The sequence below is a fragment of the Mycetocola miduiensis genome, assembly GCF_900115155.1.
GTDB lineage: Bacteria > Actinomycetota > Actinomycetes > Actinomycetales > Microbacteriaceae > Mycetocola_A > Mycetocola_A miduiensis.
This window is the reverse complement of the sequence record NZ_FOVM01000001.1, coordinates 288,358-399,176: the sequence shown is the minus strand read 5'-3', so window position 1 is coordinate 399,176 and position 110,819 is coordinate 288,358. Positions and strand designations below refer to the sequence as shown.

Annotated in this window: 113 protein-coding genes and 3 tRNA genes (1 of these 116 running past the window's edge); 70 read left to right on the top strand and 46 right to left on the bottom strand. The window is 66.4% G+C overall.

Features of this window, described 5'->3' with window-relative positions; genetic code table 11:
• Positions 1-69 precede the first annotated feature (69 nt).
• The 3 genes from BM197_RS01910 (at position 70) to BM197_RS01900 (ending at position 1,815) form a co-directional block, all read left to right on the top strand.
• Positions 70-564 carry a MarR family winged helix-turn-helix transcriptional regulator gene (locus BM197_RS01910; RefSeq protein WP_090708314.1) on the top strand — a complete coding sequence of 165 codons (495 nt, stop codon included), beginning with the start codon at positions 70-72 and terminating at the stop codon, positions 562-564.
• A gap of 76 nt (positions 565-640) precedes the next feature.
• The gene (locus tag BM197_RS01905; RefSeq protein ID WP_090708312.1) at positions 641-1,174 is read left to right on the top strand and encodes a MarR family winged helix-turn-helix transcriptional regulator; all 534 of its coding nucleotides are present in this window, start codon (positions 641-643) and stop codon (positions 1,172-1,174) included.
• Positions 1,171-1,815 carry a PH domain-containing protein gene (locus tag BM197_RS01900; RefSeq protein WP_090708310.1) on the top strand — a complete coding sequence of 215 codons (645 nt, stop codon included), beginning with the start codon at positions 1,171-1,173 and terminating at the stop codon, positions 1,813-1,815. Before BM197_RS01905 ends, BM197_RS01900 begins: the two co-directional genes overlap by 4 nt.
• A 7-nt stretch (positions 1,816-1,822) precedes the next feature.
• Here the strand turns inward: BM197_RS01900 and BM197_RS01895 are convergent, their stop codons facing one another.
• Positions 1,823-2,629, bottom strand: a complete 807-nt coding sequence (locus BM197_RS01895) for an MBL fold metallo-hydrolase (RefSeq protein ID WP_090708309.1) — start codon at positions 2,627-2,629, stop codon at positions 1,823-1,825.
• Positions 2,630-2,825: 196 nt separating this feature from the next.
• Between BM197_RS01895 and BM197_RS01890 the strand changes: the two genes are divergently transcribed.
• Entirely contained in the window at positions 2,826-3,806 is a 981-nt protein-coding gene (locus BM197_RS01890; protein WP_090708307.1) for an NAD-dependent epimerase/dehydratase family protein, read from the top strand.
• 154 nt (positions 3,807-3,960) lie between these two features.
• Here BM197_RS01890 and BM197_RS01885 read toward each other — a convergent pair whose 3' ends face one another.
• Complete coding sequence (locus BM197_RS01885) at positions 3,961-4,620, bottom strand: histidine phosphatase family protein (protein ID WP_090708306.1); 660 nt, start codon at positions 4,618-4,620, stop codon at positions 3,961-3,963.
• A 144-nt stretch (positions 4,621-4,764) separates the two neighbouring features.
• On the opposite strand from BM197_RS01885, the gene BM197_RS01880 reads away from it, so the two are divergent.
• Positions 4,765-5,031 (top strand): hypothetical protein, encoded by a 267-nt coding sequence (locus BM197_RS01880; protein WP_090708304.1) that lies wholly within the window; start codon positions 4,765-4,767, stop codon positions 5,029-5,031.
• A 142-nt stretch (positions 5,032-5,173) separates the two neighbouring features.
• Positions 5,174-6,031, top strand: coding sequence for a DUF1206 domain-containing protein (locus BM197_RS01875; protein ID WP_177216678.1), 858 nt, complete (start codon positions 5,174-5,176; stop codon positions 6,029-6,031).
• A gap of 86 nt (positions 6,032-6,117) precedes the next feature.
• Here the strand turns inward: BM197_RS01875 and BM197_RS01870 are convergent, their stop codons facing one another.
• Entirely contained in the window at positions 6,118-6,288 is a 171-nt protein-coding gene (locus BM197_RS01870; RefSeq protein WP_090708301.1) for a CsbD family protein, read from the bottom strand.
• A 125-nt stretch (positions 6,289-6,413) separates the two neighbouring features.
• Positions 6,414-6,605, bottom strand: a complete 192-nt coding sequence (locus BM197_RS01865; protein ID WP_090708299.1) for a hypothetical protein — start codon at positions 6,603-6,605, stop codon at positions 6,414-6,416.
• Positions 6,606-6,753: 148 nt separating this feature from the next.
• Here BM197_RS01865 and BM197_RS01860 point away from each other — a divergent pair, with 148 nt between their 5' ends.
• On the top strand, positions 6,754-7,371 hold the full coding sequence (locus BM197_RS01860) for a flavodoxin family protein (protein ID WP_090708294.1): 618 nt from the start codon (positions 6,754-6,756) through the stop codon (positions 7,369-7,371).
• A gap of 49 nt (positions 7,372-7,420) precedes the next feature.
• Here BM197_RS01860 and BM197_RS01855 read toward each other — a convergent pair whose 3' ends face one another.
• Positions 7,421-8,146 carry a glycosyltransferase family 2 protein gene (locus BM197_RS01855; protein ID WP_090708288.1) on the bottom strand — a complete coding sequence of 242 codons (726 nt, stop codon included), beginning with the start codon at positions 8,144-8,146 and terminating at the stop codon, positions 7,421-7,423.
• A 117-nt stretch (positions 8,147-8,263) separates the two neighbouring features.
• On the opposite strand from BM197_RS01855, the gene BM197_RS01850 reads away from it, so the two are divergent.
• Both BM197_RS01850 and BM197_RS01845 read left to right on the top strand, forming a co-directional pair.
• Positions 8,264-8,527 carry a hypothetical protein gene (locus tag BM197_RS01850; RefSeq protein ID WP_143094958.1) on the top strand — a complete coding sequence of 88 codons (264 nt, stop codon included), beginning with the start codon at positions 8,264-8,266 and terminating at the stop codon, positions 8,525-8,527.
• Positions 8,514-9,614, top strand: coding sequence for a YihY/virulence factor BrkB family protein (locus tag BM197_RS01845; RefSeq protein ID WP_090708284.1), 1,101 nt, complete (start codon positions 8,514-8,516; stop codon positions 9,612-9,614). The genes BM197_RS01850 and BM197_RS01845 overlap by 14 nt, the downstream gene beginning before the upstream one ends.
• 131 nt (positions 9,615-9,745) lie before the next feature.
• Here the strand turns inward: BM197_RS01845 and BM197_RS01840 are convergent, their stop codons facing one another.
• The 4 genes from BM197_RS01840 to BM197_RS01825 form a co-directional block, all read right to left on the bottom strand.
• Complete coding sequence (locus BM197_RS01840; protein ID WP_245762335.1) at positions 9,746-10,270, bottom strand: methylated-DNA--[protein]-cysteine S-methyltransferase; 525 nt, start codon at positions 10,268-10,270, stop codon at positions 9,746-9,748.
• Positions 10,267-11,775 (bottom strand): AlkA N-terminal domain-containing protein, encoded by a 1,509-nt coding sequence (locus BM197_RS01835; protein ID WP_090708281.1) that lies wholly within the window; start codon positions 11,773-11,775, stop codon positions 10,267-10,269. Before BM197_RS01835 ends, BM197_RS01840 begins: the two co-directional genes overlap by 4 nt.
• Positions 11,776-11,925: 150 nt before the next feature.
• Positions 11,926-12,411, bottom strand: coding sequence for a MarR family winged helix-turn-helix transcriptional regulator (locus tag BM197_RS01830; protein WP_090708279.1), 486 nt, complete (start codon positions 12,409-12,411; stop codon positions 11,926-11,928).
• Positions 12,398-12,718 (bottom strand): hypothetical protein, encoded by a 321-nt coding sequence (locus BM197_RS01825; protein WP_090708278.1) that lies wholly within the window; start codon positions 12,716-12,718, stop codon positions 12,398-12,400. The genes BM197_RS01830 and BM197_RS01825 overlap by 14 nt, the downstream gene beginning before the upstream one ends.
• Positions 12,719-13,094: 376 nt before the next feature.
• Between BM197_RS01825 and BM197_RS01820 the strand changes: the two genes are divergently transcribed.
• The 3 genes from BM197_RS01820 (at position 13,095) to BM197_RS01810 (ending at position 20,639) form a co-directional block, all read left to right on the top strand.
• The gene (locus BM197_RS01820; protein ID WP_090708276.1) at positions 13,095-13,394 is read left to right on the top strand and encodes a putative quinol monooxygenase; all 300 of its coding nucleotides are present in this window, start codon (positions 13,095-13,097) and stop codon (positions 13,392-13,394) included.
• Positions 13,395-13,534: 140 nt separating this feature from the next.
• A complete protein-coding gene (locus BM197_RS01815; RefSeq protein ID WP_177216677.1) occupies positions 13,535-17,863 on the top strand; it encodes a beta strand repeat-containing protein in 4,329 nt (1,442 codons plus the stop codon).
• A 208-nt stretch (positions 17,864-18,071) separates the two neighbouring features.
• Positions 18,072-20,639: an excinuclease ABC subunit UvrA gene (locus tag BM197_RS01810; RefSeq protein WP_425435671.1), complete on the top strand. Its 2,568-nt coding sequence runs from the start codon at positions 18,072-18,074 to the stop codon at positions 20,637-20,639.
• 115 nt (positions 20,640-20,754) lie between these two features.
• Here the strand turns inward: BM197_RS01810 and BM197_RS01805 are convergent, their stop codons facing one another.
• The gene (locus tag BM197_RS01805) at positions 20,755-21,450 is read right to left on the bottom strand and encodes a winged helix-turn-helix domain-containing protein (protein WP_090708274.1); all 696 of its coding nucleotides are present in this window, start codon (positions 21,448-21,450) and stop codon (positions 20,755-20,757) included.
• Between the two features lie 635 nt (positions 21,451-22,085).
• A complete protein-coding gene (gene upp, locus BM197_RS01800) occupies positions 22,086-22,718 on the bottom strand; it encodes a uracil phosphoribosyltransferase (RefSeq protein ID WP_090708273.1) in 633 nt (210 codons plus the stop codon).
• Positions 22,719-22,866: 148 nt separating this feature from the next.
• On the opposite strand from upp, the gene tadA reads away from it, so the two are divergent.
• The gene (gene tadA, locus BM197_RS01795) at positions 22,867-23,343 is read left to right on the top strand and encodes a tRNA adenosine(34) deaminase TadA (protein ID WP_090708268.1); all 477 of its coding nucleotides are present in this window, start codon (positions 22,867-22,869) and stop codon (positions 23,341-23,343) included.
• 4 nt (positions 23,344-23,347) lie between these two features.
• Here the strand turns inward: tadA and BM197_RS01790 are convergent, their stop codons facing one another.
• The 4 genes from BM197_RS01790 to BM197_RS01775 all read right to left on the bottom strand — a co-directional run bounded on the left by BM197_RS01790 (position 23,348) and on the right by BM197_RS01775 (position 26,824).
• Positions 23,348-24,193, bottom strand: a complete 846-nt coding sequence (locus BM197_RS01790; RefSeq protein WP_090708266.1) for a universal stress protein — start codon at positions 24,191-24,193, stop codon at positions 23,348-23,350.
• 25 nt (positions 24,194-24,218) lie between these two features.
• Positions 24,219-24,797: an HhH-GPD-type base excision DNA repair protein gene (locus BM197_RS01785; protein WP_090708264.1), complete on the bottom strand. Its 579-nt coding sequence runs from the start codon at positions 24,795-24,797 to the stop codon at positions 24,219-24,221.
• Positions 24,798-24,870: 73 nt separating this feature from the next.
• Positions 24,871-25,833, bottom strand: a complete 963-nt coding sequence (locus BM197_RS01780; RefSeq protein ID WP_090708261.1) for a cation diffusion facilitator family transporter — start codon at positions 25,831-25,833, stop codon at positions 24,871-24,873.
• 40 nt (positions 25,834-25,873) lie between these two features.
• Positions 25,874-26,824, bottom strand: a complete 951-nt coding sequence (locus BM197_RS01775) for an N-acetylglucosamine kinase (RefSeq protein WP_090708260.1) — start codon at positions 26,822-26,824, stop codon at positions 25,874-25,876.
• 139 nt (positions 26,825-26,963) lie between these two features.
• On the opposite strand from BM197_RS01775, the gene BM197_RS16180 reads away from it, so the two are divergent.
• Positions 26,964-27,329 (top strand): PLDc N-terminal domain-containing protein, encoded by a 366-nt coding sequence (locus tag BM197_RS16180; protein WP_177216675.1) that lies wholly within the window; start codon positions 26,964-26,966, stop codon positions 27,327-27,329.
• Positions 27,330-27,341: 12 nt separating this feature from the next.
• On the opposite strand, the gene BM197_RS01765 is transcribed toward BM197_RS16180, so the two are convergent.
• Together BM197_RS01765 and BM197_RS01760 are read right to left on the bottom strand one after the other, a co-directional pair.
• Positions 27,342-28,448 carry a Gfo/Idh/MocA family protein gene (locus tag BM197_RS01765; RefSeq protein WP_090708258.1) on the bottom strand — a complete coding sequence of 369 codons (1,107 nt, stop codon included), beginning with the start codon at positions 28,446-28,448 and terminating at the stop codon, positions 27,342-27,344.
• Positions 28,445-29,200 (bottom strand): sugar phosphate isomerase/epimerase family protein, encoded by a 756-nt coding sequence (locus BM197_RS01760; RefSeq protein WP_090708257.1) that lies wholly within the window; start codon positions 29,198-29,200, stop codon positions 28,445-28,447. The genes BM197_RS01765 and BM197_RS01760 overlap by 4 nt, the downstream gene beginning before the upstream one ends.
• Before the next feature lie 181 nt (positions 29,201-29,381).
• Here BM197_RS01760 and proC point away from each other — a divergent pair, with 181 nt between their 5' ends.
• The 6 genes from proC (at position 29,382) to BM197_RS01730 (ending at position 35,020) form a co-directional block, all read left to right on the top strand.
• Positions 29,382-30,227, top strand: a complete 846-nt coding sequence (proC, locus tag BM197_RS01755; protein WP_281247381.1) for a pyrroline-5-carboxylate reductase — start codon at positions 29,382-29,384, stop codon at positions 30,225-30,227.
• 212 nt (positions 30,228-30,439) lie between these two features.
• Positions 30,440-31,765 carry an ABC transporter substrate-binding protein gene (locus tag BM197_RS01750; protein WP_090708250.1) on the top strand — a complete coding sequence of 442 codons (1,326 nt, stop codon included), beginning with the start codon at positions 30,440-30,442 and terminating at the stop codon, positions 31,763-31,765.
• An 85-nt stretch (positions 31,766-31,850) separates the two neighbouring features.
• Positions 31,851-32,735: a carbohydrate ABC transporter permease gene (locus BM197_RS01745; RefSeq protein WP_090708248.1), complete on the top strand. Its 885-nt coding sequence runs from the start codon at positions 31,851-31,853 to the stop codon at positions 32,733-32,735.
• A gap of 1 nt (position 32,736) precedes the next feature.
• Positions 32,737-33,621: a carbohydrate ABC transporter permease gene (locus tag BM197_RS01740; protein WP_090708247.1), complete on the top strand. Its 885-nt coding sequence runs from the start codon at positions 32,737-32,739 to the stop codon at positions 33,619-33,621.
• Complete coding sequence (locus BM197_RS01735; protein WP_090708246.1) at positions 33,618-34,346, top strand: GntR family transcriptional regulator; 729 nt, start codon at positions 33,618-33,620, stop codon at positions 34,344-34,346. The genes BM197_RS01740 and BM197_RS01735 overlap by 4 nt, the downstream gene beginning before the upstream one ends.
• Positions 34,343-35,020, top strand: coding sequence for an N-acetylmannosamine-6-phosphate 2-epimerase (locus BM197_RS01730; RefSeq protein ID WP_090708245.1), 678 nt, complete (start codon positions 34,343-34,345; stop codon positions 35,018-35,020). The genes BM197_RS01735 and BM197_RS01730 overlap by 4 nt, the downstream gene beginning before the upstream one ends.
• An 84-nt stretch (positions 35,021-35,104) precedes the next feature.
• Here BM197_RS01730 and BM197_RS01725 read toward each other — a convergent pair whose 3' ends face one another.
• Both BM197_RS01725 and BM197_RS01720 read right to left on the bottom strand, forming a co-directional pair.
• A complete protein-coding gene (locus BM197_RS01725) occupies positions 35,105-35,776 on the bottom strand; it encodes a potassium channel family protein (RefSeq protein ID WP_090708244.1) in 672 nt (223 codons plus the stop codon).
• A complete protein-coding gene (locus BM197_RS01720) occupies positions 35,769-37,160 on the bottom strand; it encodes a TrkH family potassium uptake protein (protein ID WP_090708932.1) in 1,392 nt (463 codons plus the stop codon). The genes BM197_RS01725 and BM197_RS01720 overlap by 8 nt, the downstream gene beginning before the upstream one ends.
• Before the next feature lie 123 nt (positions 37,161-37,283).
• Here BM197_RS01720 and BM197_RS01715 point away from each other — a divergent pair, with 123 nt between their 5' ends.
• From BM197_RS01715 to BM197_RS01700, 4 genes are all read left to right on the top strand, one after another.
• Positions 37,284-37,721, top strand: a complete 438-nt coding sequence (locus BM197_RS01715) for an ArsR/SmtB family transcription factor (RefSeq protein ID WP_090708243.1) — start codon at positions 37,284-37,286, stop codon at positions 37,719-37,721.
• Between the two features lie 85 nt (positions 37,722-37,806).
• Positions 37,807-38,001 (top strand): helix-turn-helix domain-containing protein, encoded by a 195-nt coding sequence (locus BM197_RS01710; RefSeq protein WP_090708242.1) that lies wholly within the window; start codon positions 37,807-37,809, stop codon positions 37,999-38,001.
• Positions 38,002-38,109: 108 nt separating this feature from the next.
• Positions 38,110-38,208: a 30S ribosomal protein bS22 gene (locus BM197_RS01705; RefSeq protein ID WP_003792170.1), complete on the top strand. Its 99-nt coding sequence runs from the start codon at positions 38,110-38,112 to the stop codon at positions 38,206-38,208.
• Positions 38,209-38,457: 249 nt separating this feature from the next.
• On the top strand, positions 38,458-39,507 hold the full coding sequence (locus BM197_RS01700; protein WP_090708241.1) for a glycosyltransferase: 1,050 nt from the start codon (positions 38,458-38,460) through the stop codon (positions 39,505-39,507).
• A 128-nt stretch (positions 39,508-39,635) separates the two neighbouring features.
• On the opposite strand, the gene BM197_RS01695 is transcribed toward BM197_RS01700, so the two are convergent.
• Positions 39,636-40,070, bottom strand: a complete 435-nt coding sequence (locus tag BM197_RS01695; protein ID WP_090708239.1) for a RidA family protein — start codon at positions 40,068-40,070, stop codon at positions 39,636-39,638.
• A gap of 56 nt (positions 40,071-40,126) precedes the next feature.
• On the opposite strand from BM197_RS01695, the gene BM197_RS01690 reads away from it, so the two are divergent.
• The 3 genes from BM197_RS01690 to BM197_RS01680 are packed head-to-tail and all read left to right on the top strand — an operon-like array spanning position 40,127 to position 41,119.
• A complete protein-coding gene (locus tag BM197_RS01690) occupies positions 40,127-40,540 on the top strand; it encodes an SRPBCC domain-containing protein (protein ID WP_090708237.1) in 414 nt (137 codons plus the stop codon).
• Positions 40,541-40,553: 13 nt separating this feature from the next.
• Entirely contained in the window at positions 40,554-40,823 is a 270-nt protein-coding gene (locus BM197_RS01685) for a glutaredoxin family protein (protein ID WP_090708236.1), read from the top strand.
• Positions 40,820-41,119: a Dabb family protein gene (locus BM197_RS01680; protein WP_090708235.1), complete on the top strand. Its 300-nt coding sequence runs from the start codon at positions 40,820-40,822 to the stop codon at positions 41,117-41,119. The genes BM197_RS01685 and BM197_RS01680 overlap by 4 nt, the downstream gene beginning before the upstream one ends.
• Positions 41,120-41,260: 141 nt before the next feature.
• Here the strand turns inward: BM197_RS01680 and aspS are convergent, their stop codons facing one another.
• Positions 41,261-42,586 carry an aspartate--tRNA(Asn) ligase gene (gene aspS, locus BM197_RS01675; protein ID WP_425435670.1) on the bottom strand — a complete coding sequence of 442 codons (1,326 nt, stop codon included), beginning with the start codon at positions 42,584-42,586 and terminating at the stop codon, positions 41,261-41,263.
• Positions 42,587-42,707: 121 nt separating this feature from the next.
• Here aspS and BM197_RS01670 point away from each other — a divergent pair, with 121 nt between their 5' ends.
• From BM197_RS01670 to ccsB, 6 genes are read left to right on the top strand one after another with little or no spacing between them, the layout of a single operon-like run.
• A complete protein-coding gene (locus tag BM197_RS01670) occupies positions 42,708-43,343 on the top strand; it encodes a histidine phosphatase family protein (RefSeq protein WP_090708230.1) in 636 nt (211 codons plus the stop codon).
• Positions 43,344-43,351: 8 nt separating this feature from the next.
• Complete coding sequence (locus tag BM197_RS01665) at positions 43,352-43,927, top strand: TlpA family protein disulfide reductase (RefSeq protein ID WP_245762360.1); 576 nt, start codon at positions 43,352-43,354, stop codon at positions 43,925-43,927.
• A gap of 9 nt (positions 43,928-43,936) precedes the next feature.
• Positions 43,937-44,683 carry a cytochrome c biogenesis CcdA family protein gene (locus BM197_RS01660; RefSeq protein ID WP_090708228.1) on the top strand — a complete coding sequence of 249 codons (747 nt, stop codon included), beginning with the start codon at positions 43,937-43,939 and terminating at the stop codon, positions 44,681-44,683.
• Positions 44,667-46,349 carry a cytochrome c biogenesis protein ResB gene (resB, locus tag BM197_RS01655; RefSeq protein ID WP_090708227.1) on the top strand — a complete coding sequence of 561 codons (1,683 nt, stop codon included), beginning with the start codon at positions 44,667-44,669 and terminating at the stop codon, positions 46,347-46,349. The genes BM197_RS01660 and resB overlap by 17 nt, the downstream gene beginning before the upstream one ends.
• Entirely contained in the window at positions 46,346-46,762 is a 417-nt protein-coding gene (locus BM197_RS01650; protein ID WP_090708226.1) for a DUF3054 domain-containing protein, read from the top strand. The genes resB and BM197_RS01650 overlap by 4 nt, the downstream gene beginning before the upstream one ends.
• Positions 46,763-46,807: 45 nt before the next feature.
• The gene (ccsB, locus tag BM197_RS01645) at positions 46,808-47,776 is read left to right on the top strand and encodes a c-type cytochrome biogenesis protein CcsB (protein WP_090708928.1); all 969 of its coding nucleotides are present in this window, start codon (positions 46,808-46,810) and stop codon (positions 47,774-47,776) included.
• A gap of 77 nt (positions 47,777-47,853) precedes the next feature.
• On the opposite strand, the gene BM197_RS01640 is transcribed toward ccsB, so the two are convergent.
• Positions 47,854-48,855 carry an o-succinylbenzoate synthase gene (locus BM197_RS01640; RefSeq protein ID WP_090708225.1) on the bottom strand — a complete coding sequence of 334 codons (1,002 nt, stop codon included), beginning with the start codon at positions 48,853-48,855 and terminating at the stop codon, positions 47,854-47,856.
• Between the two features lie 183 nt (positions 48,856-49,038).
• On the opposite strand from BM197_RS01640, the gene BM197_RS01635 reads away from it, so the two are divergent.
• Both BM197_RS01635 and BM197_RS01630 read left to right on the top strand, forming a co-directional pair.
• On the top strand, positions 49,039-49,944 hold the full coding sequence (locus BM197_RS01635) for a 1,4-dihydroxy-2-naphthoyl-CoA synthase (protein ID WP_090708224.1): 906 nt from the start codon (positions 49,039-49,041) through the stop codon (positions 49,942-49,944).
• A gap of 140 nt (positions 49,945-50,084) precedes the next feature.
• Positions 50,085-51,260 carry an AMP-binding protein gene (locus BM197_RS01630; RefSeq protein ID WP_090708223.1) on the top strand — a complete coding sequence of 392 codons (1,176 nt, stop codon included), beginning with the start codon at positions 50,085-50,087 and terminating at the stop codon, positions 51,258-51,260.
• Positions 51,261-51,337: 77 nt separating this feature from the next.
• Here BM197_RS01630 and BM197_RS01625 read toward each other — a convergent pair whose 3' ends face one another.
• Positions 51,338-51,787: an Hsp20/alpha crystallin family protein gene (locus BM197_RS01625; protein ID WP_090708222.1), complete on the bottom strand. Its 450-nt coding sequence runs from the start codon at positions 51,785-51,787 to the stop codon at positions 51,338-51,340.
• Between the two features lie 178 nt (positions 51,788-51,965).
• Between BM197_RS01625 and BM197_RS01620 the strand changes: the two genes are divergently transcribed.
• The gene (locus BM197_RS01620) at positions 51,966-52,955 is read left to right on the top strand and encodes a 1,4-dihydroxy-2-naphthoate polyprenyltransferase (protein WP_090708221.1); all 990 of its coding nucleotides are present in this window, start codon (positions 51,966-51,968) and stop codon (positions 52,953-52,955) included.
• Position 52,956: 1 nt separating this feature from the next.
• On the opposite strand, the gene BM197_RS01615 is transcribed toward BM197_RS01620, so the two are convergent.
• Positions 52,957-53,247 carry a DUF4229 domain-containing protein gene (locus BM197_RS01615; protein WP_245762334.1) on the bottom strand — a complete coding sequence of 97 codons (291 nt, stop codon included), beginning with the start codon at positions 53,245-53,247 and terminating at the stop codon, positions 52,957-52,959.
• A 93-nt stretch (positions 53,248-53,340) separates the two neighbouring features.
• Between BM197_RS01615 and BM197_RS01610 the strand changes: the two genes are divergently transcribed.
• From BM197_RS01610 to BM197_RS01600, 3 genes are read left to right on the top strand one after another with little or no spacing between them, the layout of a single operon-like run.
• The gene (locus BM197_RS01610; RefSeq protein WP_090708219.1) at positions 53,341-53,757 is read left to right on the top strand and encodes a PLD nuclease N-terminal domain-containing protein; all 417 of its coding nucleotides are present in this window, start codon (positions 53,341-53,343) and stop codon (positions 53,755-53,757) included.
• Positions 53,750-55,438, top strand: coding sequence for a 2-succinyl-5-enolpyruvyl-6-hydroxy-3-cyclohexene-1-carboxylic-acid synthase (gene menD, locus BM197_RS01605; protein WP_245762333.1), 1,689 nt, complete (start codon positions 53,750-53,752; stop codon positions 55,436-55,438). The genes BM197_RS01610 and menD overlap by 8 nt, the downstream gene beginning before the upstream one ends.
• A gap of 60 nt (positions 55,439-55,498) precedes the next feature.
• Positions 55,499-56,368, top strand: coding sequence for a polyphosphate kinase 2 family protein (locus BM197_RS01600; protein WP_090708217.1), 870 nt, complete (start codon positions 55,499-55,501; stop codon positions 56,366-56,368).
• 34 nt (positions 56,369-56,402) lie between these two features.
• Here BM197_RS01600 and BM197_RS01595 read toward each other — a convergent pair whose 3' ends face one another.
• The gene (locus BM197_RS01595) at positions 56,403-57,662 is read right to left on the bottom strand and encodes an isochorismate synthase (RefSeq protein WP_245762332.1); all 1,260 of its coding nucleotides are present in this window, start codon (positions 57,660-57,662) and stop codon (positions 56,403-56,405) included.
• 66 nt (positions 57,663-57,728) lie between these two features.
• On the opposite strand from BM197_RS01595, the gene ubiE reads away from it, so the two are divergent.
• The 4 genes from ubiE (at position 57,729) to BM197_RS01575 (ending at position 60,608) form a co-directional block, all read left to right on the top strand.
• Entirely contained in the window at positions 57,729-58,436 is a 708-nt protein-coding gene (ubiE, locus tag BM197_RS01590; RefSeq protein ID WP_090708215.1) for a bifunctional demethylmenaquinone methyltransferase/2-methoxy-6-polyprenyl-1,4-benzoquinol methylase UbiE, read from the top strand.
• Positions 58,437-58,504: 68 nt separating this feature from the next.
• A complete protein-coding gene (locus BM197_RS01585; RefSeq protein ID WP_090708213.1) occupies positions 58,505-59,323 on the top strand; it encodes an SDR family NAD(P)-dependent oxidoreductase in 819 nt (272 codons plus the stop codon).
• Between the two features lie 269 nt (positions 59,324-59,592).
• Complete coding sequence (locus tag BM197_RS01580) at positions 59,593-60,189, top strand: pentapeptide repeat-containing protein (protein WP_342714539.1); 597 nt, start codon at positions 59,593-59,595, stop codon at positions 60,187-60,189.
• A 53-nt stretch (positions 60,190-60,242) separates the two neighbouring features.
• Positions 60,243-60,608, top strand: coding sequence for a hypothetical protein (locus tag BM197_RS01575; protein WP_090708211.1), 366 nt, complete (start codon positions 60,243-60,245; stop codon positions 60,606-60,608).
• Here BM197_RS01575 and BM197_RS01570 read toward each other — a convergent pair.
• Positions 60,599-61,177, bottom strand: coding sequence for a YdeI/OmpD-associated family protein (locus BM197_RS01570; RefSeq protein ID WP_090708210.1), 579 nt, complete (start codon positions 61,175-61,177; stop codon positions 60,599-60,601). The genes BM197_RS01575 and BM197_RS01570 overlap by 10 nt on opposite strands.
• Positions 61,177-61,614: a VOC family protein gene (locus BM197_RS01565; protein WP_342714538.1), complete on the bottom strand. Its 438-nt coding sequence runs from the start codon at positions 61,612-61,614 to the stop codon at positions 61,177-61,179. Before BM197_RS01565 ends, BM197_RS01570 begins: the two co-directional genes overlap by 1 nt.
• Before the next feature lie 131 nt (positions 61,615-61,745).
• Between BM197_RS01565 and BM197_RS01560 the strand changes: the two genes are divergently transcribed.
• Genes BM197_RS01560 through BM197_RS01540 form a run of 5 tightly spaced genes read left to right on the top strand, consistent with a single transcriptional unit; the run spans position 61,746 to position 67,745 of the window.
• Positions 61,746-63,305 (top strand): APC family permease, encoded by a 1,560-nt coding sequence (locus BM197_RS01560; RefSeq protein WP_090708208.1) that lies wholly within the window; start codon positions 61,746-61,748, stop codon positions 63,303-63,305.
• Between the two features lie 14 nt (positions 63,306-63,319).
• On the top strand, positions 63,320-64,567 hold the full coding sequence (locus BM197_RS01555) for a saccharopine dehydrogenase family protein (RefSeq protein WP_090708922.1): 1,248 nt from the start codon (positions 63,320-63,322) through the stop codon (positions 64,565-64,567).
• 5 nt (positions 64,568-64,572) lie between these two features.
• Positions 64,573-65,640: a polyprenyl synthetase family protein gene (locus BM197_RS01550; RefSeq protein ID WP_425435661.1), complete on the top strand. Its 1,068-nt coding sequence runs from the start codon at positions 64,573-64,575 to the stop codon at positions 65,638-65,640.
• Between the two features lie 15 nt (positions 65,641-65,655).
• Complete coding sequence (locus BM197_RS01545) at positions 65,656-67,026, top strand: FAD-dependent oxidoreductase (protein WP_090708204.1); 1,371 nt, start codon at positions 65,656-65,658, stop codon at positions 67,024-67,026.
• 38 nt (positions 67,027-67,064) lie between these two features.
• Entirely contained in the window at positions 67,065-67,745 is a 681-nt protein-coding gene (locus BM197_RS01540) for a hypothetical protein (RefSeq protein WP_090708202.1), read from the top strand.
• Positions 67,746-67,876: 131 nt separating this feature from the next.
• Here the strand turns inward: BM197_RS01540 and BM197_RS01535 are convergent, their stop codons facing one another.
• Positions 67,877-69,412, bottom strand: a complete 1,536-nt coding sequence (locus BM197_RS01535; protein ID WP_090708201.1) for a PucR family transcriptional regulator — start codon at positions 69,410-69,412, stop codon at positions 67,877-67,879.
• Between the two features lie 125 nt (positions 69,413-69,537).
• On the opposite strand from BM197_RS01535, the gene gabT reads away from it, so the two are divergent.
• The 7 genes from gabT (at position 69,538) to BM197_RS01500 (ending at position 79,045) form a co-directional block, all read left to right on the top strand.
• A complete protein-coding gene (gene gabT / locus BM197_RS01530; protein ID WP_090708200.1) occupies positions 69,538-70,884 on the top strand; it encodes a 4-aminobutyrate--2-oxoglutarate transaminase in 1,347 nt (448 codons plus the stop codon).
• Positions 70,881-72,359 carry an NAD-dependent succinate-semialdehyde dehydrogenase gene (locus tag BM197_RS01525; RefSeq protein ID WP_090708199.1) on the top strand — a complete coding sequence of 493 codons (1,479 nt, stop codon included), beginning with the start codon at positions 70,881-70,883 and terminating at the stop codon, positions 72,357-72,359. The genes gabT and BM197_RS01525 overlap by 4 nt, the downstream gene beginning before the upstream one ends.
• 36 nt (positions 72,360-72,395) lie before the next feature.
• Positions 72,396-73,817 carry a gamma-aminobutyraldehyde dehydrogenase gene (locus BM197_RS01520; RefSeq protein ID WP_090708197.1) on the top strand — a complete coding sequence of 474 codons (1,422 nt, stop codon included), beginning with the start codon at positions 72,396-72,398 and terminating at the stop codon, positions 73,815-73,817.
• 17 nt (positions 73,818-73,834) lie between these two features.
• Positions 73,835-75,193, top strand: a complete 1,359-nt coding sequence (locus BM197_RS01515; RefSeq protein WP_090708186.1) for a flavin monoamine oxidase family protein — start codon at positions 73,835-73,837, stop codon at positions 75,191-75,193.
• 55 nt (positions 75,194-75,248) lie between these two features.
• Complete coding sequence (locus tag BM197_RS01510) at positions 75,249-76,136, top strand: universal stress protein (protein ID WP_245762331.1); 888 nt, start codon at positions 75,249-75,251, stop codon at positions 76,134-76,136.
• 4 nt (positions 76,137-76,140) lie between these two features.
• A complete protein-coding gene (locus BM197_RS01505) occupies positions 76,141-77,682 on the top strand; it encodes an APC family permease (protein WP_090708185.1) in 1,542 nt (513 codons plus the stop codon).
• 109 nt (positions 77,683-77,791) lie between these two features.
• Positions 77,792-79,045, top strand: coding sequence for an APC family permease (locus tag BM197_RS01500; RefSeq protein WP_177216674.1), 1,254 nt, complete (start codon positions 77,792-77,794; stop codon positions 79,043-79,045).
• 176 nt (positions 79,046-79,221) lie between these two features.
• Here the strand turns inward: BM197_RS01500 and BM197_RS01495 are convergent, their stop codons facing one another.
• From BM197_RS01495 to BM197_RS01485, 3 genes are all read right to left on the bottom strand, one after another.
• On the bottom strand, positions 79,222-80,136 hold the full coding sequence (locus tag BM197_RS01495; RefSeq protein WP_143094957.1) for an NAD-dependent epimerase/dehydratase family protein: 915 nt from the start codon (positions 80,134-80,136) through the stop codon (positions 79,222-79,224).
• Between the two features lie 158 nt (positions 80,137-80,294).
• Positions 80,295-80,783, bottom strand: coding sequence for a YajQ family cyclic di-GMP-binding protein (locus BM197_RS01490; protein WP_090708182.1), 489 nt, complete (start codon positions 80,781-80,783; stop codon positions 80,295-80,297).
• 138 nt (positions 80,784-80,921) lie between these two features.
• The gene (locus tag BM197_RS01485; protein ID WP_090708181.1) at positions 80,922-81,938 is read right to left on the bottom strand and encodes a LacI family DNA-binding transcriptional regulator; all 1,017 of its coding nucleotides are present in this window, start codon (positions 81,936-81,938) and stop codon (positions 80,922-80,924) included.
• Between the two features lie 127 nt (positions 81,939-82,065).
• On the opposite strand from BM197_RS01485, the gene BM197_RS01480 reads away from it, so the two are divergent.
• The 4 genes from BM197_RS01480 to BM197_RS01465 all read left to right on the top strand — a co-directional run bounded on the left by BM197_RS01480 (position 82,066) and on the right by BM197_RS01465 (position 84,429).
• Positions 82,066-82,962 (top strand): PfkB family carbohydrate kinase, encoded by an 897-nt coding sequence (locus BM197_RS01480; RefSeq protein WP_090708180.1) that lies wholly within the window; start codon positions 82,066-82,068, stop codon positions 82,960-82,962.
• A gap of 88 nt (positions 82,963-83,050) precedes the next feature.
• A tRNA-Tyr gene (locus BM197_RS01475) sits at positions 83,051-83,132 on the top strand.
• A gap of 203 nt (positions 83,133-83,335) precedes the next feature.
• On the top strand, positions 83,336-83,878 hold the full coding sequence (locus tag BM197_RS01470) for a dihydrofolate reductase family protein (protein WP_090708179.1): 543 nt from the start codon (positions 83,336-83,338) through the stop codon (positions 83,876-83,878).
• 170 nt (positions 83,879-84,048) lie between these two features.
• Complete coding sequence (locus BM197_RS01465; protein WP_090708177.1) at positions 84,049-84,429, top strand: hypothetical protein; 381 nt, start codon at positions 84,049-84,051, stop codon at positions 84,427-84,429.
• A gap of 79 nt (positions 84,430-84,508) precedes the next feature.
• Here the strand turns inward: BM197_RS01465 and BM197_RS01460 are convergent, their stop codons facing one another.
• Positions 84,509-84,745 (bottom strand): hypothetical protein, encoded by a 237-nt coding sequence (locus BM197_RS01460; RefSeq protein ID WP_090708175.1) that lies wholly within the window; start codon positions 84,743-84,745, stop codon positions 84,509-84,511.
• 176 nt (positions 84,746-84,921) lie between these two features.
• Entirely contained in the window at positions 84,922-85,497 is a 576-nt protein-coding gene (locus tag BM197_RS01455; RefSeq protein WP_090708173.1) for an NADPH-dependent FMN reductase, read from the bottom strand.
• Positions 85,498-85,593: 96 nt separating this feature from the next.
• On the opposite strand from BM197_RS01455, the gene BM197_RS01450 reads away from it, so the two are divergent.
• The 3 genes from BM197_RS01450 (at position 85,594) to BM197_RS01440 (ending at position 88,425) form a co-directional block, all read left to right on the top strand.
• The gene (locus BM197_RS01450) at positions 85,594-86,142 is read left to right on the top strand and encodes a MarR family winged helix-turn-helix transcriptional regulator (protein WP_177216673.1); all 549 of its coding nucleotides are present in this window, start codon (positions 85,594-85,596) and stop codon (positions 86,140-86,142) included.
• A gap of 32 nt (positions 86,143-86,174) precedes the next feature.
• On the top strand, positions 86,175-86,990 hold the full coding sequence (locus BM197_RS01445; protein ID WP_090708171.1) for an inositol monophosphatase family protein: 816 nt from the start codon (positions 86,175-86,177) through the stop codon (positions 86,988-86,990).
• Between the two features lie 94 nt (positions 86,991-87,084).
• Positions 87,085-88,425 carry an APC family permease gene (locus BM197_RS01440; RefSeq protein ID WP_090708170.1) on the top strand — a complete coding sequence of 447 codons (1,341 nt, stop codon included), beginning with the start codon at positions 87,085-87,087 and terminating at the stop codon, positions 88,423-88,425.
• A 93-nt stretch (positions 88,426-88,518) separates the two neighbouring features.
• On the opposite strand, the gene BM197_RS01435 is transcribed toward BM197_RS01440, so the two are convergent.
• The gene (locus BM197_RS01435; RefSeq protein ID WP_090708167.1) at positions 88,519-89,373 is read right to left on the bottom strand and encodes an SDR family oxidoreductase; all 855 of its coding nucleotides are present in this window, start codon (positions 89,371-89,373) and stop codon (positions 88,519-88,521) included.
• 110 nt (positions 89,374-89,483) lie between these two features.
• Between BM197_RS01435 and BM197_RS01430 the strand changes: the two genes are divergently transcribed.
• A complete protein-coding gene (locus tag BM197_RS01430) occupies positions 89,484-89,876 on the top strand; it encodes a winged helix-turn-helix transcriptional regulator (RefSeq protein ID WP_090708166.1) in 393 nt (130 codons plus the stop codon).
• Positions 89,877-89,973: 97 nt separating this feature from the next.
• Here BM197_RS01430 and BM197_RS01425 read toward each other — a convergent pair whose 3' ends face one another.
• The 7 genes from BM197_RS01425 to BM197_RS01395 form a co-directional block, all read right to left on the bottom strand.
• Entirely contained in the window at positions 89,974-90,705 is a 732-nt protein-coding gene (locus BM197_RS01425) for a VIT1/CCC1 transporter family protein (protein ID WP_090708164.1), read from the bottom strand.
• Positions 90,706-90,818: 113 nt separating this feature from the next.
• Complete coding sequence (locus BM197_RS01420) at positions 90,819-92,522, bottom strand: glycoside hydrolase family 13 protein (RefSeq protein WP_090708162.1); 1,704 nt, start codon at positions 92,520-92,522, stop codon at positions 90,819-90,821.
• A 332-nt stretch (positions 92,523-92,854) separates the two neighbouring features.
• Positions 92,855-94,294 carry an LLM class flavin-dependent oxidoreductase gene (locus BM197_RS01415; protein WP_090708160.1) on the bottom strand — a complete coding sequence of 480 codons (1,440 nt, stop codon included), beginning with the start codon at positions 94,292-94,294 and terminating at the stop codon, positions 92,855-92,857.
• A complete protein-coding gene (locus BM197_RS01410; RefSeq protein ID WP_090708158.1) occupies positions 94,291-96,048 on the bottom strand; it encodes a dipeptide ABC transporter ATP-binding protein in 1,758 nt (585 codons plus the stop codon). The genes BM197_RS01415 and BM197_RS01410 overlap by 4 nt, the downstream gene beginning before the upstream one ends.
• The gene (locus BM197_RS01405; protein WP_090708156.1) at positions 96,045-96,899 is read right to left on the bottom strand and encodes an ABC transporter permease; all 855 of its coding nucleotides are present in this window, start codon (positions 96,897-96,899) and stop codon (positions 96,045-96,047) included. The genes BM197_RS01410 and BM197_RS01405 overlap by 4 nt, the downstream gene beginning before the upstream one ends.
• Positions 96,896-97,903: an ABC transporter permease gene (locus tag BM197_RS01400; RefSeq protein WP_090708155.1), complete on the bottom strand. Its 1,008-nt coding sequence runs from the start codon at positions 97,901-97,903 to the stop codon at positions 96,896-96,898. Before BM197_RS01400 ends, BM197_RS01405 begins: the two co-directional genes overlap by 4 nt.
• The gene (locus BM197_RS01395) at positions 97,881-99,524 is read right to left on the bottom strand and encodes an ABC transporter substrate-binding protein (RefSeq protein WP_090708153.1); all 1,644 of its coding nucleotides are present in this window, start codon (positions 99,522-99,524) and stop codon (positions 97,881-97,883) included. Before BM197_RS01395 ends, BM197_RS01400 begins: the two co-directional genes overlap by 23 nt.
• A 164-nt stretch (positions 99,525-99,688) precedes the next feature.
• Between BM197_RS01395 and BM197_RS01390 the strand changes: the two genes are divergently transcribed.
• Positions 99,689-100,948, top strand: a complete 1,260-nt coding sequence (locus BM197_RS01390) for an acyl-CoA dehydrogenase family protein (RefSeq protein ID WP_090708151.1) — start codon at positions 99,689-99,691, stop codon at positions 100,946-100,948.
• 80 nt (positions 100,949-101,028) lie between these two features.
• On the opposite strand, the gene BM197_RS01385 is transcribed toward BM197_RS01390, so the two are convergent.
• Both BM197_RS01385 and BM197_RS01380 read right to left on the bottom strand, forming a co-directional pair.
• Entirely contained in the window at positions 101,029-101,682 is a 654-nt protein-coding gene (locus tag BM197_RS01385) for a hypothetical protein (protein WP_090708150.1), read from the bottom strand.
• A complete protein-coding gene (locus BM197_RS01380) occupies positions 101,679-102,986 on the bottom strand; it encodes a serine/threonine-protein kinase (protein ID WP_090708148.1) in 1,308 nt (435 codons plus the stop codon). The genes BM197_RS01385 and BM197_RS01380 overlap by 4 nt, the downstream gene beginning before the upstream one ends.
• Before the next feature lie 107 nt (positions 102,987-103,093).
• Between BM197_RS01380 and BM197_RS01375 the strand changes: the two genes are divergently transcribed.
• The 6 genes from BM197_RS01375 to BM197_RS01350 all read left to right on the top strand — a co-directional run bounded on the left by BM197_RS01375 (position 103,094) and on the right by BM197_RS01350 (position 108,950).
• Positions 103,094-103,165: transfer RNA gene (locus BM197_RS01375), tRNA-Thr, on the top strand.
• A 35-nt stretch (positions 103,166-103,200) separates the two neighbouring features.
• A tRNA-Met gene (locus tag BM197_RS01370) sits at positions 103,201-103,274 on the top strand.
• A 135-nt stretch (positions 103,275-103,409) separates the two neighbouring features.
• Positions 103,410-104,210 carry a patatin-like phospholipase family protein gene (locus BM197_RS01365; RefSeq protein ID WP_177216672.1) on the top strand — a complete coding sequence of 267 codons (801 nt, stop codon included), beginning with the start codon at positions 103,410-103,412 and terminating at the stop codon, positions 104,208-104,210.
• Positions 104,211-104,269: 59 nt separating this feature from the next.
• The gene (locus BM197_RS01360) at positions 104,270-105,292 is read left to right on the top strand and encodes a 3-oxoacyl-ACP synthase III (protein ID WP_090708144.1); all 1,023 of its coding nucleotides are present in this window, start codon (positions 104,270-104,272) and stop codon (positions 105,290-105,292) included.
• A gap of 2 nt (positions 105,293-105,294) precedes the next feature.
• Positions 105,295-107,964: an alpha/beta fold hydrolase gene (locus BM197_RS01355; RefSeq protein WP_090708916.1), complete on the top strand. Its 2,670-nt coding sequence runs from the start codon at positions 105,295-105,297 to the stop codon at positions 107,962-107,964.
• On the top strand, positions 107,961-108,950 hold the full coding sequence (locus BM197_RS01350; RefSeq protein ID WP_090708143.1) for an NAD-dependent epimerase/dehydratase family protein: 990 nt from the start codon (positions 107,961-107,963) through the stop codon (positions 108,948-108,950). Before BM197_RS01355 ends, BM197_RS01350 begins: the two co-directional genes overlap by 4 nt.
• 250 nt (positions 108,951-109,200) lie before the next feature.
• On the opposite strand, the gene BM197_RS01345 is transcribed toward BM197_RS01350, so the two are convergent.
• The 3 genes from BM197_RS01345 to BM197_RS01335 all read right to left on the bottom strand — a co-directional run.
• Positions 109,201-110,403, bottom strand: coding sequence for an NAD(P)/FAD-dependent oxidoreductase (locus BM197_RS01345; RefSeq protein ID WP_090708141.1), 1,203 nt, complete (start codon positions 110,401-110,403; stop codon positions 109,201-109,203).
• Positions 110,400-110,600 carry a ferredoxin gene (locus tag BM197_RS01340; RefSeq protein WP_090708139.1) on the bottom strand — a complete coding sequence of 67 codons (201 nt, stop codon included), beginning with the start codon at positions 110,598-110,600 and terminating at the stop codon, positions 110,400-110,402. The genes BM197_RS01345 and BM197_RS01340 overlap by 4 nt, the downstream gene beginning before the upstream one ends.
• Positions 110,601-110,709: 109 nt before the next feature.
• Positions 110,710-110,819, bottom strand: the 3' portion of a protein-coding gene (locus BM197_RS01335) for a GNAT family N-acetyltransferase (protein ID WP_090708138.1). 379 nt of this gene lie beyond the right edge of the window; 110 of the gene's 489 nt are visible here — the last part of the coding sequence; the start codon falls outside the window, past its right edge; the stop codon is at positions 110,710-110,712.

Below are 110,819 nucleotides of genomic sequence, written 5' to 3'. Positions count from 1 at the left end.
CAGGGGAGCGTGTAGCCACGATGTCGTGGGCATGACCCGGCCGCGCCGCGCCGGTACCCTGAGATCATCATGAGTGACGACGACGAAGTAGACCTTCTGGTGGATGCTTGGGCAGACCGGCTGCCCGATGTGGACTTCACCCCGCTGGATGTCATGTCCCGCCTTCGGCGTGTTGCGCTCCGACTCAACACGCTCCGTGCCGCTGCATTCCGCAGCGCGGACCTCAGCAGCTGGGAGTTCGATGTCCTCGCTGCCCTGCGACGCGCAGAGCCTCCTCATGAGATGAGCCCGATGGAGCTGTCGCGGGCGACGATGATCGGTACCGCCGCGATGTCGAATCGGCTCGAGAACCTCGCTGCGCGCGGCCTGATCGAGCGGAAAGCCAACCCGCGAGACGGCCGGAGCAACCTCGCCCGCCTGACGCATGAGGGGGCATCCCGGGTCGACGCAGCCATGATCGCACTGGTTCGGTCAGAGGCCGAGGAACTCGAGGTCCTGACCAGCCAGCAACGGGCTCAGCTTGCCAGCCTGTTGCGGCTTCTTGGCGGCTCGTCGGGAGGGTAGGCGGGCCGCAGGTGTACCGCGCGTGGAGGGCCGCGCGAAACCGTGAAGTACGGTAACAATGTAGTAGGGTACGAATATGTCTCCCGCGCCCAACCCCCTCGACCTGCTGCTCGAAATCGGCGAACTGTTCCGAGACGACATGGCCCGGGCGTTCGACGGCACCGGCCTCACCGTGTCACGCACGCACCTGCTGTGGGTGCTGGCCGGCACCGGCCCGTCCACCCAACAGGCCCTCGCCAGCGCGATGGAGGTGAGCGCCCGCAATATCACCGGCCTCGTCGACGCTCTCGAGGCCTCCGGTTACGTGAAGCGCTCGCCGCATCCGTCCGACCGAAGGGCGACGATCGTCTCACTCACCGACGTCGGCGAAAAGACGATGAAGACCATGGCACGCGACCACGCGCAGTTGTCGCAGGACCTGATGGATGCCGTCGACCCGGCCGATCGCGCCGGCCTCACCCGTGGACTCGATGCCATAGCAACCCGCCTGCGCGCCCTGATTGCCGCCGATGCCGCTGCGGGGCCCGCCGCCGCTGCGGGGCCCGCCGCCGCTGCGGGGCCCGACACCGTAACAGGGTCCGACACCGTAACAGAAGAGGACGCGTCGTGAGTACTGGCACCGTTGCATCCCACCGCCGGTCGCTGTGGGAGAGCACGAAATACGTCGCCCGGCGTGCGATCACGATGGAGATCGGGATCTGGCAAAGCCTCTACCGGTTCGTCTTCCGGCGGCCGCGGGTGCCGGCAGGCGCTGTCGGGTTCACGTATCACCGGCAGGTCTGGACGATCCTGATGATCTTCATCGGGCTCTCCGCCTTCGAGATCCCGATTATCGACCTCATCGTCCATCGCTGGCCGGTCGTCCGCATCGCGTTCCTCGCCCTCGGCATTTGGGGGCTCACCTGGATGATCGGGCTCGCGCTGGGCTTCATAACGAGGCCGCACGCGGTCGGGCCCGAGGGCATCCGCGTCCGCAACGGTGCTGAGACGGATGTTCCGCTCCCGTGGGATGATGTCGAGTCCGTGAGCCTCGCCAAACAATCGGACGAAGCGAAGGCGCCGCGCGTCACCGTCGACGACGAGGGCAGGCGCACCCTGTGGATGCGCATGCAGAACGAAACCAACATTGAGGTCGCCCTTGAACGCACGAGGCAGATCCGGCTGCCGTCCGGCACCGAGACCGTCGACGTTGTGCGCTTCTGGGTTGACGAGCCGAAGGACTTCCTCGCGGAGGTGCGCAAGCACATCTGACCGCGGGTCAGGTCGCCCCGGTCGCCTTTGCAGACTGCACCGCCGCGCGAATGCCGGCCAGCCAGGGCTCGCCGTGCCCGGGCAACACGATCATCGCGCCGGTCTCAGCGAGCGGAACGAGCGACTCCATCGCCTGCTCGGAGTTCGCCGTCGCAGCACCGGCAATGATCTGCGCACCCCTCGCTCCCTTGTACGGGTCGAGCGTCACCAGGGCATCGCCGGTCAGGAGTGCATCCCGGTCGGGGAGATGCAGGGCACAGTGCCCACGGGTGTGGCCGGGCGTGAAGACGACGGTCGGGTGGCCGGGGACGTCGATGACACCCGATGAGGGCAACATCCTGACGTCACTCACCCCCTTCACCGTCAATGCGCCAGCGGCAGTCATGGCGGCGAGCACCCGGGTGGACCGCGGGTACTTGAGCGGGTAGAGGAACGGCGTGCGTTCGCGCTGGTAGCGGTACGGATGCGCGGCGAGCTCGCGGTCGGCCGCGTGAACCCAGACCGGCACCTGCAGCTCACGCACCGCACGGGCCGCGAATCCCACGTGGTCGAAGTGTGCGTGCGTGAGAACCAGCGCAGAAACATCCGACGGCGACCGGCCGATTTCGGACAGCGCCGACAACAGGTGTGGCCAGGTCGACGGGAACGCCGCGTCGACGAGAGTCACCGCTCCTTCGTGCTCCACAAGGTAACAATTCGTATAGGCGTGTTCAAGACGGTGGATGCCGGGGGCAACGTCGCGGGTGAGGGTCGCCCCACTGCCGGACTTCCGCGTCGCTCGGCCGCCGGACTTCTTGCGGGTCGATGTGGTCATTGTCGCGCCTTCCCTTCTCGTCGAGCGTTCACAGTACGCACGGCCGAATCCGGTGACAAGGGGCTTGCCAGCAGCGGCGAGCAGCGAGCGCGTGCGGGTTTCGCGTCAATGGCGCGCTGCTCCCTCCAACCGGAATTTCCGTCCCTCGCCTGACGTAAACTCGCAGCACACACCACGTCAGGGAAGAAGGTGCCGGATGCCACGGACCGTCATCATCGGAGCAACCGGCCACGTCGGGAGTTACCTCGTACCCCGGCTGGTCAGCGCCGGGCACGACGTCGTCGCCGTAAGTCGAGGCATCCGGCCGCCATATCGGGACGATCCGGCGTGGCAGCAGGTGGAGCGGGTGGACCTCGACAGGGAGTCGGGTGACGCCGACGGCACGTTCCCTGGCGCGATCGCCGACCTGAACCCCGACCTCGTCATCGACATGATGTGCTTCACTCCGGAGTCAGCCGCCCAGCTGGTGGAGGCGCTTCGTGGCCGGGTGCAGTTGCTGGCCAGTTGCGGGACGATCTGGGTTCACGGTCCGGCCGTCGCTGTCCCCACGCGGGAGTCCGATGAGCGCGAGCCGTTCGGCGAGTACGGAATCGGTAAGGCGGCGATCGAAAAGCTGCTTCTCGCCGAGTCGAGCCGGGAGGGTGGACTTCCGTGCACCGTCCTGCACCCGGGGCACATCACCGGCCAGGGCTGGCCGATGGTGAACGCGGAGGGAAATTTCGACCTCCGCGTGTGGGAGGCGCTCGCCGCGGGGTCGGAGCTCGTGCTCCCGAACCTCGGACTCGAGACGGTGCATCACGTTCACGCCGACGATGTCGCGCAGTGCTTCCAGCGGGCAATCGGGCGGCCGGCGATGGCGGCCGGTAAGAGTTACCACGTCGTTTCGGAGCGGGCGATGACGCTTCGCGGGATTGCCGAAACGGCCGCGGGATGGTTCGGCCAGGATGCCCGGCTCTCCTATGGTCCGTTGGAGGAGTTTTTGACGCTGCTCGAACCGGAGCACGCGGCGGCATCCCGCGACCACATCACCCGCAGCCCGTCGATGAGCATTGCGGCCGCGCAGTCAGACCTCGGGTATGCGCCGCGGTACACGTCAGCCGAGGCGATCGCCGACGGGCTCCGGTGGCTTCTCGCCGAGGGCAGGATCGACACCGGAGGGCGGCCGCTCCGGGCCTGACCGGGGCCTGGGTCGGCGAGTGTGCATAACTCCGCCAATCGGCGGCGCGTCGGCGCCACGGTCGCGGATGTCTGCGGCGACCCGGTCGCACGTCGAGAGTGAGGCTGAATCGTGCGCAGCAAGCGTCGACGTCACGTCGACCGCCGTCGACCGTTCAGGCCAGCGACTCACCCGTCGGGTCGTCGGCCGAGACATCCAGCAGCTGCGGGCCGCCGATCGGCGTACCGTCCCATTCCTCAACGACCCACCCGTCGGCCATGCTTCCGTTCGCGATGACGATTCCGGTGTTCGCCAGGGCGTTCGCCGCCGCGTGCTGAACGTCGACGTTGCCCGTCCGCCCCGCCGTCCAGGTCCGGATGGCAGCGCCGTGGCTGACGACGGCAACGGTGCCGTCGTGTTCGCGCTCGATCGCCTCGATCGCGTTGTCGAAGCGGCCGAAGAACTCGTGACCGTCCGGCCCGCCTGGCATCGTCACATCCAGTTCGCCCGCTGCCCACGAGAACGCGACCTCCATGTAACGGATCTGGTCGGCGTAGCTGCTGAGCCCCTCCAGCTCGCCCGCCTCGATCTCGTGCAGGCCCTCGGTGATCCGCCGCGCCAGGCCGCGCTCCTCGGCCAGTGGCTCTGCGGTGAGCTGGGTGCGCAACAGCGTGGAGACGAAGATGCCCTCGATCGCCTCGTTCCGGAGGGCGCCGGGAACCGCTTCAGCCTGACGTCGACCGAGTTCGGTCAGCCCTGGACCGGGGTGCGCGGTATCGAGCAGGCCGAGAACGTTCGCGGGAGTCTGACCGTGGCGGATGAGAAGAAGTCGCATAGACCTCCACCATACGCAAGATACGCCCGCCGGGGTCGGGGTGGTTCCCGCAGGACCGCTGAGCGGTCCAAACTGCCGCTTGGCGTGTCCCGTGAATCGGTCTATGCTTCGTTAACATTCGAACATATCTACGAAGAAGGCATCATGAACACTCTGACGGATCGAACTGCAACGATCTGGACCGACGGCATCCTGCCGTTGCGGATGTACTGGCGTGACCGTCGCTGGCGGGTGTCTGACACACCGACGGCACTATTCGGAGAACCGGAATACGCGCACCCGCTTCTGACGCATTCACCGTCGGTTCGAATCGGCTGGAGGTTCCAGGCGACCGACGACAACGGGGAATCGGTGGTGGTCGACGCGGTGAACATCGAATCGGAATGGGTCATCGTTCGCACCTACCAGTGAGAACGGCTCGGATTTCTCGAGCCGGATGCCTCGCGGTGGCGCGGGCTGCCTCGGATCGTTCCTAGGATGAAGGCGTGACTGCCGCACCCGATCCGTTCCCGCATACAGCCCGGGATGGTCGGTGATGGCCGGGGCGCAGGCGGTGCCACAGGAATCGGGCCGCCGACGCGACGAGGTGAAAGCCGCGACCCGGCGCGCCAACCGGGACCCCAAGGTGCGAGGCTTCGGCCGCGCCGGCCTGATCGCGAACGGCTCCATCCATGTTCTCATCGGCGCCATCGCGATCGGTGTGGCCTGGGGGAGCAAGGGCCAGGCGGACCAGTCCGGGGCGCTTCGGGCCGTCGCAGCCACCCCGGGAGGCGGCATCCTGCTCTGGGCCGCGACGCTTGCCTTGTTCGGCCTCGCCGTTCTGCAGTGGACCGAAGCGGCCCAGGTCGAGTCGGACAAACGCCGTCTGGTCCTCATGCGCCGGATGACGAACATCGCGAAGGCGCTCGGCTACGCGGCGATCGGCGTCGTCGTCGGCTTTTATGCGTTCGGCGGTCGGTCGGATGCCTCAGAGACCTGGCAGGACCTCAGCAGAACCCTGCTCGGCACCCCGGGTGGCGTGGTCGGGCTTGTTGCGGTCGGTGTGCTCGTCGGGACCGTGGGCGGAACCCTCGTCTTCCGGGGTGTGACCCGGAACTTCCGCGAAGAGCTGAAGCCGGTCGATGGTGGCGTGTCGTGGTTCGTCGATGCGCTCGGTGTCGTGGGCCACGTCGCCAAGGGGCTGGCACTCGTCATCACCGGTGCCCTGTTCCTGGCCGCGGCCGCGTTCACGGATCCCGGCCCGGCGCGTGGTCTCGACGGGGCTCTCAAATGGGTGGGGACCTTGCCATTCGGCGATGCGCTGCTCGTGCCGATGGCTAGCGGGTTCATCGCGTATGGCGCCTACCTGTTCGCTCGCGCCCGGTTCCTGCGCAAAGGACCCATGGTCGTGACCTCGATCAACGAGCGCTGATTAGCTTCGGCTGCGGGATCGTTAACGGAAAGTGGCCCGGTCTCCGCAAAGGCAGCGGAGCCGGGCCACGGGGGTGAGGACCCGCGTTACTTGAACGCGTCCTTCACGTTCTCGCCGGCCTGCTTGAGGTTTGCCTTGGCCTGGTCTCCCTGGCCCTCGGCGCGAAGTCGATCGTTGTCGGTTGCGTCGCCGATACCTTCTTTGGCTTTCCCAGCAGCTTCTTCAGCGGCGTTGCCAATCTTGTCTCCGAGTCCCATATGGTCCCTCGCTTTCTGTTGGAGGCGATCCGCGACAATCCGCGGCCGAACTCTTCAAGGGTAGGCGGGGCGAATATGGCGCTCAAGGGCCTTGACATCCGGTGCCGATCTGAGAAGCCAGCTGGTCACAGATCATCCTGCGTGGATCGTTCGTCTGCCAGTTGGGTCGAGCCTGTGCCGTCCGGATCTAGCGGTGGTACCGTGCTTTCCTCGCCGATATTCTCCTGTGCGTCCTGTGACGTACCGCCGCCGGTCGCGGTGCTGCCCGGGCCGATGAGTGCTTCGTCCGGGGCATTCTCTTCACGTGGGTCGCTCATCGCATCTCCTTCTCTCGGTGGCCAGTCTTTCAGGGGCCGGTTCGTCGGGGGCCAGTCTGCCGGTGTGGGCCGAGCGGGTCAAGCGCCGCCGCAGCGCCCCAACCGCAAGGCCTTGACCCGGTCATCGCAACCCGGCTTCACTGGCCGGATGGAATCTTCAGCACTGACCGCGATCGCCCTCGTCTGCACCCTGACCCCCTCGCCGGACCCCTCCAGCAGCGACCTGCTGGCCGACCAGTTCCTCGAAGCGCTCAAGAGCCATGGGGTCGACGGGAGCAAAGTGCGCGTTGTCGACCACGACGTCAAGCCCGGGGTTCAAACCGACATGGGCGAGGGGGACGCCTGGCCGTCGATCCGCGAGCAGGTTCTCGCTGCGGACATTCTCCTGGTGAGCACGCCGACCTGGGCGGGACACATGTCCAGCGTTGCGTCGCGGGTCGTGGAGCGTCTCGACGCGGAGCTCTCGGAGACGGATGCCGACGGTCGGCCGGTCCTGTACGACAAAGTCGCCCTCGTCGCCGTGGTCGGCAACGAGGACGGTGCTCACAAGATCAGCGCGGACCTGTTCCAGGCGCTCAACGACTACGGGTACACCATCCCCGCCCAGGGCGTCTCGTACTGGAATGGCGAGGCCATGCACACCACCGATTACAAGGACCTCGACAGCACACCGGAGGTCACGGCATCCGCTCTGTCAGCTGCGGTGTCGAATGCCGTCCATCTTGCGGGGCTGCTGAAGACGGGTCACTACCCCAAGACGGATTGATCGCCGGTCCGCTTGGCTCCGTGTCAGGGCGAGAGGGACAGGGCGAAGGTCAGGTCCAGAGCGCGCGGCGCCGCCTCCGGGTGGCCGGTGACTCCCGGAGAACATTCACGGCGACCGTGATGACGCCGAGGCGCACCCGGTGCACGAACCCGCCGACTCCGAACGGGCGGGCGGACACCCGGACCAGGAGGCCGCGGTCGAAATGCACAGTCATGCCCGGACGGAACTGGAAGCTCAGATCGAGGTCGTCGTGCACATCGTCCCGGTCGAGGTGGGCCGACTCCCGCAACTCAAGCCATGCATCGGCGCGGAGGGCGTAGTTCGAGCCGAACAGCGGCGGGTGGCCGAGCAGCATCCCCATCGCCCGGAAGTAGGCGGGAAGGTAGCAGGATCGGCCGAACCAGCGCTGGAAGGCGTTCCCGCCGTAGAAATCGGCGGTCCCGGTGATGGCGGATGCTTCCGGGTGCGCATCGAGTGCGGCCACCGCCCGCGCCAGCCAGTCCGTCGGTGGGATGGAGTCGGCGTCCAGCCGCGCGAGGATCTCGCCTCGTGCGGCGTCGAATCCCGCGCTCGTGGCCGAGGGGATGCCGCGCTTCGGCTGGAACACCACGCGAGCGCCGGCCGCGTGCGCGACCTGCGCCGAGTCATCCGTGCTGGCGTTGTCGACGACGATGATTTCGTCGGCCGGGCGGGTCTGCCGAGCCAGTGCGGTCAGGCACGTCTGCAGCATCCCTGCGTCGTTGTAGACGGGGATCACGACGGAGATTCTGCTCACGATCTCAGGATAGAAGGCGGTTTACCGGCCGGCGCAGGGGTTGCGTGGGCATGGCAGCTCGATCTGGCGGGGGCAAGCCCTCCCCTCATTCCACGGCTGAGGATTAAGGTGAAGGACATGGCTGATGAGAATGGCGTCGTGATGACGCTGCCCACTGACCGCCGCGAACGCGACAGCAGTATGGGCGAGCAGGTTCGGATCCTCAACCTCGAGGAGATCCGGGAAGATCTGGCGTCGACAATGGCGGAGATTCGTCGTCGCGTGTCGCTGGGGATGTTCCTCGGAGTGGCCGCCGGCTTCGTCGCCATCATCGTCGCCTCGATTGTCGCCATCGCGACGGGTGACCACGGGCAGGACCGCGGCGGCTATGACCCGCGATAGAACAGACAACGAGAGCGACGAAGAGGCGAAGGAGGAGAAGGAGACTGCGCTGGCGGGGGCTCCATCTGACATCGAACTCGCTGTGCAGGCGCCATCGGATGCCGAAGTGCGCACGCCCCCGAAGGTGAAATTCAAGGACCTTCTGCCCGTGTATCGCCGGGCATTCCGGGAGTTCGGCAAGGATCAGGTCACCGACGTCGCTGCCGGCCTCACCTATTTTGCGGTCCTCGCGCTGTTCCCCGCCCTCCTCGCCATCGTCTCCTTGCTCTCGCTCATCAACCAGGCATCCAACGTGACCGATCAGTTGCTCGCCGTTTTCTCCTCGATCGCCCCTGAGGACACCGTGAAAGCGATCAGAGGCCCGATCGAGGATCTCACGGCGACGCCGGCTGCCGGTCTCGGGTTCGTCGTCGGCCTTGTCGGTGCGATCTGGTCGGCATCCGGATTCGTCGGAGCGTTCTCGCGTGGCATGAACCGGATCTACGGCGTGAGGGAAGGCCGGCCCTACCTGAAGTTCCAGCCGGTGATCCTGCTTGTCACGATCATCTCGCTCGTCATGCTGACCGCGATGGCGTTGATCCTTGCACTGAGCGGCGACATCGCCGAGGCGATCGGGAACTACATCGGAATCGGCGAGACGACGCTTCTCGTGTGGAACATCGTCAAGTGGCCTTTGCTTGCAGTCCTGGCCATGCTGATCCTCGCCATGCTCTACTACGCGACGCCCAATGTGAAGCAGCACAAATTCCGCTGGCTTACCATCGGGTCGCTGACGGCCCTGGTCGTTTGGGCAGCGACGACGTTGGGCTTCTTCTTCTACGTCTCCAACTTCGGCAATTACGACAGGGTCTACGGAACCCTCGGTGGCATCATCGTCTTCCTGCTCTGGCTCTATCTCAGCAACATGGCGATACTGTACGGTGCCGAGGTCGACTCGGAGATCGAGCGGATGCGCGAACTGCGGGCAGGGATCAAAGCGGAGTACGCCGTGCAGCTGCCGCTGCGGGGGACCGCCAGGATCGAAGCGGCGATCGAGGCCGAGGCCAAGTCCGTGCTCGAGGCGAAGAAGACGCGCCAGGAGGGCTGACCCGGTTGAATCGGCGCGGCACAAGGAGATAGCGCCGAGATAAGGATGCTTCGCCACTCGCGTCCTTCGTCGTGCTCTTTTCCTTCCCCCGCGCCGCTCGCACGCTCGTGTGGCTGTGCGCGAGGCATCCGTCAGTTTGCGGCAGCGGCCTCGCGGGCGAGGAGCGATCGCTTGACCTCGACGCCCCAGGCGAAGCCGCCGAGAGTGCCGTCGTTGCGGAGAACGCGGTGGCAGGGAACGAACAGGGCAGGAGCGTTCGAGGCGCACACACTCGCAGCTGCCCGCACCGCCCGGGGGTTGCCGATCGCTGCCGCGAACTCGGTGTAACTCTGGGGGTGCCCGGGACGGATGCGACGCAACTCCGCCCACCCGCGCATCCGGAAGTCCCCGCCGTGCTGGGCGACCGGAACCGAGTCGATCGCCGCGACGTCGCCCTCGTAGTAGGCAGTGACCGCGTTTGTCGCAGTAACGTGACCAGGCTCGATCGCGTCCGGGCGAAGGCCGGGGGCGAGGCGGGCGAGGAGCGTGTCGACGGATGCCGTCCAGCCGGATGCGATGACGGTGCCGTCCGGTCGCGCCAGGATGCCGAACGGGCCGTCTGGCGTGTCGACCGTCTCGTGGATGGCGCGCGTGATGCTGGTCATGGGATTGGTCATGGGATCTCCTGGGGGATCGATGCCTGCAGTTCAGCTGGCGAAGCGGGAAGAGCGGGCGCTGCCGGGAGGCCGGCCGCGCGCCAGAGGTGCAGGCACAGGTAGGACCGCCAAGGTGCGAGGCCCGCGGCGTAGGCGGTCAGAGGTCGGGGCTCACCCGGAAGGCCGAGCCTACGCGCGCCGGTGCGGACGGCGACATCACCGGACAGGAAGACGTCCGGGTTGCCGAGCACACGCATCCCCACGTAGCCGGCGGTCCAGTCGCCGATGCCGGCGATCGCCGTAAGCCTGGCGTGCTGGTCGGCCGGGTCGTCTCCGAGGCTCAGGCTGAGTTCGCCCGAGGCGAGGGCGTTCGCGACCCGCATCACCGTGTCGATCTTCGCCCGGGGACCGACGAGCACATCGCGCCCGGTCGCGGCGATCTGTGCGGCGGTGGGGAACAGGCGGGCGAGTTCCGGACTGTCACCGGCCGGTTCCAACTTGGTGCTGCACGCGGCGGCAAGCCGGTTCAGCTGGGTGCGGGCGGCAGCGACCGTGATCTGCTGCCCGATGATCGCGCGAAACAGCATCTCTTCCGCATCGATGGCACCGGGCAGACGGATGCCGGGGATGGCGGCCACACGCGGCGCCAGCGCTGGGTCGGAGCTGAGGGCCGAGTCGACGGCGACGGGATCCGCGTCAAGGTCGAACAAGCGTCGCACCCGGGAGGTCAGCACGGGAAGGTCGCCGAGGTGGGTGAGCTGGGCATCGAGCCGCAGCACCCGCCCGTCGAAGCGCACGGTGAAGCGGACGGGGCCGCCCGGCAATTGGAGGGTGCGGGAGTACGAGTCAGTCGTGGCGACCTCCACGCCGGCCACCGCGCGCGGGCCCAGCCAGCCGAACACCCCGGCCGCATCGAATGGCGCCCGGAACGGCAGCGAGAGCGACAGCGCACCGGGGGCCGACAAACGTCGCGAGCCTCGCGCGCGGATCTGAACGGGTGTGAGTTCGAACACGTCGGAGATGGTGTCGTTGAACTGGCGGATGCTTGCGAACCCGGCCGCGAAAGCGATGTCGGCGACGGGCAGGTCGGTCGACGTGAGCAGGGTCCTCGCGGTCTGCGCCCGATGCGCCCGGGAGAGGGCGAGCGGGCCCGCGCCGAGTTCCTCGTGGAGAACCCGGGTCAGGTGGCGGGACGAGTAGCCCAGCCGTCCGGCGAGCCCCGGGACGCCCTCGCGTTCGACGACGCCGTCGCCGATCAGCCGCATCGCGCGGGAGGCGAGGTCGTTGCGCAGGTTCCACGCGGGCGTGCCGGGCACGGCTTCGGGCAGACACCGTTTGCATGCCCGGTATCCGGCCTCGTGCGCGGCGGCGCTCGTCGCGTAGAAGGTGACGTTCTCCGGTTTCGGCGTCCGCGCCGGGCAGGAGGGGCGGCAGTAGATTCCGGTCGAGCGCACCGCGGTGATGAATTGCCCGTCGAAGCGGGAATCCTTCGCCTGGATGACGCGGTAACGCTCGGTGAAGTCCATGCGTTCAGCCTGACACAGCGGATGCCGTCGAGCTAGCGGAAATCGGACATCGCCGTGCGGCTGCCGGGGCGGCGCGAGAGCACGAGGTAAGGAGATAACCGCGAGGTAAGGATGGAGACTGGGACTCGTCCTTATCTGGCGTCTATTTCGTTATTCCGGGTTGTCGCGGAGCCAATCGTCTGGTGGATCCGGCTGCGAATCGGGGTTCGAGCCCCTCAGCTTCGCCGTCAGGGTTGCGAGCTGGCGCAGTTCGGCGTCGCTGAGCGCAGAACCCATGAGGTCGGTGATGGTGCCCATGTGCAGGCGCGCGACGTCGCGGTACTGGGCGAAGCCGGCATCCGTTATCGCGACGATCGTCCCGCGTTTGTCGGTGGGGTCAGGATGCTTCGACACGAATCCGCGAGCGACCAGCCGGTCGATGAGACGGCTGACGCTGGGCTGGCTCAGCAACACGAGCTGGTTGATGTCGCGAAGCCGGGCGCGGTGTTCCGGCTGCAGTGAGAGGTTGAAGAGCACGTCGTACTCATTGAGCGACATCGTGCGCGTCGGGAACTCGGAGGCGAGCACGCGGATGACCCCGACCTGCGCGCGAAACAGCGACTCCCACGCAGTTACCGCCAGTTCACGATCCGTCATTGGGGCCTCCCTGACGATCTAGCCTAGGGGGTTCCGTTCCGGTTGCCGGTTCCGTGCCAGGGGTGGGCCGGGTCGCGCCGCGGTAGAGCAGGACGAGGCCGGTGATATTCGTCGCGATCCCGACGAAAACGAGGAGCAGACCCACGAATAAGGCCACGACATCGCCGGCGAAGAACCATTGAGCGGCCAGAAGGATACCGCCGGCGACAATCAGGAGTCCAGCTCCAAAGCACGCGACACCGATCAGGGTGCCCCGCGAGAACAGCCGGGGCGGAGGCGGCGCGGCATCCGGGTTGTCGGGGCTCATCTTCTCAGGCTAACGCGCCGCAGCGAAGGCTGCCGGTTAACAGATTGAGGGCCGGTCGTAGAGGCTTACGACCGGCCCTCCCCTTGCACCAAGAGTGTCCTGCAATCACATTCCGCGGTAGCTGCCACAGCAAACAACTAACGCTCTTACGAATATATAACGGAAAGGTAACAGCGTCTAGTTATCCAAACGTTATTTTTCTGGGAGTTTTCTCCAGCGCTGATTCCCGCTTGCTGTCGGCCTGCCAGGTGCACCCGTTTACGGGATGCAGGCGACCTGCGCTCTCGAGAGCATGGCGGTGACAAATGCTCGTGGTGGCGTCTACTCGCGATCAACCGGCCGCAGCGGTGCCCACAAGACAAAGGAGTCCGACCCAATGTTGACCAAAGCTCTCCTCGTACGGCTTGAGGCACTGCCAGGCAAGGAAACCGACCTCGCCAACTTCCTCACCGAAGCGCGGTCGATCGTGATGAACGAGCCAGGCACCATCGCGTGGTTCGCCATCCGGTTCGGCCCCTCGGCCTTTGGCGTGTTCGACGTGTTCCCCGACGACGAATCCCGAGACGCCCACCTCGCCGGCGGTGTGGGTCAGGCGCTCGGGCCCAACACCGGCGTCCTCTTCTCCGAGCCGCAGGTCGAAAAGATCGACATCCTCGCCGACAAGATCCCGTCGTAGCAGCTGCGACGATGGTGCCGTCGAGGGATCGCTTGGGCGATGCCCCGAAATGGGGAGCCGGCCGCTGGGTAGGTTGCGCAATATCATGATGCGAGCTTGTCGCGACTTCACGCACAGCCGTGAGACCGATGGAAACGCTAATGCTCCCGTCCCGCCCCCGTCGTGCCCCGGCTGCAGAGCTTTCGACCCGGACCACGCGACGCCGACGGCTCGCCCTCGCGATGGTCGCCGTGCTGACACTCCTCGGGAATCTCGGTGCGCAGGCGAGCATCGCAGCGATCGACCCGTCCTGCGCCGCGACCATGACCGAGACGCCCACCTGCGGCGGCGGAGGAGGCGGAGGCGAGTACGACCCGCCACCTCCCAGCCCAGCGGAGATCACCAACCGCGCCAGTAGTTCAGCCGCGGGGAAGGTCGGAGTCGGCTACTCATTCCAGTACACGCAGCAGGGAACCGCGACCGGCCCGTACGCCGTGTCCTCGGGCGCCCTGCCACCGGGGCTGACACTCTCGGATTCCGGCCTCATCTCCGGCGTGCCGACGGCTGCCGGGACGTTCGGTTTCTCCGTCACGCAGCAGACCTCGGTCAACACAGCCTCGGCAAACGACTCGATCACTATTGCCGCACGTTCGGTCCCGAGCGCCCCGACCGGTGCGAGCGCGAGCATCGCCTCGACGACCTCCATCGCGCTGGCATGGGCAGCTCCGGCGAGTTCTGGCGACGACCCGGTCACGAGCTACGCGATCTCATGGGCTGGCGGTTCAAGCACCGCGACTGGTCTCTCGGCGACCATCACCGGACTGACCACCGGCACGGCATATTCGTTCTCGGTGGCAGCGGTATCTGCGGCCGGCACCGGCGCGGCCACCGTCGCGAACACCGTGACCCCCGCGGGGCGCCCGGGGGCTCCAACGATCACCTCCGCGACGCCTGGCAACGGCCAGCAGACGCTGGTGTGGTCCCCAGCGGCCGACAATGGATCCGCGGTGACCCAGTACCTCGTTGAATCAACCACCGACTCGGGGACATGGAGCCTGGCAGCGGCCACCCAGGGTGGTGTCTCGGCGGTCGTAACCGGTCCGACAGACGGCACCGTCGTGTGGTTCCGCGTGACCGCGATCAACGGACTTGGGGCGGGCAGCCCGAGTTCGTCGATGCCTCTGAGGTTCGCGGCCCAGCCGGGGGCCCCTGTCGTCAGCGCGACACCGGCCGATGGAAGTGTGTCGGTGTCCTGGACGGCGGCAGAACCGAACGGGTCACCTGTCTCGTCGTACAGCGTTTCGGTTTCTCTTGACGGTACGGTCGTCCGCGAGGCGTCGAGTACGACGCCCACGTCGACTGTTCTCACCGGTCTCACCAACGGCACCGCATACCAGGTGACCGTAGCTGCGACCAACGGCATCGGCGCTACGACGAGTTCCGGCGTGATGGTCACCCCGCGTGGCATTCCCGGTGCGGTATCCGATCTTGCCGCGTCCTCGGGCGACACCGCGTCGATCCTGACCTGGTCAGCAGCCGAGCCCAACGGCGACGCCGTAACATACACGGTCGAACGCAGCGACGACGGCGCGCACTGGTCGACGGTCATGGTCACCCCTGCGACGACCCAGACCCTCAACGAGCTCACGAACGGGACCCGGTATTCGTTTCGGGTCACGGCACACAACGCCGCCGGTGCGGGCATGTCAAGCGCGATCATCACGGCAACCCCGTACGGCGTCCCCGGTTCCCCCGATGACGTCGCGGCCGTACCTGGCGACGGCGCGGTGGCTGTTACTTGGGCGGCACCGACTTCAGACGGCGGTCGCGCGGTGACCACCTACACGGTGCAGAGCAGCACGGACGGCACCACGTGGACGAGCAGCGCGCCGACCTCGAAGACGGCGCTTACAATCGATGGGCTCGTGAACGGCATATCGGTCTCGTTCCGGGTGCTCGCGACGAACGCACGCGGTACCGGCGCACCGAGCGCGATCGTGACCACTTCGACCTTCGGCGTCCCCGCAGCCCCCGCGATCGGGACCACGACGGCACAGGACGGCGCCGTGGTCGTCCGCTGGGCCACTGCGGACCCGAACGGCGCCGCGGTCACTGGCTACGTCGTGGAAGTGTCGACCGGTGACCCGTCGGAATCGTCAACCTGGTCGATCGGCGCCACGGCGGATGACTCGGCCACGAGCGCCACGGTAGACGGATTGACCAACGGCACGGCGACCGCGTTCCGGGTCCGTGCCGCGAACGCCCGGGGCGAGAGCGCATCGAGCGCGGTCGTCACCGCCACTCCTTTCACCGTCCCGGACGCCCCGGATCTTCTGGCCGCGAAGCCGACCGACCAGGGCATCACGATCCGTTGGGGCGCGCCGTCATTCAATGGCGGCTCGGTGATCCTGGGGTACATCATTGAGCGCAGGACGGTCGACGGCGTTTGGGAGGACATCGCCAACCAGTCCTCGTCTGACCGGACCACGACGGACACCGGTCTCGCGAACGGCACGGCGTACTCCTATCGGGTGTCGGCACAGAACCTCGCGGGGCGATCCGGGCCGAGCACTCCCATGTGGGCGACCCCACGTAACGTCCCCGGTGCGCCGACCGGTCTCGCCGCGACGCCAGGCGATGGGCGTGCGCAGCTGAGCTGGACCGCGCCGCAGTGGGACGGCGGGAACACCATTACCGGATACGACGTGGAGCAGCGCACGGACGGCGGGACCTGGGTTACGGTCGACACTCTCCGGGGCAGCACCGCCACGGTCACCGGCCTGGTGAACGGCACCGAGTATGAGTTCCGCGTCGTCGCATCGAATGACGCGGGGACCGGGGCGTCCAGCGCCACAACGACGACCACGCCCCGTGGGGTTCCCGGTGCACCAGGGACGCTGGCCGCCGAGCCGGGCGTCGGTTCTGTCACGCTGACCTGGTCGCCCCCTGCTGATGACGGCGGTGCCCGGGTAACCGGGTATGTCGTCGAGCAGCAGGACGGCGTTGCCTGGGCAGTCATCGCCACGACAGACGGTCTGACGACGTCGATCACCGGTCTACCGAACGGTGAGGACGCTACGTTCCGAGTCCGAGCGTCGAACGCCGCAGGCGACGGAACCATCGCGCGCGTCGTCACGACTACCCCGAGGACGGTCCCAGACGCACCGACCGCGCTCGTCGCCGTCCCAGCAGACGGGGCAGTGACGCTTTCCTGGACGGCACCGGTCTGGGACGGCGGGGCTCGGATCAGTAGCTACCGCGTCGAGTCCTCGGCAGACGGTGAGACGTGGCAGTTGGTCGGCACGGCGTCGGGCACTACGACGACGGTGTCCGGGCTCTCGAACGGGTTGACGGTGCAATTTCGGGTCGCGGCGCAGAACGTCGCCGGGGCCAGCGTCGCCTCGGGTGCGGTGTCGAGCACCCCGCGGACCGTCGCCGGAGCACCTACCGGGCTCCTCGCGACGCCGGGCGCCGGACACGCAGACCTCGCATGGGTCGCACCGGTCGCCGACGGTGGCGCAGCCGTCGCCCGTTATATTGTGCAGGCCACGCAGGACCGCGGTGCGAGCTGGAGCGACGTCGGATCGACCTCCGACGTGTCGTTGCGGGTCGATGGCCTCGAGAACGGGACCGCGGTCGGTTTCAGGGTCATCGCAGTGAACGCCGCCGGGCGCGGCGCCCCCGGGACCCCGGTTACGGTGACACCCCGGCGATCGCCGGGCGAGCCGCGCGCCGTGTCGGCTGTGCCTGCAAACGGTTCGGTCCTCCTGAGCTGGTCTGCTCCCGCGTCCGACGGTGGAGCCTCCATTGAGGGCTACCTCATCGAGGTCGCCGACGTTGACGGCTCATGGGGGGATCCGCAACAGGTAGACGGTACGACGACCACCGTTTCGGGCCTCGAGAACGGCAGGGAGCACCGTTTCCGGGTGGCGGCAGTGAACGCCGCCGGATCAGGGGTCTGGAGCGACGTCGCCACGACGACCCCGTTCGTCTTCACGCCGCACTTCACCGACGGCTCCGGCACATCGCTCGCCGGCCGAACGCTCACCGTCGGCGACGACGTCATATTCTGGGCGGATCAGCTGCCGGTGGGTGCATTCGTCTCGATCGAGCTGCACTCGACCGTGATCGTGCTCGCGAACGGCATCGTCGGGACCAACGGAACAGTGAGGCTCGCGGCAAGGATCCCGCACGACGTCCCCGCCGGATCCCACCACCTGGTCGCCCTCATCGAAGGGGTGGGCACCACAATCGCACCGGTCGAGGTTGCCGTACAGGTCGCGCCCGCCCCGGTGGCGATTGCACCTTCCGCGCCGGTTCCGGCGGCGACTGCACCTGCCGCCGCCCACGCACCAGCGGTCCGTGAAAACGGCACGCTCGCCTCCACCGGTTCGGGCGGGACAGCGGAGGCAGCCACCGTGAGCCTGGCTATGCTGCTCGCCGGTCTCGGCGTCGTCCTTGGTCGCAATCGACGGCGTCAGCCCGGCTAACCGGAGCCGACCGACCCAGCGGCTGGCGAGGATCAGCTTCCACGAATGGGTTCGCGTCCTGAGGGCGTACTACTCGGCCAGGACCGTCTCTTTGGGGTAGGTCCAATGGCCGGGTACCGACTTGACCCGGAATGGGGCTTCGCCTGACGTCTGGCAGAGAACCGCTCGAGTCGCAAGGCCGGGCGTCCACGCAGACTCGCGGCATAACATCGGGACGGTGTCGACTTCGTTGCAGGACCCCGCCCCCGTTCCCGTGAATCTGCCCGACGACGGTTTCGTCCGGGTGAGGGGCGCGCGCGAGAACAACCTCCGGAACGTCGATGTCGATGTGCCCCGCGGCTGCATCGTCGCCTTCACCGGGGTGTCAGGGTCGGGCAAATCGTCGCTTGCGTTCGGCACGATCTTCGCCGAAGCCCAGCGCCGGTTCCTCGAATCCGTCGCACCGTATGCCCGGCGGCTCATCGCCCAGGGGCACACGCCACACGTCGACTCGATCACCGGGCTGCCTCCCGCCGTCGCGCTTCAGCAACGCCGAGGCGCACCGAGTGCCCGCTCGACGGTGGGGACGCTCACCACCCTGTCGAACTCGATGCGCATGCTGTTCTCCCGCGCCGGCACGTACCCGCCCGGTGCCCCGCGTCTGGATTCGGATGCCTTCTCGCCCAACACAGCGATCGGCGCCTGCCCACGCTGCCACGGTCTCGGCATCGCACACACCGTGACGGAGTCGTCAGCAGTGCACGACCCGTCACTGAGCATCCGTGACGGAGCGATCACCGCGTGGCCCGGCGCCTGGCAAGGTAAGAACCTGCGGGACGTCGTCGCGGAACTCGGCCACGACATCGACATCCCGTGGCGCGATCTTCCCCGCGCCACCCGTGAGTGGCTCGTGTCCACCGACGAACAGCCGGTCGTCGAGGTGACACCACAGCGGGACCGGGTCGCGAAGCCGTACAAGGGCCGGTTCTGGAGCGCGAAAAGCTACATCCTGCACACCCTCGCAGATTCGAAGAGCGAAACGGCGAGGGCACGGGCGCTGCGCTTCGTCGACACCGGCCCGTGCGACCTCTGCGGCGGCAGCGGCCACACCCCGGCGGCGCTCGCGGTCACCTTCGCCGGCCATACGATCGCGGATCTCAACCGGATGCCGCTCTCCGGCCTCGCCGACGTCCTCCGGCCGACGGCGCGGCTGAGTACCGCGACGGCGGCGGTATCGTCAGCGTCATCCGGTGAGGTAACCGAGGTCGCCGTGACGATCGCCGCGGACCTCCTTGCCCGGATCGAGGTGCTCAGTGGGCTCGGCCTCGGTTACCTCAGCCTCGCGCGCAAGACGCCGACGCTCTCGCCGGGGGAGATGCAGCGGCTGCGCATCGCCACCCAGCTGCGATCCGGTCTGTTCGGCGTGGTCTACGTGCTCGATGAGCCGTCGGCGGGGCTGCACCCGGCCGACGCTGAACCGTTGCTCGTCGTACTCGAGCAGCTCAAGGCATCGGGTAACACCGTCTTCGTCGTTGAACACAATATGGATGTGGTCCGCCACGCCGACTGGCTGGTTGACGTGGGCCCCCGGGCGGGTTCCGGTGGCGGTTCGGTGCTCTACAGCGGCCCGGTTTCGGGGCTCGCCGAGGTCGAAGCATCCGTCACCCGACCGTTCCTCTCCCGCGAGCAGGGGATCCAGGCGGTGCAACCGGAACCCCGCCCCATCGAGGACTGGCTCGAGCTCTCCGGGGTGACCAGGCACAACCTCCGCGACCTTGACGTCTCCGTTCCCGTCGGCGTGCTCACGGTGGTGACCGGGGTTTCCGGGTCCGGCAAGTCGACGCTCGTCAGCCGGGTCCTTGCCGACACCGTTCGGGCGGCCCTCGGTGGGCATCGTCCGGGGGCGGCAGAGCCTGTGTCAGATGCGGCAGACGCCGAGATCGACAACACCGATGCCGTCGACGCCGCAGCATCCGTCGCCGGAGTAACCGGGCTCGATCGGATCGACCGTCTGGTGCGGGTCGACCAGAAGCCGATCGGCCGCACACCTCGATCGAACCTCGCCACGTACACCGGGTTGTTCGATGCGGTGCGGGCGACGTTCGCGGCGACTCCGGATGCCGCCGGTCGCGGTTACGACGCAGGCCGGTTCTCCTTCAATGTCGCGGGCGGGCGTTGTGACACCTGCCTCGGGGAAGGGTTCGTCACGGTCGAACTGCTGTTCCTGCCCGGCAGCTACGCGCCGTGCCCCGTCTGCAACGGTGCGCGGTACAACGCCGAGACCCTTGAGATCCTTTATCGGGGAAAGAACATCGCCGAAGTGCTCGGCATGACGGTGGACGATGCGACGACGTTCCTTGCCGACGTCCCCTCGGCGGCGCGCAGCCTCACGACATTGGGCGACGTGGGACTCGGATACCTGCGCCTCGGCCAGTCGGCAACGGAGCTCTCAGGCGGGGAGGCCCAGCGGATCAAGCTCGCCACCGAGCTGCAGCGGGCCAGGCGCGGCCACACGCTCTACCTGCTTGACGAGCCGACCACCGGGCTGCATCCCGCCGACGTCCGGCTTCTCATGACGCAGCTCAACCGGCTGGTCGACGCCGGAAATACCGTCGTCCTCGTGGAGCACGACATGGATGTTGCCGCGACCGCGGACTGGATCATCGACATGGGGCCGTCAGGTGGTGACGCCGGTGGGCGCATCCTGGCGGCCGGCGTCCCCGCGACGGTGGCGGAGCATCCGGAAAGCCGAACTGCGCCGTACCTGGCCGCCCGGCTCGCGGAACTCGCGGCCTGAGGCCCGCGGCGAGCGGGGTTCGCGCGCACAACAGGGCATGATGCTGCCGGGCAACGCCCAACAGGAGAAACAGGCGGGTTCTTGCCCTTGTCTCCTGTGGGGCGTCCGCGATGGGCTAAACGAAGTCGGGCGACGGGGTCGACGAGTGGCGGATCACGACGTCGGCGTGACGGTCGAACCGGTAGCCGACGCCGCGCACCGTGCGCACGATGTCCTCGTACCGAGCGAGCTTCGCGCGCAGGCGGCGCACGTGCACGTCGATGGTCCGCTCGTTGGGTACTTCGTCTTCGTCTCCGGCTTTCCACAGCGACGAGATGAGCTCGGCGCGGTCGATCGTGCGGCCTTCACGGAGCACGAGGTACTGCAGCAGCTCGAACTCCTTGTAGGTGAGGCTGACCGCTTCGTTGTCCAGCACGAGGCGCTTGCGCGAGATGTCGATGACGACACCGGAGTGGGCCCGGTCGAGCTCCTCTTCCTCTTCGGCCTGGCGGTGTTTCGCGAGCGCGGATGGGTCCTGCAGGGCGAGCCGGACGACATCGACATCGCGGCCCCCAGCGCCCTCAGGGGCGAGGGCGACGGCGGCGTAGGTCTCGGACTCGGGTGCGAGGTCCGCAGCCAGTGCCTTGAGGGCCTGGACGATCGCGCCGAGGCTCGTGCCGGCGGCGGCCGCCTTGGCGTCGTCGATACCGACGTAGAGAACGAAGCCGCGTGCTTCGGTTCCCGCCGGAACGGCCCGGAGCCGGGGAGTGGTCGACGGCGAAGACGATGGGGTGGTTGAGGGGGCAAATGAGGTTGCGTGTGCGAGTGACATCAGGATGTTCCTTTGGATGATGAGGTGCGTCGAACCGCGGCCCCGCAGAGTGCGGGTTCGGCGTTTGCCGGATGTGGCGGCGGTTCGGAATGTGGCCTGTGCGTGGCCGGAACGGATGCGGAGTGTGGCATCCGGGACGCGAGCGACGACGAGATCGGTCGGCGGGCGCGTGGCGACGGATTACGCGGTTAGCGACACATTCGACAACACATGACTGCGCTGCCGGCCATCATCTTGCCGGCAGTTCCACGAGGCTCGATGGAGCTCAAGGGGAAGGCTTTATCAGTCATGTCGAGAAGTTAACAGCACCGCGTCGAAGTGTGTCAAATCTTTGCACCGGATGACGATAAATCGCGTGAAATGCAAGATCTTGCGTCACAAATGCCGTCGGGAAGAAGAATCTTCGGACCCTTTGCCGCGGCATCTGCCGATGCGCAAGGAACTGCGGGGCGTTTTGGGGCGCGATCGACGGGATCGTGTGCCCCCTGGAGCGGTCGCGGCTCGGTCTCAAATGGCTGGATGGGCCGCTGCTCGGTCGTCAGTGGCGCGAGTCGTCGCCGAAACGCGACCATGACCGACCGAGTAAAACCTCGCACCGGACGATGCAGGATGCCGCCCGCGTGGAAGAGGACGTTCTAGACCAGACCGTAGAGGCGGTCGCCCGCGTCACCGAGCCCCGGAACGATGTATCCGTGCTCGTTGAGGCGTTCGTCCATGGCGCCGAGCACAATGGTCACGTCGCGTCCCTCTGTGGCCTTCTCCAGGGCGGCGATCCCTTCGGGCGCAGCGAGCAGGCAGATGGCCGTCACGTCGACGGCTCCGCGCGCGAACAGGAACTCGATGGCCGCGCCGAGCGATCCACCGGTGGCGAGCATCGGGTCGAGCACGAAACACTGGCGGTCGGAGAGATCGTCGGGCAGGCGCTCCGCATACGTGGCCGGCTCAAGGGTCTCTTCGTTGCGCACCATGCCGAGAAAGCCGACTTCGGCGGTCGGCAGAAGCTTCACCATGCCCTCGAGCATGCCGAGCCCGGCGCGCAGAATCGGGACGACGAGGGGCCGCGGCTGGCTGATGGCAAGGCCCATCGTTGTGGTGACCGGGGTCTCGATCTCGACCGGCTCGGTCCGCACGTTGCGTGTCGCCTCGTAGGCAAGCAGCGTGACGAGTTCCTCCGTGAGGGCGCGGAACACCGGCGAGGGTGTCGTCCGGTCCCGCAACACGGTGAGCTTGTGGGTGATCAGTGGGTGGTCCGCTACGTGCACTCGCATTGTCTAAACCTACCGCGTGAGGGCCGGATCCACTGTCGACGAAGCCAGGGACTGCACACGCTGTGTCAAACCGTTCGCAGGACGAGCCACGGTGGCTGATCTTTGGATGGACGGCCCGCCTAGGCTGGAGACGCAAAGATGGAGGATCATGCCGTTGCCCGTCGATTCCAGCGATCAGACCTGGATGCTCCGCGCCCTCGATGAAGCGCGAGCAGCGTTGACGACATCAGATGTCCCGGTCGGTGCGGTCATCGTCGGCACCGACGGCCGTCTACTCTCGACCGGACGCAACGAGCGTGAGGCACGCAAGGACCCGACCGCCCACGCGGAGGTGGAGGCGATCCGGGCCGCAGCGGCGGCATCCGGGAACTGGCACCTGACGGATGTGACCCTCTACGTCACCCTTGAGCCGTGCGTCATGTGCGCGGGAGCGATCCTCTCGGCGAGGATTCCCCGGGTCGTCTTCGGCGCGTGGGATGAGAAGGCGGGCGCTGCGGGCAGCGTCTACGACGTTCTGCGGGATCGTCGGCTCAACCACCGGGTCGAGGTCGTGGCCGGTGTCGAAACGGATGCCTGTGCCGCGTTGCTCACGACCTTCTTCCGCTCCGCCGACCGCCCGGACTGAGAGATCAGCGGACCACAACCGTCGGCCCGGAGAGCCGGGCGAGGATGCCGTGACTCACGGAACCGAGCAGGAAGCGGGCGACCGCGCCCCGGCCGTGACTTCCGACCACGATGAGCGAGGCATCCTCCGCCACCTCGGAGAGGACCGTGATCGGGTCCCCTTCGGTGACGATCCGGTGTACCGGAACGTTCGGATGCGCTCCCATCACGTTGTCCAGCGCACGGTCTAGAGTCTGGTTGCCGATCTCGGTCAGATCCTCGACGTACTCGACGGGGAAGGCCAGGTCGTAGCCGTAGACGACCGGGTTCGGCCAGGCATTCACGGCGATGAGGGGCTGGCCGAGCCGGTCGGCCTCCTCCGCGGCGAACACGAGGGCACGATCGGAGATCCGTGAACCGTCGACCCCGGCGACGACCCCTTCGCGGCCGGCGACGTCGATGGCCGGAATGACCGCCACCGGCGTGGTGCTTGCCGCCGCGATGCGGAAGCCTCGGTTGCCGTGCCTGCGCGACGTGTCCTTGCTGGTCGAGTCGCTGCCCACGACGACCATGTCGGCATCCTGCGAGAGAGTGATGAGGTCCGCCTGAGGGTCCCCCACCCGGGTTTCCGTTGTCACATCGAGCTCCGGTGCCACCGACCGTGCCAATTCCACCGCCGACGCGAGCATCTGGTCCACGTCGGATCGAGCGGCATCCAGCAGCCCTGTGCTGCCGGCTCGACGCATCCCCTCGTCGACGATGTGAACCAGGTGGAGCCCGAGGCCGCGTGAACTCGCTCGCTCGGCTGCCCAGCGCACCGCCATCCTGCCGGTGTCGACATTCTTGACACCGACCAGCATCCGTGTGGCCATTGCGTCCCCGCTCTCTGTTTGGTGTTCAGGTCGCTTTCTTCGCGGCGGCCTTAGCCGCACGTTTGGTCTCCCGCACGCGGGAGAGCGACTCGGCGTCGACTATGTCGGCGACGGACCGGTAGCTTCCATCGTCGCCGTACGATCCCGCCGCGTCTTGCCAGCCGGATCCGGTGAAGCCGTACTGCTTGCCCAGAAGCGCCACGAAGATGCGCGCTTTCTGCTCGCCGAAGCCGGGGAGGGCGGTGAGCCGCCGATATACCTCGTGCCCGTCCGGGTCGCCGCGTGTCCAGAGGGCGGATGCGTCGCCGTCCCAGTTGTCGACGAGGCTGCGGCACAGCGCCTGGATGCGCGCGGCCATGTTCCCGGGATACCGGTGGACTGCGGGCGGGGTGCGGCACAGCTCGACGAACGCCTCGGGGTCCTGGTCCGCAATCGTCGCCGCGTCGAACGAACCCAGCCGGTCGCGGATCTTCGCCGGCCCGGCGAACGCCGTCTCCATCGGAACCTGCTGGTCGAGCAGCATGCCGATCAGAAGGGCCAGCGGATCCGCTGAGAGCAGCTCGTCAGCGTCAGGATCCCCGGTGATACTCAACTGCGGCGTCATGTCTCATGCCTATCATGCAGCCGGGAGAAGTACGAGTCTTTCTGCAGGGAGGCGGGGACGGGGCTCGTTCCGGTCAGTCTTCGCTCCCCAGAACGATCTGTTCCGTTGCCGGGGCATCCGGGGCTGGGCGCCGGTAGACGTCCGGTTCGAGGTAGATCACGCGCGCTGCCGGAACGGCGGCCCGGATGCGTTGCTCGATCACGTCGATGTAGCCGGAGACGACGCCCAGCGGCAGGTCGGTTGCAAAGCCGAGCTTGGCGGCGACGAGAAGTTCGTCAGGGCCGAGGTAAAGCGTCTTCATGTGGATGAGCTTCTCGATCTCACCACCGCCTTCGATAGCGGCGGTGATCGCTGCGGTGTCCGTGTCGGTTGCGCCCTCGCCGACGAGGAGACTCTTCGTCTCAATGCCGAGCACAACCGCCACGAGGATGAGGAGGGTGCCGATGAAGAGTGTGCCGATGGCATCCCAGGTTCCGTCACCGGTGATCACACTGACCGAGACACCGATGAAGGCGAACGCCAGGCCAAGCAATGCGGCAACATCCTCGAGCAGGACGACGGGCAGTTCCGGAGCTTTCGCCCGGCGGATGAAGCTGACCCAGGACTGCTTGCCACGAACCAGGTTGGATTCGCGGACGGCGGTGCGCAACGAGAAGGACTCGAGCCCCATCGCGATGGCCAGCACGACGAGGGGCAGCCACGGCACCTCGATCGGGTGCGGGTTCTGCAGTTTCTCGATGCCCTCGTAGATCGAGAACACACCACCGATCGAGAACAGGATGATCGCGACCACGAAAGCGTAGACGTAGCGTTCCCGTCCGTAACCGAACGGATGCTCCTTGTCTGCTGCCCGCTTCGCCTGGCGCCCGCCGAAAATGAGCAGGAGCTGATTGCCGGCGTCAGCGAGCGAGTGCACGCTCTCAGCAAGCATCGACGACGAACCCGAGAACAGAAACGCGATGAACTTGGTGACTGCGATACCGACGTTGGCCAGGAACGCCGCGAGAATCGCCTTGCTTCCTCCGGATGCGCTCACAGTCGGTCTCCTTCTGATGCGGGGACTCTTGCGAGGAAGTTTAGTAACTGTTCGAGGCGACCCGCGCGCGGTAGACAAAAGGGCTCAGCGGGTGCAGGGCGGCGAGGTCGAGGAGCGCCTGCACGCCGTCGAGTGGGCGGCCGAGCGGCTCTGCCAGGGTTGCCCCGGGTGCACGGGCGGCAAGTGCCGCCGCCAAGGCGTTCCGCACCGGCGCTGCGCGGGTCGCGAGTGCACCGACGGCGCCGACCCGGGCTGGCTGGCCTGCCTGCCAGCCGACACTCGATAGGGCGCTCGCCGCTGAGTGAGCGAGCTCGCCGGCTGCCGCGGTGATGATGCCGTTGGCGGTCTCGTCGCCCGCCGTAGCGGCATCCACGACGTCCCGGCAGAAGGAGGCGATCAGCGAGACCCGCTTCGGACTCGCCTGCACCACCATGTAGACCTCGTCGAGCGGGCCGAAGCGTTCGACTGCCCGTGCTTCGAGGCTCGTGTGCGGCGCGCGTCCGTCGAATGCGCGCAGTGCGGCATCGAGCCCAGCCCGCCCGATCCAGTACCCGCTTCCCGCGTCGCCGAGCAGGGAACCCCACCCGTCGACCTTCGCAACGCTCGACTCCGACAGTGCGAGGACCACGACGCCGGTGCCCACCGCGAGCATGACGCCCGGTTCGGTGCCGTTGGCGGCAAGGTAGCCGGTGATCGAGTCGTGAGCGAGCGCCACGCGTCGGACCCCCAGATCCCGCGTCGCCGCGAGCAGGGCTTTGGGGTTCGCCGCGGCCGGGGTGAGGCCTGACGTGCCGACGGCGAGTTCGTCGATGCGGTGCCCGGTGGCTGTCGCCAGCTGCTCGGCGAGCTCGGTGAGCTGGTCGACGACCGGGCGGTCGGTCAGGACGCCGGGCCCTTCGGTTTCGGTGAGAATGCCGCCGCTGTCGCTGAGTCGCAGCCGGGTGCCGGTCTGGCCGCCGTCGATCGAGAGGCGGGTGGTGGCAGGAGTCATGAGTATCCAGATGTCAGGTGAACGTGGGAGCACGCTGAGCGGCGGGAGGAATGATGCATGGAGGGGCCGCATCGCGCTCGACGGCGTCCCTGCTAACTTACTTGCCCGCGGAGGATGGTGTGTCAATAGACTGTGCCGCATGTACGTCGTCGTATCGGCCCTGACCCTTGTGCTCGTCATCGGTGCGCTCGTCGACATCATCACTCGATCCGAAGATCAGGTGAAGCATCTGCCCAAACTGGTGTGGGTCCTGCTCGTCGTCTTCCTGCCCTTCATCGGCAGCTTTCTGTGGTTTCTTGTCGGCCGCGAGTACACCGCGACCGTCGGCTCCTTTCGCGTCCGAACGGTGCAGCATCCGGAGCCGACTCGCGTTGACCATCGAAGGGAAGAATCGACCGAGGAGCAGCTTCGGCGCGTCGAGCGCGAGATCGAGTTCTACGAGAAGCAGGCCCGAATCGAGAAGCTGCAAGCCGAGGCTGAGCGCCGGCGCCTCGAAACGCAATAGCGGTCTGCCTGCTCACACCGTTCGGGCAAGGGGGTCCCAGTCCGCCGGAAGCGGCGGGGTTGTCGGGGCGGAGCTTTCGACGCGGACGAACTCTCCGGTGTCGACGGATTCAGCAATCGAGACCATGGCGTCGACGACGTGGAAGGCGAGCTCGCCGGATGCCCGGTGCGGCCGGTCCTCCCGGATAGCCCGGGCCAGCTCCAACACGCCGGTTCCCCGCGTTGACGTCGCCACCGTCGAGGTGAGGACTTCGGCGCCGTCGGAACCACGGCGGTGGATCAGCACATCGCCGTCGAAGAAGTTGGGGTCTGGGAGTACGAGGGTTCCTTCCGTGCCGGCGATCTCGACGAAACCGTGACGGCTCAGCGCGGAGTCGAAGCTCCAAATGCTCTGCCCTGAGCCGCCTGCGGCGAATTCCAGCAGCGCGCCGACATGCGATGGCACGGTCACATCGAACTGCTCACCGGCTTTCGGGCCCGAGCCGATGGTGCGCCGGGGGTGCGCCGTTGAGCCCGACGCCGCGACCCGGGCGATCGACCCGAAGGTCTGCACCAGAGCGGTGAGGTAGTACGGCCCGATGTCGAAGAGCGGGCCGGCGCCCTCCTGGAAGAGGAACGCGGGATTCGGATGCCACGACTCGGGGCCGGGGGACTGCATCAGGGTCAGCGCGGTCAGCGGGGTCCCGATCCGACCGTCCTGGATGGCGCGGAATGCGGCCTGGAGCCCGGCCCCGAGGAATGTGTCGGGGGCGCACCCAACGCGCACGCCGGCATCCGCTGCCGCCGCGAGGAGCAGTTCCCCGCTCTGGCGATCGAGCGAGAACGGCTTCTCGCTGAGAACGTGCTTACCGGCGGCGACAGCCTTGAGGGCGACAGGGACATGCGCGGTCGGGATCGTGAGGTTGACGACGATCTCCACATCGGGGTGAGAGATCACGCTCGCGACGTCGCCGCTCGACGCGATCCCGAACTGTTCGGCGCGTTTTCTCGCGGAGTCCTCCAACAGGTCGCCGATTGCGTGCACGGTGACATCCGGGAAGGACGTGAGATTTTTGAGGTACGTTTCGCTGATCACGCCGGCGCCAACGATTCCGATGCCGACGGGCCCGGTGCCGCTCATCGGGCGTTTCCGTTGCCGGTGAGGAAGGCGTAGCTGTCGCGCACCGCATCGAACACGTCGCCGTCGAAGTCATCGAGTTCGACGACCCCGATCTCCAGGTGCTCGACCGCGTCGACGATCGAGGGGATCGGCAGGGTTCCTGAGCCCACGGCGACCTGGGCTTTCGGGTCGAGGCTGCCGTCGCCGTCCTTGATATGGATGGCGACGATGCGCGAGCCGAGCCGTCGGAGCAACTCGACCGGCTCTGCGCCGCCCGCCAGGGCCCAGTAGGTGTCGACCTCAAGCACGACGGCGGGGTCGAGGTTGTCGGCGAGGTACTCGAGCGCAGGGCGCCCGCCGATCCGGTTCTCCAGCTCGAAATGGTGATTGTGGTAGCCGACGCGCAGGCCGAAGTCCGCCGCGAGGCGGGCGGCCGCGTTGAGCTTCTCAGCTGTAGCGGCGACGTCGTCGACCATGCTCCACTTCGCCGGTTCGACGTGCGGGTCGACGACGATCCCGATGCCGAGTCGGACGGCTGCCTCGAATGCCGGCCGTTGGTCCTCCATCCCGAGGAGCCCAACGTGGGTGGACGGCGCGGTGAGGCCCGTCTCGCCGAGGGTTCTTACGAGTGCGTCGGCGGTGTCGACGAAATTGAACGGCTCCACACGTCTGTAGCCGATGTCGGCGATACGTTTCATCGTTCCGTCGAAGTCGGCGGCGAGGGCATCCCGCACCGTGTAGAGCTGGAGGGAAGGGTCGGAGAGTACCGGCATGGACGTCATCATCCTTACGTGGGAGGGAACCCCTGAGCTGTGCACCCTACCGTGCCATGTGCGGACGGCTGCTGTCGACTGTGGGTTCCGGTCGCGCAAACGTACCTCGGCGGCGGGTTTCGGAGCAGTTCGCGCGACTGGAGCCCCTGGCCAGCAACCGCCCTCCCCATACACTGGCAAGGTGAGCGACGACGAAACGATCCCCACCATTGCGATTCTCGGTACTGGCTCGATGGGGTCCGCGATCCTCTCCGGCCTGTTGCAGCCGGGAGTGAAAATCACCGGAGGCATCCGCGTCACCAACCGGACTCGCGCCAAGGCGACCGAACTCGCGAAACTACCCGGCGTCACATCCCTCGCCCTTGAGGACATGCCAGACGCGAACCGCACCGCCGTCGAGGGTGCCCGGATCGTCCTCGTCGCGGTGAAACCCGCGATGGTGCCTGACCTGCTGCGCGAGATCGCCGGCGCCCTCGCCCCCGGCACGATCGTCATCAGCGTCGCCGCCGGCGTGACGGTCGACACGTTTGAGTCGCTCCTGCCCGACACCATCCCTGTGCTGCGGTCGATGCCCAACACGCCGGCCCTGGTCGGCCGAGGGGTCACCGGGCTGTCAGCGGGCACACGCTCGAGCGACGAAGACCTTGCACTCGCCCGCACCGTCTTCGAAACAGTCGGTACCGTCGTCGAGGTGCCCGAAAGCCAGCTCGACGCTCTGAGCACAATCTCGGGTTCGGGCCCCGCCTACGTCTTCCTGCTGATAGAGGAGCTGACGAAGACCGCGATCTCCAAGGGATTCACTGCTGAGCAGGCCGCCGTCCTCGTGAACGGAACGTTCCAAGGTGCCTCCGAGTTGCTCGCCCAGTCCGATCAGACGCCCGAGCAGCTGCGTATCCAGGTCACCAGCCCGAAAGGGACCACGGAGCGGGCCGTTGCGGTGCTGCAGCAGGCGAACCTGAAGCGCACCTTCGACGAGGCGACGGATGCTGCGCTCGCGCGCGCGAAGCAACTCGCGGCGGGCGCCTGACGCCGACCCGGTGCGCCCACCGCGTGCGGGACGGTATTAACCGCGATCCAGGGGTAACCGCGCCGTCGACGGTGCCGCGCCTCATCCAGTCGAGGGCTACTGGTCCGTAACAGTCTGCTCTTGCATCCTCGAAAAATCAATCATTGACACCCTTTACCGACCTTTGTTAGCGTGACCTCCACAACTGGTCTATACCAATTTTGGAGATACTTATGCTCAGCAAGAAAATCGGCGCCATCGGGGCGCTCCTTGTGTCGGCAACCATGCTGGCGGGATGCGCCGGCGGAGGAAGCAACGGCGACGACGGTGACGGGACAGGGACAGTCAAGATGGTCGCCTGGCCCGGCCCCGAGGGCGACGCCATGAAGAAGGTTGTCGACGCATACAACGCAGGGCAGGGCAAGGAAGACGACATCACCGTTGATCTCGTCCTCCTGTCGCGACAGGACACCTTCTCGAAGGAGACGGCGTTGATGTCCTCTAAGTCCAGCGAAGTCGATATCTACTGGACCGCCTCCTACAACGTCGGCCAGTTCTCGCCGTCGTTGGAGCCACTCGATGACATCGACACATCGAACTACTTTCCTGTCGCGACCGAAGGGCTCACCTACAACGACAAGCTGTACGCGTTGCCGCTCGACGTCAGCAACCACTTTCTCCTGTACCGCCAGGACCTGATCGACGGGCTGCTGAACGACCCAGCCGCGGTCGAGGAATACAAGGCCATCAGCGCCGATGTGCTCGGTGAGGAGCGTGAACCGGCAGATCCTCAGGAGTGGGATCTCGACGATTTCAAGGCGATGTCCGCATACTTCTCCACCTCGACCAACCCGGACTCACCCACCCAGTACGGCACGATCCTGCAGGCCAAGAACCTCCTCTACAACACGATGATCTGGAACGATGTGCTGTGGGGCTACGGCGGAAACTGGGCCGAAGACGGCACAGCGACGCTCGACAGCGAGGAAGGTAAGAAGGCCGTGCAGCTCTACGCAGACATCTACACAAACAAGTGGACGTCCCCGGACAGTGCCCAGGCCGAATTCCCTGAGACCCAGGCTGCGCTCCAGTCGGGCAACGTCGCATTTGCCATGCAGTGGTCTGCGGCATTCGCAGCGCTGAACGACCCGGAACAGTCGCCGGATGTCGCCGGCAAGATCGCCATCGCCCCCGTGCCGGGCGGCCAGACCCACGTCCACGCGCTGTCGGTTTCGCTGAATAAGTACAGCAAGAACAAGGCTGCCGCGAAGACGCTCCTGAGCTACCTCGCCACCACAGACGCGATGACGGCGTACGCGGAAGCCGGGGGCATCCCGGCGATGCCCGACGTCCTCTCGGCCAACGAGTCGCTCAACCCGGCATTCGGCAAGGTATCGGAGTCGATCAGCGATTACGGATACTCCGAGCCGGTGTTCCCGAAGACGTTCCAGGCGTACAGCGCGATCGCCGAGGCCCTGAGCGGCGCGTGGGTGGGTCAGACGCCGGTCGACGAAGCCGTGAAGAACGCCAACGAGTCGCTTCAGGAGCTTCTCGACTAGCCGGAGCGTATTCCCCCGACAGAGGGGCCCGCCGCTTCGGCGGGCCCCTCCCTCAAGCTCTGAACCACACCGATTGGGAAGCCAGATGGCCCAGACCCTTGCTCACCGGAAGAAGAACGCGGCGGCCTTGCTGCTCAGCGTTCCGCTCGTCGTCTTCGCTCTTGTGTTCGTCGCTTACCCGTTGGCATCCGGCATCGCGACGGCCTTCACATCGAAGTCGCTTCTCGATCCGACCGAAGCCTTCAACGGCGTCGACAACTTCGTCAGCATCTTCGCCAAGCCAGCGTTCCTCAATGCGGCGGGGTTCACGGCGCTCTTCGCCGCCGTCGTCGTTGCCTGCGAGATGGTTCTGGGCTTCGGTCTGGCGCTGCTCTTCGATCGCAAATTCCCGGGCAAGAAGCTCTTCTTCACCCTTACGCTGCTACCGATCATGATCGCTCCCGCACTGCTCGGGATCATGTTCCGGCTGCTCCTCAATGAGGACATCGGCGCGATACCCGCCCTCCTCCAGAGCGTTGGTCTCAGCGTCTCGCTCTTCTCGCCGTCATCCGTGATCCCTCTGCTCGTCGTCCTCGACATCCTTCAATGGACGCCGTTCACGTTCCTCATCATCTACGCTGGCCTGCAATCCTTCCCCCGGGAGCTGCTCGAGGCCTCGTCGGTGGACGGTGCACATTTCTTCCGCCAGCTCTGGCACATCGTGCTTCCTGTGCTCAAGCCCGTACTGTTCGCTGCGTTCTTCCTTCGAGCCATCGACGCCATCAGGACGTTCGACGTCATCTACGTCCTCACAGCTGGTGGGCCGGGTACCACTACGACAACCTTGAGCATCTACATCTATAAGGTCGCCTTCGAGCAGGGTGATTTTGGCAAGGCAGCAGCCGCCTCGCTGGTCGTTCTCATCTGCCTGCTGCCCTTCGTGCCGTTCATCGTCAAACGAATCGCGTCTACCGGAATGGAGGGCAAGTGATATGACCACCATCACCGAACCTGATACGCACCACGACGCGCTCGCATCCGTTCGGCGCAGCCGCGACCGTCGACCCAGTCGGTGGCTCTTCACACTCTTGATCGGCGCGATTGCCATCGCGATCAACATTCCGCTGCTGAACGCGATTCTGGTCAGCATGAAACCGGATGGTGAGATCGCGCGTAACCCGATCGGGTTGCCCCAAAATGCGACGCTCGACCACTACGCGAACGTCCTCTACGCTTCCGGCTACGACTTCCCGAAGTTCTTCGTGAACTCGGCGGCGATCGCGATCGGCACCGTAATCTTGGTCCTTGTGATCGCCGTTCCCGCCACCTACGCCATCGTGCGGCTCGGTTTCGGCGGTCGATGGATCATCGATTCAGCGTCAGGCTTACGTCTCCTCCCGGCGATTTTCTTCGTCGTTCCCTTCTTCATCCTGTTCTCCAACCTCGGGCTGCAGGACTCGATTCCCGGGCTGATCCTCGCGAACACCTTCCTCAACCTGCCGCTCGCGATCATCCTGCTCGCCGCCGGGCTCCGTGACATTCCGACGGAAGTCGAAGAGGCCGGGTCGGTCGACGGTGCGGGCATCTTCAGAACTTTGTACTCGATCGTGTTGCCGATGCTTGCCTCCACGGTCGTCGCTGTAGCGGTGCTTGTTTTCATCTTCTCGTGGAACGACTACCTGTTCGCCCTCGTGCTCTCATCCTCGAATGCCACGCCCGTGACGCTCGGGGCAAGCAACTTCGTTACGAGCACGGGGATTCGCTGGGGCGACATCTCGGCGGCCTCGTTCCTGTCTACCCTTCCACCGCTTCTTTTCGCGGTTTTCGCCCAGCGTTACCTGGTCAGTGGACTCTCGGCAGGAGCTGTGAAGGGATGACCGTCGACAGCGCCCGCCGACACAAATATGAGATCGTCGCGGCCGGCATCCGGGCCATGATCACCGATTCATTGCAACCGAACGATGCCCTCCCTTCTGAGCGCGAACTGATGGAAATCCATGGAGTGAGCCGAATGACGGTTCGTGCCGCTATCGCGCGCCTGGCCGATGAAGGGCTGCTCTACAACGTCCACGGTTCGGGCACCTACGTCGGATCGCCTAATCTGTTCGCGAAAGCACCGAAGCTGACATCCTTCACCGAAGACATGGTGAGCAGGGGGCACGTTCCCTCGTCCCGTGTGCTCGAGATTTCCCGCACCGACGCCTCTTCGAAGACGGCGAGTCGGTTACGGCTCAGCCCCGGCGCGGAATGCACCAGGATCCGCCGGTTACGTCTCGCAGACGGCAACCCAATGGCGATCGAGACGGTGTACCTTCCCGGCGACGTCCTGCCGATCGAGGATTTCGATGCTCGAGTCTCCCTGTATGTCCAGCTCAGCGAGCGCGGGTACGAGATCTACCGTGCGGAGCAGGAGATCCAGGCTGCGATCCTTGACGCGGAATCCAGCACCCTGCTCGGTGTCCCCGCGGGCTCTGCCGCCCTCGAGATCGACCGGATCGCAACCGACCGACGTGGCCTTCCCATCGAATACGCGCGGACCATCTACCGCGGGGATCGGTACAGCTTCCAGATGGCGGTAACGCGAGAGAGCGGCGACAAATGACCCATCCTGCCTTTCTGGAGGCCCTCAGGGGCCGGCTGATCGTCTCGTGCCAGGCATATCCAGGCGAGCCGCTCCGCGATTCCAGGGCGATGTCGCTGATGGCGCAGGCTGCCGTCGCCGGCGGAGCCGCCGCGATTCGCGCGCAGGGGCTGGATGACATCCGGTTGATTCATCAGTCGGTTGGCGTGCCCCAGATCGGCCTCGTGAAGGTCGGGTCCGGTGGAGTCTTCATCACGCCTACCCTCGACGACGCCATCGCCGTGGTCGCGGCCGGGTCGGAGATCGTCGCCATCGACGGAACTCGCCGATCCCGGCCGGACGGGCTCACCCTGCAGCAGACCATCGACGCCATCCATTCGCGTACCGACGCCCTCGTGATGGCCGACGTGGGTAGCTTCGACGACGGCGTCGCTGCAGCCGACGCTGGTGCGGACATCATCGGAACCACCCTGGCCGGTTACACGCCCGAGCGGGAGAAGACGGAAGGGCCCGACCTCGAGCTGCTCGCCCAGCTGGTCGCGAGTCTGGACCTGCCGGTCGTCGCTGAGGGTCGGATCCACACCCCGGAGCAGGCCCGGATGGCCGCAGACGCGGGGGCGTTCGCCGTCGTCGTCGGCACGGCGATCACGCATCCGACGACCATCACGTCGTGGTTCGTCTCCGCGCTGAACTGATTTCACCCGCTTCGGTCGGCTTCACCCGGCGCGCCGGATGCTTTCGTCCGGAACGAGTGAACAGGCGCGGGGAGGCATCCGCCGCTAGCTCGTGAGGGCGGCGAACTTCTCGATGTCGCCCGTCGTGCCTGACACGATGATGAGGTCGTGGTCGGTGACGATGGTCTCCGCTGTGGCGTAGGTGAACGGCTTACCAGGCGACTTCACACCGACGACCGTGATCCGGTACTTGGAACGGACGCCGCTCTTGCCGAGGGGGAGGCCGCGGATCGGTTTCGGCGGGTACATCTTCACGAGGGCGAAGTCGTCGTCGAACTGAATGAAGTCGAGCATCCGCCCGCTCACCAGGTGGGCGACGCGTTCTCCCGCCTCAGCCTCCGGGTAGATGACGTGGTTGGCGCCGACCCGGGCGAGGATCTTGCCGTGGGACTGCGAAACGGCCTTGGCCCAGATCTGCGGAATCTTCAGGTCGACGAGGTTCGCGGTGATGAGCACGCTCGCCTCGATCGACGATCCGACGGCGACAACGGCGATCGAGAAGTCCTGCGCGCCTACCTGCTTGAGCGCCTCGATATTGCGGGCGTCGGCCTGGACGGTGTGCGTGATCCGCTCCGACCACTTCTGCACGAGTTCGGCGCCCTCGTCGATCGCGAGAACCTCACGGTCGAGCCGGTCGAGTTCGCCGGCGCACGCTGCTCCGAAGCGACCGAGCCCGATGATGAGGACGGGGGCATCGTGCTTGATCCGGTCAACCAACAATGGGCCTTTCTTCGGGTCTGCGGTAGAGCTTGGAGCTCGTGGTCGCGGCGACCGCCGCGGCGAGTGTCACTGTACCAACTCGGCCGAGGAACATTGTCATGGCCAACACATACTTCGCCGGGTTCTCGAGGTCACCGGTGAGGCCGGTGGACAGCCCGACCGTGCCGAACGCCGAAATTACGTCGAAGAGCACGTGGTCAAGAGGCGCTTTCGTCATCTGCAGGAGCGTGATGCACGAGAGGGCGACGATGGTTGCGCCCCACAGCACGACGCTCAGGGCGACCCTCAGCACGTCGGGTGGAACGCGGCGCCCGAAGGCTTCCATGTCTGGGCTGCCCTTGGCCTCGGCCATGGCGGCGAGGAAGATGACTGCGAGCGTCGTCACTTTGATGCCACCACCGGTTGACGCTGAGCCGCCGCCGATGAACATGAGCATGTCAGCGACGAGCAGGCTTGAGCCGTTCAGATCGGAGATCTCGATCGACGCAAAACCGCCCGACCTTGTCATCATCGATAGGAAGAACGACTGGAAGACCGTGTCGCTGGCGTTGAGATTCCCGAACGTCCTCGGATTATCGAACTCGAGAAGGGCGAAGACGCCTGCACCGAGGACCAGCAGGACGAGCGTGGTGAGAACGGTGAGCTTGACGTGCAGCGACCAGAACCGCGTGTGGAACATGTGGCGCTTGAGCGCATAGATGACGGGGAAGCCGAGGGCGCCGAGGAAGACACCGAGCATGAGGATGGACAGGAACCAGTAGTCGTTCGCGAACGTGCCCAGCCCTTCGGCGTTCGGCGTGAACCCGGTATTGGTGAACGCCATCGCCGAGTAATACAGGCTGTGCCAGACGGCATTGCCAAGCGGGATGCCGTCGATGAGCATTCGGGGAAACAACAGGATCGCGATAGCCGCTTCGATGACGACAAGGCTCAGCGCCACCGTGGCCAGCATGCTGCCGATTTCGCCGAGCCGCACGGCCTGGCCCTCAGCGACGGGGCCGCGGTGCCCGCGCATCGGGTTGGAGTCGCTCGCCGCCATGAGCTTCGCCCGCAGGCCAAGGCGCCGCGAGATCACCATTCCGAGGATCGATGCCAGGGTCAGGACGCCGACAGCACCGATCTGCACGCCGACGTAGACGAGGATGTGCCCGACGACCGACCAGTGCGTCGCCATGTCGACGGTCGAAAGGCCGGTGACACAGATGACGGAAACGGCGGTGAAGAAGGAGTCCGCCAACGGGGTCCAGGTTCGGGAGGATGACGCGATCGGGAGTGAGAACAACAGGGTGAAGACGAGGATCAGCGCTGAGAAGATCAGGATCGCGAAGCGCGACGGAGACTCGCCGGTGAAGTTGTCGATCAGCTCCCGCACCCGGCCCAATCCGGAGCGGACGAGGATGTGGGGCCGTGCGTCGGTGATGTTGCCTGCCACGGTTCCCCCGTTCTTGGCTTGGTTGGGACCGTTGTCATGGTACTCCGTGCTGAGAGTCACTAGCCTTGGGGCATGGCTGACATTTTTGACGTGATTGCAGACGCCACTCGGCGTGACATTCTGCAGATCCTCCTCGACCGATACGAGAGCGATTCGACCATCTCGCACGGCGGGACGAGCGTCTCCGAAATCGTCACCGCACTCGGCCTCAGCCAGCCGACGGTGTCGAAGCACCTCAAGGTTTTGCGTGAGGCGGGCCTCGTCGTCGTGCGCGAAGAAGGGCAGCACCGCTACTACCGCCTCGAGTACAGCCCCCTGGAAACCGTCGAAGACTGGCTCATCCCCTTTCTCAGTGTCGACTTCGACATCGCCGAGGCCGTCGGGCTCGGAGAGCACGCCCTGACCGGCCAGGCGAAGCAGATGGCGGATGCCATCGGGCACGCGGTCGCAGACACCACCCACCGCGTTTCCACAGCCGTCCAGGCCGTGAGCAAGAAACTGGGCAAGTAGACCGAGCCTCGACATCGGGAGCTCGTGGGGGCTAGAGTGGGCCACGATTGAGCCATCATCAGATGCACGCCCGTCAGGAGACACCATGGTCAACGGATTGGAAGACGTTCGTTTTCTGACCGTTGCCGAAGTTGCCGACATGATGCGGGTGTCGAAGATGACGGTCTATCGCATGGTTCACGCAGGCGAGTTGCCGGCCATCCGTTTCGGGCGGTCGTTTCGCGTTCCTGAGTCCGCGGTCGCCCACGTCGTCGCGACGCATGTCGCTGACACCGCATGAGAACGGCGTGGGAGCTTGCGTCGCTGGGGATCAGCTAGACTGTTCCGAGGCATTTTTTTCTGCCGGCCGTGGCATCCGCGGCCACGGCCAACCTTTGTGAGGTAATTAGTGGGTTCTGTAATCAAGAAGCGCCGCAAGCGTATGGCGAAGAAGAAGCACCGCAAGTTGCTTCGTAAGACTCGTCACCAGCGTCGCAACAAGAAGTAAGTCGCAACGCACCAGTTAAGCGTCAGGCCTTGTGGACTGGCGCTTTTTGGCGTTCCCGGGATCGAACGGCAGCCCTCTGGCGCCGGTAACTCACGGAGGTTACACTCGATGCTACGGACTTGCCTAGCCCCTGAACACCGATCCGATCGACAGGATTGACTAGCAGCAGGAGCGTCAGGCAGGACCGAGAGACCCCAGCGAAGGACACAGTCGGAAGGCTGTGCGCTCGTCGCGAGGAAGGGGTACGTGATGTACGTAGGGCTCATCGCTCCGCCGTGGATACCGGTTCCGCCGCCCGCGTATGGCGGGACGGAGATGGTGGTCGACCTGCTCGCGCGGGGTCTGCAAGACGCGGGGCACGACGTGCTGCTGGCGGCAGCGTCTGACAGCACATGTCCTGTGCCGCACGCGCCGGGCATGAGGGTCTCCGACTATGGCTCACTGAACGAGATGATCTCGGCGCTCACCCACGCGGTGACAGCCTACGAAGCCTTGCATGACGTCGACGTCATTCACGATCACACGCTGGCGGGGCCGCTCTATCTCGGCCGCCCGGAAGCCGTGCCCGTCGTGGTAACCAATCACGGACCCTTCATTAGGGACACGTTGCCGATCTTCAGGGCCATGGCCGCTGACGCGTCACTTGTGGCCGTCTCACGCAATCAGGCGAGTTACGCTTTCGGCTGTTCGATCGCCCGCGTGATCCACCACGGAATAGACCTCGAACGCATCCCGGTCGGGGCCGGCACCGGCGGGTTCGCGGCCTTTCTTGGCCGCATGACCCCCGAGAAAGGCGTAGCGCAGGCACTCCGGATCGCCCGCGAGGCCGGTGTTCCTCTGCAGATCGCGGCCAAGATGCGCGAACCGGCGGAACGCGCCTATTTCGACGCCGAGGTTCGACCCCTGTTGACGCGCGAGCACGTTTATATCGGGGAGGTGTCAGACGCCGAGAAATATGAGTTCCTGGGAGACGCGTTCGCGCTTCTGAATCCCATTGAGTGGTCGGAGCCCTTCGGGCTCGCCATGGTCGAGTCCCTTGCCGCGGGAACGCCGGTCGTCGCAACGCCTCTAGGCTCGGTGCCCGAGATCGTGCGGCCAAACCTCAACGGCTACCTCGGCTTGGCCGACGAACTCCCGGGGCTGCTTCCGGAGGCGGACCGGATCGACCGCGCGGCCTGCCGGGCAGACGTCGAGGCGCGGTTCAGCGCGAAGCGGATGGTCGAAGACCACCTCCGTCTCTATACCGACCTTCTCAACCACGGCCTGGCCCCTTCGAGCGTGAAGGACCTGCCCGCGTAAGCGTGTGGACACGCGACACGGCCATCGCAATTGCCGGGCTGGTGCGCGAGGGCACCGACGGGGTGGTTTTTGGGGATGCACAGGTGTCGACGAGTGGGGCGCCGTGACGTTCTACCGCTGGTGACGCGCTATCCGACCACCGAGCTCGGCAGGGTGTGGTCAGCGGCGACATCGAGCGGCGGGAGGCTGACCACGGCCTCGATGCCCACAAGAGCACCGGCGCGGCCGAGCGCATGGATCTGCAGCACGGTGATCGCGGTGGGGTTCGCTCCCCAGCTCTGCATCGCGGGCCCGATGATGTCGTTCACCTCCACGTCCCTGGAGAAGTAGACGGTCAGCTTGGCGACCGCCGACGTGTCAGCGCCGACCTCCGCCAGGATCGCTTTCACCTGCTCGACGGCCTGGACCGCCTGCGCGACCGCCCCTCCCGCGACGATCTCGCCCGAGGCATCCACCCCGTTCTGCTCCCCGATGAACAGGAGCCGGCCGCCGTCGACGAGGGTCGCCTGTGAGAAGTAGGGGTTCTGATGCATGGTCGACGGATTCACGTGCGACAGGGTCATTGTGCCTCCAGCGCCATCGGTCTCGTTCGAGAATTGTAAGCATTAAGCTCGGGTATATGAGCGAATCGAAGAAGACCACCGATCCGAAAACGGATGCGGGCTGGGACGTCGGAGTTCGCAAGACCGTCACAGCGCCCGTCACGGATGTCTGGACCTACCTTCTCGGCGCGGGCCTGCCCCTGTGGCTCGGCGAGATCACCGAGCTGCCATCGAAGAAGGGCGTCCGCTACCGTACTGAGGACGGCGTGCGGGGAACGATCCGTGGGTACACCGAGAAAAAGCAGGTTCGCCTGACCTGGCAGCCCGAGGACTGGCCGCATGACACCACCCTGGAACTCACCCTGACGAAAGCGGGAGAGGGAACGACCGTCGGCATCCACCACGAAGAGCTCGCCGACCGCGAGGAGCGCCACATGATGGTCGGGCACTGGCACCGTGTGCTCGACGCGATCGTCGCCCACTTCGAGTAGTTAGGCTGGGACGGTGGAAACGGCATCCCTCACCCTCATCGGCAAACCGGGCTGTCATCTCTGCGATGACGCGCGCGCTGTCGTCACCCGGGTGATGGATGAGCTTCAGTCGCGACCGGATGCCCCAGCCCTCACCCTCGACGAGGTCTCGATCCTCGACGACGCGGCGCTGAACGCGAAGTACGCCGAAGAGATCCCCGTCCTGCTGATCAATGGACGGGTCCACAACTACTGGCGGATCGACCCGGTCCGCCTGGCCACCGCACTCCTGGAGCTCACATGATCCGCCACATCGTCTGCTGGAAACTCGCTGCGACGGATGCCGTCACAAAATCCGAACACGCGGCCGAGATCGCCCGGCAGATGAACGAACTGCCCGCGCTGATCCCCGAGATCCTGTCGCTCCAGGTCGGCGAGAACGTGTTGTTCCCCGAAGTCAACTGGGATGTCGTGCTCATCGCCGACTTCGACGACGCCGAGGCGCTCGAGCGCTACTCGGTGCACCCCGAACACCAGCGGGTCGGCAAGTACATCGGCGAGGTGCGCGAGGACCGCGTCGCCGTCGACATCGAACTCTAACCGGGTTCCGGCCAACGAAAACACCCGCTCCGGTCCGAACCATCCGTTATGACGGGTGAATCGGACCGGAGCGGGTGTTTTTTGCGAGGCGGATCTCGATACGGCCGCGAGCGGCCTACTCGATCACCGAGGCTGGGCGCTCTACGGCAGTAGGCGAGTCGGGCCGCGGAAGAGGTAGGTGACCTCGCGGATCGACGTCTCGTGCAGCATGAGCATCAGCACCCGGGCCAGGCCCATGCCGAAGCCGCCGTGCGGCGGTACGCCGTAGCGGAAGAAGTCGAGGTAGAAGTCGAGTTCCTCGGGGTCGAGGCCCTTCTCCTTCGCCTGTTCGATGAGCACGTCGACGCGGTGTTCACGCTGGGCACCGGTGGAGATCTCGACGCCATTGAAGATGAGGTCGTAGCTCCTGGTGACCGACGCGTCGTCGTCGTGGCGCATGTGGTAGAACGGCCGGATGCTCGACGCGTAGTCGGTCAGGAAGACGAACTCGTGGCCGAACGTCTCGGCGACATATGCGGAGATCTGGCGCTCGCCCTCCGGGTCCATGTCGTCATCCGCGCGGGGAACCTCATAGCCGCGCTCAGCGACGATGCGCTTGGCTTCCGCCAACGGGATGCGGGGGAACGGGGTGGACGGAACAGTCACCTCGACGTCGAACAGCGCCTTGATCTCGTCGCCGTGCTTCTCCTTGACGGCGCTGAACCCGGCGACGATGAGGTCCTCATGCAGCTGCATGACGTCTTCGTGCGAGTCGATCCAGCTCACCTCTGAGTCGATGGAAGTGAACTCGGTGGCGTGACGCGAGGTGAACGACGGGTCCGCGCGGAACGCCGGTCCGACCTCGAAGACCTTGCCGAAGCCGGCCGGCTGCGCCATCTGTTTGAAGAACTGCGGGCTCTGCGCGAGGTATGCCTTGGTGTCGAAGTATTCGATCTCGAACAGCTCGGCGCGTGACTCGCTGGCCGAGGCCATGAGCTTCGGCGTGTGCAGTTCGATGAAGTCGTTGTCGATCCAGTAGGTGCGGAGCGCGTGCTCGAACGTGGTCTGGATGCGGAAGATGAGGTTCTGCTTCGGGTTGCGCAGGTCGAGGAAGCGCCAGTCCATGCGCTTGTCGAGGCTGGAGTCCGCCGCGATCGGCGTCTCGGGGAGCGCCTCTCCTGCGATGGTGAGCGAGTCGAGTTTGATCTCGAGCCCACCGAGCTTGACGCGCTCGTCGTGCTTCAGCGTGCCGGTCACGGTGATGAACGAACCGTGGGCGAGAGCCGAGATCGCCTCGGTGGTGGCGAGCTTCGACGCGGATGCTTCGTCCTCGTCGTTCAGTTCGCGAACGGCCGGATTGACCAGCTGCGCCGCCCCGGACTCATCGCGAAGCACGATGAACTGCACCTTCTTCTGGTCGCGGACGGTCTCGACCCATCCGGAGACGGAGACGGGACCCTCGGGGAGGTCGGCGAGGTTCTTGATCAATACGCGTGTGGTCACGAGGGTCAAGCTTACGCGAGCGTTCTTATCTGACGGATTCCTGCGAGATCTGCTGGGCGCGGGCTCTCGGTACTTTCCGAGTTCTACGGTACGTAGACTGGGGCGTGTGGTAGCCAGTCAGATCCATCTCGTCCGACACGGCGAGGTGCATAACCCCTTGCGCGTCCTCTATGGACGCCTCCCGGGTTACCGGCTCTCCGAACTGGGCGAGAAGATGGCGGCCGCAGCAGCCGACGACCTCGCCGACCGGGGCCGTGAGATCACCCGCCTCGTGGCATCCCCGCTGCAGCGTGCGCAGGAGTCCGCTGTGTCGATCTCCGAACGCTTCGGCGTGGAGATCGAAACCGACGAGCGGATCATCGAACCCACCAACCACTTCGAGGGCACCGTCATGCGCCTGGCGCTGCGGAACCCCGCCAACTGGGTCGCGCTGCGCAACCCGCGCAAGCCCAGCTGGGGCGAGCCGTACGTGTCGATCGTGGCTCGCATGCTCGACGCGGTCCGTGACGCCTGGGAGACAACGCCGTCCGGAGACGTCGTCCTCGTCAGCCACCAGCTGCCGATCTGGATGGTGCACTCAGCGCTCGGCCACGGCCGTTTGCCGCATGACCCCCGCGATCGGCGCTGCGCCCTGTCGAGCATCACGACGTTCGAACACCGCGACGGTGTCTTCGTCGAGGTTGGGTACACCGACCCTGCCGGCGCTCTTGCCGTAGGCGCCACGGACGTGGGGGCAGTATGAGCCGACGGATGCGCGTGGCCGCGATCACCATCGCCGCCGCGCTTCTTCTCACGGGCTGCGCCAGCGATCCGCTCGCTGAACAGTACAAAGAGGGCAGCAATAAGGGATACATCGCCGGTGACGGATCCGTCACCGAGATCCCGGAGGGCGAGCGCGGCGAGGCAATCAGCTTCGCTGGAACGACCGAATACGGCGAAGCGCTCTCCTCCGAGGACTTCGCCGGCGACGTCCTCGTCGTGAACTTTTGGTACGCCGCGTGCGCCCCCTGCCGCGCTGAAGCGCCAGACCTCCAGGAACTCAGCGCCGAGTACGACGGCAAGGGAGCGCAGTTCATCGGCGTCAACGTCTACGACCAGCCCGACACCGCTCTCTCGTTCAACGAGAGCTACGGCATCACCTACCCGTCGATCATGGACGTGCAGGACGGCGCCGTGAAGCTCGCCTTCACCGGGACAGTTCCGCCGAAGGCAGTGCCGACGACGATCATCCTCGACAAGGAGGGCCGGGTTTCTGCCCGCATCCTCGGGCAGCTGAAAGAAGCATCCATCCTGGGCACGCTCATCAGCGACGCGATCGAAGAGTAGAGCGCCGTCATGAATCCCGGTGAGATCGTCATCAACGGCCAGTTGTTCGCGGCTATCCCCATCGCCCTGCTCGCAGGGCTGGTCTCCTTCGCGTCGCCATGCGTGCTTCCCCTCGTGCCCGGCTACCTCGGTTACGTCAGCGGCATGTCGAACGGACCGCGCACCAAACAGGCCCCCGCCCGCTCCCGGGTGATGCTCGGAGCGGTGCTGTTCGTGCTCGGTTTCAGCCTCGTGTTCGTGCTGATCGGGGCCTTCGCCGGGACCATCGGCGCCTTCGTCGTGCAGTGGGAGGATGTCATCACCCGCGTGCTCGGCGTCGTCGTCATCGTGATGGGACTCGTGTTCGTCGGCCAATTCTCGTTCCTGCAACGCACCGTGAAGTCGTCGTTCCGCCCGGCGACGGGGCTTGCCGGCGCACCGATCCTCGGCCTCGTGTTCGCGATCGGTTGGGCGCCATGCCTCGGCCCCACACTCATCGCGATCCAGGCGCTCAGCCTGAACTCGGGTTCTACAGGACGCGGAGCGATCCTCGGCCTCGTCTACTGCCTCGGCCTCGGCATCCCGTTCCTGCTCGTTGCCGCGGGCCTGAACTGGGTCACCGGATCCGTTGCATTCCTTAAACGGCATATCCGCGCGATCAACGTTGCCGGCGGCATCCTGCTCGTCTTTATTGGCGTGCTGATGGTGTCCGGTGTCTGGGGAATGCTTATGTCACGAGTCGGAGTGTTGATCGACGGTTATGTCACGACCATCTGATTATGTCGATGCGGGAGCCCGCCCGCAGCAGGACAGTCCGAACCCCGACGTCGTCCAGACGAACCTCGGCTTCGTCGGAACGCTGCGCTTCATCTGGCGGCAGCTGACGAGCATGCGCACGGCGCTGCTGTTGTTGCTGCTCCTCGCGATCGCCGCCGTGCCTGGGTCGCTCGTTCCGCAGCGCAGTTCGGACCCGAACGGCGTCATCCAGTACTTCAGCGATAACCCCGACCTTGCGCCGGTGCTCGACAGCATCCAGATGTTCGACGTGTACGGGTCGGTCTGGTTCTCGAGCATCTACCTGCTGCTGTTCGTCTCACTGATCGGCTGTGTGGTTCCGCGCACCAAACACCACTTCCAGGCGATGCGGTCGCGTCCTCCGCGCACCCCCGCCCGGCTCCAACGACTGGCCGCGCACACCGAGGTGACCCTCGAGGGTGGCAACGCCGGTACGGCGATCGAGTCGGCGCATGCGCTGCTGAAGAAGTCCGGCTACCGGACCGAGCTCTACCAGGGCAGGGACGGCGACGTGTCGGTTTCGGCCGAGCGTGGTTACCTCCGGGAGACGGGCAACCTCGTCTTCCACTCCGCACTCGTCGGCATGCTGTTCACCGTCGCGATCGGCGGCGGGATGGGTTACGCCGGCCAGCGGGTTGTCGTCGAGGGGCAGACCTTCGTCAACACACTCCTCGACTACAACTCGTTCAACCCCGGCCGGTTCTACAACCCCGACGACCTCGCGCCGTACTCGCTGTCGCTGGACAAATTCGACGTGACGTACGAACAGAAGAACCTCGACGCCTACGGCCAGCCGATCGACTTCACCGCCCACGTCACCACACGGTTGCCGAACGGCGACACCGAAGACCGGGCGATCAAGGTCAACGACCCGCTCCGTTTCGAGGGCACCGACGTCTACCTCCTCGGAAACGGATACGCGCCGAAGGTCACCGTCCGTGACCCCAACGGCACCGTCGTCTGGACCGACTCTGTTCCGTTCCTCCCGCAGGACAGCAACCTCACCTCCCTCGGGGTGATCAAGATCCCCGACGGACTCGATGAGCAGATCGGCATGATCGGGTTCCTCTATCCGACCGCTTACGAGCTGGAGACCGGCGCATACACCTCCACCTACCCGGACCTCGTGTTCCCGGTGCTTACGCTCAACGTGTACACGGGCGATCTCGGCATCAACGATGGCGCGCCGAAATCGGTGTACGAGCTCAACGTGGATGACATGACGCAGCTGACCGGGGGAGAGACCGGTGTGGACTCGATCGAACTCATGCCAGGGCAGAGCCAGGAGCTTCCGGGCGGCCGAGGCTCCATCACTTTCGAGAACGCGGATCCGGACGCCGCGGTACCGGCAGACGCGAACGCCACGACCGCGGACTTCAGCAGCTCAGTCGCCCGCTTCGCATCGTTCGATGTGCACCGGGACCCGACCCAGGGCTGGGTGCTCACCTTCGCGATCCTCATCCTCGGTGGGCTGCTGACGTCGCTGTTCGTGCCGCGCCGGCGGGTCTGGATCAAGGCGACGGACAACGCCGATGGCACTGTCCGTATCGAATATGCCGGTCTCGCCCGCGGCGAGGACCCGGGCCTAGGGGAGGCTGTCGACGCGCTCGCCTACCGCCACGGCACCGCACTCGGCCTGCAGCGATGACTGCGCGCGCCTGGGCAGTGCTCGCCCTCGGGATCGACCTGGCGGCGACCTTGCTGTTCGTTCTCGTCGGGCGTGGCAACCACAACGCGACCTCCAGCATTCTCGGGCTGCTGACCACCTGGTGGCCGTTCGTCGTCGCGCTCGGCTTCGGCTGGCTGGTGACGCGCGCATGGAAGCGCCCGTTCGGCATCCTCTGGCCCGGTGTCGGCATCTGGATCGTGACGGTCGCCGGCGGGATGCTGCTTCGCACGGCATCCGGACAGGGAACCGCCGTACCTTTTGTTCTTATCGCAACGATCTCCGTCGCCGTTCTCCTGCTCGGCTGGCGAGCGATCTTCACCCTGGTCGCCGGTCGTTCCGGCAAACGAGCGGCATCTCGAGAAGTCCCCCGCAAAACCGAGAGGTACCCTTAGATCGTGGATCTGAACGAACTTTCCGTGCTGTCCCTCTGGTCGGCCATGGCGATGTACATGCTCGCCTTCATCGCATTCGCGCTCGACCTTGCGCGTCGGTCAGCCGACGTGACCGCGGTGGTCAACGAGGCTGCCGCGGGCCAGGTGGCATCCGCGTCATCGTCGGCGGAAGCAGCTCAGGCAGTCGGCTCCTCCGGGCGCCCCGTGAGCACCCTGGTCAGGGCTGACACCGACGCGCCGCAGGTCCAGGCCCGGCAGTCGCCGGTTCTCCGTGTGGCGCTCGCGCTCACCGTTCTCGCTTTCCTGTTGCACCTGACCGCTGTCGTCACCCGCGGTGTCGCAGCAGGGCGCGTGCCGTGGGCGAATATGTACGAGTTCGGACTCACCGGAACGCTGCTCATCATCGCGGTGTACCTCGTCGTGCTGCTCAGGGTCGACCTGCGCTTCCTCGGCACGTTCATCACAGGGCTGGTGCTCGTGCTGCTCGGTATCGCGGCCGTCGACTTCTACGTCGAGATCGTTCCGCTCCCGCCGGCTCTGCAGTCGGCCTGGCTTGTTATCCACGTCTTCGTCGCGTCGGCCGGCACCGCGTTCTTCGCGCTCGGCTTCGCGCTATCGGTGCTGCAGCTCGTGCAGAACCGGCGGGAAGCCGGCGACGGGGACCTACAAAAGCTGAAGCTGAAGTTCCTCGCGACCCTGCCGACCGCTGAGCGTCTCGAGAACCTCGCCTACCGCACGAACATCGTCGGGTTCATCCTCTGGACGTTCACCCTTATGGCGGGAGCGATCTGGGCGGAGCGGGCCTGGGGACGGTACTGGGGCTGGGACACCAAAGAGGTCTGGACTTTCATCATCTGGGTCGTCTACGCGGGCTACATCCACGCGCGGGCAACCAGGGGCTGGCGCGGATCCCGGTCGGCGTGGCTGGCGATCATCGGTTTCACCGCGGTGATGTTCAACTTCTCGGTGGTGAACCTCTTCTTCAAGGGCCTGCACGCGTACTCGGGCCTATAGCCCGCTCCTGTGATCGCGAGTTGCCCGGTATGCCGGGTTGCGAGCACGCGACACCCGTCAAACTGGGCAACTCGCGGTCAGAGCAGGGCGTAACAGCGCCTCAGCCGCTCCAGCCACCAGTCGCGCCGCGCAGCGGATGCCGCATAGCCGTCGAGCAGACGCGGCGACGGAACGACCCGGCGCACGTCGATCGATCCGTTCACGGCCCGCAGCGGGTCATCCGTCACGTCAGCGGACAGCAGCGAGGCCGTACCGAGCCCGCAGTCGTACTCGAGCTCGGGCACTGCTGAAGCGAGCCACGCACCCATCGACAAACCGACCGAAGTGTCCAAAGCGCTCGAGACGACCACCGGGAGTCCGGCGTCCGCAATGATGTCAAGCGACCGGCGGATGCCGCCAAGCGGCTGCGCCTTCAGCACCAGGATGTCAGCGGCGCCGGCGTCGGCGACCGCAAGCGGATCCGCGGCCTTGCGGACGCTTTCATCCGCGGCGATCGGCACGCCCATGTATTTGGTCCTGCGACGGATCTCGACAAGCTCGGGCACCGTTTCACACGGCTGCTCGACGTACTCGAGGTCGAATTCAGCGAGGGCGTGGATCGCGTGCTCGGCTTCGTCGACGTTCCAGCCGCCGTTGGCGTCGACGCGGATTCGTCCCTCGGGGCCCATCTCATCGCGGACGGCGCGCACCCGGGCGATGTCCTCCACGAGGGTCTGCCCGCGTTCGGCGACCTTGACCTTCGCGGTGCGGCATCCGTCGAACCGTCCGAGGATTGACGCGACCCGGTCGACGTGGACGGCGGGAACCGTCGCATTGACCGGGATGTTCTGCCGCAGCGGGGTCGGCAGGTCGCCCCACGCGAACTCAATGGCTGCCCGCAGCCAGGTCGCGCTTTCGTCGTCGTCGTATTCGACGAACGGAGAAAACTCGGCCCAGCCGTTCTCACCTTCGAGCAGCAGCGCCTCGCGCTCCTCGATGCCACGAAACCGCGTTGCGAGGGGAAGAGCCACCACTCGCGCCGACGCGAGCACGTCGGCGAGGTCGGGCACTGTCCGGTTGAGCGGCGGGAAGTCTGACATGAACTCATTCTGCCGTGCTGAGCCCCGAACCGGCCCATCCTCCGCGTGCACCGCGCGTTCAGCAGGTGAGAACCGGCCCGACCGGGCGATTTCTCCTGTTCACCGTCACATTTGTCGATCGGTCCTGTTCGGCGATGGCAAGCTCCTGTCGGTCCCAAGGTATCCGCGCCCTAGGCTGAATTCATGACCGTGTCTGAGATTTTCGACGAAAGCGCGTGGGCAGAGGTGGCCGGAATAGGGCCCCTGACCGACATCACCTACCACCACGACACCACTGGGCGGATCGCCCGGGTTGCGTTCAACCGACCCGAGGTCCGTAACGCGTTTCGCCCGCACACGGTCGACGAGCTGTACCGGGCTCTCGAGGACGCCCGCACGAACCCCCGCATCGGCGTCGTACTGCTCACCGGCAACGGGCCAAGCCCGAAAGACGGCGGCTGGGCGTTCTGCTCGGGCGGCGACCAGCGCATCCGCGGCCGTGACGGGTACCAGTATTCCGCAAGCGAGGAAGCATCCGGAGTCGATACCGCACGCAGCGGGCGCCTGCACATCCTCGAGGTGCAGCGTCTCATCCGGTTCATGCCGAAGGTGGTCATCGCTGTCGTCCCCGGCTGGGCGGCCGGCGGTGGCCACTCGCTGCACGTCGTCTGCGACCTGACCATCGCCAGTCGCGAGCACGGCAAGTTCAAGCAGACGGATGCCGACGTCGGCTCATTCGACGCCGGTTACGGCAGTGCCTACTTCGCTCGGCAGATCGGACAGAAGTTCGCCCGCGAAATCTTCTTCCTCGCCGAGGAGTATTCCGCGCAGCGGGCGTACGAGATGGGTGCCGTGAACGCCGTTGTGCCGCACGCCGAACTGGAATCGACAGCTCTCGAGTGGGCCCGCACGATCCTGACCAAGTCGCCGACCGCTATCCGCATGCTGAAGTTCGCGTTCAACGCCGTCGACGACGGCCTGATGGGCCAGCAGGTGTTTGCGGGGGAGGCCACGCGTCTCGCCTACGGCACCGACGAAGCCGTCGAGGGCCGGGATTCGTTCCTCGAGAAGCGCGACCCGGATTGGTCGCCGTTCCCCTGGCAGTTCTGAGCGGAGGGCTCTCAGACGCGTCGTTCAGGGGGCGTAAACGGTCGTCACATCCCGCGCTTCATAGCACGTTGCGCTCCTGAGCGTCGAAGCAGTCGCAAGACCGACAGCAGCCTGCCCGGTGCCGCGCCTACACTGAAATCATGACGCGGATGCTCGTACGGGTGCCGGCGACGAGGCCACTCGACCTCATGGTCGAGTTGCGGCGCGCCCTGGACCTCTCCGGTCCCGCCGTCACCCCCGTCCCGGAAGAAGAGCCCTCCGCGGGAGAACCCGAGGAGGTTCCTCAGCCGGTCGGCGTCGTCATCGAAACCTCGGGATCGACCGGTGTACCCAAGCGGGTCGCTCTCACCTGCAACGCCCTTCTCGCGAGCGCGGCGGCCAGCGCAACGGCCCTTGACGGCCAGGGCCAGTGGCTGCTCGCCCTCCCCGCCCACTACATCGCCGGACTCCAGGTGCTCGTGCGTTCGATCGCCGCGGGCACGGTCCCTGTCGTGCTTCCGCCCGGCCGGTTCGACCCCGCCGCCTTCGTCGAGGCATCCCGGACGCTCAGCGGCGAACTGCACTACACGTCTCTCGTGCCGCTGCAACTCGCGCGGCTGCTCGATAGCCGTGCCGGGCTGATGGCGCTCCGCCGATTCGACGGCATCCTCGTCGGCGGGCAGGCGACCCCGCCGCAGTTGCTCCGGCGCACCGAGCAGCTCGGGCTGCCGATCTTCCGCACCTACGGATCCAGCGAGACCGCCGGTGGCTGCGTCTACAACGGCGTCCCGCTGCCCGGGGTGCACGTGCGGGTGGTCGACGGCGAGGTCGAGCTTGCCGGCCCGATGCTCGCCGAAGGCTACCTCGGCGACGAAGAACTCACCGAACGCATCTTTCCCGTCGCCGACGGGTTTCGCTGGTACCGCACCGGCGACCTTGGCGAATTCAGCGACGGCGTGCTCCGGGTCACCGGGCGCGCCGACAATGTGATCAACTCTGGCGGCGTCAACGTGTCGCTCGACCGGGTCGAGCACGTCGTCCGCGGGCTGCCCGACCTGACCGAGTCAGTGGTGGTCGCCGGCCCACACCGCGACTGGGGCGAGGTTCCCGTCGTCGTGACGGCGAGCGGGCATCCGTCGCTGTCGGAGATAGCGGATGCCGTCGCCGAGTCCCTGGGAAAGCCGGCGCGCCCAGCGCACATCGTCCGTCTGGATGAGTTGCCGCTGCTGCCGTCCGGTAAACCGGACCGGTTGGCGATCGTTGCGATCGTCGCGGTCGCGCTCCAGGGCGAATCCGGAGATGTCCCGGCCGTCGGCCCAGCGGCACCCCGGGTCTGATCAGCGAGGCTCGACCAGCGGCCTGCACGCAAGAAGCCGGCCGAGGCGATGCCCCGGCCGGCCCCTTCCGTGGAGAGTCAGGCGTCCACGGACTTCTGCCCCTCCTTGACGGTGAGGGTTTCCTGTTCGTTGCCTGCCGCGACTTCGATCTTGCGCGGCTTCGCTCGTTCGCTCACAGGGATGGTGACGCTGAGAACGCCGTTGGTGTAGTTGGCGGCGATGTTCTCGATGTCGACTCCCTGGCCCAGGTTCAGCTGGCGCAGGAACGAGCCGGACATCCGCTCGCGGGCGATCCACTTTGCGTTTTCAGCAGTGGTCAGGGTGCGCTCCGCGCGGATGGTCAGCAACTGGCCGTCCACGTCGATATCGACGGATCCCGGGTCGATGCCGGGTAGATCGGCGGAGAGAACGTAGTGGTCGTTCTCGCGGTACAGGTCCATTGGCATCAAACGTGGTCCCTGACGGGTCCCGAGCAGAGCCTCGGTTGCGCGGTCGAGCTCGCGGAACGGGTCAAAGTTGAGTGCCATTGGTGTGTCCTCCTTTGTCTCTTCTGTGTGCACTTGAGAGTTGAGCGGATGTGACTCAACTTCTGAAAATTATGTTAACCAACGAAGGAAAAATGTCCAGTCCCGTCTTGTTTGCCGTGAGCGAACAAGGAGGCTGGGTCGCCCGGTAAGCTGCCTACCAACAGAGGGAGGTTGCCCGGTGGCAGCTAAAGCACAACGACTCACGCCCCCGCAATCGCCGAGCGGTGCGCGGCCCAAAGGGCGGGGACGCAGCGGAAACCCCGCGGCCAAGCGGTACGAGAGCATCCGTCCGGCAACATTCGGTGACTGGGTCGCCGGTGCCCGTGTCTTCACCCTCTCGATGTCGGTATCGCCGGTCCTCGTCGGCACCGGAGCTGCCATGGTGGCCAACGACCCGGGCGAGTACCACTGGGTTCGCGCGCTGCTCTGCCTCATCGTCTCGGTTTGTCTGCAGATCGGCGTCAACTACTCGAACGACTATTCAGACGGCATCCGCGGCACTGACGAACACCGGGTCGGCCCGTTCCGGCTCGTCGGCAGCGGCAAGGCTCGCCCGAAAACGGTCCTGATCGTCGCCATGGTCTTCTTCGGCCTCGCCGCGGTTGCTGGACTCATCCTCACCGTCATCACCGGATTGTGGTGGCTTCTCGCTGTGGGCGCCGCCGCCATCCTCGCCGCCTGGTTCTACACCGGCGGCCGCAGGCCATACGGGTACAACGCGCTCGGCGAACTGTTCGTCTTCGTCTTCTTCGGCCTCGTCGCCACCCTGGGAACCGCTTACGTCCAGTCGTTCGTGCTCAACCAGGAGGCCTGGCTCGGAGCGATCGGCGTCGGGCTCATCGCGGTCGCCACGCTCATCGTCAACAACATCCGTGATATCGCCCAGGATCGAGAGGCCGGAAAACGGACGCTCACCGTGCTGATCGGCAACACTGCCAGCCGCGTGCTTTACATCGTGTGCCTGTTGGTGCCGTTCGGCATCGCCGCCTGGCTCGCGACCTTCTACCCGCTGGCGTGGTTCGCGATGTTCGGCCTGCTCGCCGCGCTGCCTGCCGCCGTCATCGTCGCGACGGCGAGGACAGCACGGGAGTTCGTGCTTGCGCTCAAGTTGACCGGACTCGTGCAGCTCCTCTTCGGTGCGGCGCTTTTCGTGGCGTTCTGGAAGTAGGTCAGCGCTCGGTGCGGGTGGCGGTGTCGGATGCTGCGGCATCCGACACCGCATCTTCGGCGCTTTCGTCTTCGGCGGCTTCTTTCGAGCCGTGCCGTAGCTGGTAGAGGTCCCGGGAGACCGCCTCACGCGGACGTTGCAGGAAGATGTACGAGACGCTCAGGCCGATCAGCGCAGCGAGAACCGTCGCGATCCACGGCTCAATCCCGAGCAGCAGCAGAATCGTCAGGGGCACGGCGAAAGTGAGCAGACGGAGCACGGTGTAGTACACGACGGGAGGGATGCGTTTCACTCTTCCAGTGTAAGCGGGGGCGTCTGGGAGGACGGCGGGGATCCGACCGCCGTCACGCGGGAAGTTCCCAGATCTCGGGGCTACGATGGGGGTATGCGTTGGTGGATCATTCTGGCGGTCGTTCTCGTCGTTGCGACGATCTATTCGGTGATTGACTGCGCCCTGATCCCAGCGAACCGGGTTCGTGGTTTGAAGAAGCCGGCCTGGATCGCGATCATCCTTCTCCTGCCGGTCCTCGGCGTCATCCTCTGGTTCGTCATCGGTCGCGCTCGCACGGGCCACGAATCGAAACCGCGGCTCGCCCCCGACGACGACCCCGCCTTCATCGGAACCCTCGGCCGCGACCGGGAGCAGGACGAACGCATCCGCCGGCTCGAAGAGGAACTCGCTTCTCTCGATTCCGATGGCCCCAACCCTGACGTGACCGGCAAGGCCACACCGACACCGGACGACAGCCCCGATGGCTCGGCCGGGCACACGCCCGACGAGTCGGGCCGAACGGATGCCTGACCCTTCTCCGGCAACCAGATACTCGGTCGCGCTTCTCGAAGAGTTCGTGCACCTCGGCGTGCAGGACGTCGTGGTGTGCCCCGGATCCCGGTCGCAAGCGCTCGCGCTTGCCGCTGCTGCCCTGGAGCGTGCCGGGTCGATCCGGCTCCACGTCCGGATCGATGAGAGGGTCGCGGGATTCCTTGCCCTCGGGCTCGCCATCGAAAGCGGCGTCCCAGCGGCGGTGATCGTCACGAGCGGTACGGCGGTTGCGAACCTTCACCCGGCCGTCCTCGAGGCACACCACTCCGCGGTTCCCCTGCTCCTCCTGACAGCCGATCGTCCGGACGAACTGCGCGGCATCCGCTCCAACCAGACCACCCACCAGGCGGGCATCTTCGGATCCGCCGCGAGGCTGACTCGAGACGTTCCGGCGCCGACGGGGGTCGCCGGTGACGAGGCATCCGCCCGGTCTCTTGCCCGCGTGGCCGTCGACGCCGCTGTCGGGGTCGGACCCGCGGGCGCTGGACCTGTGCACCTCAACCTGGCCCTCCGTGAACCGTTGTCCACTCCGCTCCCCGCACTGGACCGGGTCGAGCCAGTGTCGCGGCCTGAAGCAAGCGCCGCTCGGATGACCCGCCCCGGCATCCTGCTCGAACGTGGAAAACGCACTGTTGTGATCGCCGGGCACGGTGCCGGGCCGGTCGCCGAAGCGCTCGCCCATGCCGGCGGCTGGCCGCTTCTCGCCGAGGTGTCCAGCGGCGCCCGGTACGGCAGGAACCTTGTCGTCGCGTACCGCGAACTGCTGTCGGACCCGGAGTTCGGCGGTCGCGTCGAACGCGCCGTCGTCTTCGGCCACCCCACCCTCAGCAGGCAGGTCCCCGCACTGCTCGGCAGGGACGGCGTCGAGGTGATCGTGGTGGCACCCACCGGCGCCGAGGTCTACAACCCCGGCCGACGTGCCACCCACATCGTCGGAGCGGCAAACGTCGTCGACGGCAGCATCGACCGGGCCTGGATCAGCTCATGGGTGCAGGAATCGCGACGGATCTCCGACGAGAAGTCCCACGACGTCGCCCCGGACCTCGAGGCTGCTCAGTCCCATGACCCGGCCACCCGGCTCGGTTACGTGAGGTCCGAATTCCAGGCGATCCGTGCCCGGATCGACAGGCGGATGCTTGCGCTCGCGGTGTGGGGGGCGACCTGGCCACACGACCGACTCGTTCTCGGTGCATCCCGGCTTATCCGCGACATCGACGCTGCTGTGCCCGGCAAAAAGATCCGGGTGCACTCGAACCGCGGTCTCGCCGGCATCGACGGGACCGTTTCTACGGCGCTCGGCATCGCTGTCGCCAGCCAGGCCGACGGCGCCGGGGTCACCCGCGTGCTGCTCGGCGACCTCACGCTGCTTCACGATGTCGGTGCGCTGCTCGGCGGTATGGGCGAGGGGATGCCCCGAATCCAGGTCATCGTCGGAAACGACGGTGGGGGTACGATCTTCGACGGCCTCGAGGTGGCCGACTCGACCGAGAGCGCCGACTTCGACCGGGTGCTGTACACGCCGCAGCAGGCGGATTTCTCCGCCATCGCCGCAGCTTTCGGCTGGACCTACCTGAAGGCGAGTACCCGCGGAGAGCTCGACCAGGCTCTCACCGCACCCGTGACATCCGGGGTGCTGATCGAGGTTCCGCTCGAACGTTGAGCGCTGTGGCCTCAACCGCAAGCCATTGAGTGGCCCGGTTTTCGCGGCCACACTGTGCAGATGACTTCTGACATAGACGTTCCCCGATCGGGCTGGGCCGCCGAGCCGGCCTCTTTGCTGCGAACCGGCCCCGGCTTTGTCCTTGCGGATGTCGATCCGAACGGGACCCCGGGCTTCAGCGGCAGGAAAAAGGCGGGCATGGGCGAGTTGAAAACCGCCGCCGATGTGCTCAGCGATATGCAGGAACGCCTGTTCGCCGCGTCCAAAGGGGATGCGACGGATGCGGTTCTCCTCGTGTTGCAGGCCATGGATACCGCCGGGAAGGGCGGCATCGTGCGGCATGTCGTGGGCGCGGTCGACCCGCAGGGTGTCGCGCTGACCGCGTTCAAGGCCCCGACGAAGGAAGAACTATCCCACGACTTCCTCTGGCGCATCAAACGTGCCGTCCCCGGACCGGGGATGATCGGCGTGTTCGACCGGTCGCACTACGAGGATGTCCTGATCGCCCGCGTGCGTGGCCTCGCCGATGAGACGGAGATCGAACGACGCTTCGGCGCGATCGTCCGGTTCGAACGGGACCTGGTCGACCGTGGCATCCGCATCGTCAAGGTGATGCTGCACATCAGTGCTGACGAGCAGAAGGCGCGTCTCCTCCAGCGGCTCGATCGTCCCGACAAGCACTGGAAGTTCAATCCGGGGGACATCGATGAGCGTCAGTATTGGCCCGCGTACCAGGAGGCGTACCAGGCCGTGTTCGAGCGGACGTCGACCGAGGTGGCGCCGTGGCACGTCGTTCCGGCGAATAAGAAGTGGTACGCGCGGGTGGCGGTGCAACGCCTGCTCCTCGACGCCCTCACCGAGATCGATCCGCAGTGGCCGCCGGCCGACTTCAACGTCGAAGAGCAGAAGGCGCGGCTCGCCGCGACCTGAGTCACTCGTCACTACTCGATCAGCGGGAGGGCTCTCAGCCGAACGCGTCGACGATCGGCCGGAACTTCATCCGCGTTTCGGTGAGTTCCTTCTCCGGTACGGATTCGCCGACGATGCCGCAGCCGGCGTATGCGGTGACGTCTCCGCCCGGCTCCACCTGTGCGCAGCGGAGCGCGATCGCCCATTCCCCGCCGCCGTCCGCACCGACCCAGCCAATCGGGCCCGCGTAACGACCGCGGTCGAAGGGTTCGAGTTGGTCGATCAGCGCCACGGCGGCGGGGGTCGGCGACCCGGCAACGGCGGCGGTGGGGTGAAGCGCGTCGATCAGGTCGAGCGAGGTTGCGTCGTCGGTGAGGGTACCCTCGATGTCGGTGGCCAGGTGCCACAGGTTCGGCAGCTTGAGCGTGAACGGCATCTCGCTCGTGAGGACGTGAGACGTGTGCGGCCGGAGCGATGCGAGAACACTTTGCACGGCGAACTGGTGCTCGTCCTGGTCTTTGGCGCTCGTGACGAGGTTCACGGCGGCCCGCTGGTCCGCTTCAGCGTCCGCACCACGTGAGGCGGTGCCGGCGAGCACGCGAGCGGTGACCGACCCGTCCTGCACCCCGACGAGCGTCTCAGGGCTGGAGCCGACGAGGCCATCGACCGCGAACGTCCAGCAGTCGGGGTAGCCGAGCGCGAGGTCGGAGACGACCCGGCGAAGGTCGGCATCCGCAGGTATGCGTCCGGTGAGGTCGCGCGACAGGACCACCTTGCTCAACTCGCCGTCGAGGATGCGTTCCACGGCCTGCGTCACATGCTCCAGGAATCCGTCGGCTGACTCGGCGCCTGCGGTGAGCGGAATTCGATACTCGGGGCCGAACGCCGTCGATCGCGGATTCGCCGGGACATCCGCTTCGTGGGTGTCGTCGGCACGGATGCGCGTGACCCAGGTCACCCCGTCACGCCGGCCGATGAGCAACTGTGGCACGATCAGCACACTGGACTGCGCCGAGTGGTCGGCGAACGCGAACGTGCCGAACGCGACGAGGCCGGTGCCCGCCATTCGTAACGGGTCGCTGACCGTCGCGGCGGCGGCGATCTCGCGCCAGGCGGCAGCGGCATCCTGCATGCGCGTCGGGCCGGAGAATTCCAGTCGGAGAGCCTCACCGACACCCGCCAGGCCGCGCCCTTTGCGGAGCCACAGCAACGGCCGCTGCGGGTCGACGAGGGCGATGAGCGAGCGGACGTCGTCAACCTGTTGGGTTTCAACGACGAGGTGCTGCGTGGACGGAAGTGTGCCGGGTGAAGTCACCTGTCCAGCGTACGCCCGGTTCTTGCGGTTCGGCCGTGCGGGGAGGCCCGGACGTAGACTGGGGGCATGAACAAGGCAGATCTCTCCAAGCAGCCGTCGCAGGTTTCCGCCATGTTCGATCAGGTCTCGACGCATTACGACCGCACGAACACCGTCATGAGCGTCGGTAACGACGTGCTCTGGCGCGTGGCGACCACCCGGGCTATCGACCCGCACCCCGGTGACCGGATCCTCGACATCGCCGCAGGCACGGGAACGTCGAGCGCGTTTCTCGCGAAGTCGGGCGCGACGGTCATCGCCGCGGACTTCTCCCCGGGCATGATTGAGGTGGGTCGCAAGAAGTACGGCCGCGTCCGCAACATGCAATTCGTCGAAGCGGATGCCACGAATCTTCCGTTCTCCGACAACGAGTTCGATGCGACAACCATCTCGTTCGGGCTGCGCAATGTCGTCGAGCCGAAGAAGGCGATCGCCGAGATGTTCCGCGTAACGAAGCCCGGCGGACAGGTTGTGATCTGCGAGTTCTCCACGCCGCCTAACCGAGTGATGAAAGGGCTCTACGACTTCTACCTGCAGCGGATCACGCCGCTGCTCGTGAAGTTCTCGAGCTCGAACCCCGACGCCTACGACTACCTCAACGACTCCATTCAGGCGTGGCCGGCGCAGGCCGAACTCGCCTCATGGATGCGGGGCGCCGGGTGGACCGAGGTCAAGTACAAGAACCTCACCGGCGGAATCGTCGCCCTGCACCGCGGAACCAAGCCGCGCGTGTGAGCCGGGCCCTCCGGTCCCCCTCTTGGATTCCCGCCCCGGAACTACCCTGGGCGTGAGACGATGGCGCGATGAAGACGCTGGAGTTTGTGTCATCCCGCATGGAGGACCGAGTCGTCCTGGTCACAGGGGCGGGCAACGGGATCGGCCGGGCGTGCGCAATCCGGCTGGCACAAGAAGGAGCCCGTGTCGTCGTCGCCGACCTCGACGGGGATGCCGCGCGGAGCGTGGCCGGCGAACTCCCGCGGCCGGAGACACACCTGCCGCTTCAGCTTGACGTGACCAGCACAGAATCCGTCAACAACGCGGTATCCGAATCCGTCTTGCATTTCGGACGCCTGGACGTCCTGGTCAACGTCGCCGGTGGCGATGTCGGGCATCCGAGCTTCGAGGACACGGACGATACGACCTGGGAAGAGATGCTGAACCTCAATCTTCTCGGGGCCATGCGGTGCTGTCGCGCGGCCGTGGCTCACCTGAAGGCGAGTACGCATGATCCAGCCATCGTCACCGTCGGGTCCGTCAACGCACAGATCGCCTTCGGCAGTGAACCCTATTCCACGGCGAAAGCAGGCCTCTCGGCACTGATGAGAAACCTCGCCGCGTCTCTTGCACCTGACGGGATCCGGGTGAACACCGTCGAGCCGGCGACCACCCGTACCCGGGTGTGGGACCCGCAACCCGGAGGGGCCGACCGGCTCCGACCGTTCTATCCCCTCGGCCGGGTCGGAGAGCCGGCGGACATCGCAGCAGCCGTCGCCTTCCTGGCATCCTCCGACGCCGCGTGGATCACCGGACACGTCCTGCCGGTCGATGGTGGGCTGCTGCACGCATCCTCGCCACTCGGCGGCGGGCCGGGTGACCAGCAACGCGACGGTGCCGCAGACTGAAAGCAGGGCAAGGAGGCGCGCGATGGATCTCATTCCGTTGACCCCGGTCGACAGCAGGGGGGGACCTGCGCGCGGACTGCTCCCGCTGCGTCGGGCTCTGCTGCGTCGCACTTGCCTTTGAGCGGTCTGCCGACTTCGCCTTCACCAAAGATGCCGGCGAGCCGTGCGTCAACCTCGACGATGACTACCGCTGCGTCATCCACCCCGAGCTGCGCGAGCGCGGGTTCAAGGGCTGCACGGTTTTCGATTGCTTCGGCGCCGGGCAGAAGGTGACCCAGCACACATTCGGTGGTGTCAGCTGGCGCGACGACCCCGACATCCGGCAGTCGATATTCGCGGTGTTCCCCCTCGTCCGTCAACTTCAGGAGATGCTGTGGTACCTCGCGGATGCTTCCAACCGGCCCGAGACGGCGCCCATCAAGGGCGACCTCGACCGTGCCTACCGGGGGACCGAGGCGCTCGCTGCCGCACCCGCCGACGACATCCGTTCACTCGACCTCGATGCGCACCGGGACGCCGTGTCTGCGCTGCTTCGCCAGGCCAGTGAGCTCGTCCGGGCGGCAACCAGGACGTCACCCGAAGTCCGGCAGGTCCAGCCAGGCTCCGATTTCATGGGCGCACAACTGGCGGGGCAGGACCTCCGCGGGGCCAACCTTCGAGGCACCTGGCTGATCGCCGCCGATCTCCGTTCGACCGATCTCTCGAACGCCGACGTCCTCGGCGCCGACTTCCGCGATGCGGAGCTCGGCGGTGCCAACCTTGAAGACGCGCTCTTCCTCACCCAGTTCCAGGTCAACGCTGCACGGGGCGACGACGCAACGGTGCTGCCGGCGTCGGTGACCCGGCCGACGCACTGGAGGCGCTGAACAGTTGCCGTGGTGGCTTCACTCACGCCGGACGGACGCACTCGGCGCACCGGGTGACCGCCTCCGGAGCGTGTGAGGAGGCCGTTGCGAAGGCATCCCGCGATCAGCGACGCGTCCCCGTCACAACACTCGCGTCGACATCGGTGGAATGCTCGACGACCGGCGCGAGGCCCGACGATGTACTCGAGCGGATCACCGGCGAGGCGCCGGGTGACGAAGGCGTCGAGTTCTACACGGGATGCCGCGGTCTCGCCGAGCAGCGCCACCTCCTCGTCGGCGAAGACGCATCCTCCGGCCAGCAGCCGGACGACGAGTTCGTCGCGCGAGATACCGAAAAGCGTTCCCGACGGGCTCGATCCTGCCCGGCCGACGACCGATTCTGGTATCTCGCTGCGCTGTTCCGCTCCGCTCACTCGTAGAACTTCTCGCCCCGCGCCAGGCGGTCGACGAACGTCTCGATCCGCCGGGCCCGCGTCTCCGGCCGTTTGGCATCCTGGATCCGATAGTAGATCGCGTACCGGTTCTGGCTGTTCAGCGTCTCGAAGAACGAGTGGGCCGCCGGGTTGGCGGAGAGCGCAGCAAGGAAATCCGGGTGGGGTTCTGCAGTCTTCGGACCGGAATAGGCGCGTTCCCATCGGCCGTCGGCACGGGCCCTCTCCACCTCCGCCAGCCCGCGCGGATTCATCCGCCCGTCGGCGATCATCTCCTCGGCGGTGCGCACATTCCGCAACGACCACGGGCTCCGGGCCCGACGCGGCGTGAACCGCTGCACGTAGGTGGCCTCGTCGACCCGACGGGCCTGCCCGTCGATCCAGCCGTAGGCGAGCGCCACGTCGAGCGCTTCCGCATAGGTCACGGTGGTCTGTCCTGAGCCCTTCTTCGCCATCACGAGCCAGATCCCTGGCGACGAATTCTGGTTCTCCTCTATCCATTCCCGGAAAGCGTCAGGCCCGTCGAAACGGAGAATTTGCTGCTCGAGCGCCGCCATCACTCACCCAGCATGGAACCGCTGCGGAGTTCGAGGATCTCCTGGTAGTGCGGATTATGCATGACGCCGAGGATGTTCCCGAAGGGATCGACGACCGATGCCGTCACGAATCCAGCATCCCGGGGAGTGATCGCTTCGTGCTCCGTCGCCCCGAGCGCGAGAAGTTTCGCCACGGTGTCTTCGACGTCGGACACGTGCCAGAACACCACAGCGCCGCCCGGTTCGGTTGCCGAAGGATGCGGGGAGAAGCGCCGGTCGATGATGCCCAGCTCATGCTCGTAGTCGCCGATCCGGTATTCGATGTAGGCCGCCGGGCCCGACTCGGGCCGCACGAAGTACGGCTGAATGCCGAGCAGCTTCGAATACCACTCCCGTGCCGCATCGATGTCGTCCGCGAAGAAACTGACGGTAGCCAGCCCTCTCAGCATCATGTGCATTCCCGCTTCCTGTCCGCGCCCTCCCCCAAGGGGTTCCATAATCCGCTGGTTGGCGGTATCCGTCAATGACGGCGAAACCCCTCGATTCAAGGGCATTGACATCCGAAACGGCGCGGCAGTAACTTTCGCTCATGACAAGGCAGTCGACGGATGCTACGCGTCCGGCCACCCCCGGCGGCGAAGGCAAGGGCCTCGCGGCCGGCACGCTCGGCCTGTGGGGCTCGGTGGTGATCGGGCTGGCCTCGACCGCGCCGGTCTACTCGCTCGTCGCAACCCTCGGGTTCGTTGTCCTCGCCGTCGGCGCGCAAGCACCGATCGCGTTCATCGTGGCCTTCATCCCGATGCTCTTCATCGCGTTCGCGTACCGGGAACTCAACCGCGCCGTGCCCGACTGCGGCACCACCTTCACGTGGGGAACCAAAGCGTTCGGCCCCGTGGTCGGCTGGATGGGCGGCTGGGGTGTTGCCGTTGCCGGCATGGTCGTGCTGGCGAACCTGGCCCAAATCGGAGGGCAGTACCTCTGGTTGCTCATCGGCGACGGATCACTCGCCGAGAACGACGTCCTCGTCACCGCGACCGGGGTTGTCTTCATCGCCCTGATGACCTGGGTGAGCTACCGCGGCGTCGAATTCGGCGAGCGGATGCAGAACATCCTCCTCGCCATTCAGTACCTGGCCCTCGCCCTCTTCGTCATCGTCGCCTTCGTCCACGTGGCCAACGGCACAGCCCCGAACGCCACGCCGGTCTCGCTCGACTGGTTCAACCCGTTCGCGTTCGCCGACTACTCCGGCTTCATCGAGGCGGTGCTGCTCGCCCTCTTCATCTACTGGGGTTGGGACACCTGCCTGGCGCTCAACGAGGAGACGAAGGATCCCAAGCGCATTCCGGGCCGCGCCGCGCTGGTGACCACCGTCACCCTCCTCGTCACATACGTGAGCGTCGCCGTCGCCGCCATGTCGTACGCCGGGCTCGGTGAGGAGGGCACCGGCCTCGGAAACGAAGGCAACGCCGACGACGTGTTCCTTGCCCTGAAGGATGTGATCCTCGGGCCATGGGCATGGGTTCTCGTCGTCGCGGTGCTCGTCTCTGCCGTGTCGTCAACCCAGACCACCATCCTTCCCACCGCGCGCGGAACCCTCGCGATGGCCGCGTACAAGGCGCTTCCGCGGCGGTTCGCGACGGTGCACCCCCGCTACCACACACCCTCGTTCTCGACCTTGGTGATGGGCATCGTCGCGATCGTCTACTACGTCGGAATGACGATCATTTCCGAGAACATCCTCGCCGACTCGATTCTCTCGCTCGGCCTGGCGATCGCCTTCTACTACGGCATCACCGGTTTCGCCTGCGTCTGGTACTTCCGCAAGGACCTGTTCACTTCGGCTAGGGACTTCTTCTTCAAAGGCTTCTTCCCGCTGCTCGGCGCGGTCATGCTCGGGTACGCGTTCATCCAGTCCTGCATCGACATGTACGACGTCGACTATGGCTACACCGTGCTCCTCGGAATCGGCGGCACCTTCGTCGTCGGGGTCGGTGCGCTCGCCCTCGGGGTCGTCCTGATGACCATCTGGTGGATGTTCCCCGGGTCGAAGCCGTTCTTCCGCGGCGAGAGCCTCAACCGCGACACCGCCGTCCTCGTCCCTGACACGCCGGAGGCCTACGGCCGTTCCATCGACGGCGGACTGAGCTGATGGAACCGCAGGGCGTGCGCATCCTGATCGTCGGCACCGGGGGCGTCGGATCCGCCGCGGCCCGGATCGCCGTCCGCCGCGACTTCTTCGAGAAACTCGTTCTCGCCGACTACGACCCGGTGAGGCCCCAGGCGCTCGTCACCGACATCGGCGACGAGCGCCTGGCTGCTGCGCAGGTCGATGCATCCAGTGCCGACGCGGTCGCCGCCCTCATCCGCGAACACCAGATCACCCATGTGCTCAACGCCGTCGACCCCCGCTTCGTTATGCCGATCTTCGACGGCTGCTTCGCCGGAGGCGCCGTCTACCTCGACATGGCCATGAGCCTGTCGCATCCGCATCCTGAGAAACCGTACGAACTCCCCGGCGTGAAACTCGGTGACGAGCAGTTCGCCCAGGCGTCCATGTGGGCGGATGCCGGTCGGCTCGCGCTCGTGGGCATCGGCGTGGAACCCGGACTCTCCGACGTTTTCGCGCGCTACGCCGAAGACGAACTGTTCTCTGAGATCGACGAGCTCGGCGTCCGCGACGGCGCCAACCTCACCGTCGACGGGTACGATTTCGCCCCGTCATTCTCGATCTGGACGACGATCGAGGAGTGCCTGAACCCGCCGATCATCTTCGAAAAGGAGCGAGGCTGGTTCACGACCCCGCCGTTCAGTGAACCCGAGGTGTTCGACTTCCCCGAAGGCATCGGGCCGGTCGAATGCGTGAACGTTGAGCACGAGGAAGTGCTGCTGATGCCGCGCTGGACGAAAGCGAAACGAGTCACCTTCAAGTACGGGCTGGGCGACGAGTTCATCAATGTGCTCAAAGTGCTGCACACCCTCGGGCTCGATAAGACCGAGCCTCTGACGGTCAAGGGTGTGCAGGTGTCGCCGCGCGACGTGGTCGCCGCCGCCCTTCCTGACCCGGCCACCCTCGGTGACCGGATGCACGGCAAGACCTGCGCCGGTGTGTGGGTGCGTGGCACCGGGAAGGACGGTCGTCCGCGTTCCTCGTACCTGTACCACGTCGTCGATAACGAACAGTCGATGGCCGAGTACGGGTCGCAGGCCGTCGTGTGGCAGACCGCCATCAACCCGGTGATCGCGCTCGAGCTGCTTGCGACCGGCGTTTGGGGTGGGTTCGGCGTCCTTGGCCCGGAGGCCTTCGACGCTCGTCCGTTCCTCGACTTGCTGGCAGCGGATGCCCCGCGCGGCTACGGTTCGCCGTGGGGGATCGAGGAGAAGTACTTGCCAGCTCCGGCACGGGTAGGCTAGACCACGTGAATCCGAGTGCCATGCGGCGTGCCACGAGCCTCTCCAGCCACCTGGGCCAGACCGACCGCATTTTCGCCTCCCCGAAAACCAGGCAGCTCCTCGCCGCCGTCGACGCGGGTCTTGAGCAGATCGAGATCGGTCTGGATACGGAACTGATCTTCGCCGACACCGTCGCCGACACATCCACCCGCTACCTGCTCGAAGCCGGGGGCAAGCGGGTCCGCCCGATGCTGATCCTGCTCACCGCGCAGCTCGGCGCTGGAAACACCGTCGACGTGATCACCGCAGCCGAGGCCATCGAGATCACCCACCTGGGTTCGCTCTACCACGACGATGTCATGGACGACGCCGACCGAAGGCGCGGTGTACCGAGCGCCCATGCCGTCTTCGGCAACTCCGCCGCAATCCTGACCGGCGACCTTCTGTTCGCCAGGGCCAGCCAGCTGATGGCCGGTCTCGGCGAACGCGCTATTCGTCTCCAGGCGAACACCTTCGAGCGGCTGGTCCTCGGCCAGCTGCACGAAACGGTCGGTCCGCAGGACGGCGAGGACGCCGAAGCGCACTACCTGCAGGTGCTCGCGGACAAGACCGGGTCGCTTATCGCCGCGGCCGCACAGGCCGGTGTCATCTTCTCCGGCGCCGACGAAGCGTTCGAGCCCGCGGTCATCGAATACGGCGAGAAGATCGGTGTCGCCTTCCAGCTCATCGACGACGTCATCGACCTGTCACCCCAGCCTGAAGAGACCGGCAAGGTCCCCGGCACCGATCTCCGCGCCGGTGTCGCCACCCTCCCGCTGATCCACCTCCGCGTCCTCGCCGAGACCGACCAGGACGCAGCAGCCCTCCTGGCCCGCATCGAAGCGGAAGCTGCAGCGGGGACCGAAGGTGCGGCATCCGCTGACTTCACCGCCGCGATCACGGAACTCCGCCAGCATCCGGTGACCACCCGCACCCTCACCGAGGCACACCGATGGGCGCACGAAGCAGTTGCGGCGCTCGACCCTTTGCCTGACGGACCCGTGAAGCAGGCACTGACACGATTCGCGGAGACGATCGTCGACCGCAGCAAGTAAAGGAACCAGACGCAGATGACCAAATTGAGAGTCGCGATTGTCGGCGCCGGCCCCGCAGGAATCTATGCGGCGGACATCCTCCTCAAAGCAGAACGCAAGTTCGACGTGTCGATCGACCTGTTCGACCGCCTCCCGGCGCCGTACGGTCTCGTCCGTTATGGAGTCGCGCCTGACCACCCGCGCATCAAAGGCATCATCAACGCGCTCCGTGAGGTGCTCGACCGCGGTGACATCCGCGTCTTCGGCAACGTCGACTTCGGCAAGGACATCACGCTCGACGACCTCAAGCGGCACTATCACGCCGTCATCTTCGCAACCGGAGCGGTGCGCGACGCGGACCTGAACATCCCGGGCATCGACCTCGAGGGTTCCTACGGGGCCGCAGACTTCGTGAGCTGGTTCGACGGGCACCCCGACGTGCCGCGGGAATGGCCGCTCACCGCCACCTCGGTTGCGGTGATCGGAAATGGCAACGTCGCCCTCGACGTGTCGCGCATGCTCGCAAAGCCGGCCGAAGACCTGCTCTCCACCGAAATACCCCAAAACGTTTACGAGGGGCTCAAGGCATCGCCGGTGACCGATGTGCACGTGTTCGGGCGCCGCGGGCCCGCCCAGGTGAAGTTCACGCCGCTCGAATTGCGCGAGCTCGGCGAGTTGAACGACGTCGACATGATCCTCTATGACGAGGACTTCGAGTACGACGAAGCGTCGAAGACCGCCATCGCCAGCAACAAGCAGGTCATGGTCATCGACAAGGTCCTGCAGAAGTGGCGCGAGCGCCCCGTCGGCAACGCGTCGCGCCGACTGCACCTGCACTTCTACGCGCGGCCCCTCGAGGTCGTCGGAGATGACAACGGCCACGTCGCCGCTTTCCGTTACGAGCGGACCCGACCGGATGCCGAGGGCGGCGTGGTCGGAACCGGCGAGATCCGTGAGGTTCCCATCCAGGCGATCTACCGGGCTGTCGGCTATTTCGGGTCGCCGCTCGACGGCATCCCCTTCGACAAGAGGCACGGTGTCATTCCGAACCGCGAGGGTGTCGCCCTCCACAAGGGCAGCAACGACGTCGTGCCGGGGGTTTACGCAACCGGGTGGATCAAGCGCGGCCCGGTCGGTCTGATCGGGCACACCAAATCGGATGCCATGGAGACGATCAGGCACGTCATCAACGGTGAAGGCAGCTGGTGGAACCCGGAAGCCCCGTCCGAGCAGGCGGTGATCGACCTTCTCGACTCTCGCGGTGTCAAGTACACCGACCTCGAAGGCTGGCACAACCTCGACCAGCACGAGATCGCGCTGGGAGAGCCCCACGGCCGGGCCAGGGTCAAGGTTGTTCCGCGCGACGAGATGATCGCCATTTCACGCGCAGAAGCCCCGGTCAACTAGGCCACGGATCGGTGGGACGTGGCCGATAAGGTGGGGGAATGGCCAACCCAGCTAACCCGCAGAATCCTTACGGCCCGCCCACGCAGCAGGGTGCTCCTGCCGGGTACCCCCAGCAGCGTCCGCCGCTCGACACGGCGGTGACACGGCAGATTCTGTTCGGTGGAACTCTCGTGGTGAGCATCGCGATCGTCTCCAATCTCCTGTCGATTCTCGGGAGCTCGATCTTCGCGTTCCGCGGCGAGCTGCTGCTTTCACTGATCTGGAGCGTCTTCATCGCTGTCGTCTTCGTTGTGGGTGCCGGCGCGAGTGCGCTGTATGTCGCACCGCTGGCGCGGGCCGTCTCGGGCGTCGACCTGCTCAAGAAGCTGGCGTCCGCCGCAGCGATCGGTACGGCCGCGTTGCTCGTGCTCAACTTCATCTGGGCGGTCATCTCCGGTGGCCAGTACCTGTTCCAGATGATCGTGAGCTCCGGCATCCTCGGGTCGATTTCGACTGGGTTGCACTACGGAGCCTTCTTCGCGCTCGGAGTGCTCATCGCGCGAATGCTGCCGCCGAAGCAGCACGCGGCGCGATCGTATGCCGCGCACTCTCAGGGCTACGGTGCTCCGCAGGGGTATGGCGCGCCGCCGAGCCATCCCCAGGGCTTTGGCCAGCCGTCCGCTCCGGGCGCGGGCCAGCCGCCTGCGCAGCAGCAGCCTCCGTTTCGCCCGCACGCGTAGCATCCGCTGCTCGGCTCGGCTCGGCTCGGCGCGCGGCGCTTGTATGGCTATAGCTGGAGCGATCGGGCTCAGTCGCTTATGGCTGGACTCTTCCGTGAAACTCAGCCATTCCTGCCCGAGAAGGGGCGCTACTACTCGACCCGCAGCGCGAGCCACAGATTCGTGCGCGCGTCCACCGTCGCAAGGGGTCGGCCGATGAGCTTCTCGACGAGCGCAACCCGGTTCTTCAGCGTGTGACGGTGGATGCCGAGCGCCCGCGCGGCCGGATCCCACTGCCCATGGTGCTCCAGCCAAACCTTGACGTCTCCGATGAGGTCGGTGCCGTTCTCCGCGTCGTGATCGCGCACCGGTCTGAGCAGCGCGCGAGCGATCTCGACGGCATCCGCATGGGGGAGGAGGGCGGCGAGTCCTCGCTCGGCCACGTCCGAGAAGACGACGACGGATGCCTCAGCGTCGCTTGCGAGAGCCCGCTCGAGAGCCTGCACGGCCTGTTTCGTCGCCGTCCCCGTCTCACTCCAGAGCGCAGGCTCCGACATGCCAGCAGCCACCCCAGCCATGCGGGCCAGTCCCTCGGCGACGGCGCGGGCGTCCTCCTCGGACACGCCGACGAGAACCCGGCCCTCGCTCGCCGCGAAGAACACGTTGCCGGCTACGTCTCGCGCCTCGAGGTCGTTCAATAGCGCATCACGGGCAAGCGCCGGTGGGTCGAACGCCACAAAGCGGATCGGCTCCGCGGGCAGTTCCCCGCCCATCTGACGCACGATCCGCCGCACGAGCGCAATGTTGCCCTCGAGCAGCGACTGCAGCAAACCGCTGCGTAAAAGGCCGCGCGCCCGGCTCAACTCCCGGTTCTGCTCAAGAGCAAGCCCGGTCAGGGCGACGACGCTCGTGACGACGGTCTGGTCGGCGCCATCGAGGGGTGTCATCCCCGCGATCACCAGCACCCCACGCAACGCGTCGCGCCGGCCGAGAGTCTGCAGGTTCACCTGCCCGGACTCATCGCTCATCGTCGAACTCGACCGCTGGCTGCGCCCGATCAGCCGCTCCGCCTCATGCAGGATCCGCTGGTGGGCGGGCTCCGTCGCAAGCGCAGGCATTGCGGATGCTTCGTCGAAAGCGAGCGCGAACGTTCCGCGTGCGTCGACAAGCGCGACGAATCGGCGCATCTGGCGGGAGAGTTCCTTGAGGATCGCCGCCGTGGCGTCCGGTTTAAGCGCTGCGAACGAGATCGCTCGCTGAGCGTTGAGCGCCCATGTGTCCCTCGCATGCGCGGCCTCGGCCAGGAGGTCCGCCGCCGCCCGGATCACGGCAATGAACGGCACTCGATACGGCACCTCGAATAGAGGCAGGCCAAGCCGTTCGCACGCCGTCACAAGCTCGGGTGGCGTGCCCTGCACCACCTCAGTGCCGAAGCCGATCCCGACGATCCCATGCGACGCGAGCCGTTCGACGTAACGATCGTAATCGGTCTGGCTCGTTGACTCCCGGTCGAACTGTGTCCCGGTGGTCAACACCATTTGACCGGCATCGAGAAACGGCGTCGGGTCGGCCAGGTCGGAGCTGTGGATCCAGGAGATTGGGGCCGCCAGCCGGTCCGGGGTGCCTCCGGCCAGCAGGCTGAGGTCGAGCTCGCGCATGTCGAGAAGCCGGCGAAGAGAAGGGTGCATCTGCCCAACGTACGCGATTTGCCAGATTGGCGGAAGGCGGCGATCGCGGTGGCCACTCCGGCAGTTTCCGCGGCCCGGCCGACCTCCTAGTCTGACACCAGGCACTTCGAAGGAGAACGACGACGATGACCCTCACCACGACCGCAATCGGCGGCCCGGCACTCGCACAAGAGCGCCGGATCGTGACCGCAATTCCCGGGCCGCGCTCGCAAGCGCTGATGGCCCGCAAGAACAGCGCCGTGGCGTCCGCTGTCGGAACCACCATGCCCGTGTTCGCGCAGGCGGCGGGCGGTGGAGTCGTCGTTGACGTGGACGACAACTCGTTCATCGACCTCGGCTCAGGCATCGCCGTGACCGGCGTCGGAAACAGTGCGCCTCGCGTGGTCGACGCCGTGCAGGCGCAAGTCGCCGCTTTCACCCACACCTGCTTCATGATCACGCCGTACGACTCCTACGTCGAGGTGGCCGAGAAGCTCAACGAGCTCACCCCAGGGGACCACGAGAAACGCAGCGCGCTCTTCAACTCTGGCGCCGAAGCCGTCGAGAACGCCGTCAAGGTCGCCCGCAGCTACACCGGCAAGCAGGCCGTCGTCGCCTTCGACCACGCCTACCACGGCCGCACCAACCTGACCATGGCACTCACAGCCAAGTCGATGCCGTACAAGAGCGGTTTCGGGCCGTTCGCCTCCGAGATCTACCGCGCCCCGATGTCGTACCCGTTCCGCGACGGCCTGAGCGGACCGGAGGCCGCAAAGCGCGCCATCTCGATGATCGAGAAGCAGATCGGGGCATCGAACCTCGCCGCCATCATCGTCGAACCGATCCAGGGTGAGGGCGGATTCATCGTCCCCGCCGACGGCTTCCTTCCGGCACTTGTGGAGTGGGCTCGAGCGAACGGCGTCGTCTTCATCGCCGACGAGGTGCAGACCGGCTTCGCTCGCACCGGCGACATGTTCGCCAGCGAACACGAAGGCATCGTGCCCGACATCATCGTGACAGCCAAAGGTATCGCCGGTGGGCTGCCGCTGTCGGCGATCACCGGCCGGGCAGAGATCCTCGACGCCACCCACGCCGGCGGCCTCGGTGGAACCTACGGCGGCAACCCGCTGGCCTGCGCGGCCGCACTCGCCGCCATCGAAACCTACGTCGATGAGGACCTCGCCGCCGCCGCCCGCCGCATCGGCAGCACGCTCTTCGAACGGTTCACCGCAGCCCAGGCCGCCGACCCGCGGATCGGCGACATCCGCGGCCGGGGCGCCATGATCGCCGTCGAGTTCGTCGACCCCGAGACGAACGAACCGGATGCCGCGTTGACCGGCCGCGTCGCGAAGGCCTGCCACGCCGAAGGGGTCATCGTCCTCACCTGCGGAACGTACGGTAACGTCATTCGTTTCCTGCCGCCCCTCTCGATTCCTGTTGAACTGCTCACCGAGGGCATCGATATCGTCCTCAACACATTGGAGAACGCATGACCACCCAGACCGACCTCCCCACAACCGCAGAGGCAGAACTGCTCGCGAAGGTCCCTACCGGTCTCTTCATCGGCGGCGAATGGCGCCAGACCGAGAAAACCATCGATGTGTTCGACCCGTCGACGGGCGATGTGCTCGCGTCGATCGCTGACGCCTCAGCCGCCGACGCCACAGCGGCACTCGACGCGGCCGTCGCCGTGCAGGACGAATGGGCGGCAACCGCTCCGCGCACCCGGTCGAACATCCTTCGCAAGGCTTTCGACCTCATGCAGGAGCGACGCGACGAATTCGCCCTGCTGATGACACTGGAGATGGGCAAGCCCCTCGCCGAGTCAAACGGTGAAGTAACGTACGGCGGCGAGTTCCTGCGCTGGTTCAGCGAAGAAGCGGTGCGCATCACCGGCCGGTACGGCACCAACCCCGAGGGCACCGGGCGCATGATCGTGTCACAGCACCCGGTCGGACCGTGCTACCTCATCACCCCATGGAACTTCCCGCTCGCCATGGCGACCCGCAAGATCGCGCCGGCGCTCGCCGCTGGCTGCACGGTCATCATCAAGCCGGCCTCGCTCACGCCGCTGACCACCCTGTACTTCGCGAAACTGCTCGAAGAAGCGGGTGTCCCCGCCGGTGTCGTCAACGTGCTCACCACCTCGTCGTCCGGCGCCGTCACCGAACCGCTGCTCGACGACCCCCGGCTGCGCAAGCTGAGCTTCACCGGCTCCACCCCGGTCGGCCAGAAACTGATCCAGCAGTCGGCGAAGAACGTCCTCCGCACCTCGATGGAGCTGGGTGGCAACGCCCCATTCGTCGTCTTCGACGACGCCGACCTGGATGCGGCCGTCGACGGGGCGCTCGCCGCCAAGTTCCGTAACATCGGCCAGGCCTGCACCGCGGCTAACCGGTTCATCGTTCACGCGTCGATCGCCGACGAATTCGCCCGCCGGGTCACCGACCGGGTCAAGGGCTTCACGCTCGGTCGCGGTACCGAGGAGGGCGTCACCATCGGTCCGCTCATCGACGACCGCGCCGTGAAGAAAGCCAGCGAACTCGTCGAGGACGCCGTCGCCAAGGGCGCGACACTCCTCACTGGCGGCAAGGCCGTCGACCGCGAAGGAACGTTCTACGAGCCGACCGTGATCACCGATGTGCAGCAGGGATCCAAAATCCTCCGTGAGGAGATCTTCGGACCGGTCCTCGCGATCGTCCCGTTCACCGACGAAGCGGATGCCGTCCGGCTCGCCAACGACACCGAGTACGGCCTCGTCAGCTACGTCTTCACGCAAGACCTCGCCCGTGGTCAGCGGATGATCGACAAACTGCAGACCGGCATGATGGGGCTCAACGTTGGCGTCATCTCCAACGCCGCCGCCCCGTTCGGCGGGGTCAAGCAGTCCGGCATCGGCCGGGAAGGCGGGCTCGAGGGAATCCACGAATACCTGTCGACGAAGTACACCATGACTCCGGCCAGCTAAGGCCAGCGCCGCAGCACGAGGATGGAAGACAGAACAATGACGTCACTCCAGAACTACATCAACGGCTCGTTCGTCGACGCCGCCGGCTCCGAGACGATCGACGTGGTCAGCCCGGCGACGGGCGATGTCGTCACCGTTTCACCCGTCTCCACCGATGTCGACGTCGATGCGGCGTTCGGTGCGGCACGGACAGCCTTCACCACGTGGAAACGCACGACACCGAGCCAGCGCCAGGGCATGCTGCTGCAGATCGCGGATGCCATGGAGGCGAACGCAGACGAGCTCGTCGAAGCGCAGCACCGCAACACCGGGCAGCCCCGCGAGGCGATCCGCGTCGAAGAGGTGATCACCGGCGCCGATCACCTGCGGTTCTTCGCCGGGGCCGCGCGGGTGCTCGAGGGTAAGAGCGCGGGGGAGTACCTCGAAGGGCACACCTCCTGGATTCGCCGCGAACCGATCGGGGTCGTCGCCCAGGTCACCCCGTGGAACTACCCGCTCATGATGGCGATCTGGAAGATCGCTCCCGCGCTCGCGGCCGGCAACACGGTTGTGCTCAAACCGAGCGACACGACGCCGGAGTCCACCCTCGTCCTCGCCCGCCTGACCCAGGGCATCCTGCCGGACGGCGTGCTCAACGTGATCCTCGGGAACGCGTCAACCGGCCAGCTGATGACTGAGCATCCCGTCCCAGGCCTGGTGTCGATCACCGGGTCGGTCCGGGCGGGCATGGCGGTCGCGGCATCCGCGGCGAAGAACCTGCACCGGGCGCACCTCGAACTCGGCGGAAAGGCGCCGGCGATCGTCTTCGCCGACGCGGACATCGCCGCGACCGCTGAGGGTGTCGCAGGGGCCGGGTACTTCAACGCCGGCCAGGACTGCACTGCGGTGACCCGGGTACTCGTCCACGAGTCGATCCACGACGAATTCGTCGCTGAACTCGTCAAAGCCGCCGAAGCCACGAAGACAGGCGACGCCGAAGACCCCGACGCGTACTACGGGCCGCTCAACAACGCCTCGCACTTCGAGAAGGTGTCGACGGTGATCGAGAGCCTGCCCGCCCACGCGAAGGTCGTCACCGGCGGCCACCGGGTCGGCGACAAGGGCTTCTACTACGCGCCCACAGTCATCACCGGGGTCAACCAGATCGACGCGTGCGTTCAGGAGGAGACCTTCGGCCCTGTGCTGACGGTTCAGACCTTCTCAACCGAAGAGCAGGCGATCGAAATGGCGAACGACGTGCCGTACGCCCTGGCGTCGAGCGTCTGGACGAGCGACCACGGCACGGCGCTGCGGGTGTCGCGTGATCTCGACTTCGGCGCCGTCTGGATCAACACCCACATCCTGCTTGCCGCCGAGATGCCGCACGGCGGGTTCAAGATGTCGGGGTACGGCAAGGACCTCTCGTCGTACGGGCTTGAGGATTACACCCGAATCAAGCACGTGATGAGTGCCCTGTGAGAGACACGGAGAACCCCATGAACGACCTGCAACGCGACGTCGTCATCGTGGGCGCCGGGGCATCCGGGCTCACCGCGGCCACGAAACTGCGCGAGGCCGGGCTCAGCGTCGCCGTCCTGGAAGCGCGCGACCGGGTGGGCGGGCGGCTATGGACGAACCAGATCGACGGCGCCACCCTCGAGATCGGCGGCCAGTGGGTATCCCCCGACCAGGATGCGCTGATCGAGACGCTCGCCGACCTCGGGCTCGAAACCTATCCGAGGTACCGCGAGGGCGACAGTGTTTACATCAACGCGGTCGGTGAACTGACCAGGTTCACCGGGGAACTGTTCCCCGTGGAGGCTTCGACGCAGCGCGAGATGGAACGCCTCATCAACGTGCTCGACGCCCTCGTCGCCGACATCGGCGCCCGCGAACCGTGGGCGCACCCGATGGCGGAGGAGCTCGACTCGGTGACCTGGCTCGAGTGGCTCGAGAGCCAGACCGACGACGTTGAAGCACGCGACAACATCGCACTCTTCGTCGCCGAAGCCATGATCACCAAGCCGGCGCACTCGTTCTCCGCGCTGCAGGCGATCCTGATGGCGGCATCCGCCGGTAGCTTCTCTCACCTCGTCGACGCCGACTTCATCCTCGACAAGCGGGTGATCGGTGGACTGCAGCAGGTTCCGTTGCTGCTCGCCGAGAAACTCGGTGGCGACGTGTTCCTCAGCCAGCCGGTGCGCCGGCTCGACTGGAACGAGTTCGGCGTCACCGCCATCGCGGATGGTATGACGGTGCGGGCCCGCCACGCGATCGTCGCCGTTCCGCCGAACCTGTACTCGCGGATCGACTTTCAGCCGCCGCTTCCTCGCCGCCAGCAGCAGATGCACCAGCACCTGTCCCTCGGTTTCGTCATCAAGGTGCACGCTGTTTACGCGACGCCGTTCTGGCGTGATGCCGGGCTGTCTGGCACCTCGTTCAGCCCGTACGAGATCGTCCACGAGGCTTACGACAACACCAACCACGCGGACCCTCGCGGCACCCTCGTCGGTTTCGTTTCCGACCGCAAGGCCGACGCGATGTTCGGCCTCACCGCTGAGGAACGCAAACAGGCCATCCTGATCTCGCTGTCGCACTACTTCGGTGAGCAGGCCCTCGATCCCGTCGTCTATTACGAGAGCGACTGGGCAGCCGAGGAATGGACCCGAGGCGCTTACGCGGCGAGCTTCGACATGGGCGGGCTGTCCCGGTACGGCGCCGACCTGCGCACGCCGGTCGGTCCGATCCACTGGTCGTGCAGCGACCTGGCCGCCGAGGGCTACCAGCACGTCGACGGGGCTATCCGCGTCGGCCGCGAGACCGCTGCGGCCATCGTCTCGAAGCACTCCGCCTGACAACGCCCCACCCTGACCCGCTGTTCCCTGCACCACCCGAAATCGCGAAGGAGCGATGAGCCAGATGCGTTACATCGTGGGCTACACCGATACCCCCGCCGGCGCCGACGCCCTCGCGCTCGGCGTGCGGCTTGCCCGGTCCATGGGCGCCCAACTCGAGATCGTGACCGTGCTTCGCAGTGAAGCACGACCCACACTCGTTCCATCGGATGCGGGCTATGAGCGCTTCCTCCACGAAACCGCGCAGGGTTGGTTGAGGGATGCCGCCGCCGTCGTGCCGAGGGACGTCGCATCCGAGGGGCACATCGTCTACGCCGAATCCTTCGCGCGCGGCCTCCTCGATGTCAGCCGCGACCTTGAGGGTTCAATGATCATCGTCGGAGCAGCTCGGGGCGGGCTGCTCGGCCGCGCCACAGTAGGCAGCGTGGCGAGCGCGCTTCTGCACTCGGCTGTCGTTCCGGTTGCCCTCGCGCCCGAAGGTTCCGGATCGACCGTCGGGCTGAACGAGGTCTCGCGGGTCACCTGCGCCCTCGGAACCAGGGCCGGTGCGGGCGAACTGCTGGACGCCGCCGTGCTGGTCGCCCGCGCTGCGCACGTTCCGCTGCGCCTGATCTCCCTCGTCACCCTCGATATGGATGACATGACCACCCCGCCGGAGGTCGCCGAACGTGCGGCAACGCATGCCGAGCAGGTGCTCGCCTACGCGGCTGAGCATCTGCCGCAGGATATCGACGTTAGCGTGCTGACGGCATCCGGCAACCGCATAGAGGAGGCCGTTGCGCAGGTCGACTGGGAGGCGGAAGAGCTCGTTTTCGTCGGTTCCAGCCGTCTGGCAAAACCCCGCCACATCTTCCTGGGCAGTACGGCGGCAAAGATGCTGCGCGAACTGCCCGTCCCCATGGTCGTGGTTCCCCGCGACTCCGTTCTGACTATTGAGGATTGACCCCATGACAACAACGAAGCCCACCACCGGGCTCTCCAAGAAGGGGCTGAGCGCCGGCTCGGTCGGCCTGATCGGTGCCATCGTTATCGGCATCTCGTGCATCGCCCCCGCTTACACGATGACGGCGGCGCTCGGGCCGACCGTGTCAGAAGTGGGTCTGCAGGTCCCCGCCATCATCCTCGTCGGGTTCATCCCGATGCTCCTGGTCGCGTTCGGCTATCGCGAACTCAACCGGGCCATGCCCGACAGCGGAACGTCGTTCACCTGGGCCACCCGGGCGTTCGGGCCGTGGATCGGCTGGATGGCCGGCTGGGGGTTGATCGCCGCCACCATCCTCGTGCTGTCGAACCTCGCCGGCATCGCCGTGGATTTCTTCTATCTGATGCTCGCGCAGATCTTCAACAACGAAGGACTCGCAGATCTCGCGCTCAACCCGTTCATCAACGTCATCACCTGCCTGGCGTTCGTGCTCGGCGCGACGGCGATCTCTTACCGCGACATGCAGACCACCCAGAAGGTGCAGTACGTGCTTGTCGGCTTCCAGCTGCTCGTTCTCGTGCTGTTCGGTGTCGTTGCGTTCATCCACGTCGCCAACGGAACCGCCTTCGACGCGACACCGGTCACCCTGGAGTGGTTCAACCCGTTCGCGGTTGAGTCGTTCAGTGCGTTCGCCGCCGGCCTTTCCTTGTCGATCTTCATCTTCTGGGGCTGGGATGTCACGCTGACGATGAATGAGGAAACCAAGGGTTCGCGTTCGACGCCGGGTCGCGCGGCCACCCTCACCGTGATCATCATCGTCGTGCTGTACCTGCTCATCGCGACGGCGTCGATCAGCTTCGCGGGCATCGGAACCGGTGAGTTCGGACTGGGCAATGAAGACATTCAGGGCAACGTGTTCTTCGCCCTCGCCGGACCCGTCCTCGGACCGCTCGCCATCCTCGTCTCGATCGCGGTGTTGTCGAGCTCGGCCGCTTCACTGCAGTCCACGTTCGTCTCTCCCGCCCGGACGCTGCTCGCCATGGGCCACTACGGGGCGCTGCCGCCGAAGTTCGCGACGGTCAGCCCGCGCTTCCTCACCCCCGGCTACGCAACGATCGTGTCGGCCGTCGTGGCATCCGCGTTCTACGCCATCATGCGGTTCGTCTCCGAAGACGTGCTCTGGGACACGATCACGGCGCTTGGCATGATGATCTGCTTCTACTACGGCATCACGGCGTTCGCCGTGGTCTGGTACTTCCGGAAGCAGTTCCTCGCCTCGGCACGGAACTTCTTCTTCCAGCTGCTGTTCCCCCTCATCGGAGGACTCATCCTCGCCGTGCTGTTCTTCACCACGATCATCGACAGCATGAACCCGGACTACGGCAGCGGATCGAACGTCGGCGGGGTTGGACTCGTCTTCATCCTCGGCATGGTGGTCATCCTGTCTGGCATCGTGATCATGATCATCCAGGCGATCCGTCGCCCGGCGTTCTTCCGGGGCGAGACGCTCTCCCGTGGCGTCTCGGACGGCACCGAGGACGACGCGCTCGACGAGCTGCCGGTGTAATACCCTTGCGAGTTGTTGGGTTTGGGGTGGTTTGCCGCGGGCCAACCCCCCCAAACCCGGCAATTCGCGGAACACGCGTCGTTTACCCCGATGTGGTTGAGTGATGGCCGTGACGCAACAACCTCGACTCTCCCGGCGCCTCGGGCTCGGCGACGCCATCTTCATCGGCCTCGGCTCCATGATCGGGGCCGGCGTCTTCGCCGCCTTCGCCCCCGCCGCAGCGGCTGCTGGCTGGGGCCTGCTCGTAGGCCTCGTCGTCGCCGCAATCATCGCCTACTGCAACGCGACGGCATCGGCGCAGCTCGCCGCCCAGTACCCGTCGTCAGGGGGCACCTATCTTTACGGCCGCGAACGTCTTGGCGAATGGTGGGGATTCGCCGCCGGGTGGAGCTTCGTCATCGGCAAAACCGCGAGCTGCGCGGCGATGGTGCTCACCTTCGCCGCGTATGCCGCTCCGGCTGGCTGGGGAAAGCCGGTCGCCGCGATCGCCGTCGCCTGCCTGGTGCTCGTGAACTACTTCGGGGTCACCCGCACCGCCTTCCTGACGAGAATCCTCGTCGTCGTGTCGCTCCTCGTGCTCGCGGTTGTCGTCGCCAGCGGGGTCGCAGGCTGGGAAGCGGCTCCGGACGCCGGGATTTCAGCAGTCACGCACATTCTCGATGCCGGCGTTTACGGCATCCTGCAGTCGGCCGGGCTGCTGTTCTTCGCCTTCGCCGGCTACGCCCGTATCGCGACGATGGGGGAGGAAGTCCGGGACCCGAAACGCACCATTCCCCGTGCCATCGTCGTGGCGCTCGGGGCGGTCGTCGTAATCTATGCCGTTGTCGCGGTCGTCACGCTGACAACGCTCGGCCCGAACAAGCTCGCGTCGTCTGCCGCGCCTCTCGTCGATGTCGTGGTCGCCGGGCGCTGGGACTGGGCGGCGCCCATCGTGCAGATCGGCGCCGCATCCGCGTCACTCGGAGCGCTGCTCGCCCTGATCGCCGGCATCGGACGCACGAGCCTCGCCATGGCGCGCGAAGGGGACCTTCCGCGCGTGCTTGCGGCGGTGCATCCGCGTTATTCGGTGCCCCATCGCGCGGAGCTCGCGCTCGGGGCGATTGTGATCGTCGTCGTTCTCCTCGTCGACCTGCGCGGCGCGATCGCGTTCTCGTCGTTCGGGGTGCTGCTGTACTACTTCATCGCCAACCTCGCGGCGCTGCGGCAGGAGGATGCTGCGCGCAGCTTTCCGCGATGGCTGCAGGTGCTCGGCATGGCCGGATGCCTTCTGCTCGTCGTCACCCTGCCCCCGCTCGGGATCGCGGTGGGCGTGGCCGTGCTGGCCGTCGGCCTCCTTGGTCGACTGGTGCTTCGGCGGCGGTAGCGGCATCCGCTTGCTCAGACGGTAATGGCTGAAGTCTCGCTCGAACTTCAGCCATTGATGGCCGAGCCCAGAGCGCGAACAGCCATTAGTGACGGAGCAAGGGGCACGAACAGTCGTTTGTAGCGTCGTGGCCGCGGACCCCGGCAAACGTAGCAACTCGCGGGAAGGGAGGGGGGTCAGGCGCGGTAGAAGGCGACCGTTGCGTCGAGGGCCGTCTCCCACGGTGTGGCGCTCACCCCGAGGTCGCGCTCGGTCTCGGCTGCATCCGAGAGGAACGGCATCCGGAACTGGTAGCTCGACTTGGCCACCTCGCGGAGCACCGGATTGAACACGCCAACGCCGCGGAGCAGCGCCGACGGCAGCCCGGACACCGACCCGCGAACGCCATACCGTTCGTTGATCTCGCGGCAGATCGCGGTGCGGCTCGACCCCGATGCCGCGGGAACGTGCCAAATGCGCCCCCAGTTGCCGGTGTATCCCGCGGCAGCGACCACCGTGTCGGCGATGTCGGGCAGGTACGCCCAGCTGTGCGGCAGAGCCGGGTCGCCGATGGCCCAGGACCGTTTGCCCGCGAGGATCGGCTGGAAGAAGCGGGTGCCGAGGTGCGCGTCGGCGGTCGCCCCCGGGCCGAAGTAGTCGCTCGCTCGAACCTCCACCGCCTGCACGTCGCCCCTCTCCGTGGCCTCACGGAGTCGGGCCCACAAGTCGCGTCGCACTTCGCCTTTCGACTCGGCTGGATGCTCGGGGGAGCGTTCGGTCATCGGCATCTGCGCCTTGCCGTACGAGTACAGGTTGCCGAACATCACCACCCTCGCGTCGGTGGCCGAAGCCGCACGGATCACCGCATTGACGATCGGCGGCCACTCCGTACGCCAGCGATGGTACGGCGGGTTCGTGCAGACGACGATCGTGGAGGACCCGGCGGCAGCGCGGGTGAGCGCTTCGGCGTCCGAGGCGTCGAGCCGGACGGCCGTGGCACCGGGAAGGGATGTTCCGGAGCGGGTGCCAACCGTGACCTCCTGACCCCTGCGCTGAAACGACTGTGTGACGCCAGCGCCGACCGGCCCGGCCCCGAGTACGAGCACGCTCATGTCGACTCCGTCCACTGATGTTCCTGGCGGAAGCCTAGCGCTGGGGCGGCGAGTTGGGCAGGCGTGGAGCCGCGGCTGGCCTCCCGGTTCCTCGTCGTCGACATCGACCTGCGCCGCTACGGGGCGAGCGACTGGCTCGGCCCGATCGGCCCGGCCCTCTAACGGAAGTTGATGAACTGCAGGTCGATCTCGAGGTCCTTGCCCTTGAGCAGGGCGATCGTCTCCTGGAGGTCGTCGCGGCTCTTCGACTGCACGCGCAGTTCGTCGCCCTGGATCTGGCTCTTGACGCCCTTCGGGCCCTCGTCGCGGATGATCTTGTTGATCTTCTTCGCGTTCTCCTGCGTGATGCCGTCCTTGAGTTCGGCTTCGATGCGGTACTCCTTGCCGCTCGCGAACGGCTCGCCGGCGTCCAGGCTCTTGAGCGAGATTCCGCGCTTGATGAGCTTGGTCTGGAACACGTCGAGGACCGCCTTCACACGCTCCTCGCTGTTCGCCTTCATGAGGATCTTGTCGCCGGACTGCGCGATGGATGCCCCGGTGCCCTTGAAGTCGTAGCGCTGCTCGAGCTCCTTGTGCGCCTGGTGGATGGCGTTGTCCGCCTCCATCTTGTCGACCTTCGAAACCACGTCAAACGATGAATCAGCCATGGCCCCAGCCTACGGCTTTCCGCGGCTCGACGGGCGGGGCCTCGGAGTGGCGACGAATTCACGCTAACCGGACGGATGCATCCGGCGCGCGGCGTGAATCCGTCCGCACCGAGTGAATTCGCGCAGGGTGCAGGCGCGCTATTGCGGCGCACGCGCCGTCGACGACCGCACGATGAGCTCGTACGGCAGCGGCACGTCGGCGCTCTGCGGAGCGTCCGCCGCCGGTTCGAGCAGCTGCATCAGCGCCTCGACGGCGTGCTCCCCCTGACGGCGCGGGAACTGCGCCACCGTCGTCAGCCCGAAGAACGCTGCCAGCTGGTGGTCGTCGATGCCGACAACCGAGACATCCTGCGGCACGGAGAGGCCGAGATCGCGAGCGGCGAGGATCGATCCAATCGCCATCTCGTCTGAGGATGCCACGATCGCGGTTGGCCGGTTGTGTGGGCTCCCGAGCAGTTGTTTCGCGGCCTCGTAGCCGCCGGGCAACGTGAAGTCCGCGGGGCGGAACAGGGCCTCGTCGAGTGGCACCCCGGCATCCCGCAACGCGGCCTCGTAACCACTGCGCCGGCTCGTGGGCAGGTGGAAGTCGAGGTCGAACTCCTTGTCGCCACCGATGTGTGCGATGCGGGTGTGGCCGAGCCCGAGCAGGTGCTCGGTGGCGAGCCGCGTCACCGCGACATCGTCCATGATGAGGCTGAACACGCCGGCGATCGGCCCGCCGACACCGATGAGCGGTTTGCCCATCGCGTGCAGGCTCGAGACCTCCTCTTCGGTGAGTTCGAGGCCGATGGCGATGACCGCATCGACCCGCTGTCGCAACAGGAAGTGGTCGAAAACGCTCTTGCGCTCGTCACCGCCGCCGGTGAGGTTGTAGAGGGTGAGGTCGTAGCCCTGACGGAGAAGAGCGCTCTCCGCGCCCTCGATGACCGATGCGAAGAACCAGTGGTTGAGCGACGGCACCACGACGCCGACGTTACGGGTGCGGCCCGAAGCCAGGCTGGACGCGTTTGACGACACGACGTAGTCGAGCTCGGCGGCCGCTTCCGCGACCTTCAGCCTGGTGGCATCCGACACGTAGCCCCGGCCGCTGAGCGCCCGCGACACCGTCGCCGTTGAGACGCCCGCGCGACGCGCGACCTCATCGATGCCCGACATTAGGACCCCTTGGGTGGAAGTTGTTGCCGGTGGCCAGCTTAGCGACGCGCCGGAGCGCATGCGGCCGTCCTGGTGGCGTCGGTCGCGCTGGTGTGGGACGCTCGATAGCGGACGAGAAGGGGAGCGCATGCACAGGGAAGAGGAACGGGTCGTCGTGATCGGCGACGCGCTCATCGACGAGATGCGGGATGCCTCTGGCAGCCGCGACTTCGTCGGCGGCGCCGCACTCAATGTCGCCGTCGGCCTCGCGCGACTGGGCGTGCCGACCACCCTCATCGCGATGATCGGCGACGATGCCGACGGACAACGCATCCGGGCCTTCCTCGACCAATATGGTGTCGAGTTTCTCGCGACGCCCGGGCTGCTCGGTTCATCGCGAGCGATCAGCGATCGCGCCGAGGGTGAACCTCGCTACACCTTCAACGAGGCTGCTCGCGCTCGCCGGGTCGTGTTCGGCGACGAGGAGCGCCTGGCCATCGCGGATGCCCGCCTCGTCGTGGTCAGCTGCTTCCCGTTCGACGACGACGAGCAGGCGGCAGCCCTCGAGGACGCCGTGGCGAACCCCGGGCGACGTCTGGTGCTTGACCCGAATCCTCGCGCCGGGATGCTGCACGACGCTGGGCGATTCGTCTCGAACTTCGAACGGCTGGCGTCGACCTCGCTCCTCTGCAAAGTCGGTGATGAGGACGCCCACCTGCTGTACGGCATCGAGCTGCCGCAGCTTGTGGAGCGGTTGAGGCAGGGCGGTGCGGCGAACGTGCTTGCGACGGCGGGACGCAACGGGGCATCCGTTTCGACGCCGACGGGCACCGCCTCACGACCCATCGCGGACCTGCCCGGACCGGTCGTCGACACGATGGGCGCAGGGGATGCCACGCTCGCTGCCGCTGTGCACACTCTCGCCACCGCGGGGGTGCCGGCAGGCGATGCCGAGTGGGGGCGCCTGCTCGACGACGCCATGCTCGTCGCCGCGCACACGTGTCGGCAGGACGGCGCGCTGCTGCAATTGCCGCCGGTGGCCTGAGGCACCCGTCGATTCGCGGAAATCGCCCGTCACGGAGTACTATTTTCAAGCGCCTTCGGTTGTCTGTACAAGTCGGTCGGGTGCGTCTGGCGAGTTACCCAAGCGGCCAAAGGGATCTGACTGTAAATCAGACTGCTCAGCATTCGGGGGTTCGAATCCCTCACTCGCCACGTACGAAGGAATTCCGCGAACTGCGGCAGATTTCAGCCCCGGCCATCGGCCGGGGCTTTTCTGTTGATCACGCCAGCACGAGCCCTTCCCGGAGGAGGCGGCGCCTGACAGACTGAGTGCCTTGCCGCCCCGCGTCAGACCGGGTGCGCAGGAAGAGGTCGTTCTGCCGAACACGCCCCCGTCCGGGTAAGGAGTGCTTGTCATGGGGAAAGTTTTCATCCACGCAACGGTGACACTCGATGGCTTCATGGCTGACCCCGATGGGGGCGTCGACTGGATGTTCGACTTCCCGTCCGTCGACGAAGACGGGGCAAGCGTCGCTAGCGTCATGGACGAGATCGGCGCCATCGTCGGCGGCGCCAACAAGTCCCAGACCATCGATGACGGCGAGATTCCGTATGGCGGCATGCTCAAAGCTCCGGTGTACCTGATGACCCACCACGCTCACGAGCCGATCGTTCGGGACGACATCACTTACACATTTGTCGTCAACGACATTGAGCACGCCGTCGAAACCGCCCGGGCAGCGGCCGGAGATAAGAGTGTGAGCCTTCTGGGCGGCAGCATCTCGCGGCAATGCCTCAAGCTCGGCCTGGTCGACGAGATCGTCCTGGACGTTGTGCCGGTGCTGCTCGGCGACGGTATCTCGCTCTTCGGCGGGCTCGGCGAACGCGTCGACCTGGAACGGATCGAGACAACGGCCTTCGCCAGTGAAACGCATCTGCGATTCCGGGTCGTGCGTTAACGACGGCGAAGCCGGCAGGCCCGCGCTGAAAGCGCGCCCACGGTATGCTGGAATCCCGGAAATACGGGCACAGTGAGCAATGCGTACAGGCTTGAGAGTCGCAAGATTCGGCCCCGGCCATCGGTCGGGGCTTTTTTGTCGCCTCGGCCAGGAGAGAAAGTGAAGAGAATATGCCCCGCAATACCTTGATCGCCGGCGGAGTCCTGGTCGTGCTGGGAGTGATCAGCTACGTGGCCTCCGCGTTCGCCAGCGTGACGGCACTGATTCCGGCCTTCCTCGGTGTCGTGCTTGTGATCTGCGGGCTCATCGCCCGGAAAAAGCCGATGCTGGGCGTCCACGTCGCTCTTGTCGTTGCCCTCCTGGGCCTGGTCGGCACGTTCATGAACGTCCTCAAGATCGGTGAGGTCTTCGCTGGGACCGCCGAACGGCCCCTCGCCGTCGTTGTCAGCGCGATCACCTTCGTGCTATTGCTGATCTACATCGCTCTGGGCGTGCGGTCCTTCGTTGCAGCGCGGCGCTGGAAGAAGGCGGATGCCATCAGCCAGGCCTAGCGTCAGTCCTGCACATCACAACGAAGGACCCCGGCCGATGCGGCCGGGGTCCTTCGTTTGTCTGTGGGCACTGCTTTCGTCAGCGCGTGGTGTCCACGACGACCGTGGTGACTGTTTCTGTCCGTGGGACTCCGGTGTCCGCGGCCTCGGTGCCTCGCTCCATCCCGCTGAGTGTTCCCGCGAGCATGAAAATGCCGAGAGTCACGATGACCCAGGCGTACACCCCACCCATCCGGGCGAAGTGGGTCGGTTCGGCGGGTGCAGGAAAGACGGTGGCGGTTTCGCGCGTGATTGTTTCGTTTGCTGTACTCGACATTAGTGTTGAATCCCTCAGTGCACGGCAGAAGTCTTTTCGACCGAATGGCCGTTCCGTATCCTCAGACTATGTAACGTCCGCCGATCGGAGGGTGGCTTGACTTTGCATGCATCTGTCCGTTAACGGCTACAGGGTGCCCCGCCATCGGCGGGACACCCTGTAGAAGGAAAAGCGAACTACGCCGCGACGAGAGCCTCGGCGCGGACGGCCTCGAGAGCCTTTGTCCACGGCACGAGCTGGTCGAGAACCGGTGCCAGCGTTACGGCCGACAGCTCGGTCGGAGCGAAGGTGCTGAAGTTCTCGAAGTCGGTGAAGAGGCTGAACATGCCGGTCTTCTGAACGTGAGCGACCTGCAGCTCCGAGAGGATTCCACGCAGGTGCTCGACGGCACGAACGCCCATGGCCGAACCGTAGCCGACGATGCCTGCAGCCTTGTTGGCGAACTCGGCGTTCAGGTAGGACAACGCGTTGGCGAGCGCCGGGGCGACCGAGTGGTTGTACTCAGCGGTGACGAAGACGAAGCCGTCGAATTCGGCGATCTTCTCAGACCATGCCTTGGTGTGGTCGTTCGTGTAGTTCTGGTACGCGGCCGGGTACGCCTCGTCGAGGAGCGGAAGGTTGAAGTCGGCAATGTCGACCAGTTCGAATTCGGCATCCGAGCGCTGCTGCGCCTGTGCGAGTACCCACTCGGCAACGCCGCTATTGTTGCGGCCTGGACGGGTGCTCCCGGTGACGATGGCGATCTTAGTCATTGAAGACCTTTCCTATGGTTGATGTGTCAATTAGTCTGACGGAATGAGTTTGCCGCAGTTTGATTGTCATGTCAACTAAATGAAGGGTGCCGTGCCGTGAATGGAGACGACTCCCGGCCCACCCGCTGGCTGGACGAACGGGAACGGGAGATCTGGTTGGCCCTCCGCGAGTTCATCTGGGAATTCCCGGCAGCCCTCGACCGCCAGCTTCAGCGAGATTCCGAAATGTCCATCGTCGAGTACTCGGTTCTCGCGGTGCTCTCGGAGTGCTCCAGCGCGCGCAAAAGAGCCGGTGACCTGGCCTCGGACCTCGGCTGGGAGCGGAGCCGCTTGTCGCACCTGGTTCGGCGAATGGAGTCGAAGGGCGTGGTCGAGCGGGTCCATTCGGACCTCGATGGGCGCGGGCAGGATGTCGTACTCACTGATGCCGGCTGGGCGGCGATCCGCGCCGCCGCGCCAGGCCACGTGACGTTCGTCCGCGAGGCGGTGTTCGACCCACTGACCCCTGAAGAGCAGGACGTTCTCGAGTCCATGCTGACCCGGATCCGCGCACGGATCGCCGCGGACGGCCTGTGGGCCGGGGCTGTCGCGAGCGCGGCGTGCCCGCCCGACGCGCCGCTGGAGGAGGGCGAACCCGGGGCCTAGTCGGTTCAGGCGAGTGGTCTAGCGTTGATTGCATGACAACCGAGTTGCAGGACCTGGCCACCGAAATCGCGCTCAAGGCCGGCGAGCTGATTCTTAGCCGCCGCACCGAAGGTGTCACCGTCGCGGCAACGAAATCGTCGGCTGAGGATGTCGTCACCCTCGCCGATCACGAATCGGAAGCTCTCATCCGGAGCATGCTGGCGGACGCCCGCCCCGACGACGGATTCTTCGGAGAAGAGTCCGAAGCATCGTCGTCGACGAGCGGACTGACCTGGGTGGTCGACCCAATCGACGGAACCGTCAACTATCTCTATGACATCCCGAACTACGCTGTGAGCATCGCGGTCGTCGAAGGCGACCCCGACCCGCACACCTGGAAAGCGCTCGCCGCGACCGTCACCAATCCTGCCGCCGGAGAAACCTTCTCGGCAGCGCTCGGCGAAGGCGCAACGCTCAACGGGCGAACTATCCGTTCCAACTCCGCGGTTCCCGTGTCGCTCGCCCTCCTGGGTACCGGGTTCGCGTACAACGCCGACCGCCGGATCTGGCAGGCAGGAATCGTGCAGCACCTGATCGGACAGGTGCGAGACATCCGCCGGATGGGATCGGCCGAACTCGACCTCTGCTCCGTCGCGTGCGGCCGGCTCGACGGCTACTACGAACGCGGCCTCAACCCGTGGGATCACGCTGCGGGCGCCCTGATCGCCCAGGAGGCCGGTGCCCGCGTTGCCGGGCTGCACGGCTCCGCCGCCAGTGCGGACTTCACCCTGGCCGCCGACCCGGCTCTCTTCGACGTCCTGCACGACCTGCTCCTCGACGCCGGCGCTGAGGCATCCATCCTCGGCTGACCGCCATGCCCTACCCGGGCCTGCCTCCGCAACCCCTCCCTCCAAAATGGGCGCCCCGCCGCTGTCTCCCTAGGGTTACAGCCGGAGGAATCGCATGACCACAGCAGCAACAACACCAGAAGCATCCACAACGGATGCCCCACCGACAAAACTGAACCGGAAGATCACAGGCCCCCTGCTCTTCCTGTTCATCCTCGGCGACGTCCTCGGGGCAGGAATCTACGCCCTGATGGGTGTGCTCTCCGGCGAGGTGGGTGGTGCGCTCTGGGCACCTCTCGCGCTCGCCCTGTTGCTCGCGCTGCTCACCGCCGGTTCCTACGCCGAACTTGTGACCAAGTACCCGCGGGCGGGCGGCGCCGCCGTGTTCGCCGAACGGGCCTTCAAGCTCCCGATCGTGTCGTTCCTCGTCGGATTCAGCATGCTCGCCGCCGGCGTGACGAGCGCCGCCGGCCTGTCGCTCGCCTTCGCGGGGGAGTATTTGAACACGTTCATCGACGTGCCCCCGGTTCCCGCTGCCATCGTCTTCCTCGCACTCATCGCCTGCCTCAACGCGCGGGGCATCAGCGAATCGCTGAAAAGCAACGTCGTGATGACCATCATCGAACTCAGCGGCCTCGTCATCGTGATCGTCGTCGTCGCGGTGATGCTCGGCAACGGCGGCGGAGACGTCTCACGGATCGGCCAGTTCCCTGAGGGGTCAGTGCCCGCGGTCGCCACACTCGGCGCGGCCATCATCGCGTACTACTCGTTCGTCGGGTTCGAGACCTCGGCCAACGTGGCCGAGGAGATCCGTAACCCGAGCCGGGTGTATCCGCTGGCGCTGTTCGGCTCGCTCGCGACGGCGGGAGTGGTCTACATCCTGGTCGCGCTGGCGAGCGCCATCGCCCTGCCGGCCGCGGAACTGTCTGAGTCGTCCGGTCCTTTGCTGGCGGTCGTCGCGGCATCCGGCGTCGGTGTGCCCGAATGGCTGTTCAGCCTCATCGCTCTCGTCGCCGTCGCGAACGGGGCGCTGCTGACCATGATCATGTCCAGCCGGCTTGCCTTCGGCATGGCGGAGCACGGCCTGCTGCCTGCGCCCCTCAGCAGGGTGCTTCCCCAGCGCCGGACGCCGTGGGTCGCCATCATCGCCACCACGGCCGTCGCGATGCTGCTCACGCTGGTCGGCGACCTCAGCACGCTCGCCGAGACGGTGGTGCTCCTGCTGCTGTTCGTCTTCATCTCCACAAATGTGGCGGTCCTCGTGCTGCGCCGCGACAAGGTCGAACACAAGCACTTCCGGGTGTGGACGATCGTGCCGATCCTCGGTGTGGCATCCTGCGTGCTGCTGCTCACCCAGCAAAGCGGCCACGTCTGGCTGTTCGGCGGCATCCTGCTCGCCGTGGGAGCCGTGCTGTACTTCCTGGCCCGACTGGTTCGCCGCCCGGCTGCATCCTGATCCTGGCTGCCCACGCTCGACAGGATGTGGGCTCGGTAAACGGCCCACCGTTCCTGTCGAGCGTGGACGGCGGTCATGATGCCCTGTTGGGCGTTACGCGATCGCGGCAAGCCCCTCGCGCAACGGGGTGGTCGGGCGGCCGAGAAGCCGCTTCATGTCGCCCGTCATTGTCGCGAGGAGACCGTCACGGGTGTTCCCATCGAGGGCGACGAGGAATCCGGCGGTCTGCTCGTCGAGTCCTGCACCGGTGAGAGCAGCGACGTGTTCTTCGGGACTCACCGAGCTGAAAACGACGTCCCGTCCAACGACGTGGCTCAACGCGGAAGCCATTTCGTCGCCATCCCAGGCGACGTCCCCCGACAGCTCGTAGACGGCGCCCTCGTGCCCGTCGCTGGTCAGTACGATGGCCGCGGTCTCGGCGTAATCGGTGCGTGACGCGCTGGCGATCCGACCGTCGCCCGAGCTGGCGAGGTAGACGCCCGTGGCGCGCGCCTGTGCGATAGTGCTCTCGTAGTTCTCGGTGTACCAGCCATTGCGGAGGAGGGTGAAGGGGATGCCTGACGCCTGCAGCAGTTCCTCGGTCGCCTTGTGCTCGGGAGCCAGGATCAGGGCGGTGGTGTCTGCCTGCGGTGCGCTCGTGTAGACGATGCGCGAGATGCCCGCAGCCTTCGCGGCGTCGATGGCATTGGAGTGCTGTTCCACGCGGCGGCCGACCTCGCTGCCGGAGACGAGCATGAGGGTGTCTGCGCCGGCGAAAGCGGCGTCGAGGCTGGCGCGATCGGCGTAGTCGACGACTGCCGTCGAAACGCCGAGGGCGTCGAGTTCAGCAAGTTTGGCGGTGTTCCGGCCCACCCCGACAATCTGCTGCGGCTGGGTGCCGCGGCTGAGAAGGTGATCGATGATGAGACGGCCGAGGGATCCGGTTGCTCCGGTGACGACGATGGTCATGGGTTTCCTTTCGCTGGTCCGGTTCTGTGGACCGGTCCTTCGGTGGAACCACCGGATGCCGCCGGAACTTCCCACAGGGAGGTACCCACTTTTAGGTAAGCTCTATCGACATGGACGACAAACAGGTTGCGGATCGGCTCGCGGAGCTCGTGGGATCCTCAGGGTCCGGAGCCAACGTCTTCGCCGCGAACTGCTCGAGTCGGGTTGTGCTCGACCATGTGACGAGCAAATGGGGAGTGCTCATCCTGGTCGCGCTGTCCGGTGACACCCTGCGGTGGGGCGAGTTGCGCCGCAGCATCGAGGGCATCAGCGAGAAGATGCTCGCGCAAACACTTCGCACCCTAGAAACAGACGGCTTCGTGCTCCGGGACGCACATCCCACCATCCCGCCGCGAGTGGAATACAGTCTGACCCCGCTCGGCCACGAACTCGCATCACAGTTGCTCCCGCTCCTGCGGTGGATTACAGCCAACGCCGGGGAGATCGTCAACCCCGGCAGCTGAGCTGCATGGCCTCCTCACCGTGATCAGGGGTCGCTGAAGCAAACCAGCCCGTCCGCCCTGTCGAGCGTGGCATCCGCTCCTTTCGCCCGGTTGAGCGTCAGGCCACCGTCGTGCCGAGCAGCGAACCGATGACGAACGTCGCGGCCAGCGCGAGTGCGCCACCGACCACGACCCGGATCGTGGGGCGCAGCATCGGGCTCCCGCCGAGCCGGGCGCCGAGCGCACCGGTGAGCGCGAGCGCGAGCAGGACCGCCACGAAGGTGAGCGGGATGCGGATGTCCTCCGGCGGCAGCAGGATGGCGAGCATCGGCAGGATCGCGCCGATGGTGAAGGCAATAGCGGATGCGATAGCCGCATGCCACGGGTTGGCGATGTCCTCTTCGTCGATGTTGAGCTCGAGCGAAAGGTGAGCGGCGAGGGGATCGCGGTCGGTGAGCTCGACGGCGACCTGGCGAGCAGTGGCATCGGTCAGTCCCCGTGCGCGGAGCAGACCGGTGAGTTCGTCTAGTTCTTCCTCGGGCATTTCGCGGAGCTCCCGCTTTTCCTTGGCGACGAGCGCGCGTTCACTGTCGCGCTGGCTCGACACCGAGACGTACTCGCCGAGCGCCATCGAGATCGCGCCGCCGACGAGGCCGGCCATCCCCGCCGTGAGGATCGGGAAAAACGCGCTTGTCGCACCGGCGACACCGACGACGATCGCCGCGACGGAGACGATGCCGTCGTTGGCGCCGAGCACACCCGCCCGAAGCCAGTTCAGTCGTGAAGCGATGCCATTCCCGTGCGGTTCGTCCGCGTGCCGGCCGCTCGCCGCGGCATCCTCTGCCTTCATGCACCCAGCTAAGCACCGTGCCTCGTGCGCGGCCAAGGGCGTCGGGCGGCGGACTCTCTGCCCAACGGAAAAGGGCGAGAAGCCGAAGCTCCCCGCCCTCACCGCGACCGAACCTACGGGGTTCGCACCCAGATGGTGGAGTCGGCGCGGACGGATGTTCCGTCGAAACCTCCGGATGCCAGCAGCAGGTCCGTGCCGGCGAACGCTGCCGGGAGGCGCACGGCGGTGTCGCCCGTGTTTGCGATCACGGTGACCGGGCCATTGCTGAAGGCAACGACGGAGTCGGCGAATCCTTCGAGCCAGGTCACACTGCCGAGCCCGAGGGTGTGCTCGCGGCGGAGCCGCAGGGCTTCGCGGTAGAACTCGAGCGTCGAACCCGGAACGCCGACCTGGGCGTCGCGGGCGTACCTGTCCCAGTCGTCCGGCTGCGGAAGCCAGGCAGCACCGGTCGTGTTGAAGCCGTACGCGGGGGTGCCGGCCTCCCATGGAATCGGCACGCGGCATCCGTCACGACCGTAGCGTTCACCGTTGGTCCGGAACCAGGTCGGGTCCTGGCGTGCGTCGTCGGGAAGGTCGATGACCTCAGGCAGGCCGAGTTCTTCGCCCTGGTACAGATAGGCGCCACCGGGCAGGGCCAGCATGAGCCCCGTTGCCGCGCGGGCACGGCGCAGGCCGGTCTCGCGGATCGGCTGGCCGGGGCTTTTCGGTCCGATGCCGTGGCCCTGCGGGTTCTCGGCCGTGAGGGCGAGCCGCGAGGCGTGCCGGACGACGTCGTGGTTCGACAGAACCCAGGTGCTCGGCGCACCGACGGCACCGAACGCCTCGAGTGACTCGTCGATGACAGCACGCAGGGCGGATGCCTCCCACGGCGTCTCGAGGTACGGGAAGTTGAAGGCCTGCTGCATCTCGTCTGGGCGCACCCACTTCGCCATCTTCGACAGCGGGTCGACCCACGCCTCTGCACAGAGCACACGGTCGCCCTCGTACTCCTCGAGGAGGAGGTGCCAGTCGCGGTAGATCTCGTGCACGCCTTCCTGGCCCCAGTACGGAGCGCCGCCGTCGATGTCTTCGAAGTCGTCGATGCCCGGTTCGAGGCCGAGCGGGGTGCCGCCGCCCATGCTGCCGCCCTCGACGGGCGGGGTGTAGTCGGGCAGGCCGTCTGCCTTGATCATGCCGTGGGCGACATCTACGCGGAAGCCGTCGACACCACGGTCGAGCCAGAACCGCAGCACGCCGCGGAACATCTCGCGCACCTCTTCGTTGGTCCAGTCGAAGTCCGGCTGGCTTGAGTCGAAGATGTGCAGGTACCACTGCCCGGGGGTGCCGTCCGGGTTGGTCGTGCGGCTCCAGGCCGGGCCGCCGAAGACGCTCTGCCAATTGTTAGGAGCGATCTCGCCGGTCTCGCCCTGGCCGTCGCGGAACATGTATCGGGCCCGCTCCGGTGAGCCAGGCTCAGCTGCGAGTGCCGCCTGGAACCACGGGTGCGCATCAGAGGAGTGGTTGGGGACGAGGTCGACGATGACGCGGATGCCGTACGCGTGTGCATGCGACGTCATCGCGTCGAAGTCGTCGAGCGTTCCGAAGATCGGGTCGACGTCGCAGTAGTCGGCAACGTCGTAGCCGGCGTCCTTCTGCGGGCTCGTCATGAAGGGCGAGAGCCAGATCGCATCGATGCCGAGCGACTTCAGTGCCGACAACCGGGAGGTGATGCCGGGCAGGTCGCCCAGCCCGTCGCCGTTGGCATCCGCGAAGGAACGGGGGTAGATCTGATAGATGACAGCCGAACGCCACCACTCTGTGCTGTTACGCGAGTTCATGCCGCCACTCTAAGCCATTCGCCGAGTGCTGTGGAAGCGCTTGCCTACGCAACCGGGGAACGAAGGTAACGGTCGCGCAAAAGTTCGCCTGATCGAGGGTGTAATTCAGCGTTCAAGTGGGCAATATCTGGAAACGCTTGCAGTGACATTGCGGCAGGTCGGCGCCGCACTTCCGTGATGGCGCCGCTCCTGCGCCCGCGGATTCACCCGTTGCGGTCGGTGTCACTCGGTGCGCCGGGTGTTTCGGTCCGGAGCGGATGAAGCGGCGGGCGCGGCCGGATGTCGAAGGCCGGCCCGGGCGCGCAACGCACCCGGGCCGGCCTTCACCCCCCTCAGACGGCCGAAGTCTGAGTCTCTGCCGACGCCGCGGCACGCCGAAGCTCGTCGGCCTCATCCCACGTCGTCGGTCCCGCCGTGAACGCGCCGCGGTACGCGGCAGCCGGGTGGCGTTCGTTCACCCTCGGCGTGCCGAACAGCTTCTCACGCAGCGTGCCAGGCGCGTACTGCTTCTGTGCCAGCCCGCGCCCCCGCAGCACTGGAAGAACCTTGTCGGCGAACTCAGCGAACGAGCCGGGGATCACCCAGTTGATGACGTTGATGCCGTCGACTCCGGCATCCTGCCACTTCTCCAGCTGGTCAGCGATCTGCTCGGGTGTCCCGACGACGCGGTTCACGTTGGCCCGCTGGCGGACGAGGTCCCCGAGGGTCGGTTCGCGGTCCGGGATGTTGAGGGCCGCCCACTCGAGGAATCCCTTCGTCGTGTTGGTTTCGACATCCTTGATCGGCGTCTCGGGGTCGTAGACGCGTCCGTCACTGTCGACCTGCGCGGAGTGCGCGAGGAACCCCTCGACGCTCACATACCTGTCGTACTCGCGCGCCTTCTCCTGTGCCTCCTCCTCGGTGTCACCGATGATGAAGCTCAGGCCGGGGAAGAACTTGATGTCGTCGGCGTTGCGTCCCGCCTCGACGGCGAGGCGGCGGGTTTCGGCAATCTGCACCCGGGCAGCTTCCGGGTTCGCCGAGATGATGAACACCGCCTCAGCATTGCGTGCCGCGAACGCGAGCCCGGAGCCGGATGACCCCGCCTGGAAGAGCAACGGCGTCCGCTGCGGGGACGGCGATGGCAAGTGCGGGCCCTCGACCCGGTACCGGGGTCCCTCGTGGTAGATCTTGTGCACCTTGCTCGGGTCGGAGAAGTAGCCGTTCTCCTTGTCCTTCAGCAGGGCGCCGTCGTCCCAGGAGCCCTCCCACAGCTTGTAGGTCACATCGATGTACTCCTCAGCCCAGCGGTACCTCTCGGCGTGATCGGTGAGCTTCGGCAGGCCGTAGTTGCGTGCCCCGTTGTCCTGCATACCGGTGACGACGTTCCACGCGATCCGGCCGTTCGAGATGTGGTCGAGCGTCGAAACCTGCCGCGCAAAGTTGAACGGATGGTTCTGCATCACGTTCGAAGTCAGCGCGAGCCCGATGTTCTCGGTGACAACCGCCAGGGCGCCGAGCAGCACCGTCGGGTCGTTGCTCGGGATTTGGAGGCCGTGCCGCACGTACACCTCGTAGTCGGCATCCGAATCGCCGTACAGTCCCGAGACATCCGCGAAGAACATTGCATCGAACTTCGCATCTTCGAGCAGCCGGGCGAGGTCGATCCAGGTGTTCACATCGTTGAACTCAGTCTGGTGGGCATCCGGCCGACGCCACTGGCCGTGGTTGATGTGCGAATTCGTGTTCATCACGAAGGCGTTGAAGTGGAGCGGTTTGCGGCGCGTGGTCATGGTGTGGATCCTTCGGTTGCTGAATGAACGGATGCTGCGCCGGGCCAGAGGGACACCGCGCGGTGCTCGTCGAGTGACGGCAGGGCGCCGAGCAGTTCCTGCGTATACGGGTGGGCGGGGGCGGTGAAGACCTGATCGGCGGTGCCGCTCTCGACAACGGCCCCGTCCTTCATGACGAGCACCCGGTCGCTCAGGTGGCTGATCACGCCGAGGTCGTGCGAGATGAAGAGGTAGCTGAGACCGAACTGCTTCTGCAGGTCGACGAGCAGGTCGAGGATCTGCGCCTGGATCGAAACGTCGAGAGCCGACACCGCTTCATCCAGCACGACGATCGACGGTGACGGAGCGAGCGCTCGTGCGATCGCGACCCGCTGGCGTTGCCCGCCGGAGAGTTGCAGCGGGAACCGGTGCAACACGGTGTCGGGCAGGCCGACCTGCGCGAGCAGGGCCAGGACCCGTTCCCGCTTCGACGCTGCCGTAGTGAAAGCGCCGGCCGGGAGGCTGTCGAGGAGGATCCGTTCAGTGTTCCAGCGCGGGTCGAACGAGCTCAGCGGGTCCTGGTAGACGACCGAAATCTGCTTGCGCAGCCGGCGACGCCGGGTTTCAGGCACCGCAGACCAGTCCTGGCCGAGCAGCCGGACCGTGCCGGCATCCGCCTCCTCGAGCGCGAGCGCGATCCGCGCCGTCGTCGACTTGCCCGAGCCGGACTCGCCGACGATGCCGAGCGTCTCGCCCCGACCGAGCGTGAACGACACGTCGTCCACCGCCGTTGTACGCGATCCGTCGGGGGCGGTGAAGTGCTTCACCAGCCCGGATGCCTCGAGTACCGGCCCGTCGAACGAGGCGTGCTCGTCGTTGGCGTGTGCCGCTGTGTGCACGGGCGCGGCCGCCGGCGCGGGCGCCAGGCGGGAGCCGCGGGTCTTGCGGGACGGCACAGCGTTGATGAGGCTTCGCGTGTACGGATGCTGCGGGTCGGTGAGGATCTGATGTGCCGTTCCCTGCTCCACAACCTCACCCCCGCTCATCACGAGGATCTGGTCGGCGAGGTGGGCGACCACGGACAGGTCGTGGCTGATCAGGATGATCGACACCCCACGCTGCTTCATCTCCTCGAGCAGCAGCAGCACCTGGGCCTGGACGGTGACATCGAGCGCTGTGGTGGGTTCGTCAGCGATCACGATTTCGGGGTCGAGTGCGAGAGCCGACGCGATCAGTGCCCGCTGGCGGAGTCCGCCGGAGAGTTCGTCTGGCCGCTGCCGCGCACGGTTCCTGGGGGACGGCACGCCGACGCTCGCCAGCAGATCGAGCACTTTGCGCTTGCGGCTCGCCCGGTTGCCCCAGCCGTGCAGCGCAAGCGCCTCCTCGATCTCCTTGCCGACCGGGCGAAGCGGGTCGAGTGAGACGAGGGCGTCCTGCAGGATGAAACCGATGCGGCGCCCGCGGATCGACCGCCAGCGCTTGGAGGAGAGCGCCGTGAGGTCATCGTCGCCGAGACGGATGCTGCCCGCGTCGACGACAGCGTTCGCGCCGGTCAGACCGACGAGGGTGCGAGCGGTAACACTCTTTCCTGAGCCAGACTCGCCGACGATCGCCACGCACTGCCCGGCTTCGAGATCGAACGACACGTTCTTCACGACCGGACGGAGAGAACCGTTGCGTTCGAACCCCACGTTGAGGTTCTCGACGCTCAGCCGCACAGGGCGCTTAGCCGAAAGATCTGCGATGTGTTTGGCATTCAGATCAAGGATCGTCATGCTTTCTCACCTTTCTCGAGGAACGATTGGATGTGTTTGCCGAGGGTGGTCGCCGCAAGGGCGAGAACCACGATGACGAAACCGGGCAGGACGGTGAGCCAGCTGGCCTGGGTGATGTAGGCCCGGCCGGCGTCCAGCAGGGCGCCCCACTCCGGTGACGGGGGAGCGACGCCGAGGCCGATGAAGGCCATGCCGGATGCCCAGACGATCGACTGCCCGACGCCCATCGTGAAGATGGCGATGAGCGGGCGGAGAGCGTTGGGGAGGATGTGCTGCCGGAGGATCGTCGACCGCGAGTGGCCGAGCGCGCGGGCGGCTTCGACGTAGCCGGAGTTTTTCGACGACAGGACCTGGCCGCGCACCATGCGGGCGTAGCCCGGTGCTGAGCCCAGGCCGACTGCGATCACGAGTGTGAGCGGCGACGAGCCAAGGATTGACACGAGGAGCAGCGCGAGCAGCAGGGTGGGGAATGCGAACAGCACCTCGATCACCCGGTTGACGATCCCGGCCGGGATGCGGCCGGCGAGCGCGGCGACGGACCCGAGCACGAGGGCGACGAGGATCGCGAGCCCTGCGGCACCCGCGCCGATGGCGAGGGATTCCCGCGTGCCGTAGATCACCCGGCTGAAGAGGTCCCTGCCCGACTCGTCGGTGCCGAACCAGTGCACAAGCGATGGCGACTGCAACGCCTGGGTGAAGTCCATGGCGAACGGGTCGTGCGGCGTGAGGGCGTTCGGGGCGACCGCGGCGACGACGAAGAGGCCGAGGGTGATCGCTGAGGCGACGAAACCGGCTGAGACGTGTCGGCGCACCGGGGCCGTTGCCACGGCCTGTTGTCTGAGGTCGGTCATGAGTTCTTCATCCTTGGATCGATGAGGGTGTAGGCGAGATCCACGAGGAGATTCGCGACCACATAGGTGGCGGCGACGAGGACGACCACGCCGGTGACAACAGGGAGATCCTGCGAGTCGACGGCGGTGATGAGCACACTGCCGATCCCCGGCCGGGTGAACAGCGACTCGACGATGACGGCACCGGAGATGGTCGCGCCGATCGCCCAGCCGGACAGCGTTACGGCGGGAAGGACGGCGTGGCGCAGGACGTGGCGAAGGCGGATGCCGACATCCCCCATTCCCCGCATCCGCGCCGTGAGAACGAACGGCGCGTCGAGGGAACGTTCGAACTCGGTGCGTGTCGCCTGGCCCATGAACCCGGCCAGCGGGATCGCCAGGGTGAGCGCGGGGAGAACGATCCCGTTCACACCGGTGCCGCCGATCACCGGGAACCAGCCCAGCCCGAGTGCGAAGACGAGCAGCAGGAGGATGCCGAGCCAGTATGGCGGGAGACCGGCGGTCACCGTGTCGACGCCGGAACCGAAGGCCCGGATCCTGGGGCCGCGACCGGCGGTCAGGGTCACCCAGAAGACCATGATGACCCAGGCGAGCACAAGGGTGACCGCGGTGAGGGCAAGCGTCGCGCCGACCTGCTCGGAGATGATTCCCCACACTGGCCGGTGCTGCTGGTAGGAGATACCGAGGTCTCCGCGCAGCAGCCCGCCGAGATAGTCCAGGTACTGCACGAGGACCGGGTCCTGCAGCCCATACTCTGCATTGATCGGGGCGAGTTCCTCCGGAGTGCGGAGCTGGGTCTGGCCGGAGCGGACGTTGAGGATGGTGGTGGCGCGGTCGCCGGGCAGGGCGACCTGGGCGAGGAAGGCGGCGGTCGCCGCGCCCCAGAGCACGATTCCCGCACCGACGAGTTTCTCGACGATCGAGCGCGCGCGGGGACTGACGGTGAGCCGCCGCCGAGTCGCTGGCGGAGCATCCGTGTGTTTAGCCGACAAAGTATGCGTCATGGAACACCGGTCCTCCCTGCGAGCTTTCCTGCCAGACGCCCTTGAGGCTCGGGTTCACCGCGAGCGTCGAGAGCCGGTCGTACAGCCCGACCGACAGGGCGCGGTCGGCGATGTACTCCTGCGCCTCGGCGTAGAGCGCGTTCTGCTCGTCGAGGTCGATGGCGGAGTTCGCCCGGACGATGAGATCCTCGAGTTCAGGGTCGTTGTAGAACGCGGAGTTCCAGTTGTTCGGGCTCTCCGGAAGGTTCTGGCGCCAGTTGATGTACTGGATTCCCGCGTTCACACTCGTCCAGTAGCCGACCGAGATGTCGTAGCCGTCGACGCCGGAGTACTTTCCGGATGCTGCAGCGCTCGGCGGGATCGGGATCAGGTTCACCTTGAAGCCAGCCGCCTTCGCCTGCTGCTGAACGCCCTGGAGGATCGAAGCGCCGTCCGCGTTGATGATCGTCCCACCGGAGTATGGGAACTGAACGTCGAGGGTCTTTCCGTCCTTCACCCGGTACCCGTCGTCGTCGCGCTCGGTCCAGCCCGCAGCGTCGAGGAGTTCGTTGGCCTTCTCGAGATCGAAGCTGTAGGCATCCGCTGCCTTCTCGCTGTACCCCGGTGTCGTCTGGCTGACGGCGCCGTTTCCTTCGTAGGGGATCACTCCCTTGCCGATAGTGTCGACGATGCTCTTGCGATCGAGGCTGTAGACGAAGGCCTTGCGGAGGTTCTCGTCGGTGAAGATGCCCTTGGCGGTGTTGAAGCTGATCTGTTGCGGGCGACCGGGGGTGACGTACTTGAGTTGCTCGTAGCCCTGCTCGCCGACACCCTTCCATTCGATGGCCGGTACGTCGTAGATCGCGTCGGCTTCGCCGGCCCGCAGTGCTGACACCCGTGTGGTGGCGTCGGAGATGAACTTCCAGTCCACCTCTTCGACGTAAGCCGGGCCGTCGTGCTTGGCGTTAGCGGGCGGCGACGTGTAGTCGTCGTTGCGGTGAAGGATGATGTTCTCGCCGCGGTTCCACTCGCCGACGGTGAAAGCGCCGGAGCCGATCGGGGCAGCGCAGTTCTCCTCGTCGGTCCGCGTCTCGAGCGCCTGCTGCGACTGGACCCCGAAGTATGACTGGGTGAGGTTCTCGGCGAACAGGGGGTACGGCTTGGCGAGGTTCACCTTCACCGTCAGGTCATCGACGGCTTCGGCCGATTCGTAGTACCCGCCGAGCCAGACGGCTGCCGTGCTGTTGCCGCCAGCGGCCCAGTAGTCGAAGTTGTATGCGATCACCTCGGCGTTCACCGGTGTTCCGTCGGTGAACGAGACGCCCTCCTTGAGCGTGAACGTCCAGCTGAGCTGGTCGTCGGATGCCTGCCATGTTTCGGCGAGCCACGGAACGATGTTGTGGTCCTTGTCGAGGGACACGAGGTTGTCGAGCACCTGGTACGAGAGGTACGCCTGCTCGATCCAGCCGCCGAAGACGCACGCCGGTTCCTGCTGGTGTCCGTACGAGACGGTTCCGCCCGTGAGCTGCTTCGCGTTCGCTGCTGGTTCGATTGATCCTCCAGCGGAGCAGCCGGAGAGGGCGACCATCGCGACGATGCCTGCAGCGATCAGCGGGACTGTCTTCGTGGGATGTTTGCGCATGGTGACATGCCTTTCTCTGCCGGGGGATTGGTGGGAGCTTATGGGCGGTCATCGGTGCCGCACCATGCCTCCCGACACAGAACGAAACAAACCTCGCCTTGTGCAGCTTCTTCACTTGAATGAGGATGCAGTCGCCAAAGATGCGGCTCTTGAGGAGATTGAAGATGACCCACGAAAGAAACTTCACTTCACCGGCCGCGCGGAATGAGGCCCTTTTCGAGCACTTTTCGCCGGTTTTCGATGCGATCGGAGCGGGGGCGATCGAGAGGGAGATTGAGCGGACACTTCCGGTCGCAGAGATCGAACTTCTGCGGAATGCCGGGTTCGGCCGTCTTCGGGTGCCTCGCGAATTCGGTGGGTTCGGTGCGACCGTCGACGAGCTCGTGGCACTGCTCATCGAACTGGCGGCGGCCGACTCAAACCTGCCGCAGGCTCTGCGAGGCCACATTGGATTCACCGAATATGTTCTCGCGCACCCGGACGAGAAGTACCGGGCGTTCTGGTTCGACCAGCTGGCAAACGGTGCCCTGGTCGGCAACGCCGAGAGCGAGCGCACCGGAACGTTCCGCAACCTGTCGACGACGGTGCAGAACACATCGAAAGGCTGGCGGCTGAACGGCACCAAGTACTACACGACCGGGTCGCTCTATGCAGACTGGATCCTCGTCAGCGCCGCTCTCGACGATCCTGAGCAGGCAGAGCCGGTGCGCGCTGTCGTTCAGGTGAGTGCCCGGGCCCCTGGCGTCACGGTGTTCGACGATTGGGACGGCTTCGGCCAGCGGCTCACCGGGTCGGGGACCACCCAGTTCGACGACGTGGCGGTTGACCCGCGGTTCGTCCACCCGCAACACGCCGACGATTCTGTCCGCACGATCCTGCACGCCGTCTACCAGTTGGTGCACCTGGCGACACTCGCCGGGATCGCGCAGGCGGCGCTCGCCGAGATCACCGAATTCGTGGCATCCCGGACCCGGAATCTGTTCAACCCGGCCGTCGCACCCAGCCAGGATCCCGTCGCCCTGCAGATCGTCGGCGAGAGCTTCGGGACGGTGCAGACCGTGGCGGCCAGCGTCCTGGCCGCGGCAGCGACGGTGCAGGCCGTCAGCGACAGGCAACTCACGGGGATCGCGACGGATGCCGACTTCGCACGCGCTGAAGCGCACGTCTTCGGGGTGCAAGCGACGGTGATCGACCTCGTGCTCCGGGTGGCGTCCCGCATCTTCGAGGTCGGGGGAGCGTCAGCCACCGCCGAGTCCCGGCGTCTCGATCGGCACTGGCGGAACGCCCGCACCGTGGCATCCCACAATCCGGCGATCTACCGCCAGCAGGCGGTCGGAGACTTCGTCGTCAACGGGGTCGCACCCTCGACCCGGACGGGCGCGCTCCTCTCGGCAACGCCGGCGACGGTCGCAGTGGGCGGATGATCGGCGAAGGGTTTGCAGGAGATCGCACGGCTGTCAGGAGAGCGTGCGGCTTTCGATCCTGAAAATCGTGCGATTCCCTGTTAATCGTTCGACGGGGAGACCTCAGCCTGCGCTGGTGCGTCCGTCGGCGCGCTCTTGGGCGCTGGAGCTTCGGGCTTCTTCCCGTCCCTTTCTGCCTTTTTCTTGGCGTCCTCCGCGGCTTTCTCCTCGGCCTCCCGCGCGTCCTCGGCGGCCTTCTCCTCGGCCTTCTTCTTCTCTTCTTCGGCCTTCCTGGCCTCGTCCTCGGCCTCGTCCTCGGCCTTTTCCCTGGCCTTCTTCTCAGCGTCGGTCTCCGGAGCGGGGGTGGTCTCCTCCGGAACGGGAGCGGTGGTCTTCTTGGGTGCCGGCGCGGGGGAGGGGATTGGGGCGGGTTCCGGCTCCGGAACGGCTTGCGCGTCGATGGCGGCCTGGACATCCGCGCGTACGGCGGTCATCGCCGCCTCGATGCGCTGGTGCCGGGCGAAGGAGACGCTGCCTGCGGCGGCCGCGGCGTCGAGTTCGGTTTCGAGTGCCGTCAGTGCCTCGAGCGCTGCCGCATAGCCGCCATCGGCAACGGCGCCAGTGATGGCGAGAACACGGGACTGGAAGGCCGCGGCCTGGTCCGAGGTGATGTCGGGCGGCGCCGTCTGGCATCCCGCGGTGAGCGAGAGCACAAGGGCGGCCCCGGCGAACGCGGACAGGAGTTTCTTTCTCACGGTTCCACGCTTTCCTGAAGGTCTTTGAGGTGCTCGCCGATCGGTCCGGGCACTGCCGGGTATTCCACGCTGGGAGTGGGGTTGGCTGGGGCGTCGAACACGCCGAAAGAGACGGAGAGCGCCAGGAGGGCGGCGCACAGTACGGCCGCAAGCAGAAGAGCTGGCCAGCGGCGAGCGGATGCCTTCTCCGTTTTTTGCGCGGGAGAGCTTCGCTGGCGTCGCGGTATGTCGGCCGTCTCGGCGTCTGCGGTGTGCGGGCTGGCTGCCGTGTGAAGACGGGTTGCAGTGTGAGAACGGGCCGCAGCGTTGGGGAGCGGTGGGGGTCCCTGTTCCAGGACAGCGGTCACAGCTTCGGGAACGGGCAGAAGGCTGGTTTCGTCTTTTGGAGCATCCGGTGCCATCATCATGGCTGCTGTGGTATCCGCCTCTGGTGCGGCGCTTCGCTGGAAGCCGTGGATGGGCGCGATGCCGCGGAGTGCGAGGGCGACTTCGTGGGCGCTCGGCCGGGCGTCGGGCGTCCGGGAGGTCATTGCCCGAAGAGTCTCCGCCAGGATCGGGTCGAGGTCGTCGGGGATCTCCGGGTTGCGGGTGAGCGGAGCGAATGCCGCCTCCTGGCCCTTGCCGGTGAACACGCGCTGGCCGGTCACGCACTCGAGCAGGACGAGTCCGAGCGAATACACGTCGGACGGCGGGCCTACGTGCTCGCCCCGTGCCTGTTCGGGGCTGAGGTAGCCGGCCGACCCCAGGGTGAAGGAGGTTGCGGTCAGACGTGCGCCGTCGACCAGTCGTGCAATGCCGAAGTCGGTGAGCTTCGGGTGCGGGCGGGTGTCGTTCCCCGGCGAGTGGGCGAGGAGAATATTGGCGGGTTTGACGTCGCGGTGCACCACGCCCTGCTCATGAATGTAATGAAGCGCGTCTGCGAGGTCGGCTCCGATGTGTCGTACGTCATCGCTCGAGAGCGGCCCGCTGTCCAGGGTGTTCCGCAGGTCGAGGCCCGGGATGAGCTCCATGACGAGGTACGAGCGGGGGAGAAGTGGATCGCTCTCGTCGTTGCCAGCGTCGAACAGCGTCACGAGGCCCGGGTGCGACAGGGTCGCCAGCATGCCGATCTCGCCCTGCTGCCGCTCGAAATCGGCGGCGTTCGTTGACGCCACCCGAAAGAGTTTGACAGCGACGTCACGCCCGAGGGTCTCGTCGCGGGCGCGGTAAACCGACGCCATCCCGCCGGATCCGATCAGATCGACGAGTCGATACCGGTTGCCGAGCAGAATGTCGATTGCTGGGGCGTTCACGTTCTCAGTCATCGATCATCCTTCGCTCCATCGTATGTCGGGGCATGGATCCGCGCAGGCGGTACGAGCGGCCGCTCCAGTGATGCTATTCTCTACTGGTGCCATTTTGTGATGGTCACGCTCCGGTAGCTCAGTGGTAGAGCACTTCCTTGGTAAGGAAGAGGTCGTCGGTTCAAACCCGACTCGGGGCTCGTTACTTTCTCGGTCAGCCCGGGCGAAGTTTCGCGGCAGGGTAGCTCAGTTGGTGAGAGCGCACGACTCATAATCGTGAGGTCGCGGGTTCGAATCCCGCTCCTGCTACGGGGATAGGCCCTCAAGCCTTTTCCCATGTAGCCCCGAGGTCTCGCCACCTCGGGGCTTTTCTCTTCTGTCTTTCAGTAATCGCCCACCCGCACCGGCTACATTTCCGCCAGGAATACCCGGAGGGAAGGCAACGTGAGCGAGGACCGCACGCTGGGGCTCACCCTCGGTGGTGGTGGCGCCTTCGGCGCGGCGCACGTCGGCGTTCTCCAAGTGCTTGCCGAACGAGGCATCCGCCCGGGTATCGCCACCGGCACCAGTTCGGGCGCTCTGGTCGCCGCGGGTATCGAACCTGCGGGTATCGAGCGTGCAGCGCTCGAGTTTCATTGGCGCGCGATAGCTCGATTCTCCGCCGCTCCGCGTTGGGGCCTGCTCGACAGCGCGGCGCTGGCAGAGGGAGTGCGTCGCGTTCTCGGCGCCGATCCGCTGATCGAGCAGCTACCTCGTCGATTCGCTGCGGTCGCCACCGACCTCCGAACGCGCCGGACGGTGACGATCGACGAAGGACCGTTGAGTGTTGCGCTGAGGTCGACGATAGCCGTCCCGGGGCTGCTTCCGCCCGTGCGCCGCGGCGGTGCGCTGCTGGCCGATGGCGGCATGCTCGACAATGTGCCGGTCGACGCAGCCCGCGCGCTCGGCGGAGCGTGTGTGATCGTGGTGCGGTTGCACGCCAAGTGGGAGAACGTTCGGATGATGCGCACGCTCGGTCTCACCGCCGAACTCAGACGTGACCCGTCCGTCGTGCTGATCGAGCCCGAGATGGAGGGGATGGCGCAGTGGGCGATGTCGGACGTGCCTCGACTCATCGCAGAGGGACGTCGGGCTGCGACGGTCGCTCTGGACGCGGCGGCGCGGAGGAACTCGGGTGCAGGGGCCACCCCGCTGGAAACTTCCGTTTCGTCCGGCAGAAAGCAACCCGGTCAACGATCGGCCTGAAGGCAACGTAAAATCGGTTGGCACGACGTAGCCCGACTTAGCTTCGACAGGGAGTTCCCTTGGATGGAAACGCAACGACCACGCATCGCAACGTTGCGCTGCTGTCCGTCGCCGCCACCCTCGCCTCCCGGATTACGACCTCGGAGGAGATCGACTCCCGACTGAGGCCGGTGCTCAAGCGGCTCAAGCTGCCGACCGGACTGCTGCAGCGCGTCGCCGGGGTCCACGAACGCCGCAACTGGGGCGAAAACCAGTCCTTCGACACCGCTGCCGTCGACGCGGGCAATCGCGCGCTCGCCGAAGCCGGAGTCTCAGCCCGCCAGATCGGCCTGCTCATCAACACCTCGGTGACCCGTAAACACCTCGAACCCTCTGTTGCCGTCAAGCTGCACCACGGTCTCGGCCTGCCGTCATCGGCGATCAACTTCGACATCGCCAACGCGTGCCTCGGCTTCGTCAACGGAATGAGCCTTGCGGCGCAGCTGATCGATTCGGGTCAGATCGAGTACGCGATGATCATCGACGGCGAAGACGCCGACGACATCCAGAACAATACGATCGAGCGCCTCGGCCGTGAAGGCATCGGCCGCAAAGAGTTCATGAGCGAGTTCGCCAGCCTCACCCTCGGCTCGGGTGCGGCAGCCGCCGTGCTCGGCCGGGCGGACGCGAACCCGGGAGGCCACCGCATTCTCGGCGGCGTGACGCGTGCGGCCACCCAGTTCAACGAACTCTGCGTCGGCAGCGTCGACGGCATGTTCACCGACGCCAAAGCTCTGCTGAAGGGCGGCATGCAGCTCGTCGTCTCGGCGTGGAGGGAAGCCCGCGGTGACTGGACCTGGTCGAACATGGACCGCTATATCATGCACCAGGTCTCGGACATCCACACGGATGCGATCATCAAGGCCGTCGGTATCGACCGTAAACGGGTGCCGCTGACGTACCCGAAGCTCGGCAACGTGGGGCCCGCGTCGATTCCGATCACCCTCCAGCGTGAATCGGCGAGCCTGCGCTCCGGCGATCGTGTCCTGCTGATGGGCGTCGGCTCAGGGCTGAACACCGCGATGATGGAACTCGCCTGGTGACTGTGCGTCTGCCCCAGGCGGGCGGCGCCCTTACCCCGGGGACTCGGGCACCGGCGAGCCTGCCCCCCGCTGATCTTCACGGTCTCGACCCCGCGTTCTCCCGGGTCGTCCATGCGAGAGAGGCGGACGCATCCGTCGATCGAAGCTGGCATGTGCTCGACAACGCCGGCCGTCTCGCCGACCTCGGTGTGAAGCCCGTCGGCACCATCCTCTGCGTTCACGGCAACCCGACCTGGTCGTACCTGTGGCGAAAGCTCGTCTCTCAGGCGACGGATGCCGCGGCGGCCGGCGGTGACGCATGGCGGGTGATTGCCATCGACCAGCTGGACATGGGGTTCTCGGAACGCACCGGAACGCGCCGCTCGCTTGCCCGGCGGGTCCGAGATCTCGGCGAGCTGACCGACGCACTCGCCCTGGACGGCCCCGTTCTGACGCTCGGCCACGATTGGGGCGGAGTCGTCTCGCTCGGTTGGGCCGTCGACCACCCCGATCTTCTCGCCGGCGTGATGCTGCTGAACACCGCCGTGCACCAGCCGGAGGGCAGGCCGATTCCCGTGCCGCTGCGTCTCGCACTCCAGCCGGGTGTGCTCGGCGGCGCGACGGTGACCACCCCTGCGTTCCTCGAAACGACTCTCGCGCTGGCGCACCCCCCGCTGCCCGCGTCGATCAAGGACGGTTACCGCGCGCCGTATCGCGGTGCCGGGCGACGCGGCGGTATCGGCGGTTTCGTCGCCGACATCCCCGTCGACCTCGAACATGAGAGCCGCGCTGAACTCGACCGGATCGCCGAGAGCGTCGCGACCCTGCGGGTTCCAGCGCTCATGCTCTGGGGACCCCGAGACCCGATCTTCAGCGACCGGTACCTCGATGACCTGATCGACCGGATGCCGCACGCCGACGTTCACCGGTTCGAAGACGCCGGGCACCTTGTGGCCGAAGACGTGGACTACGCCGCTGCCGTCCTCACCTGGCTGGGCGACAGCATCCGCAGCGCCGAAAGGCCTCGATCAGCGGCTGCTGAGCCCGCCCGCCCGCCGCTCTGGCGTTACCTCGACGACCTGCGGGACAGTGACGAGTCCGCCGTAATCGACATGGTTCCACCGAGTGGTCCGGCTCCGCGTGTCGTCTCATGGCGGCTGCTGTCGAAGCGGGTGCGGCAGATCGCGTCCGGGCTGGTTTCGATCGGTGTGAAAAAGGGCGACCGGGTGTCGCTGCTCATCCCGCCCAGCGCCGACCTCGTCGCCGTGCTCTACGCCTGCCTGCGGATCGGCGCGATCGTCGTCGTCGCTGACGCGGGCCTCGGGCTGAAGGGCCTGACCCGTGCGGTTCGTGGCGCCTGCGCCGACCACGTCATCGGGGCGCTGCCCGGACTCACCGCCGCGCGGGCGCTCGGCTGGCCCGGGCAGAAGATCTCAACGACCACGCTCGCGGGGCCGGCGCGCCGGGCACTCGGCGTCTCCTTCTCGCTTGCGCAGCTGGCGTCGCTCGGGTCCGACGAAGAACTGCCTGAACCGCCGACGGCAGACGACGTCGCCGCGGTCCTGTTCACGTCAGGGTCAACCGGTCCGGCCAAGGGAGTCGTTTACACGCACGGGCAGCTTTCCGCCGTGCGCGACGCCCTGGCCGCCCAATACGGTGTCGGGGTGGGGACCGGTCTCGTCGCCGGCTTCGCCCCGTTCGCGCTGCTCGGTCCAGCGCTCGGCGCCCGGTCCGTCACTCCCGACATGGACGTCACCTCTCCGAAGACACTCACCGCGACCGCCGTTGCGGCAGCGGTGAAAGCGGTGGATGCCACCGTTGTGTTCCTGTCGCCTGCCGCCGTCGCGAACGTCGTTGCGACATCCGCCGCGCTCAGCGCCGCCGACCATGATGCCCTCGCCGGTGTCGAGCAGTTCCTCTCCGCCGGTGCCCCGGTATCCGAACCGATGCTCGCTGCCATCGCGGCGCTGATGCCGTCGGCGACGGCACACACTCCGTATGGCATGACCGAGGGCCTGCTCATGACCGACATCACGCTCGACGGCATCCGGGAGGCCGCGTCGACGTCCGGGACGGGCGGTGTCTGCGTCGGAACACCGTCTGGCCAAACCCGGGTGCGTATCTCACCGCTCGATGCGGACGGCGCCGCGACCGGCGAACTCACGGATGCCGCGCTTGTCACCGGTGAGATCCTGGTCTCAGCGCCGCATGTTGAGGACCACTACGACCGGTTGTGGCTCACGCACCGTGCCAGCCGCCGCGGCGGAGTTCCTGGGGAACGCTGGCACCGCACGGGGGACGTCGGGCACCTCGACGCCGCCGGTCGCCTCTGGGTCGAAGGCCGGATGCCGCACGTTCTCGTCACCGCCGACGGCGTCGTCACCCCGGTGAAGCCCGAACTTCAGGCCGAGGTCGTTGGGTCGGTGCAGCGTGCCGCGATCGTGGGCGTCGGCCCGCGGGGCGTTCAGCAGGTCGTCGCGGTGGTGGAAACCACGCCGGGCGCCCGACGCGTCGCGCTGGCGCCTCCTGAGCTTGCGGCTGCCGTTCGTGCCGCGGTCGACGTGCCGCTTGCCGCGGTTCTCGTCGTGCCGCGCCTGCCGACCGACATCCGTCACAATTCGAAGATCAACCGGTCGGCGTTGTCGGCGTGGGCTGAGGGCATCCTTGCGGGCGGGCGGATGGTCGCCCCGTGAAGGTCCTGGTCACCGGCGCGAGCGGTCTGCTCGGCCGGGCTGTCGCTGCCGAACTTCTTTCTGCCGGGCATGAGGTGCGGTGTTTTCAACGCCGTCCGTCCGGGGTTGCCGGTGCGTCGGACTCGCTCGGCTCGGTGGCCGACCCGGATGCTGTCGCCCGGGCGGTCTCCGGGCAGGACGCGGTCGTGCACCTCGCCGCGAAGGTGTCCCTCGCGGGGGACCCGGCCGATTTCGACCGGGTGAACGTCGGTGGCACCCGGAACCTGCTTGACGCGGCTCGCACCGCTGGGATCGCGCGTTTCGTCTACGTCTCGTCGCCGTCGGTGGCGCACGCTGGCACCTCGATCGTCGGGGACGACGCGTTGCCGGCGGATCCGCTTCGCGCGCGGGGCGACTATGCCAGAACGAAGGCCGAAGCCGAACTGCTCGCCCTCGCCGCGGACTCGGATTCATTCAGGGTGGTTGCGGTGCGCCCGCACCTCGTCTGGGGTCCAGGCGACACCCAACTCGTTGAGCGTGTTGTTGAGCGGGCACGGCAGGGACGGCTCCCGCTGCTCGATAACGGCGCTGCGCTCATCGACACGATCTATATCGACAATGCCGCTTCGGCTATCGCGGCGGCGCTCGCCCGGGTGGATTCCGTCCACGGCAATTCCTACGTTCTGACCAACGGCGAGCCGCGGCCGGTTGCCGAGCTGCTTGCCGGGATCTGTGCGGCTGCAGGGGTGGAGTCCCCGCGGTGGCGGGTGCCGGCATCCGTCGCTCGAACCGCTGGTTCCCTGATCGAGGCGGTCTGGCGGGTGAAGCCCGGCGTTGACGAGCCGCCGATGACCCGGTTCCTTGCCGAACAGTTGTCGACTGCGCACTGGTTCGACCAGAGGCGCACGCGCGCCGACCTGGAGTGGACCCCGGCGGTGTCGCTCGATGAGGGTTTCCGGCGCCTTGCGGCGCACTATGGCGCTGAACGTGGGGCCGCCGGCGTCTGAGCGGGCGTTCGCAGGATCGAGTGGTCCCAAACGGTGCTTCGTGCGATCGATCGGTCCCAAAAGGTGGCTCGACGCGAGGGGAGTAGCCCTTTGGGCCCAGCCGATGGCGAGCGAAGCGACGCCCCGGCTATGGGTGCACAACACAGGCGGCGGATGGCATCGTGTGCCGAGGGTGTGGTCGGGCGCCCATGGGCGCCGGTGCACGATGCCACCCGCCGCCGTCACCCGCACGATGCCACCGGCAGCGGACCTACTCCGGAACCACCGACTCCCACGCCGCACCATCGAGGATATGCTGCCGCCACTGCCGCACAACCTTCGCCGCCCCGATGCCCATCACACCGACGAGACGATCCCCCCGCCGGAACAACGCCACCATCCGCTTCTCGTCGAACGAGCCTTCAACGACTCTGACCTCGTCGTATCCCCGCAGCCAGCCGTGGACCTGGAGCTTGAGTTCGTACTGGTCGGTCCAGAAGTACGGCACCGAAGCGAACGGCGTCGGCTCACCATCGATCAGGCGACGCGCGACGTGCATTCCCTGCTCGGTCGCATTGGTGCGGTGCTCGACCCGCATGTACTCATCGAAAACCGGGTTGCACCAGCGGGCGGCATCACCGGCCGCATAAACGCCGGGTGCAGCAGACAGGTCAGGCGCACACTCGATGCCGTCCCCCAGCGGGATGCCGCTTGAACGCAACCAGTCGAGGTCCGGTTGGGCGCCGATCGCGACGAACACGACATCCGTGACCAGCCGCGTGCCATCCGCCAGCTCGACACCCGTCACGATCCCGCCGGTGTCGACGAGCGAGACCACCGCCGACTCCGGCCCCATCCGCAGCGCGACGCCATGAGCGCGGTGCAGTTCGGCGACCTGACCGCCGACATCCGTGCCGAGGCTGCGTTCGAGCGGGGTCGGTGCCGCGCTCACGATGGTCACGTCGACGCCGAGGCCCACCGCTGTGGCGGCGACCTCCGTGCCCAGAAACCCCCCACCGACGACAACAAGCCGCCGGCCCGGCTGTAATTCCGCCCGCAGCGCGAGGGCGTCGTCGACCGTCCGGAGCGTGTGGACGCCCCGCAGCCCACCCACGCCAGGCAGCACTCGAGGCCGCACACCGGTTGCGAGCACGAGCCGGTCAAAGCTCAGGTCTGTTCCATCAGAGAGCCACACACGCTGTCCCGATACATCCAGTGACGTCGCCCGCACCCCGGAACGGATGCCGACGGCAAGGTCGGCGAGTTCGTCGTGCGTCTTCAGCAGCAACCGTTCGGGTTCCCACTCGCCCGACAGCAGGTGCTTGGAGAGCGGAGGGCGGTCGTATGGGGAGTGCGCCTCAGCATCGACGAGTGTGATGTCGCGGTCGTACCCATTCCGCCGCAGCGCGGCGGCGCTCGTCAGACCGGCAGCGGAGGCTCCGACGAGGACGATGCGCGAGGGTGCGTCCGTCACTCGTCCTCGAGCAGGCGGAGGGCAGCGGACGGGCAGCTGAGAACGGCGTCGCGGACCGCGTCGTAGTCTTCGGCGCCCGGGGTCGGGTTGAGCAGGATGACCTTGCCGACCTCGTCATCCTGGTCGAAGACGGCCGGGGCGATGGCGACGCAGACGCCGGCAGCGACACAGACTTCGGTATCGGCAATGACCTTCATCGTGACCTCTTTCTTCGGCGGCGGAAGTCGCCACCGGAATCAATTCTGCCAGCCTCGGCTGTGTCGTGACGGCCCCGTACCGAAACAGGAACGATCAGGAGAACGGGCGTTACAGCATCCGGTGCATGATGTGGAGTCCGACCAGCCCGTGAGACGGGGAGTCGAAGGCTTCGGGCACCGTCGCGAGAATACGAAACCCGAGCGACTGCCACAGGGCGA

Bases quoted from the DNA above. Each gene is read 5' to 3' on its own strand.
- BM197_RS01910 (WP_090708314.1), top strand. From the start codon at position 70: ATGAGTGACGACGACGAAGTAGACCTTCTGGTGGATGCTTGGGCAGAC.
- BM197_RS01905 (WP_090708312.1), top strand. From the start codon at position 641: ATGTCTCCCGCGCCCAACCCCCTCGACCTGCTGCTCGAAATCGGCGAA.
- BM197_RS01895 (WP_090708309.1), bottom strand. From the start codon at position 2,629: ATGACCACATCGACCCGCAAGAAGTCCGGCGGCCGAGCGACGCGGAAG.
- BM197_RS01890 (WP_090708307.1), top strand. From the start codon at position 2,826: ATGCCACGGACCGTCATCATCGGAGCAACCGGCCACGTCGGGAGTTAC.
- BM197_RS01885 (WP_090708306.1), bottom strand. From the start codon at position 4,620: ATGCGACTTCTTCTCATCCGCCACGGTCAGACTCCCGCGAACGTTCTC.
- BM197_RS01880 (WP_090708304.1), top strand. From the start codon at position 4,765: ATGAACACTCTGACGGATCGAACTGCAACGATCTGGACCGACGGCATC.
- BM197_RS01870 (WP_090708301.1), bottom strand. From the start codon at position 6,288: ATGGGACTCGGAGACAAGATTGGCAACGCCGCTGAAGAAGCTGCTGGG.
- BM197_RS01865 (WP_090708299.1), bottom strand. From the start codon at position 6,605: ATGAGCGACCCACGTGAAGAGAATGCCCCGGACGAAGCACTCATCGGC.
- BM197_RS01860 (WP_090708294.1), top strand. From the start codon at position 6,754: ATGGAATCTTCAGCACTGACCGCGATCGCCCTCGTCTGCACCCTGACC.
- BM197_RS01850 (WP_143094958.1), top strand. From the start codon at position 8,264: ATGGCTGATGAGAATGGCGTCGTGATGACGCTGCCCACTGACCGCCGC.
- BM197_RS01845 (WP_090708284.1), top strand. From the start codon at position 8,514: ATGACCCGCGATAGAACAGACAACGAGAGCGACGAAGAGGCGAAGGAG.
- BM197_RS01840 (WP_245762335.1), bottom strand. From the start codon at position 10,270: ATGACCAATCCCATGACCAGCATCACGCGCGCCATCCACGAGACGGTC.
- BM197_RS01835 (WP_090708281.1), bottom strand. From the start codon at position 11,775: ATGGACTTCACCGAGCGTTACCGCGTCATCCAGGCGAAGGATTCCCGC.
- BM197_RS01830 (WP_090708279.1), bottom strand. From the start codon at position 12,411: ATGACGGATCGTGAACTGGCGGTAACTGCGTGGGAGTCGCTGTTTCGC.
- BM197_RS01825 (WP_090708278.1), bottom strand. From the start codon at position 12,718: ATGAGCCCCGACAACCCGGATGCCGCGCCGCCTCCGCCCCGGCTGTTC.
- BM197_RS01820 (WP_090708276.1), top strand. From the start codon at position 13,095: ATGTTGACCAAAGCTCTCCTCGTACGGCTTGAGGCACTGCCAGGCAAG.
- BM197_RS01815 (WP_177216677.1), top strand. From the start codon at position 13,535: ATGCTCCCGTCCCGCCCCCGTCGTGCCCCGGCTGCAGAGCTTTCGACC.
- BM197_RS01805 (WP_090708274.1), bottom strand. From the start codon at position 21,450: ATGTCACTCGCACACGCAACCTCATTTGCCCCCTCAACCACCCCATCG.
- upp (WP_090708273.1), bottom strand. From the start codon at position 22,718: ATGCGAGTGCACGTAGCGGACCACCCACTGATCACCCACAAGCTCACC.
- tadA (WP_090708268.1), top strand. From the start codon at position 22,867: ATGCCGTTGCCCGTCGATTCCAGCGATCAGACCTGGATGCTCCGCGCC.
- BM197_RS01790 (WP_090708266.1), bottom strand. From the start codon at position 24,193: ATGGCCACACGGATGCTGGTCGGTGTCAAGAATGTCGACACCGGCAGG.
- BM197_RS01785 (WP_090708264.1), bottom strand. From the start codon at position 24,797: ATGACGCCGCAGTTGAGTATCACCGGGGATCCTGACGCTGACGAGCTG.
- BM197_RS01775 (WP_090708260.1), bottom strand. From the start codon at position 26,824: ATGACTCCTGCCACCACCCGCCTCTCGATCGACGGCGGCCAGACCGGC.
- BM197_RS16180 (WP_177216675.1), top strand. From the start codon at position 26,964: ATGTACGTCGTCGTATCGGCCCTGACCCTTGTGCTCGTCATCGGTGCG.
- BM197_RS01765 (WP_090708258.1), bottom strand. From the start codon at position 28,448: ATGAGCGGCACCGGGCCCGTCGGCATCGGAATCGTTGGCGCCGGCGTG.
- BM197_RS01760 (WP_090708257.1), bottom strand. From the start codon at position 29,200: ATGCCGGTACTCTCCGACCCTTCCCTCCAGCTCTACACGGTGCGGGAT.
- BM197_RS01750 (WP_090708250.1), top strand. From the start codon at position 30,440: ATGCTCAGCAAGAAAATCGGCGCCATCGGGGCGCTCCTTGTGTCGGCA.
- BM197_RS01745 (WP_090708248.1), top strand. From the start codon at position 31,851: ATGGCCCAGACCCTTGCTCACCGGAAGAAGAACGCGGCGGCCTTGCTG.
- BM197_RS01740 (WP_090708247.1), top strand. From the start codon at position 32,737: ATGACCACCATCACCGAACCTGATACGCACCACGACGCGCTCGCATCC.
- BM197_RS01735 (WP_090708246.1), top strand. From the start codon at position 33,618: ATGACCGTCGACAGCGCCCGCCGACACAAATATGAGATCGTCGCGGCC.
- BM197_RS01730 (WP_090708245.1), top strand. From the start codon at position 34,343: ATGACCCATCCTGCCTTTCTGGAGGCCCTCAGGGGCCGGCTGATCGTC.
- BM197_RS01715 (WP_090708243.1), top strand. From the start codon at position 37,284: ATGGCTGACATTTTTGACGTGATTGCAGACGCCACTCGGCGTGACATT.
- BM197_RS01710 (WP_090708242.1), top strand. From the start codon at position 37,807: ATGGTCAACGGATTGGAAGACGTTCGTTTTCTGACCGTTGCCGAAGTT.
- BM197_RS01700 (WP_090708241.1), top strand. From the start codon at position 38,458: ATGTACGTAGGGCTCATCGCTCCGCCGTGGATACCGGTTCCGCCGCCC.
- BM197_RS01695 (WP_090708239.1), bottom strand. From the start codon at position 40,070: ATGACCCTGTCGCACGTGAATCCGTCGACCATGCATCAGAACCCCTAC.
- BM197_RS01690 (WP_090708237.1), top strand. From the start codon at position 40,127: ATGAGCGAATCGAAGAAGACCACCGATCCGAAAACGGATGCGGGCTGG.
- BM197_RS01680 (WP_090708235.1), top strand. From the start codon at position 40,820: ATGATCCGCCACATCGTCTGCTGGAAACTCGCTGCGACGGATGCCGTC.
- BM197_RS01665 (WP_245762360.1), top strand. From the start codon at position 43,352: ATGCGCGTGGCCGCGATCACCATCGCCGCCGCGCTTCTTCTCACGGGC.
- BM197_RS01660 (WP_090708228.1), top strand. From the start codon at position 43,937: ATGAATCCCGGTGAGATCGTCATCAACGGCCAGTTGTTCGCGGCTATC.
- resB (WP_090708227.1), top strand. From the start codon at position 44,667: ATGTCACGACCATCTGATTATGTCGATGCGGGAGCCCGCCCGCAGCAG.
- BM197_RS01650 (WP_090708226.1), top strand. From the start codon at position 46,346: ATGACTGCGCGCGCCTGGGCAGTGCTCGCCCTCGGGATCGACCTGGCG.
- ccsB (WP_090708928.1), top strand. From the start codon at position 46,808: ATGGCGATGTACATGCTCGCCTTCATCGCATTCGCGCTCGACCTTGCG.
- BM197_RS01640 (WP_090708225.1), bottom strand. From the start codon at position 48,855: ATGTCAGACTTCCCGCCGCTCAACCGGACAGTGCCCGACCTCGCCGAC.
- BM197_RS01635 (WP_090708224.1), top strand. From the start codon at position 49,039: ATGACCGTGTCTGAGATTTTCGACGAAAGCGCGTGGGCAGAGGTGGCC.
- BM197_RS01630 (WP_090708223.1), top strand. From the start codon at position 50,085: ATGACGCGGATGCTCGTACGGGTGCCGGCGACGAGGCCACTCGACCTC.
- BM197_RS01625 (WP_090708222.1), bottom strand. From the start codon at position 51,787: ATGGCACTCAACTTTGACCCGTTCCGCGAGCTCGACCGCGCAACCGAG.
- BM197_RS01610 (WP_090708219.1), top strand. From the start codon at position 53,341: ATGCGTTGGTGGATCATTCTGGCGGTCGTTCTCGTCGTTGCGACGATC.
- menD (WP_245762333.1), top strand. From the start codon at position 53,750: ATGCCTGACCCTTCTCCGGCAACCAGATACTCGGTCGCGCTTCTCGAA.
- BM197_RS01600 (WP_090708217.1), top strand. From the start codon at position 55,499: ATGACTTCTGACATAGACGTTCCCCGATCGGGCTGGGCCGCCGAGCCG.
- ubiE (WP_090708215.1), top strand. From the start codon at position 57,729: ATGAACAAGGCAGATCTCTCCAAGCAGCCGTCGCAGGTTTCCGCCATG.
- BM197_RS01585 (WP_090708213.1), top strand. From the start codon at position 58,505: ATGAAGACGCTGGAGTTTGTGTCATCCCGCATGGAGGACCGAGTCGTC.
- BM197_RS01570 (WP_090708210.1), bottom strand. From the start codon at position 61,177: ATGGCGGCGCTCGAGCAGCAAATTCTCCGTTTCGACGGGCCTGACGCT.
- BM197_RS01565 (WP_342714538.1), bottom strand. From the start codon at position 61,614: ATGCACATGATGCTGAGAGGGCTGGCTACCGTCAGTTTCTTCGCGGAC.
- BM197_RS01560 (WP_090708208.1), top strand. From the start codon at position 61,746: ATGACAAGGCAGTCGACGGATGCTACGCGTCCGGCCACCCCCGGCGGC.
- BM197_RS01545 (WP_090708204.1), top strand. From the start codon at position 65,656: ATGACCAAATTGAGAGTCGCGATTGTCGGCGCCGGCCCCGCAGGAATC.
- BM197_RS01540 (WP_090708202.1), top strand. From the start codon at position 67,065: ATGGCCAACCCAGCTAACCCGCAGAATCCTTACGGCCCGCCCACGCAG.
- BM197_RS01535 (WP_090708201.1), bottom strand. From the start codon at position 69,412: ATGCACCCTTCTCTTCGCCGGCTTCTCGACATGCGCGAGCTCGACCTC.
- gabT (WP_090708200.1), top strand. From the start codon at position 69,538: ATGACCCTCACCACGACCGCAATCGGCGGCCCGGCACTCGCACAAGAG.
- BM197_RS01525 (WP_090708199.1), top strand. From the start codon at position 70,881: ATGACCACCCAGACCGACCTCCCCACAACCGCAGAGGCAGAACTGCTC.
- BM197_RS01520 (WP_090708197.1), top strand. From the start codon at position 72,396: ATGACGTCACTCCAGAACTACATCAACGGCTCGTTCGTCGACGCCGCC.
- BM197_RS01515 (WP_090708186.1), top strand. From the start codon at position 73,835: ATGAACGACCTGCAACGCGACGTCGTCATCGTGGGCGCCGGGGCATCC.
- BM197_RS01510 (WP_245762331.1), top strand. From the start codon at position 75,249: ATGAGCCAGATGCGTTACATCGTGGGCTACACCGATACCCCCGCCGGC.
- BM197_RS01505 (WP_090708185.1), top strand. From the start codon at position 76,141: ATGACAACAACGAAGCCCACCACCGGGCTCTCCAAGAAGGGGCTGAGC.
- BM197_RS01495 (WP_143094957.1), bottom strand. From the start codon at position 80,136: ATGAGCGTGCTCGTACTCGGGGCCGGGCCGGTCGGCGCTGGCGTCACA.
- BM197_RS01490 (WP_090708182.1), bottom strand. From the start codon at position 80,783: ATGGCTGATTCATCGTTTGACGTGGTTTCGAAGGTCGACAAGATGGAG.
- BM197_RS01485 (WP_090708181.1), bottom strand. From the start codon at position 81,938: ATGTCGGGCATCGATGAGGTCGCGCGTCGCGCGGGCGTCTCAACGGCG.
- BM197_RS01480 (WP_090708180.1), top strand. From the start codon at position 82,066: ATGCACAGGGAAGAGGAACGGGTCGTCGTGATCGGCGACGCGCTCATC.
- BM197_RS01470 (WP_090708179.1), top strand. From the start codon at position 83,336: ATGGGGAAAGTTTTCATCCACGCAACGGTGACACTCGATGGCTTCATG.
- BM197_RS01465 (WP_090708177.1), top strand. From the start codon at position 84,049: ATGCCCCGCAATACCTTGATCGCCGGCGGAGTCCTGGTCGTGCTGGGA.
- BM197_RS01460 (WP_090708175.1), bottom strand. From the start codon at position 84,745: ATGTCGAGTACAGCAAACGAAACAATCACGCGCGAAACCGCCACCGTC.
- BM197_RS01455 (WP_090708173.1), bottom strand. From the start codon at position 85,497: ATGACTAAGATCGCCATCGTCACCGGGAGCACCCGTCCAGGCCGCAAC.
- BM197_RS01445 (WP_090708171.1), top strand. From the start codon at position 86,175: ATGACAACCGAGTTGCAGGACCTGGCCACCGAAATCGCGCTCAAGGCC.
- BM197_RS01440 (WP_090708170.1), top strand. From the start codon at position 87,085: ATGACCACAGCAGCAACAACACCAGAAGCATCCACAACGGATGCCCCA.
- BM197_RS01435 (WP_090708167.1), bottom strand. From the start codon at position 89,373: ATGACCATCGTCGTCACCGGAGCAACCGGATCCCTCGGCCGTCTCATC.
- BM197_RS01430 (WP_090708166.1), top strand. From the start codon at position 89,484: ATGGACGACAAACAGGTTGCGGATCGGCTCGCGGAGCTCGTGGGATCC.
- BM197_RS01425 (WP_090708164.1), bottom strand. From the start codon at position 90,705: ATGAAGGCAGAGGATGCCGCGGCGAGCGGCCGGCACGCGGACGAACCG.
- BM197_RS01420 (WP_090708162.1), bottom strand. From the start codon at position 92,522: ATGAACTCGCGTAACAGCACAGAGTGGTGGCGTTCGGCTGTCATCTAT.
- BM197_RS01415 (WP_090708160.1), bottom strand. From the start codon at position 94,294: ATGACCACGCGCCGCAAACCGCTCCACTTCAACGCCTTCGTGATGAAC.
- BM197_RS01410 (WP_090708158.1), bottom strand. From the start codon at position 96,048: ATGACGATCCTTGATCTGAATGCCAAACACATCGCAGATCTTTCGGCT.
- BM197_RS01405 (WP_090708156.1), bottom strand. From the start codon at position 96,899: ATGACCGACCTCAGACAACAGGCCGTGGCAACGGCCCCGGTGCGCCGA.
- BM197_RS01400 (WP_090708155.1), bottom strand. From the start codon at position 97,903: ATGACGCATACTTTGTCGGCTAAACACACGGATGCTCCGCCAGCGACT.
- BM197_RS01395 (WP_090708153.1), bottom strand. From the start codon at position 99,524: ATGCGCAAACATCCCACGAAGACAGTCCCGCTGATCGCTGCAGGCATC.
- BM197_RS01390 (WP_090708151.1), top strand. From the start codon at position 99,689: ATGACCCACGAAAGAAACTTCACTTCACCGGCCGCGCGGAATGAGGCC.
- BM197_RS01380 (WP_090708148.1), bottom strand. From the start codon at position 102,986: ATGACTGAGAACGTGAACGCCCCAGCAATCGACATTCTGCTCGGCAAC.
- BM197_RS01340 (WP_090708139.1), bottom strand. From the start codon at position 110,600: ATGAAGGTCATTGCCGATACCGAAGTCTGTGTCGCTGCCGGCGTCTGC.